Annotated in this window: 115 protein-coding genes and 1 riboswitch (2 of these 116 running past the window's edge); of the genes, 38 read left to right on the forward strand and 77 right to left on the reverse strand. The window is 42.8% G+C overall.

The annotated features are described in order from the left end of the window. From ACP69X_RS14750 to ACP69X_RS14780, 7 genes are all read right to left on the reverse strand, one after another. On the reverse strand, positions 1-200 hold the 5' portion of the coding sequence (locus ACP69X_RS14750) for a cupin domain-containing protein (protein ID WP_041116575.1). The gene continues 181 nt to the left of window position 1, outside the view; the window shows 200 of its 381 coding nt (coding positions 1-200); it begins with the start codon at positions 198-200; its stop codon lies off the left edge, out of view. Positions 201-223: 23 nt separating this feature from the next. After that, positions 224-1,984, reverse strand: a complete 1,761-nt coding sequence (locus ACP69X_RS14755; protein ID WP_426052804.1) for a thiamine pyrophosphate-binding protein — start codon at positions 1,982-1,984, stop codon at positions 224-226. 38 nt (positions 1,985-2,022) lie between these two features. Then, the gene (gene aroD, locus ACP69X_RS14760; RefSeq protein WP_220396377.1) at positions 2,023-2,739 is read right to left on the reverse strand and encodes a type I 3-dehydroquinate dehydratase; all 717 of its coding nucleotides are present in this window, start codon (positions 2,737-2,739) and stop codon (positions 2,023-2,025) included. Positions 2,740-2,805: 66 nt separating this feature from the next. After that, positions 2,806-4,239, reverse strand: coding sequence for an aldehyde dehydrogenase family protein (locus tag ACP69X_RS14765; RefSeq protein ID WP_338527797.1), 1,434 nt, complete (start codon positions 4,237-4,239; stop codon positions 2,806-2,808). Next, positions 4,236-5,093, reverse strand: a complete 858-nt coding sequence (locus ACP69X_RS14770) for a citryl-CoA lyase (RefSeq protein WP_080772299.1) — start codon at positions 5,091-5,093, stop codon at positions 4,236-4,238. Before ACP69X_RS14770 ends, ACP69X_RS14765 begins: the two co-directional genes overlap by 4 nt. A gap of 319 nt (positions 5,094-5,412) precedes the next feature. After that, a complete protein-coding gene (gene nadE / locus ACP69X_RS14775) occupies positions 5,413-6,234 on the reverse strand; it encodes an ammonia-dependent NAD(+) synthetase (RefSeq protein WP_338527798.1) in 822 nt (273 codons plus the stop codon). Positions 6,235-6,431: 197 nt separating this feature from the next. Beyond that, a complete protein-coding gene (locus ACP69X_RS14780) occupies positions 6,432-7,028 on the reverse strand; it encodes a DUF1989 domain-containing protein (protein WP_041088963.1) in 597 nt (198 codons plus the stop codon). A gap of 112 nt (positions 7,029-7,140) precedes the next feature. On the opposite strand from ACP69X_RS14780, the gene ACP69X_RS14785 reads away from it, so the two are divergent. Continuing rightward, positions 7,141-8,457, forward strand: a complete 1,317-nt coding sequence (locus ACP69X_RS14785) for an amino acid permease (protein WP_041088961.1) — start codon at positions 7,141-7,143, stop codon at positions 8,455-8,457. Here ACP69X_RS14785 and ACP69X_RS14790 read toward each other — a convergent pair. The 7 genes from ACP69X_RS14790 to ACP69X_RS14820 form a co-directional block, all read right to left on the reverse strand. Beyond that, the gene (locus ACP69X_RS14790) at positions 8,452-9,210 is read right to left on the reverse strand and encodes a YqcI/YcgG family protein (RefSeq protein WP_426052805.1); all 759 of its coding nucleotides are present in this window, start codon (positions 9,208-9,210) and stop codon (positions 8,452-8,454) included. The two genes, ACP69X_RS14785 and ACP69X_RS14790, sit on opposite strands and share 6 nt — an antisense overlap. Positions 9,211-9,400: 190 nt before the next feature. Continuing rightward, on the reverse strand, positions 9,401-9,784 hold the full coding sequence (locus ACP69X_RS14795; RefSeq protein WP_041088957.1) for a UPF0715 family protein: 384 nt from the start codon (positions 9,782-9,784) through the stop codon (positions 9,401-9,403). A 153-nt stretch (positions 9,785-9,937) separates the two neighbouring features. Further along, entirely contained in the window at positions 9,938-10,567 is a 630-nt protein-coding gene (locus tag ACP69X_RS14800; RefSeq protein WP_024424337.1) for a LysE family translocator, read from the reverse strand. Positions 10,568-10,682: 115 nt separating this feature from the next. Continuing rightward, positions 10,683-11,867: an MFS transporter gene (locus tag ACP69X_RS14805; protein WP_426052806.1), complete on the reverse strand. Its 1,185-nt coding sequence runs from the start codon at positions 11,865-11,867 to the stop codon at positions 10,683-10,685. 54 nt (positions 11,868-11,921) lie between these two features. After that, positions 11,922-12,968, reverse strand: coding sequence for a Gfo/Idh/MocA family protein (locus tag ACP69X_RS14810; protein ID WP_039176319.1), 1,047 nt, complete (start codon positions 12,966-12,968; stop codon positions 11,922-11,924). Next, entirely contained in the window at positions 12,965-13,831 is an 867-nt protein-coding gene (locus ACP69X_RS14815; RefSeq protein WP_041088950.1) for an HAD-IIB family hydrolase, read from the reverse strand. Before ACP69X_RS14815 ends, ACP69X_RS14810 begins: the two co-directional genes overlap by 4 nt. Further along, a complete protein-coding gene (locus ACP69X_RS14820) occupies positions 13,806-15,131 on the reverse strand; it encodes a DegT/DnrJ/EryC1/StrS family aminotransferase (protein WP_411243098.1) in 1,326 nt (441 codons plus the stop codon). The genes ACP69X_RS14815 and ACP69X_RS14820 overlap by 26 nt, the downstream gene beginning before the upstream one ends. Positions 15,132-15,240: 109 nt before the next feature. Between ACP69X_RS14820 and ACP69X_RS14825 the strand changes: the two genes are divergently transcribed. Next, positions 15,241-16,230, forward strand: a complete 990-nt coding sequence (locus ACP69X_RS14825) for a LacI family DNA-binding transcriptional regulator (RefSeq protein WP_041088946.1) — start codon at positions 15,241-15,243, stop codon at positions 16,228-16,230. A gap of 244 nt (positions 16,231-16,474) precedes the next feature. On the opposite strand, the gene ACP69X_RS14830 is transcribed toward ACP69X_RS14825, so the two are convergent. The 3 genes from ACP69X_RS14830 to ACP69X_RS14840 form a co-directional block, all read right to left on the reverse strand. Then, on the reverse strand, positions 16,475-18,097 hold the full coding sequence (locus tag ACP69X_RS14830; RefSeq protein WP_041088944.1) for an L-lactate permease: 1,623 nt from the start codon (positions 18,095-18,097) through the stop codon (positions 16,475-16,477). A 43-nt stretch (positions 18,098-18,140) separates the two neighbouring features. Continuing rightward, positions 18,141-19,088: an L-lactate dehydrogenase gene (locus tag ACP69X_RS14835; protein WP_426052807.1), complete on the reverse strand. Its 948-nt coding sequence runs from the start codon at positions 19,086-19,088 to the stop codon at positions 18,141-18,143. Between the two features lie 215 nt (positions 19,089-19,303). Then, positions 19,304-20,734 carry a YfcC family protein gene (locus tag ACP69X_RS14840; protein WP_073978618.1) on the reverse strand — a complete coding sequence of 477 codons (1,431 nt, stop codon included), beginning with the start codon at positions 20,732-20,734 and terminating at the stop codon, positions 19,304-19,306. A 153-nt stretch (positions 20,735-20,887) separates the two neighbouring features. Between ACP69X_RS14840 and ACP69X_RS14845 the strand changes: the two genes are divergently transcribed. Continuing rightward, entirely contained in the window at positions 20,888-22,015 is a 1,128-nt protein-coding gene (locus tag ACP69X_RS14845) for a M20 peptidase aminoacylase family protein (protein WP_411243097.1), read from the forward strand. Positions 22,016-22,063: 48 nt separating this feature from the next. On the opposite strand, the gene ACP69X_RS14850 is transcribed toward ACP69X_RS14845, so the two are convergent. From ACP69X_RS14850 to ACP69X_RS14920, 15 genes are all read right to left on the reverse strand, one after another. Beyond that, positions 22,064-22,786 carry an SDR family NAD(P)-dependent oxidoreductase gene (locus ACP69X_RS14850; RefSeq protein ID WP_411243096.1) on the reverse strand — a complete coding sequence of 241 codons (723 nt, stop codon included), beginning with the start codon at positions 22,784-22,786 and terminating at the stop codon, positions 22,064-22,066. A gap of 110 nt (positions 22,787-22,896) precedes the next feature. Next, positions 22,897-23,652 (reverse strand): alpha/beta fold hydrolase, encoded by a 756-nt coding sequence (locus ACP69X_RS14855; protein WP_269103855.1) that lies wholly within the window; start codon positions 23,650-23,652, stop codon positions 22,897-22,899. Positions 23,653-23,758: 106 nt separating this feature from the next. Next, positions 23,759-24,640 carry a glycine betaine ABC transporter substrate-binding protein gene (locus tag ACP69X_RS14860; protein WP_423359272.1) on the reverse strand — a complete coding sequence of 294 codons (882 nt, stop codon included), beginning with the start codon at positions 24,638-24,640 and terminating at the stop codon, positions 23,759-23,761. Next, the gene (gene opuAB, locus ACP69X_RS14865; protein WP_039182966.1) at positions 24,640-25,485 is read right to left on the reverse strand and encodes a glycine/proline betaine ABC transporter permease subunit OpuAB; all 846 of its coding nucleotides are present in this window, start codon (positions 25,483-25,485) and stop codon (positions 24,640-24,642) included. Before opuAB ends, ACP69X_RS14860 begins: the two co-directional genes overlap by 1 nt. 10 nt (positions 25,486-25,495) lie before the next feature. Beyond that, positions 25,496-26,761, reverse strand: coding sequence for a glycine/proline betaine ABC transporter ATP-binding protein OpuAA (gene opuAA, locus ACP69X_RS14870; protein ID WP_426052808.1), 1,266 nt, complete (start codon positions 26,759-26,761; stop codon positions 25,496-25,498). 400 nt (positions 26,762-27,161) lie between these two features. Then, entirely contained in the window at positions 27,162-28,256 is a 1,095-nt protein-coding gene (locus ACP69X_RS14875) for a toxic anion resistance protein (RefSeq protein ID WP_034283225.1), read from the reverse strand. 14 nt (positions 28,257-28,270) lie between these two features. Further along, positions 28,271-29,887 (reverse strand): YceG family protein, encoded by a 1,617-nt coding sequence (locus tag ACP69X_RS14880; RefSeq protein ID WP_073978624.1) that lies wholly within the window; start codon positions 29,885-29,887, stop codon positions 28,271-28,273. 70 nt (positions 29,888-29,957) lie between these two features. Next, positions 29,958-30,773, reverse strand: a complete 816-nt coding sequence (locus ACP69X_RS14885) for an HAD family hydrolase (RefSeq protein ID WP_426052809.1) — start codon at positions 30,771-30,773, stop codon at positions 29,958-29,960. Continuing rightward, on the reverse strand, positions 30,770-31,879 hold the full coding sequence (locus tag ACP69X_RS14890) for a cysteine protease StiP family protein (protein ID WP_423359278.1): 1,110 nt from the start codon (positions 31,877-31,879) through the stop codon (positions 30,770-30,772). The genes ACP69X_RS14885 and ACP69X_RS14890 overlap by 4 nt, the downstream gene beginning before the upstream one ends. Then, positions 31,872-33,203 (reverse strand): phosphoribosyltransferase family protein, encoded by a 1,332-nt coding sequence (locus tag ACP69X_RS14895; RefSeq protein ID WP_426052829.1) that lies wholly within the window; start codon positions 33,201-33,203, stop codon positions 31,872-31,874. Before ACP69X_RS14895 ends, ACP69X_RS14890 begins: the two co-directional genes overlap by 8 nt. Next, on the reverse strand, positions 33,193-34,380 hold the full coding sequence (locus ACP69X_RS14900) for an HpcH/HpaI aldolase/citrate lyase family protein (protein WP_075612324.1): 1,188 nt from the start codon (positions 34,378-34,380) through the stop codon (positions 33,193-33,195). Before ACP69X_RS14900 ends, ACP69X_RS14895 begins: the two co-directional genes overlap by 11 nt. 99 nt (positions 34,381-34,479) lie before the next feature. Continuing rightward, positions 34,480-35,259 carry a TerC family protein gene (locus ACP69X_RS14905; RefSeq protein WP_426052810.1) on the reverse strand — a complete coding sequence of 260 codons (780 nt, stop codon included), beginning with the start codon at positions 35,257-35,259 and terminating at the stop codon, positions 34,480-34,482. A gap of 135 nt (positions 35,260-35,394) precedes the next feature. Continuing rightward, positions 35,395-35,973 carry a TerD family protein gene (locus ACP69X_RS14910; protein WP_034664245.1) on the reverse strand — a complete coding sequence of 193 codons (579 nt, stop codon included), beginning with the start codon at positions 35,971-35,973 and terminating at the stop codon, positions 35,395-35,397. A gap of 39 nt (positions 35,974-36,012) precedes the next feature. Continuing rightward, positions 36,013-36,594: a TerD family protein gene (locus ACP69X_RS14915; RefSeq protein ID WP_039176267.1), complete on the reverse strand. Its 582-nt coding sequence runs from the start codon at positions 36,592-36,594 to the stop codon at positions 36,013-36,015. A 20-nt stretch (positions 36,595-36,614) separates the two neighbouring features. After that, the gene (locus ACP69X_RS14920) at positions 36,615-37,217 is read right to left on the reverse strand and encodes a TerD family protein (protein WP_411243092.1); all 603 of its coding nucleotides are present in this window, start codon (positions 37,215-37,217) and stop codon (positions 36,615-36,617) included. A 413-nt stretch (positions 37,218-37,630) separates the two neighbouring features. Here ACP69X_RS14920 and ACP69X_RS14925 point away from each other — a divergent pair, with 413 nt between their 5' ends. Beyond that, positions 37,631-38,623, forward strand: coding sequence for an LLM class flavin-dependent oxidoreductase (locus tag ACP69X_RS14925; RefSeq protein ID WP_305960767.1), 993 nt, complete (start codon positions 37,631-37,633; stop codon positions 38,621-38,623). A gap of 211 nt (positions 38,624-38,834) precedes the next feature. Further along, complete coding sequence (locus ACP69X_RS14930) at positions 38,835-39,875, forward strand: acyltransferase family protein (protein WP_073978636.1); 1,041 nt, start codon at positions 38,835-38,837, stop codon at positions 39,873-39,875. 20 nt (positions 39,876-39,895) lie between these two features. Here ACP69X_RS14930 and ACP69X_RS14935 read toward each other — a convergent pair whose 3' ends face one another. Then, entirely contained in the window at positions 39,896-40,675 is a 780-nt protein-coding gene (locus ACP69X_RS14935) for a glucose 1-dehydrogenase (protein ID WP_039176252.1), read from the reverse strand. 119 nt (positions 40,676-40,794) lie between these two features. Further along, positions 40,795-41,223, reverse strand: a complete 429-nt coding sequence (locus tag ACP69X_RS14940) for a cell wall hydrolase (protein ID WP_039176249.1) — start codon at positions 41,221-41,223, stop codon at positions 40,795-40,797. A 527-nt stretch (positions 41,224-41,750) separates the two neighbouring features. Here ACP69X_RS14940 and ACP69X_RS14945 point away from each other — a divergent pair. Next, a complete protein-coding gene (locus ACP69X_RS14945) occupies positions 41,751-42,812 on the forward strand; it encodes a DUF4352 domain-containing protein (RefSeq protein ID WP_039176247.1) in 1,062 nt (353 codons plus the stop codon). 97 nt (positions 42,813-42,909) lie between these two features. Next, positions 42,910-43,245, forward strand: coding sequence for a hypothetical protein (locus ACP69X_RS14950; protein WP_411243089.1), 336 nt, complete (start codon positions 42,910-42,912; stop codon positions 43,243-43,245). A gap of 45 nt (positions 43,246-43,290) precedes the next feature. Here the strand turns inward: ACP69X_RS14950 and ACP69X_RS14955 are convergent, their stop codons facing one another. The 3 genes from ACP69X_RS14955 to ACP69X_RS14965 form a co-directional block, all read right to left on the reverse strand. Continuing rightward, complete coding sequence (locus ACP69X_RS14955) at positions 43,291-43,626, reverse strand: hypothetical protein (RefSeq protein ID WP_269103865.1); 336 nt, start codon at positions 43,624-43,626, stop codon at positions 43,291-43,293. 147 nt (positions 43,627-43,773) lie between these two features. Next, positions 43,774-44,949, reverse strand: a complete 1,176-nt coding sequence (locus ACP69X_RS14960) for an ABC transporter permease (protein ID WP_041088911.1) — start codon at positions 44,947-44,949, stop codon at positions 43,774-43,776. After that, the gene (locus ACP69X_RS14965) at positions 44,949-45,689 is read right to left on the reverse strand and encodes an ATP-binding cassette domain-containing protein (protein WP_039176238.1); all 741 of its coding nucleotides are present in this window, start codon (positions 45,687-45,689) and stop codon (positions 44,949-44,951) included. The genes ACP69X_RS14960 and ACP69X_RS14965 overlap by 1 nt, the downstream gene beginning before the upstream one ends. Before the next feature lie 166 nt (positions 45,690-45,855). On the opposite strand from ACP69X_RS14965, the gene ACP69X_RS14970 reads away from it, so the two are divergent. After that, a complete protein-coding gene (locus tag ACP69X_RS14970; protein ID WP_039176235.1) occupies positions 45,856-46,557 on the forward strand; it encodes a LytR/AlgR family response regulator transcription factor in 702 nt (233 codons plus the stop codon). Positions 46,558-46,568: 11 nt separating this feature from the next. After that, a complete protein-coding gene (locus ACP69X_RS14975) occupies positions 46,569-47,534 on the forward strand; it encodes a sensor histidine kinase (RefSeq protein WP_073978650.1) in 966 nt (321 codons plus the stop codon). Positions 47,535-47,567: 33 nt separating this feature from the next. Here ACP69X_RS14975 and ACP69X_RS14980 read toward each other — a convergent pair whose 3' ends face one another. Next, positions 47,568-48,497, reverse strand: a complete 930-nt coding sequence (locus ACP69X_RS14980; protein ID WP_073978691.1) for an aldo/keto reductase — start codon at positions 48,495-48,497, stop codon at positions 47,568-47,570. Positions 48,498-48,656: 159 nt separating this feature from the next. Between ACP69X_RS14980 and ACP69X_RS14985 the strand changes: the two genes are divergently transcribed. From ACP69X_RS14985 to ACP69X_RS15005, 5 genes are all read left to right on the forward strand, one after another. After that, the gene (locus tag ACP69X_RS14985; RefSeq protein ID WP_241768941.1) at positions 48,657-49,118 is read left to right on the forward strand and encodes a DUF1453 domain-containing protein; all 462 of its coding nucleotides are present in this window, start codon (positions 48,657-48,659) and stop codon (positions 49,116-49,118) included. A 22-nt stretch (positions 49,119-49,140) separates the two neighbouring features. After that, entirely contained in the window at positions 49,141-50,133 is a 993-nt protein-coding gene (locus ACP69X_RS14990) for a sensor histidine kinase (RefSeq protein WP_426052811.1), read from the forward strand. Further along, positions 50,130-50,348, forward strand: coding sequence for a hypothetical protein (locus tag ACP69X_RS14995; protein WP_426052812.1), 219 nt, complete (start codon positions 50,130-50,132; stop codon positions 50,346-50,348). The genes ACP69X_RS14990 and ACP69X_RS14995 overlap by 4 nt, the downstream gene beginning before the upstream one ends. Next, the gene (locus tag ACP69X_RS15000; protein WP_041088901.1) at positions 50,345-51,001 is read left to right on the forward strand and encodes a response regulator; all 657 of its coding nucleotides are present in this window, start codon (positions 50,345-50,347) and stop codon (positions 50,999-51,001) included. The genes ACP69X_RS14995 and ACP69X_RS15000 overlap by 4 nt, the downstream gene beginning before the upstream one ends. 313 nt (positions 51,002-51,314) lie before the next feature. After that, the gene (locus ACP69X_RS15005) at positions 51,315-52,355 is read left to right on the forward strand and encodes a DUF4352 domain-containing protein (protein ID WP_338527809.1); all 1,041 of its coding nucleotides are present in this window, start codon (positions 51,315-51,317) and stop codon (positions 52,353-52,355) included. Positions 52,356-52,400: 45 nt separating this feature from the next. Here the strand turns inward: ACP69X_RS15005 and ACP69X_RS15010 are convergent, their stop codons facing one another. The 3 genes from ACP69X_RS15010 to ACP69X_RS15020 all read right to left on the reverse strand — a co-directional run bounded on the left by ACP69X_RS15010 (position 52,401) and on the right by ACP69X_RS15020 (position 55,908). After that, entirely contained in the window at positions 52,401-53,486 is a 1,086-nt protein-coding gene (locus ACP69X_RS15010; protein ID WP_041088896.1) for an SEC-C metal-binding domain-containing protein, read from the reverse strand. 192 nt (positions 53,487-53,678) lie between these two features. Then, the gene (locus ACP69X_RS15015; protein WP_041088894.1) at positions 53,679-54,617 is read right to left on the reverse strand and encodes a response regulator; all 939 of its coding nucleotides are present in this window, start codon (positions 54,615-54,617) and stop codon (positions 53,679-53,681) included. Between the two features lie 4 nt (positions 54,618-54,621). Further along, positions 54,622-55,908, reverse strand: a complete 1,287-nt coding sequence (locus ACP69X_RS15020) for an ATP-binding protein (protein WP_041088892.1) — start codon at positions 55,906-55,908, stop codon at positions 54,622-54,624. Positions 55,909-56,403: 495 nt separating this feature from the next. Between ACP69X_RS15020 and ACP69X_RS15025 the strand changes: the two genes are divergently transcribed. Together ACP69X_RS15025 and ACP69X_RS15030 are read left to right on the forward strand one after the other, a co-directional pair. After that, positions 56,404-57,384 (forward strand): glutaminase, encoded by a 981-nt coding sequence (locus ACP69X_RS15025; protein ID WP_024427212.1) that lies wholly within the window; start codon positions 56,404-56,406, stop codon positions 57,382-57,384. Between the two features lie 31 nt (positions 57,385-57,415). Continuing rightward, positions 57,416-58,831, forward strand: a complete 1,416-nt coding sequence (locus ACP69X_RS15030) for an alanine/glycine:cation symporter family protein (RefSeq protein ID WP_041088887.1) — start codon at positions 57,416-57,418, stop codon at positions 58,829-58,831. A 38-nt stretch (positions 58,832-58,869) separates the two neighbouring features. Here ACP69X_RS15030 and ACP69X_RS15035 read toward each other — a convergent pair whose 3' ends face one another. The 4 genes from ACP69X_RS15035 to ACP69X_RS15050 form a co-directional block, all read right to left on the reverse strand. Further along, on the reverse strand, positions 58,870-59,730 hold the full coding sequence (locus tag ACP69X_RS15035) for an alpha/beta fold hydrolase (RefSeq protein WP_041088885.1): 861 nt from the start codon (positions 59,728-59,730) through the stop codon (positions 58,870-58,872). Between the two features lie 268 nt (positions 59,731-59,998). Next, the gene (locus tag ACP69X_RS15040; RefSeq protein ID WP_025092526.1) at positions 59,999-60,364 is read right to left on the reverse strand and encodes a VOC family protein; all 366 of its coding nucleotides are present in this window, start codon (positions 60,362-60,364) and stop codon (positions 59,999-60,001) included. Positions 60,365-60,464: 100 nt separating this feature from the next. After that, complete coding sequence (locus ACP69X_RS15045; RefSeq protein ID WP_041088883.1) at positions 60,465-61,847, reverse strand: amino acid permease; 1,383 nt, start codon at positions 61,845-61,847, stop codon at positions 60,465-60,467. Positions 61,848-61,913: 66 nt separating this feature from the next. Then, positions 61,914-63,422 (reverse strand): class I adenylate-forming enzyme family protein, encoded by a 1,509-nt coding sequence (locus tag ACP69X_RS15050; RefSeq protein WP_041088881.1) that lies wholly within the window; start codon positions 63,420-63,422, stop codon positions 61,914-61,916. A gap of 261 nt (positions 63,423-63,683) precedes the next feature. Here ACP69X_RS15050 and ACP69X_RS15055 point away from each other — a divergent pair, with 261 nt between their 5' ends. Next, on the forward strand, positions 63,684-64,121 hold the full coding sequence (locus tag ACP69X_RS15055) for a MarR family winged helix-turn-helix transcriptional regulator (RefSeq protein ID WP_041088879.1): 438 nt from the start codon (positions 63,684-63,686) through the stop codon (positions 64,119-64,121). Between the two features lie 21 nt (positions 64,122-64,142). Here the strand turns inward: ACP69X_RS15055 and ACP69X_RS15060 are convergent, their stop codons facing one another. The 4 genes from ACP69X_RS15060 to ACP69X_RS15075 form a co-directional block, all read right to left on the reverse strand. Next, positions 64,143-65,276, reverse strand: a complete 1,134-nt coding sequence (locus ACP69X_RS15060; RefSeq protein ID WP_073978653.1) for a zinc-dependent alcohol dehydrogenase — start codon at positions 65,274-65,276, stop codon at positions 64,143-64,145. Positions 65,277-65,430: 154 nt separating this feature from the next. Continuing rightward, positions 65,431-66,453 carry a quercetin 2,3-dioxygenase gene (locus tag ACP69X_RS15065; RefSeq protein WP_041088875.1) on the reverse strand — a complete coding sequence of 341 codons (1,023 nt, stop codon included), beginning with the start codon at positions 66,451-66,453 and terminating at the stop codon, positions 65,431-65,433. Positions 66,454-66,533: 80 nt separating this feature from the next. After that, positions 66,534-67,106, reverse strand: a complete 573-nt coding sequence (locus ACP69X_RS15070) for a TetR/AcrR family transcriptional regulator (RefSeq protein WP_231120158.1) — start codon at positions 67,104-67,106, stop codon at positions 66,534-66,536. Between the two features lie 37 nt (positions 67,107-67,143). Then, the gene (locus ACP69X_RS15075; RefSeq protein WP_426052813.1) at positions 67,144-68,625 is read right to left on the reverse strand and encodes an amidase; all 1,482 of its coding nucleotides are present in this window, start codon (positions 68,623-68,625) and stop codon (positions 67,144-67,146) included. Positions 68,626-68,812: 187 nt separating this feature from the next. Here ACP69X_RS15075 and ACP69X_RS15080 point away from each other — a divergent pair, with 187 nt between their 5' ends. Continuing rightward, on the forward strand, positions 68,813-70,426 hold the full coding sequence (locus ACP69X_RS15080) for a S8 family peptidase (RefSeq protein ID WP_041088873.1): 1,614 nt from the start codon (positions 68,813-68,815) through the stop codon (positions 70,424-70,426). Between the two features lie 39 nt (positions 70,427-70,465). On the opposite strand, the gene ACP69X_RS15085 is transcribed toward ACP69X_RS15080, so the two are convergent. After that, entirely contained in the window at positions 70,466-71,002 is a 537-nt protein-coding gene (locus ACP69X_RS15085) for a DUF402 domain-containing protein (protein ID WP_041088871.1), read from the reverse strand. A 114-nt stretch (positions 71,003-71,116) separates the two neighbouring features. Between ACP69X_RS15085 and ACP69X_RS15090 the strand changes: the two genes are divergently transcribed. Continuing rightward, a complete protein-coding gene (locus ACP69X_RS15090; RefSeq protein ID WP_041088869.1) occupies positions 71,117-71,320 on the forward strand; it encodes a hypothetical protein in 204 nt (67 codons plus the stop codon). Positions 71,321-71,377: 57 nt separating this feature from the next. On the opposite strand, the gene ACP69X_RS15095 is transcribed toward ACP69X_RS15090, so the two are convergent. Further along, positions 71,378-71,914, reverse strand: a complete 537-nt coding sequence (locus tag ACP69X_RS15095; RefSeq protein ID WP_426052814.1) for a GNAT family N-acetyltransferase — start codon at positions 71,912-71,914, stop codon at positions 71,378-71,380. A gap of 213 nt (positions 71,915-72,127) precedes the next feature. Between ACP69X_RS15095 and ACP69X_RS15100 the strand changes: the two genes are divergently transcribed. After that, positions 72,128-73,345: a multidrug effflux MFS transporter gene (locus tag ACP69X_RS15100; protein WP_305960777.1), complete on the forward strand. Its 1,218-nt coding sequence runs from the start codon at positions 72,128-72,130 to the stop codon at positions 73,343-73,345. A 71-nt stretch (positions 73,346-73,416) separates the two neighbouring features. On the opposite strand, the gene ACP69X_RS15105 is transcribed toward ACP69X_RS15100, so the two are convergent. The 4 genes from ACP69X_RS15105 to ACP69X_RS15120 form a co-directional block, all read right to left on the reverse strand. Beyond that, entirely contained in the window at positions 73,417-73,587 is a 171-nt protein-coding gene (locus ACP69X_RS15105; protein ID WP_426052815.1) for a hypothetical protein, read from the reverse strand. After that, the gene (locus tag ACP69X_RS15110) at positions 73,584-74,171 is read right to left on the reverse strand and encodes a DUF1700 domain-containing protein (protein WP_041088863.1); all 588 of its coding nucleotides are present in this window, start codon (positions 74,169-74,171) and stop codon (positions 73,584-73,586) included. Before ACP69X_RS15110 ends, ACP69X_RS15105 begins: the two co-directional genes overlap by 4 nt. Beyond that, complete coding sequence (locus ACP69X_RS15115; protein ID WP_024424392.1) at positions 74,164-74,481, reverse strand: PadR family transcriptional regulator; 318 nt, start codon at positions 74,479-74,481, stop codon at positions 74,164-74,166. The genes ACP69X_RS15110 and ACP69X_RS15115 overlap by 8 nt, the downstream gene beginning before the upstream one ends. Positions 74,482-74,597: 116 nt before the next feature. After that, positions 74,598-75,428, reverse strand: coding sequence for a YitT family protein (locus ACP69X_RS15120; RefSeq protein ID WP_024424393.1), 831 nt, complete (start codon positions 75,426-75,428; stop codon positions 74,598-74,600). Positions 75,429-75,763: 335 nt separating this feature from the next. Between ACP69X_RS15120 and mmuM the strand changes: the two genes are divergently transcribed. The 3 genes from mmuM (at position 75,764) to ACP69X_RS15135 (ending at position 78,888) form a co-directional block, all read left to right on the forward strand. Next, positions 75,764-76,702 (forward strand): homocysteine S-methyltransferase, encoded by a 939-nt coding sequence (gene mmuM, locus ACP69X_RS15125; RefSeq protein WP_041089299.1) that lies wholly within the window; start codon positions 75,764-75,766, stop codon positions 76,700-76,702. A 38-nt stretch (positions 76,703-76,740) separates the two neighbouring features. Next, positions 76,741-78,144 (forward strand): S-methylmethionine permease, encoded by a 1,404-nt coding sequence (gene mmuP / locus ACP69X_RS15130; protein WP_047203047.1) that lies wholly within the window; start codon positions 76,741-76,743, stop codon positions 78,142-78,144. 123 nt (positions 78,145-78,267) lie between these two features. After that, on the forward strand, positions 78,268-78,888 hold the full coding sequence (locus ACP69X_RS15135) for a hypothetical protein (RefSeq protein ID WP_041088857.1): 621 nt from the start codon (positions 78,268-78,270) through the stop codon (positions 78,886-78,888). A gap of 307 nt (positions 78,889-79,195) precedes the next feature. Here the strand turns inward: ACP69X_RS15135 and ACP69X_RS15140 are convergent, their stop codons facing one another. After that, positions 79,196-79,678 carry an Ig-like domain-containing protein gene (locus ACP69X_RS15140; protein ID WP_058837247.1) on the reverse strand — a complete coding sequence of 161 codons (483 nt, stop codon included), beginning with the start codon at positions 79,676-79,678 and terminating at the stop codon, positions 79,196-79,198. A gap of 107 nt (positions 79,679-79,785) precedes the next feature. After that, on the reverse strand, positions 79,786-82,452 hold the full coding sequence (locus tag ACP69X_RS15145) for a S8 family serine peptidase (RefSeq protein ID WP_426052816.1): 2,667 nt from the start codon (positions 82,450-82,452) through the stop codon (positions 79,786-79,788). A 179-nt stretch (positions 82,453-82,631) separates the two neighbouring features. Between ACP69X_RS15145 and ACP69X_RS15150 the strand changes: the two genes are divergently transcribed. From ACP69X_RS15150 to ACP69X_RS15175, 6 genes are read left to right on the forward strand one after another with little or no spacing between them, the layout of a single operon-like run. Then, positions 82,632-83,153 carry a PTS sugar transporter subunit IIA gene (locus ACP69X_RS15150; RefSeq protein WP_258954516.1) on the forward strand — a complete coding sequence of 174 codons (522 nt, stop codon included), beginning with the start codon at positions 82,632-82,634 and terminating at the stop codon, positions 83,151-83,153. Beyond that, entirely contained in the window at positions 83,150-83,479 is a 330-nt protein-coding gene (locus ACP69X_RS15155) for a PTS fructose transporter subunit IIB (protein ID WP_007498438.1), read from the forward strand. The genes ACP69X_RS15150 and ACP69X_RS15155 overlap by 4 nt, the downstream gene beginning before the upstream one ends. Positions 83,480-83,514: 35 nt before the next feature. After that, positions 83,515-84,633: a PTS fructose transporter subunit IIC gene (locus ACP69X_RS15160; protein ID WP_024424401.1), complete on the forward strand. Its 1,119-nt coding sequence runs from the start codon at positions 83,515-83,517 to the stop codon at positions 84,631-84,633. A 28-nt stretch (positions 84,634-84,661) separates the two neighbouring features. Then, positions 84,662-87,325 (forward strand): mannosylglycerate hydrolase, encoded by a 2,664-nt coding sequence (mngB, locus tag ACP69X_RS15165; protein WP_305960781.1) that lies wholly within the window; start codon positions 84,662-84,664, stop codon positions 87,323-87,325. Positions 87,326-87,381: 56 nt separating this feature from the next. Continuing rightward, positions 87,382-88,266, forward strand: coding sequence for an ROK family protein (locus tag ACP69X_RS15170; RefSeq protein ID WP_041088847.1), 885 nt, complete (start codon positions 87,382-87,384; stop codon positions 88,264-88,266). Next, positions 88,263-90,182, forward strand: coding sequence for a BglG family transcription antiterminator (locus ACP69X_RS15175; protein ID WP_426052817.1), 1,920 nt, complete (start codon positions 88,263-88,265; stop codon positions 90,180-90,182). The genes ACP69X_RS15170 and ACP69X_RS15175 overlap by 4 nt, the downstream gene beginning before the upstream one ends. Before the next feature lie 62 nt (positions 90,183-90,244). On the opposite strand, the gene arr is transcribed toward ACP69X_RS15175, so the two are convergent. From arr to licT, 5 genes are all read right to left on the reverse strand, one after another. Next, on the reverse strand, positions 90,245-90,661 hold the full coding sequence (gene arr, locus ACP69X_RS15180; protein ID WP_426052818.1) for an NAD(+)--rifampin ADP-ribosyltransferase: 417 nt from the start codon (positions 90,659-90,661) through the stop codon (positions 90,245-90,247). 111 nt (positions 90,662-90,772) lie between these two features. Then, a complete protein-coding gene (locus ACP69X_RS15185) occupies positions 90,773-90,985 on the reverse strand; it encodes a hypothetical protein (RefSeq protein WP_426052819.1) in 213 nt (70 codons plus the stop codon). Positions 90,986-91,138: 153 nt separating this feature from the next. Next, the gene (locus tag ACP69X_RS15190) at positions 91,139-92,560 is read right to left on the reverse strand and encodes a glycoside hydrolase family 1 protein (RefSeq protein ID WP_426052820.1); all 1,422 of its coding nucleotides are present in this window, start codon (positions 92,558-92,560) and stop codon (positions 91,139-91,141) included. A 19-nt stretch (positions 92,561-92,579) separates the two neighbouring features. Next, entirely contained in the window at positions 92,580-94,439 is a 1,860-nt protein-coding gene (locus ACP69X_RS15195; RefSeq protein WP_426052821.1) for a beta-glucoside-specific PTS transporter subunit IIABC, read from the reverse strand. Between the two features lie 235 nt (positions 94,440-94,674). Further along, entirely contained in the window at positions 94,675-95,511 is an 837-nt protein-coding gene (licT, locus tag ACP69X_RS15200) for a BglG family transcription antiterminator LicT (protein WP_041088833.1), read from the reverse strand. 186 nt (positions 95,512-95,697) lie between these two features. Between licT and ACP69X_RS15205 the strand changes: the two genes are divergently transcribed. Further along, positions 95,698-95,898 carry a hypothetical protein gene (locus tag ACP69X_RS15205; protein WP_039176151.1) on the forward strand — a complete coding sequence of 67 codons (201 nt, stop codon included), beginning with the start codon at positions 95,698-95,700 and terminating at the stop codon, positions 95,896-95,898. Positions 95,899-95,933: 35 nt separating this feature from the next. Here ACP69X_RS15205 and ACP69X_RS15210 read toward each other — a convergent pair whose 3' ends face one another. From ACP69X_RS15210 to ACP69X_RS15240, 7 genes are all read right to left on the reverse strand, one after another. Further along, positions 95,934-97,553 (reverse strand): APC family permease, encoded by a 1,620-nt coding sequence (locus ACP69X_RS15210; protein WP_041088830.1) that lies wholly within the window; start codon positions 97,551-97,553, stop codon positions 95,934-95,936. Positions 97,554-97,878: 325 nt separating this feature from the next. Further along, positions 97,879-98,847 carry a rhodanese-related sulfurtransferase gene (locus tag ACP69X_RS15215; protein WP_041088828.1) on the reverse strand — a complete coding sequence of 323 codons (969 nt, stop codon included), beginning with the start codon at positions 98,845-98,847 and terminating at the stop codon, positions 97,879-97,881. A gap of 265 nt (positions 98,848-99,112) precedes the next feature. Continuing rightward, entirely contained in the window at positions 99,113-99,940 is an 828-nt protein-coding gene (locus ACP69X_RS15220; RefSeq protein WP_073978667.1) for an aldo/keto reductase, read from the reverse strand. An 81-nt stretch (positions 99,941-100,021) separates the two neighbouring features. Then, on the reverse strand, positions 100,022-100,438 hold the full coding sequence (locus ACP69X_RS15225) for a hypothetical protein (protein ID WP_073978668.1): 417 nt from the start codon (positions 100,436-100,438) through the stop codon (positions 100,022-100,024). A gap of 32 nt (positions 100,439-100,470) precedes the next feature. Next, the gene (locus ACP69X_RS15230; protein ID WP_041088822.1) at positions 100,471-100,929 is read right to left on the reverse strand and encodes a DUF523 domain-containing protein; all 459 of its coding nucleotides are present in this window, start codon (positions 100,927-100,929) and stop codon (positions 100,471-100,473) included. Beyond that, positions 100,926-101,216 (reverse strand): hypothetical protein, encoded by a 291-nt coding sequence (locus ACP69X_RS15235; RefSeq protein ID WP_231120160.1) that lies wholly within the window; start codon positions 101,214-101,216, stop codon positions 100,926-100,928. The genes ACP69X_RS15230 and ACP69X_RS15235 overlap by 4 nt, the downstream gene beginning before the upstream one ends. 52 nt (positions 101,217-101,268) lie before the next feature. Then, positions 101,269-101,727 (reverse strand): MarR family transcriptional regulator, encoded by a 459-nt coding sequence (locus ACP69X_RS15240; RefSeq protein WP_041088819.1) that lies wholly within the window; start codon positions 101,725-101,727, stop codon positions 101,269-101,271. Positions 101,728-101,929: 202 nt separating this feature from the next. Here ACP69X_RS15240 and ACP69X_RS15245 point away from each other — a divergent pair, with 202 nt between their 5' ends. Beyond that, complete coding sequence (locus ACP69X_RS15245; protein ID WP_411264545.1) at positions 101,930-102,697, forward strand: GNAT family N-acetyltransferase; 768 nt, start codon at positions 101,930-101,932, stop codon at positions 102,695-102,697. A 106-nt stretch (positions 102,698-102,803) separates the two neighbouring features. Here the strand turns inward: ACP69X_RS15245 and ACP69X_RS15250 are convergent, their stop codons facing one another. Beyond that, positions 102,804-103,976 (reverse strand): MFS transporter, encoded by a 1,173-nt coding sequence (locus ACP69X_RS15250; RefSeq protein ID WP_041088815.1) that lies wholly within the window; start codon positions 103,974-103,976, stop codon positions 102,804-102,806. A 77-nt stretch (positions 103,977-104,053) separates the two neighbouring features. Further along, positions 104,054-104,153: riboswitch (purine riboswitch) on the reverse strand. A gap of 388 nt (positions 104,154-104,541) precedes the next feature. Here ACP69X_RS15250 and proS point away from each other — a divergent pair. Beyond that, positions 104,542-105,975: a proline--tRNA ligase gene (gene proS, locus ACP69X_RS15255; RefSeq protein ID WP_426052822.1), complete on the forward strand. Its 1,434-nt coding sequence runs from the start codon at positions 104,542-104,544 to the stop codon at positions 105,973-105,975. A 144-nt stretch (positions 105,976-106,119) separates the two neighbouring features. Next, positions 106,120-106,296: a hypothetical protein gene (locus tag ACP69X_RS15260; protein ID WP_164512187.1), complete on the forward strand. Its 177-nt coding sequence runs from the start codon at positions 106,120-106,122 to the stop codon at positions 106,294-106,296. A gap of 35 nt (positions 106,297-106,331) precedes the next feature. On the opposite strand, the gene ACP69X_RS15265 is transcribed toward ACP69X_RS15260, so the two are convergent. The 7 genes from ACP69X_RS15265 to ACP69X_RS15295 all read right to left on the reverse strand — a co-directional run bounded on the left by ACP69X_RS15265 (position 106,332) and on the right by ACP69X_RS15295 (position 110,415). Then, positions 106,332-107,108, reverse strand: a complete 777-nt coding sequence (locus ACP69X_RS15265) for a sulfite exporter TauE/SafE family protein (protein ID WP_075612288.1) — start codon at positions 107,106-107,108, stop codon at positions 106,332-106,334. 58 nt (positions 107,109-107,166) lie between these two features. Next, positions 107,167-107,397 carry a sulfurtransferase TusA family protein gene (locus tag ACP69X_RS15270; RefSeq protein ID WP_073978672.1) on the reverse strand — a complete coding sequence of 77 codons (231 nt, stop codon included), beginning with the start codon at positions 107,395-107,397 and terminating at the stop codon, positions 107,167-107,169. 33 nt (positions 107,398-107,430) lie between these two features. Beyond that, positions 107,431-108,558: an MBL fold metallo-hydrolase gene (locus ACP69X_RS15275; protein ID WP_426052823.1), complete on the reverse strand. Its 1,128-nt coding sequence runs from the start codon at positions 108,556-108,558 to the stop codon at positions 107,431-107,433. A gap of 14 nt (positions 108,559-108,572) precedes the next feature. Beyond that, complete coding sequence (locus ACP69X_RS15280; RefSeq protein ID WP_073978674.1) at positions 108,573-109,133, reverse strand: sulfurtransferase TusA family protein; 561 nt, start codon at positions 109,131-109,133, stop codon at positions 108,573-108,575. A gap of 46 nt (positions 109,134-109,179) precedes the next feature. Continuing rightward, positions 109,180-109,533, reverse strand: a complete 354-nt coding sequence (locus ACP69X_RS15285) for a rhodanese-like domain-containing protein (protein WP_269103884.1) — start codon at positions 109,531-109,533, stop codon at positions 109,180-109,182. 14 nt (positions 109,534-109,547) lie between these two features. Beyond that, positions 109,548-110,030, reverse strand: a complete 483-nt coding sequence (locus tag ACP69X_RS15290) for a DsrE/DsrF/DrsH-like family protein (RefSeq protein WP_041088802.1) — start codon at positions 110,028-110,030, stop codon at positions 109,548-109,550. 124 nt (positions 110,031-110,154) lie between these two features. Then, a complete protein-coding gene (locus ACP69X_RS15295; protein WP_003217059.1) occupies positions 110,155-110,415 on the reverse strand; it encodes a metal-sensitive transcriptional regulator in 261 nt (86 codons plus the stop codon). A gap of 181 nt (positions 110,416-110,596) precedes the next feature. Between ACP69X_RS15295 and ACP69X_RS15300 the strand changes: the two genes are divergently transcribed. The 5 genes from ACP69X_RS15300 to glpT all read left to right on the forward strand — a co-directional run. Continuing rightward, a complete protein-coding gene (locus ACP69X_RS15300) occupies positions 110,597-111,103 on the forward strand; it encodes a hypothetical protein (protein WP_411264548.1) in 507 nt (168 codons plus the stop codon). Positions 111,104-111,143: 40 nt separating this feature from the next. Beyond that, positions 111,144-111,752 carry a transglutaminase-like domain-containing protein gene (locus tag ACP69X_RS15305; protein WP_411264549.1) on the forward strand — a complete coding sequence of 203 codons (609 nt, stop codon included), beginning with the start codon at positions 111,144-111,146 and terminating at the stop codon, positions 111,750-111,752. Positions 111,753-111,804: 52 nt separating this feature from the next. Further along, positions 111,805-113,868 carry a thioredoxin domain-containing protein gene (locus tag ACP69X_RS15310; protein ID WP_426052824.1) on the forward strand — a complete coding sequence of 688 codons (2,064 nt, stop codon included), beginning with the start codon at positions 111,805-111,807 and terminating at the stop codon, positions 113,866-113,868. A gap of 152 nt (positions 113,869-114,020) precedes the next feature. Next, complete coding sequence (locus tag ACP69X_RS15315) at positions 114,021-114,791, forward strand: SurA N-terminal domain-containing protein (RefSeq protein ID WP_073978678.1); 771 nt, start codon at positions 114,021-114,023, stop codon at positions 114,789-114,791. A gap of 224 nt (positions 114,792-115,015) precedes the next feature. Then, on the forward strand, positions 115,016-115,343 hold the start of the coding sequence (gene glpT / locus ACP69X_RS15320; RefSeq protein ID WP_041088787.1) for a glycerol-3-phosphate transporter. It continues 1,007 nt past the right edge of the window; 328 of the gene's 1,335 nt are visible here — the first part of the coding sequence; it begins with the start codon at positions 115,016-115,018; its stop codon lies beyond the right edge, outside the window.

Genomic DNA, 115,343 nt, shown 5'->3' on the forward strand with positions numbered 1-115,343 from the left:
TCCTCTGAACCCGGGTGATTGTGCACTGAACTTGCTTCCCCTGGTTCAAAAATGGTGAGACCCGCCATCATATGCTCTGATCCAACGGTATCTGGTGTAATCGTTTGAAATACCTTTCGAATCATTTGCTCCTCTGGACGATCTAAGCCTAACCATAATGGGTTCCCATCTTGAAACGGATTCAATACTTTAATTTTCATTGTTGATTCCTCCCTAGTAATGTTTAGTTCACACTGACATGTGAGCGTTTTGTATTTGGTGAATAAATGTCATTAATATTCCAATGTCCATCCGTAGGAACAGGATCATTTTTCATCGCTACATCAATGACGCAAGGCTCCTGAGAGGCAATGGCTTCAGCCAAAGCTTCTTTGAATTCAGACGCAGAAGTGATTTTAATCCCCTTCATTCCATAACCTCTCGCAATGGCAGCAAAATCCGGAGAATAGCTTTCTCCACCTTTTCTAAAAACAGTGCCGTACGTTGTTTCATAGTGCGCCATTTGCAAGCCGGCTATTGTGCCAAACGCACTGTTATTCATCACAATCCACACAACAGGAATGTTTTCTTCAACGGCTGTTGCGAGAACGGATGGATTTTGACCGAATCCGCCGTCTCCAACGAGTGACACAACGACACGGTCAGGCTGGGCAATCTTTGCCCCAAGTGCGGCAGGGGCTCCAAATCCCATTGTTGCAAAACCACCTGGCGTTAAAATGGTCCCAGGAGTGAATACAGGAAATTGCTGTCCTACCCCATTTTTATTCCAGCCAACATCTGTTGTAATGAAAGCATCTGACGGCAATACTTCCCGCACTTCCTGCAAAATACGCTGCGGTTTCATTGGGAAAGACTCGTCTTGAATATTCGTCAAATTGCTCTTTTGAAATTCCTCACGATATGCCGCAATGTCCTTTTTCAGTTCAGGGCGATCGATACCTTCTGGCAGCCTTTCTTTCGCCACGCGATTGAGTACGGTCAGTGCCTGCTTGAGATCGGCTACCGCTCCAATTTCAACAGGGTAGTTCCGGCCAATTTCATTTGGATCAATGTCAATATGAATGAGCTTGGTTGATTGGAAATTGAACGTATACTCCGATTCCCAAGAGCTCGCATCAGCTTCAGCAAAACGGGTCCCTAAAGCCAATATATAGTCCGCCTCTTTACACTGATCATTAATAAATTTTGTCCCCCAAAACCCCGTCATTCCAAGGGTCATTGGGTGATCATCCGGCATGGCTCCTTTCCCCATCAAAGAATGAGCAACAGGGATACTTAGATGGTCAGAAAATGCCTTTAATTCTTCAGCTGCATCAGCTAGTAAAATGCCTCCTCCTACATATAAGAGCAGCCTTTCTGCCTGCAGCAATCGGTCTAATATCCGATTGGCCGTTTGATCATCAATAGAAGGTTTTTCAATGGTGTGTGTATGATGGTTCATTTGTTCAAACAGGGAGACATCTAGTTCTTTTGAGAAAACGTCCATCGGAACAGAAATAAGCACCGGGCCAGGACGGCCGCTTTCAGCTAACTGAAATGCTTTTGATAAAATCTCTGGAAATAATTCTGGAATATCAACTCGCCATGCTCTTTTCACAAACGGCCGGTAAATTTCGTATTGAGAGGCATCGGAATGAAGATTGATCTCTTGATGTGGGTGCTTTCCGTAGTAATGACTTGGGACATCTCCTGCAATGACAACCATTGGAATGGAATCAAGTGCTGCATTCGCCACCCCTGTTGCCGCATTGGTGAGTCCAGGACCTAGGTGACTGAGAACAACAGCCGTCTGTTTCTTTGCTCGCGCATAACCATCTGCTGCATGTGCCGCTATCTGTTCATGCCTGACATTTACAAATTGAATTGAGCTTTTTTCAAGCGCTGATAAAAAAGCAATATTCGTATGACCACAGAGACCGAAAATATGCTCGACTCCCCGATTTTCTAAATACTGAATAACCTGTGTAGAAATATTCTTCTTCATGTTTCTCTCCTCTCACGGTGCAGCTATGAATCTGCTACTCACTTATTCTTTGAAAACACAATAGATAGAACATTGCTTAAATCCTGTATCGCCACTTGCCCGGGAGCTGAGCTTTCTTTCCCTACAGCAAAGGTCATGACAGATCCAAAAAGCCCGCCAATCATTCTTGTAAAAGCCCCGTATTCCCCCATTGCCATCGAAATCACGGGAATTGAAAGCTGCTTTTTCGCATGACTGGTCGCTGAGAGCAGTGTTAATGCATCGTCATAGGAATGCGGCATCACTGCGATCTTTGCGATGTCGGCACCGACTGATTCTGCATTGACGAGTAGCTGCACGAGACGATCTATCTCAGGGGTGCGATGGAAATCGTGATACGACACAATCAAGGTGACGCCATTTCTTTTAGCCGCCTGACTGACTTGCTGTATATGTGCCACATCCTGCATCAATTCATAATCAACGGCATCCACAAGCTGCGTGGAACAAAGCTCGGCAAGCAAAGAAACCTTCTCAGTTTCGGAGAGTGATATACTTTCGCCGCCCTCCTTTTCAGAGCGAATGGTGAATAAAAATGGGATGCCCTTTGCCTTTTCTACCATTCTCTTAAGAGTTTCAATGACTTGTTCCTTGTCATGAAGGTGTTGAAAAAAATCAGCCCGCCACTCGATCACATCAGGCTTCTTCTCAGTTAACACCTCGATCTCATGTAACAATTCTTCCTTTGTTTGTCCGATGAGCGGCGTACAAATCATTGGCTGACTGCCTGTCTGCACACTTTTTACCTTTTTCTGAAATGCCTTCACATCCCTACGCCCCTTTCATAGGCCATTTGGAAGCACAACCATTTTGGTTTCGGTCATCTCCTCGATGGCGAAACGCGGACCTTCTCTTCCAAGACCACTTCGCTTAATCCCACCATAAGGCCAATGATCCAGTCTAAAATTCGATGTCCCATTGATGACAACACCGCCAGTTTCAAGCTCTTTTGCTGCGTGTAATGCCACATCCAGCTGATTCGTAAAGATCCCTGCCTGCAACCCATATCGACTATCATTTGCTTCTTTGATTGCCTCCTCCAGCTCCTCATAAGGAAGAATGCTGACAACTGGGCCGAACACTTCCTCACAGACGACCTTGGCCTGTTTCGGCGGGTTTAACAAAATAGCCGGTGTGATGCTCGCTCCATTTCTTTTTCCCCCATATAAAAGCTCAGCACCCATGCTCTCTGCCTCTTGTATCCATGCCTCAACGCGCTTTGCCGCCTGGACATCAACCATACAGCCGATATCACTCTCACTGGACAGCGGATCTCCAACAACAAGCTGTTCTACTTTTTGTCTTAATACCTCAGTAAACGACGGCATAATTTCCTGGTGGACATAAATTCTTTGAACAGAAATACAGCTTTGACCGGAATTACTAAAGCCTGTTTTGGCACAAAGTGATGCGGCTTGTTCAACATCTGCATCGTGATGAACAATCGTCGCGCCATTCCCTCCGAGTTCGAGCAGTACCTTTTTTAACCCCGCAGAGGTTGTAATATGTTCGCCTCCGGCAGCCCCGCCGGTAAAAGAGATGAGATTCGTTCTTTCATCAGTGACTAACTGTTTCCCAGCCTCCACCCCACCAATCACAAGCTGCAAACTAGCCTCAGGAAACCCTGCTTCGAGAAGAAGTTTGACAAACGCTGTGGCAACAGCTGATGTTTGCGGTGCAGGCTTCAAAATAATGACATTCCCTCCCGCAAAGGCTGGACCGACTTTGTGACAAATTAAGTTGAGCGGTGCATTAAAAGGGGTAATTGCCAGTACAACTCCGACTGGTACTTTAAATGTCATGGCCATTGCTCCCTGTCCACGCGATGATACATTGCCAGGAATGGTCTCACCTATTAATCGATTCGCTTCTTCCGCCGACTGCGCCAGCGTCTCGATTGAACGCGAGACTTCATCTCTTGTATTTTTAAGCGGTTTGCCTAATTCTAGCGAAATCAGTTTTGCAAAATGGTCTTTTTGATCTTCAAGTAAGGTGGCTGCTTTTGTTAGAAGCTTTGAGCGTTCGATTGCCGATATTCCCGCTATTTGTTTTTTAGCATGCTGCGCACTAGAAAGTGCCTGTTCTATGTCTTTTGATGAGGCGAGATAGGATGTACCGATCCTCTCTCCTGAGTAAGGATTGATGATGTCTGTTTGGACACGATCGGTATCCAGCCACTCGCCGCTTATATATGACAACGCTTTCAAACTACTCAAATTTTCTCTCCCTCCTTCAAGTGCCTCGTTCCATGTCCTGCATAACGAACCAATCTTTCTTCATTCGGACAAGGTCCCTTCACGAGGGCTCCCTTTGTCAGCTCCTCATATGCATGCGCCACGATGCCCATTCCTCTGGATAAGGAAAAAATGCCTTTTGCTGCTTCTGCTGGAATGTTTAATTCACATTGGATTGCAGCAGACACACCATCTATATTCATCGTGATTTTCTTCCCTTTCAATTGTTCAAGCTCATGTCTAATCGCTTCGGCTAACCGTAAATATGTCCCACTGATAAGACCTTGCTGGACATGTGTATGACTCAGCTCATAGAGACGTCTCACCCTCGGATCATCATCATGAAGCTGATGGCCGATTCCCGGGATTTTTTCCTTGCGACTTAACCATGTTTGGCACACTTGCTTTGCCGCAGACTGTATATCCTTTTGATCATCATAGATCGCTTTGGCTTCGTATAACATACGCATGGCCTTCTCTCCGGCTCCGCCATGAATGTCACCTAATAGATTCACCCCTGTTGCAACAGAGGAATTAAACGAAATGCCGCAAGTCACGGCCATTCTGGCTGCTGCAATAGATGGCGCCCTTGGTCCATGGTCCGCACCTGCGACAAGAACACTTTCAAAAAGAGCTGCTTTTGAATCATCCAATAATTCACCAACAAGCAGTAAATAGAGCATTTGTGGATACGACAATTCACCAATCAGTTCTTCAATCGGATATCCTCGAAGTTCAATTGAATTTTTTTGAATATGACTAATCTCAGTCTCCCACCAAGCGCCTCCCTCTTTGTAAATTTCCAGTGCACTTCGATTTTTCATTGTGTCCATCATTCCTTTAGCTTCTTATTTGGAGGTGGATCACCTCTATATTCCATTCAGTGGAATCTAATTTCACTTTTCGGAATGTGGTTTCATTGTAAGCGCATTCTTTTCATTCGTCAATTATTTTTTCTGAAAATACTGTCAATAAAAGTGAAATTAAGTGAATCGAACTAATTATGTTTACTTTTTTTGAACAAAAAAATCGATATTTAGTTAAATGGACTTAAGTAGATCGTTCTACTAATTTAATGAATTTTTGGTTATTTTGTCAAACCCACTTGAAATTCGACATACAAAAACCTCTCCATCTTCTGGAGAGGTTTCTTTTTTATTTCCACCAGTCATCAAACATGGAAGCGGGTACTTGGCGTTTATGCTCTGATTGAACATAGCGCTTTTCAATCGCTTCTGCTGCTTGATCTGACACTGGTTTACCTTCTAAGTAATCATCAATTTCATTGTACGTAATGCCGAGTTCTGTTTCATCCGTTTGCTGAGGTTTGTCGTCCAGCAGATCGGCTGTTGGTTTCTTTAAGTACAGGCGTTCCGGTGCTTCTAGCGCTTCTAAAAGTGCCCGGCCTTGGCGTTTTGTCAAACCTGTGAGCGGAAGAACATCTGCACCGCCATCACCATACTTCGTGAAGAAGCCGGTTACAGCTTCAGCTGCATGATCTGTACCGATGACAAGCAATCCTTCCTCACCGCCGACAGCATATTGCGCGATCATTCTCATGCGCGCTTTGACATTCCCTTTATTAAAGTCAGACAATGGGCCGCCAGTTTCCTTTTGATATTGATTACTGAATGCTGATACGGCAGGTGCAATATCATATTTCCACGACTTGTCTGGCTGAATAAATGATAGGGCGAGTTGTGCATCATCTTCATCCTGCTGCACTCCGTGCGGAAGGCGTACCGCAATAAAGACTGCATCCTTTTTTCCTTCTTGACGAAGTTCACTTACAGCAAGCTGTGCAAGACGTCCGGCTAGCGTTGAATCCTGCCCGCCGCTAATGCCGAGTACGAATCCTTTTGCCCCGGTTTTTTTCAAGTATTCCTTTAGAAATCCAACCCGTTTTTCGATCTCCTGCTTTGGGTCAATTGAGGGCTGCACATGCAACTCTTGGCTGATCTTTTTCTGCAAACTCATACACTTTTCCTCCTAAGCATCCTCTACATGAAGAGAACAGGTTTTACTCACAATTCATTGATTTAACAACGTTTTTTGAATCTTCATTATACCATGTTTTCATCAAGAACATTTTGTTAGACGTTCCCCTATTTCTTAGATGATCAAACATTCACAAGTGAAAAAGACCACGTCTTTATGGACTGGCCCTTTTCTTGTTAATCGATTTCTACCCGTATAGATGTACAGCTTGATCCATTACACTTCCCAATATCAGCAGGGCATGCGGACACGGCCACAATGAGATCCATTTCAGCCCGCAGGCGAATATAGTCACCAGGTAGAGATTTTGGTAGCTCCACAGACAGCTTTCCTTTTTCATCAATGACTGTATTCATAAAAGCATTAAAAGGATGGTACATATCCTCCTTTGGAATTCCAAAGGGCTCAAAGGCAGTCCGCAAATTATCGTAGCAAGTATGCATGACCTCCAAGTGCGTCCGGCCGTATAAAAGCTGATACATCTCTTGCCGGCAGGCGGGCATGTATAAATCATGGCATTCTACTGTATCCTCAATGATCGTAAACATCGGTTTATATAAATTAGAATAGAGCTTATCACCTTTTTTCACTTTGGACGAGAACAAACTATCCATCGTCGCACCTTGGTCGAATTTTTCATAAAAATCTTTTTCATGATAGGCCATCACATCTGCTACTTGCTGGCCTTCGACATCAACCACTCGCATACATTGGCCTTTTCCTAAACGAAAACCGAGTCTACCCTTTGGTAAAATGACGTGTTCTCCGTTCATCACATGCACTCCTTTCCAAGACAGTATGCCCAAAATGTCCACTTGATCATGTATAAAAAAAAGTGGTGGTCACAAGCTAATGTCATTGAAATAGAAAGGTGTTGCACTTGCATTGAAAGAAGAACAATCTTTATCTTGGTGGCAGCTTTCTCTCATCGGAGTCGGCTGTACAATTGGCACTGGTTTCTTCCTTGGTTCCAGCATCGCCATTACAAAATCCGGTTATTCCGCCTGCATTTCCTTTCTGCTTGCTGCGGTCGGAACGTATCTTGTTTTTAAACATTTGGCTGCGATGACAGCCGATAACCCTGATAAAGGATCGTTTTGTTCCTATGCTCGTAAAGCATATGGACGCTGGGCAGGTTTTAGCAATGGCTGGGTGTATTGGTTTGCGGAAATGCTGATTACGGGAAGTCAGTTAACCGCCATTTCTCTATTTACCCGCCACTGGTTTCCTTCTGTTCCGCTTTGGGTGTTTTCTGCAATTTATTCCGCTCTTGCCCTGCTTGTGATTATCATTGGGCTTTCTTCTTTTCAAAAGACAGAAAATGTTCTTGCGGTTCTGAAGACAGCGGCAATTTTTATGTTTATGATTCTTGCGGTGCTTGTGTTATTCGGTATTTTGACAGAACATAAACCGACCCTGCATCTGCCTAACAAGGATCACGAATGGATGCCTCTTGGCCCGCTTGGTCTTTGGAATGGATTGATTTATGCGTTTTATGCATTTGGGGGAATTGAAGTCATGGGGCTGATGGCGGTTCATTTAAAGGACCCGAAGGATGCGGCAAAGGCTGGACGTGTCATGCTAATCATTCTAGCAGTCATCTATATCGTCTCGATCGGACTTGCTCTCTTGCTTGTCCCAGTGACAGCCTTTAATGAGAACAGCAGTCCATTTATTACTTCATTAGAGCCGTTTCATTTATCGATCTTTCTTCATATCTTTAATGGCATTTTCATTATTGCTGGTTTTTCGACATTGGTTGCCTCTCTCTATGCGGTCACAACGCTTCTCGGCACAATGTCAGAGCATCAGGATGCACCTGCTTGCTTTAAACAAAAAGATCCATCGCATGTGAGATGGTCTTCGATTATCTTAACTGCTGCTGGCTTAATTGTCTCGATTTTGCTTGCACTCTTTTTGTCCAAACACATCTATGAGCATCTCACAACAGCAGCCGGTCTTACCCTGCTGTACACATGGATCTTTATTCTGTTCTCAAGTAAAAAGCTATCCAAGCCATCCACTCGCCAAACGTGCGAAATGATTCTTGCGCTGCTCTTAATTGGAGCCGCCGTATCAGGCACATTAACAGAGGCAAGTGGACGACCTGGCTTTTTTATCAGCCTTGGGATCATTGCAGTGATTGCCATCATGGTGCTATTTATGAGGAAAAAGTGGAAGCAGGATCAGACCGCATCATAATTTCATCATGTTTTTTAATGCAGTAAATGGACATTTGGCGGAGGCTGGTTTCTCCGCCTCTTCATCTGGGAGAAAGTATTGCTTCCATTCATGATTGGTCGGATCACCGTACCATTTTAATGATGGATGAACACTGACCCCATCATATGCTTTGAGCCGCTTGCGAACGAGCTGGCTCATTTTTTGTCCAAACTTGGTCGATCCATTCAACTTCTCAAACACCCATCTAGGCTGAAATGCCATCAAGAGATAAGGGAAATGGCGGCTTTTTCTGAGCTTGTGAGCAGGTGTGGAACACAAAATAAAATACGCTTCACCATGGAAGCAATACTCCCACTCATGATGATGAGTATCTAGCGGAATCTCCTCAGGCCATGGTTCTTCATCTTTATGATGCAGCCGTTGAAGCAGCGACCAAAACTGCTGCTCAAACTCTTCAAGCGAACTTTCCCTTAAATCCTGCGGTGTTTCAAAAAAACAGATAAATGAAGCATATTGACCGGTTTCTTTCGCACAGCCTTTATATTCTCTAAGCAGCTGGGCTAATTCATCCACCGCTTCCTCTTCCCTCGGATCACCAACAAATCCATAGCGTAAATGGTCGAGAAAAAATCCCTGTCTTCCGGGTACACAAGGGAATGTATCTGCTTCATCTCCTACCATCTCGCCAAATTGTGTGAAAGCATCCTGCTTCCATTCTTCTAGTGATCGTAGATTTTGATCAAGGCAACTTTTTGCATACAGCTGGGCCATTTCCTTACACCTCGTTTTAGCGTCTTCTCCATAGCCTATGAGGTGCAAATGGCTGTTGTGACTGTCCTTCCACGACTTTCCTAGCGCATGACAAGATGGGTTTCCATTCAAATTGAGCAGCTATTTGTTTCTTTTATTCTATTATGTATGATCAGACTAGTGAAAGTTGATAGAGAGCCTTTCGTCATACCTACGATTGATTCTTCATCAAAAAGACGGAATCCAGCACCCAATAAATAAGGGCTGCGCAGAAGCTAAACAAATAGACTTTATAGCTGATGAACACAACAAGTCCATAATCAATCCATAAAGCCAAAGCCGAACAAACCACCCATGCCGCAATAAAATAAATCAATAAGTCACGGCTTCGAAACCTCTTAGGATGCCGGTGTAAAACAAGCTGAATCGGTACAGCAAAAATGACATAAGCGAGCAAAATGAACAGACTGGTCATCTCCACATAACTGAAGCCCACTTCAGGAGGCATGAATAAAAACGTATAAACGAATGTGGCTGTGATGACTGATAAAATCAACATACACACATAGTTGAATACTGGTAAAAACAGACGCATAACAGAAGCTCCTTTAATCCATTTTCTATTCCACCATTATTCAAGAATGTGTTATGTCTGTCAATCCTTACAAAAAACAGACTGAACGTGTCAGTCTGTTTCATATTATTTACAAAGAATGCGAAGGTTTGGCCGACATGTCAGTCTGTTTTTCTACCCAATCAACGCCATAATTCCTTGATACCCAAAATAGGCGCCGAAACCAAGTAAAGATAAACCTGCAAGAACGGATAAGCCATGTAACACACGTTCACTTAAATAACGCCTAAACGAACTAGCAAGCAGCGCCATACTGAAATCCCAGATCAGCATGCCGATAAAAATAGCCATACTGTACATGAGCATTTGGGAAGCTCCATACTTTTCGATCGTATTGGCTAAGATGCTGCCATAGATGCCAAGCCAAAACAAAATACTGAGCGGATTAGAAAGAGAAATGAAAAACCCGGTCATAAACGATTTGCCAATTGATGTGTTTTCGCTGTCCTTTTTCGGACTCTCCTGCAAATTGATTTTACGCAGACTTTCAATGCCGGTATAGGTCAAAACGAAAAAGCCGAACAGCCACAAAAAAGTTTTTACAAGAGGTGCAGTCAAAAGCTGGGCGACACCAAAATAGATGAGAAGCATATAGACAATATCCGCAGCCATAGCTCCCACACCAAAAATCCACGCATGCCAAAATCCACTTTTAATCCCTCTGTCGATTTGGGCTGCATTGACTGGCCCAACAGGCGCTGATAGTGACAACCCTAAAAAGATATAACCAAAAAACACCGCCACATAGACGTCCTCCTTTTGATGCTGACTTGTACATGTTATTCAAACTTTCTGCGTTTTAGTACAAGTCCTTTGTCATCATTTCAGGGGGACCTTGGGGAGCGGCTTGATCATGTGCTTAGCCTTTCAGTTCCGTCTGCTGCGCGTGTACCGTTTCTTTTTTCTTAGAACGATTCATTTGAATCGCAGCTGTAAACAGAAGTACAGCTAAGAAAGCAAATACAAAGACGGCACTTGCCGCTCCTGCCCATTCCAGACTAAATCCAATCAAAAAGGACAAGCAGGCTCCGCCTAAGCTCGCGGCTGCAATAAAATAACTCGTCGCCTCATCGATGGCATTTTCAATCATTAAGGCAGATGCTGTCAGTGCGATTGGGAACATGCCAGCTGCGCAAAGGCCGATGAAAAAGATGAGAATCAGCTGCGCTGTGATGTGGGTTGTCAGAGCGAATATCACAAGCAGCAAAATCATCAGTGATGCACTTAGCTTTAAAAAACGCATTGGATGCAGCTGATCAGCTTTCCTTGCAATCACGGTTCTGCCAATGACGATCGCTGTCCAGAAAGTAGAGACCGCAAAGAGGCCCCAATTTTCTCCCCCCTTTTCCAGCATGATCGACGGCAAAAAGTTCGCAAAGTTCGTTTCAATCCCTGCGTAGAAAAAGGCAAAACAAATCATAATGACCACGATCATTCGATTATTTCGATCAAGAAGCAAGGACGGTTTCCTCATCCCTCCTGTGGAAGGAGCATCCATCTGTCCATGAGGCAGTTTGTTCATAAAAACAAGCCAGAGCATGAGGAAAAATGTCAGCGCACCCACCTGAAATAAAAACACATACTGCCATGTCTGCTCTGTGACAGTCAGCAAAATCACTAGCGGAAATAACAGTGCACCTAATCCAAAAAAGACCTCCATAATACTGATTCGCTTTGCACTATTAGCCATTGAAATGACATACGCACCGGCTGTTGTCTCAAGACTGCCTGCGCCACTCCCAAGAAAAAAACCTGCCAGCACAAGCGTCGTCCAGCCCGGCACCAACAGCCCCAGCAAAAGTGAGCCAATCATCAGCAAAAGACCCATCGTCAGCACAGCGCCATAGCCTCTTTTTCTCACTAGAATGGGGGATAGCAGAACACCTGTCAAAAAACCAATAAATTGAAAAAAAATTAAAGATGATAATTCCCCAGGACCCTTATCATAACTCGACAGCAAATAAGGCGTTAAGCTGCCAAAGAACACATGAATGGTCCCAATAAAAAAATAAAAGACACAGCCAAAATAAAATACCTTTTTCATCTTTTCACTTCCTCTAAAAAGGAGCGGAGTCATGACATCCTCCGCTCCACCTCTTTAATATGCCTGAGCAGAGACAACTGCCTCTTCCCTCTCAAAGCATGTATTGAGCGCAGCCTGCGCGCGATAACCATCTTCAAAATCAGCGACCTTCATATGAGTTGGGTATGGATCAGTATTCACCCAATGCATCAGCTGATCGCGGAATGTATCGGACCATCCGTAAAATTCATTCGGCGGATCTGTCAGCAAGGTTTGCGGCATTTGATGACGCTCCACACACAATCCATCACTGATTTCATATTCGTTTTTCATGTTCGTATGATATTTGAATACCTTGTCATGACCAACGACTTCTACACTAAATCCACATTCCTCAGGCTGCGTGCTTTTGGATGTCACCAAATGAAAGAACACTTGATTCTCCATCTGCCCGAAAATTTCGGTATGATCATCCACCTGTACCTTTTTCTCTTCTTTTTCCTTTACACGTGTCAGCATCTTGGTGTTAAGTGATTCTTTCTTCATTTCACTGCCAAATAAGTACCACAGCATATCAATCAAATGAATGCCAAGATCTCCTAGCGCACCACTCGTACGCAGACTTTCGCCGCTGTCTCTCCATGAAAATGTCTTTCTTCTGAGGGCACTGTTTTTCTTAAAATGAGTTCTGACGGTCAAAATACGGCCTAATTCACCATTGGCAATCAAGTTCTTCAATATATTCACAAAGGATAAATAACGATAGTTAAAGCCCATACTGGCTTGAACCTGGAACTGTTTGGCTGTCTCCACCATTTCCTTCGCTTCCTTCAGCGACACAGCCATCGGTTTTTCACATAAAATCGGCTGTCCTGCTCTTAGCGACTGAAGGGCATGGTCCTTATGACAAAAATTAGGGGAAGCAATGATCAACCCATCAGATGCATCTGCAAGTGTCTCGATACTTGAATACACACGCCCGCCGTACTGTTTAATGAATCCCTGTGCGACCGACTCATGCAAATCATAGACACCGGATAATTCTGCACCTTTGATCGTTGATAATGCTCTTGCATGTGCTTTTGCAATATTCCCTGCTCCAACAATTCCAATTTTCTTCATGAATGTGCCTCCTCATGTTTATACATCACTGTTTTCAGAGTTTCATAGATTCCTTTTGCATACCCATGATGACAAATTTGGTGATGGTGCCGTTTGGCTTCGCCTGTCGCATTTTGGACAAGGAAACCGTGCGTGACGGATTGAAGCATCCGCAAATCGTTCCCACTATCACCAAACGCAAAGCCTTGATCTTTCGATAGATCATATTGGTTCAGCATAAAGCGGACAATTTCATCCTTCCCTGTTCCTACTGGTAAAAAATCGACATCATAGCAATCCGCAGGATCTCCTGCAAGCGGGTTGCATTTGTTGATGTTGACCGCCACACCCCGCTCTTTAGCCAGTGTTTGGATAAATGATAGATGATGAAGATCCGTCCGTTCATCCTGCTCCTGATAATAGAAATTCTTCTTATACCCTGAACTGCCCAGCTGCGTTTGCGGTCTAAGGGAAATGCCCTTTTCTCGGATAGTTTCCAGGATGTCTTCGATTTTTTCATCTGAAAAGCCCTGTGCATCCAGCCGCTTCATCCACTCTGTATCTGGCTGTCCAAAATGATCATCCGACGTATATACAATCTCAGTCCCTAAGTTCGACGCAATGAAATGCGGGAATTGATAAAACCCGCCTTTTTCCATTTTGCTCGTGACAGAATCGAGGCTGCTTCCCGTCACCCAGCCCAGCAAGAGCTGTCCCGCTTCACTCTTTTCTGCTACAAAGGCTTCCAGCTGCTTGACATTCTCTCTCTGCTCCTCTGTCATTCCGTGAGAATAATACGTTTCATCAAAATCACAGAAGACGATCCACTGCGGATTCTTCGGCTGATTCAGCAATTTTTTATTGAATGGAAGACTTGATAACATGTTGAACCCCCTCGATGACCTTCTCCTGATCTTGCAGCGGCATTCCTGGATAAAGCGGCAAGTGAAGTAATTGCTGCGCTGCTTTTTCCGTGTGTGGAAGTGTTGTTTGTCTATATTTTTGAGCAACAAGATTTGTTTGATGCTGATGCGATAGAATCGGGTAATAGACATCCGTCTCTATGCCCATTTCCAGCAATTTCGCTGCCAGTTCATCTCGTTCTCCCTTCAGTACTCTGATCGGGAATAGATGCCATACATGATCATCCGTCAGCTTCGGAAGCTTCATGTATCCTTCATCCTCAAGCGTTTGCAGCTGGTCAATATATCGCTTGGCTAAGTAAAAACGTTTAAAGTTTTGCAGTCCTAAATACTTCATTCGTTCGAGTCCGATCGCTGCCTGCAAATTATCAATTTTGGAATTAAAGCCGTAGTCACTGCGTTTGACATTTTTCTTTCCAGCTTCAAAGCCGTGATAGCTGATCTCCATGCATTTTTCCGCTAGAGCCTCATCATTTGTAGCGATGGCGCCTGCCTTGCCGCAGACCCCAAGGTTTTTGTATGGATTAAAGCTGAGAACAAGTCCATCTCCATAAGCACCAAGGCCGCTGCTGCCAATCGCTTGACAGCCATCTTCAATGATTTTCAGCCCATGCTGTTTCGCAATCGCCGAAATAGCCTTCATATCCGCTTGCTTTCCATATAAATGAACCGGTAGAATGCATACCGTTTTATCTGTGATATGCTTCTCTATTTCACTCGGTGCGAGGCAGTATGTTTCTGGATCGATATCGGCATATACCGGAACAGCCCCAATGGCAAGCACTGCATTTTCTGTTGCAGCAAAGCTGTTGGCTGGCAAAATCACCTCGTCTCCCGGATGGACGCCTGCCGATATGAGACTGATCATCAAGGCATCTGTTCCACTTGACGTGGCTATGACATATTTTTTCCCTAAGTACTCAGCAATCGCCTTTTCAAAGGTCGGAATATATGGCCCTGAAGTAAAACGGCCAGAGCTCAATACTTCCTTCAACACCAGCATAATATCATCGATTTCATCCTCTGAAATCAGTTTATCAACTGGCAGAAACGGTATCTTTTTTTCCTTATTTTGTTTATAATGGAAGAGAATTTTTTCCAAACCTGTGCGCTCTATATCTTGCTCAAGGAACGTCACCAGCTTTTCATTTGCTAGATGCTTTTCAACTGAATCGCCCTTAACTTGAACACCTTGATTGATCATATCCAGCAAAGGAAGATAATCCTTGCTTTTACCTGATATCTTCGTCAATATTTGCATTCCATTCCCTCCAATTAATCAATTCCTTTTGTTAATATTTAACTTGTTTCACATTGTAAATGATGTTATCGATTTCAGAACAATAACTTTGTGTAAAGGATTTGTTAATATGTGTACAATTTATGAAATTGCCAAACGCTGCGGGGTTTCAACCACCACCGTTTCCAGAGTGCTAAACCATCACCCATATGTGGCAGAAGAAAAGCGGCAGCTCATCTTACAGGTGATGAAAGAAATGGAATATACACCGAGTTCAGCAGCCCGCACACTAAGGTCACATCAGACAAAAACCATTGCTGTGTCTGTTCCAGCTGTGGACCATCCTTTTTTTGCACAATTGATTAAAGGCATTTCAAAGGAAGCACTGGATCAAGGATATAAAGCCATCGTGCTCCAGACGTTTTATCAAGGAGCATTAGAGCTTGAAGGGCTTCAATTATTAAAAAGAAAAGAAGTAGATGGGGTCATATTGGGGGCGTTAGAAAATCAGTGGGAAAAGATCGAGCCATTTTTATCGAACGGACCCATTGTGATGGCAAATGAATATCACCAAACAGCAAACATCCCGATTATTGGATACGATGAACGGGAAGCCGCCTATAAAGCGGTGGACTACTTGATTCGGTCGGGTAGAAAATCGATTGGGTTTTGCTTTGATACAGAAAGCAGTGAAGCGCAGAAACAAAGAAAACAGGGCTATCTTGATGCACTCTCTGCTCATGGTTTGCCGCTGCAAGATGATTGGCTGTTTGGAGAGGCTTTTACCATTGAAGACGGCTTTCGCTTAATGGAGGTCATCCATCACATGACAGATGCGCCTGATGCCATTTTCACCGGCAATGATCAAGTTGCAGCAGGGCTCATTAAACAGGCCATTTCATATGGCTATCAAATCCCCGATGATCTAGCGGTCATCGGCTATGACAACCAAGACATATGCGAAGTGACAGCTCCAACGATCACCACGATTGACATACCGATCGTAGAGCTTGGCCAGCAGTCTGTACAGCAAATGATCGCACTTCTGCAAGATCAAAAACCATTACAGCGCGAACATATCCAGCTGCCTACCCGGCTCGTGACAAGAGAATCTACATAAAGAAAAAGACTGAGAGAAATCTCAGTCTTTCAGATTGTTGACAAAGGGCTAAAATGATTTTGATTTTAGCCCTTTGTCTTCTTTTCAGCGTGATAGAAAACCTTTGTAGCCCTAGGAAGGACGGCTACCTTTGCGGAGAGAATTTGACATTCGTGAGCACCGAAGCGCAGACCTGACACCGAATGCGAGGGTTTGTCTACACGCTGAGACTGAGAGAGATCTCAGTCTTTTTTAATCTATCAACCTATACAAATTGAGCAAGAATGAATGTCCATATACATACAATGCCGAGCAGGATGAAGCTGTACTTCACGGTCTTTTTGAAGAGCTCAGATTCTTTCCCTGTTTCTCCAACAGCTGCTGTAGCGATAGCGATAGATTGTGGAGAAATTAATTTCGCCATCACACCACCGGTCGTATTCGCCCCAATTAACAAACCTGCCTGTGAGCCGATTTGAGAAGCAGTGACCGCTTGAAGGTTACCGAATAAGGCGTTGTTACTCACGACAGACCCCGTAATAAACACGCCGATCCAGCCAAGCACCGGGCTGACAAGCGGGAACAAATCGCCTGTTTTGGCAAGAGCAAGTCCAATCGCAGAACTTAGTCCAGCAAAGTTCGCCAGGTTGGCAAAGCCCATGACAAAACAAATGGTAAGAACAGGGACCCAAAGCTCTTTCACCGCTGCTTTTAAGCAGGCAGCACCTTCTGTTAATGTAATATGTCTGCTAAACAGCCCTGTCAGCATCACCGCAATCAGAATGGCAGTACCCGTTGCACTGATGACATCAATTTTAAAGATCGCATCAATAGGTGTTTCCGTTTGTGCAATTGGTGGTAATTTCACAATTTGCTGATGTAAAAATGGCATTTTCACTAAAATGGTCGTCCAGTTAAGCGGTCCTCCTACAGCAAACAATGCTTTAAATGCTGGCAGACTCCATACTGTAATAACAGCAGTTAAAATATAGAACGGAGACCATGCTTTCAGTACTTCAACGCCGCGATACGTTTGTTTCTGTTCAATATCTGGCGCTCCTTCTTCACGATAAATGTGTTTTGGCTGCCATTTCCGAAGAAATAAAGCCAAAATTCCCATACTTGCTAAGGCAGAAATAATATTGGCAAGCTCAGGACCCATCGTCACCATGGTGACAGCTTGCAAAATGGTATAGGTTCCACTCACAACAAGCAAGGCTGGCAAAGTTTCTTTGATTCCTTTGAATCCATCTACAATCAGAATGAGCAGGAACGGAATACAGAATGAAATAAACGGGATCGTATATACAAGGGTTTGAGATAACGCAAGCGGTGTCATATTGCCCATTTGTGCCCCTGTAATCACTGGAATTCCCACAGCACCAAATGCACCAGATGCAGCATTGGCAATTAAGCAGAGCATCGCAGCTTTCAGCGGTTTAAACCCAAGTTCTGTTAATAGAGCGGCACTGATCGCAATCGGTACACCAAACCCAGCAGCTCCTTCTAAAAATGCGTTAAAGCTAAAACCAATTAATAAGAGCTGAAGACGTTGATCTTGAGAGATTCCTGCAATACTAGAACGAATGACATCGAACTTACCAGATTTCACTGCAATTTTATAGAGCCATACCGCCATGATCACGATATATCCAATCGGCCACAGCCCATTAGATATACCGAGCAGCACAGCAGATAATGCCTTTTCAACTGGCATATGGAAGAAGAAAACAGCTGTTACAAAACTGACGATTAAGGTAAAACAAGCGGCTAAAACACCTTTTAACTTAAAAACGGTTAATGCAAGTAGGAAAAATAAGATTGGGAGCATTGCCACCAATGCACTGACGAATTCATTACCAAACGGATTATATATTTGCTGCCACATAGTGATTCATCCTTTTCTGCTCAGATAGGTTGCTTTTGATTGATTAAAAATGAGGAGCCAAAATACCTTTTAACACATTCACACTGTGTGCAAATTTTTCTTTCTCCGTGTCGTTTAGTGCAAGCTCCATCACTTCTGTTGCGCCATTTCGATTCACAAGGGCTGGTACACCAATGTAGACATCTTCTGCTCCGTACTCACCATCCAAGTAAGTGCTGACAGTTAAAATGCTGTTTTCATTGTGCAGGATCGCTCTTGTAATGCGGGCTAAACTCATTGCTACGCCGTAGTAAGTAGCGCCTTTTTTCTCAATAATTTGGTAAGCGGCATGACGGACATTTTCCATGATTTCATCTAAGTCTTCTTGTTTGTATTGATCATTTCTCTTCATTAATTCTGTAATTGGTACACTTCCGATATTCGCATGACTCCAAACAGCAAGCTCTGTATCTCCATGCTCGCCAATGATGTACGCATGCACATTGTGTGCCGCTGCGTCAAAGTATTCACTGAGCATGTATCTAAATCTTGCCGTATCAAGCGTCGTACCACTGCCAATCACTCGTTCTTTTGGAAGTCCACTGAATTTCCAAGTCGCATATGTCAAAATATCAACTGGGTTCGTAGCAACTAAGAAAATACCATCAAATCCGCTTTTCATCACATTGTCTACAATGCCCTTAAATATATTTAAATTTTTCTCAACAAGGGCAAGTCTTGTTTCACCTGGCTTTTGGTTTGCGCCAGCACAGATACATACAATGTCTGCATCCTTACAATCCTCATAATCTCCATACCAAGTATTCACAGGATGCGGGGCAAATGCTTTCCCGTGGTTTAAATCCATGACGTCACCCATTGCTTTGTCTTGATTCAAATCGATAACAACCAATTCATCTGTGATCGCTTGATTTATTAATGTAAAGGCATAACTGCTGCCGACGAAACCTGCTCCAATAAGGGCTACTTTGTTTACTTTTTCGTTTGTCATTTATCTCATCCTCCTGAGTAAAACTAGGTTGTTTTTGATATGTGAAGTATTTCACATTCTTATTGTGCAACATTTCACAAACTTTTGCAAGGGGGTTGCTCAAAAAAAATATGTAGCGAATTTGTGAACACATTTATTGTGCTTTCAAAGCGCTGGCTCCATACATATTTCCACAAAAAAAGCTGCCAAACGCTCTTCGGCAGCTTCATACATGTTTAATAAGGGCCCCAGTTGATCATGACCCCAATACAAATAAATACAAGACCAATGACAAACCAAATGAGGGCAAGCGGGACCATAAAACGCAGCCACTTTACATAAGGAATACCACTTGCAGCAAGCACAGCCATCAACACACCAGAAGTCGGATTGATACAGTTGACCACCCCTTCACCAAGCATTACCGCTTCTACAGCTACCTGTCTTGTGATGCCCATTAAATCAGCGAGCGGCGCAAGAATCGGGATAAAGACAACGGCTTCTCCTGATCCTGATGAAATCAAAAAGTGAAGAAGCGCACTCGCAATATACATCCCGATCGCACCAGCAATTGGACTAAAGCCTGTCAGCATACTCGCCAAGCCGTTGACCACTGTATCAAGCAGCTTCCCATTTTCTAAAATGACCGAAATACAGCGTGCCATCCCAACAATAAGTGCACCGTATACAAGGCTTTGACAGCCGACAATAAACGTTTTCGCAATATCATTGGCCGCTAATCCCCCGAGCAATCCAGCTACAATTGCCATAAAAATGAACACACCCGCCATTTCCTTATCGGTCCAGCCAAGCTGAAGTGCGCCATATAAGAACCCTCCAAGAGACAATCCGCACACCGCTAAAATCAGCTTATGTCTGCCAGTGAATGCAGGCTTGTCCACAGATTCCGCATCGGCTCCGCCAAGCCCCTTAGCAGGAAACCATTGATCGCCAAGAATGCTTCCCTTTTCTTTATTCTTCAGACGTCTTGTATATAAATAGATGTACACGATACTAGAAATAAGAAAACAAAGATAAATGATGACACGCAGGCCAATGCCAGAAAAGATCGGCAGCTCTGCAATCGTTTGTGATAAACCTAATGGAGATGGAGATAAAATCGTTGCATTAAACCCTGCATAACAGCCGATGTATATGACAGCCGCTCCTGCTACAGCATCCCATTTCAAGGATCGTGCCACAATGATGCCGATTGGAATAAACCCAATAACAGAGTTCACGACAATTCCGGTCGTTCCAAGGACTGAAAATAATCCCCCAACAATACAAATAAACAATAATTGCTTCGTTTGAAACCGGCTGATGACATGGTGAATCATCCCGTTAATAGCACCTGTCTTCTCCAAAATGGCAATGGTTCCGCCCGTAAATAGAATCAGAAAAATAATAGAAGAGGACCCTACCATTCCTTCTTGTATCGCAGTGAAAAAGCCAACTGGACTCACTGGTGATTGATCAATGCGGTGATAACTGCCAGGAACGGCTGTTGTGATCTCCCCAGATGTCTTTCGGTCAAACTCACCCGCTGGTACGAAATACGTTGCTATGGTACAAATCAGTGCAATCATAAATAAGAGAACATACGCATCCGGCATTTGAAGTTTTCGTTTCTGTTTCTCTGGTGCTGATACTGTCGCTGTTTTCATGTGTCAAAACCCCTTTGTCCCGATCGGAATTTCACTTAATTTTCAGAATAATCAAATGATGTGTTATATTATAAACACTGTTGATATTTAAGATCAATATTATTTCACTAAAATAATGTTTTGGCAGATTATCTGTCAGCAAGGAGGCTCTTCATGACAACTTTGACAAACGAAATGAAACAAACCGTGACAGACATCTTTGAACACTTGCATGCCCACCCAGAAATAAGCTGGGAAGAAACAGAAACGACCGCTTATATTGAAGATATATTGAAAAAATTAGGCTGCAAAACTCAAACATTTGACGACTGTACAGGGGTGATCGGTGAAATTGGAGAAGGCGCACCAGTGGTCGCTGTGAGAGCCGATATTGATGCACTTTGGCAGGAAGTAGATGGAGAGTTTCAAGCCAATCATTCATGTGGCCACGATGCACACATGACAATGGCTCTTGGCACCTTTATGGCATTAAAGGAAAAAGAACGCCCAAACGGCACGATCCGTTTCATCTTTCAGCCTGCCGAGGAAAGAGGCGGCGGTGCGCTGAAAATGATTGAAAAAGGTGTGCTGGCAGATGTCGATTACTTATATGGCGTACATGTGCGCCCAATTCAAGAAACATTAAACGGACGCTGCGCTCCTGCTATTTTGCACGGATCAAGTAATCATTATGTCGGCACAATTACTGGAGAGGAAGCGCACGGGGCACGTCCACACCTTGGCGTCAACGTAATAGAAGTGGCTTCAACCCTCGTGCAGAGACTCGCGCATATCCATGTCGATCCACGAGTCGCCCATTCTGTGAAAATGACCAATTTACATGCTGGCGGGGGCAGCTCAAACATCATTCCTGGCAAAGCTTCTTTTACATTAGATGTACGGGCGCAAACAAACGAAGTAATGGATGAGCTAGAAAAAGAAATTGAAAGAGCGGTTCATTCTGTAGCGGATGCCTTTGGTGCTTCCATTACACTTTCAACAGACCATCGTCTGCCTGCCGCAACCTTAAATGAAGAAGCTGTCCAGATCATGTCTCATGCGATTGAACAGGTTTTAGGACAAGAGCAGCTTGATCCCCCAATCGTCACAACAGGTGGAGAGGACTTTCACTTTTATGCAGCAAAGCTTCCGCATATCAAATCTACGATGCTCGGTTTAGGCTGTGATTTAAAGCCCGGTCTTCATCATCCGTACATGACCTTCGACCGCTCTGCAATCTTTACCGGCATTGAGATTTTGACCGAAGCTGTCTATCAAACACTCCAGCAGCATTCATCATAAAATGAAAAAGCCACCCGCCTTCTCTTCAGGGCGGGTGGTCGCTTTATATTACGCATTCAAATCTGTCATGGCTGGAACGTTGATTTCTTTCACACATGATACCCTTGATAAGTGAATCACACATCTAGCAAGCTCCACAATATCCTGGACAGGGATTCTCGTTTCGTCATATAGAGTAATGGCCTTTTCGGCTCCCTCCTCATACGGAACCTCCGCCGCCAGCTCTCCTGGATTGATACAGGTGACAGATATTTTATCTTTTCTCACATGCTCTCTCAGCGCATTCACAATTCCGCGCAGGCCAAATTTAGATGCAACAAACGAGACTTGCGGCAGGTTTGTATGATCGAGTCCAGCCGTTGAGCCAATCACGATGATTTTCCCATTCTCCGATTTCCTTACGTGCGGAAGCACTGCCTGGATGTACGTAATGGTTGAGGTGACATTCACATTAATTAGGTGCGCAATATCCTCTGGCTGATCGTGATCAAAGGAATAATCGTCTTCAAAGCCTCGTTTTTCCCATAAGCCGACGTTATAGATGAGTACATCAATCGTCTTGTTCTCCAGTGCTTCGAGCATATAAGGGATATGCGTTTGGCTTGATAAGTCGATTTTTAGCCAAACTCTATGTACACCGTCATCTATGTTCAAACTACTTGGTTCACTTCGCGACACAATCCAAACTGTATCTCCACTTGAAGGAAGACCCTTTACAAAAGCATCTCCTAATCCTTGACTTGCACCGAATATGATATAGTTTTTACTCATAGCTCCTCCTTCTATGGCACACAAACTGAAAGCGTTTTATACCTATATCATACAGATTCTAAGAGATCACCGCCTCTTTTATGCTCGTCTTCTCTTATTAATGGGCACGGCTACTGGATTTCCGTTAATTCCACTGGTAATGCACGTGCCTCTATAAAGCTTTTGATCATTTCTGTGAAAAGTTCTTTTTTCTCAAAAGTAAATGTATGTCCAATACCGGGAACGATGACGCCTGTTGCCTTCGGATGTGAATTTGTTATTTTTTTTGCTGACCGTGTCATAATGCCTTTTTCTTTTTCTCCCACTGTGACAAGAATGCGTGCCTTTGCTTGCTGAAACGTGTCTGGGAGCTTGTAATGGAGGTTTTCTTGAAACATCGTAAGAAGGGTTTTCTTCTGCAATTGTTTCGATTCCGCCGCATAATGATGCAGTACATGTTGCGAGAGCCCCATCTTTTCAGCTTGGAGGTGGATAAACCAATCTTTCTTTAATAATGGATACGTCAGTGGCAAGAGGGGTCTCACCATGAAATGGAGCCATGGCAAAGGCATCACAAGGGCGCTATTGATGACAGCGATGTCTACGATATCTGGCTCTCTTGATAACACATCAACGGCAATCTGTGCACCTAAAGAAAATCCAATCAGAATCACTTGACGGCCATTCGCGTTTTCCTTGATCCATGAGATGACTTCTTGGGCGCCTTCATTCATTGAAAATATCTGTTCTTTTGCTCTTGTCCCATGTCCAATGAGATCAGGGGCAAAGCATTCATACGTGTCCTTAAATATTTCAACCTGCTCCTGCCACATCCAGCTGCTTACTCCTCCACCATGCAGAAAAATCATGATTGACCTATCCATCATCGACGACAACTCCATCCTTCTATATAAGAAAAAAGCAGCCGCTTTTTGAGCAGACTGCTTTTTCCACATGCTCCCTTCTATTATAAGGGAACCAATACATCATTGACTATTTTTTCAAATCCTCAATGGAGTTTACGTTCTTCATATATTTCGGAACAACTAGCCCCATTCGAAGGCCTTTCATACTTGTACCAAGGTCATCATATTTTCCTTTAAACTTCGCTGCATACGTTTTATGCGTATTTGGCAGCCAAGCGGATAATGATGCATCCGCACTTCCGGTTGCAATTGCTGTCCACATTGGACCTGCTTCAACCTGAGTCAAAGTCACATTAAACCCGAATTCACGCAATACTTCTGCCGCAACATTGGTACTTGCAATCTCACTATCCCATGCAACGTAGGCAAGATTGACTTTTCCACCATTCGACTTTTTCACGCCTTTTGTCCATTTCGCTACTTGGTCTTTATGTTTTTTCACATATTTTATGGCAGCATCCTTTGGTTTCACACCATCTTGAATATCAATCATGACTTCGCCCATGTCATCTTGAGACCATTTAAACTGACTAAGCATTTTGGCTGCTTCCGGCTGATCCTTTGCAAAGCCTTTACGTGAAATCGTATGAATTTCTTCCGCTTCACCGTAAGATTTTTTTGGATCATCTAAATATTTTAAATCATAACGGGAAAACATCCAGTGTGGATTCCAGCCAGTGATGATGATTGGCTTTTTACGGTCGTAAGATTTTTTGAGTGTTGCCGTCATAGCTGCACTTGATGCAGACACAACCGTCCAATCCTCTAAGCCGTAATCCTTTTTCGCTTGATCTGTCAGTGCCATAATCCCTGAACCTGGATCGATTCCGATAATGGTTTTATTCACCTGCTGTGCTGCACTCGCATTTGAATCTGTCTGCGCACCGCAAGCGGCTAGTAAAAAGACAAGCAGGGCGGTCATCCCAATGTAGAGAGACTTTTTCCACATTAAGCATTCCCCCTGGTTTTTTTCGTTTTAATGTTTTGTGTAATACGGTCAAGTGTAATCGCCACAATAACAATGGCAATACCTGCTTCAAAACCAATACCTGTTTTCAGCTGGGTTACCGCACTATATACTTCTGAACCAAGTCCTGGTGCACCTACCATTGCTGCAATAACGACCATTGATAGAGCCAGCATGATACTTTGGTTAATACCAGCTAAGATGGTTTTTGTTGCAAGTGGAAGCTGAACTTTGAATAAACGCTGGAATGTCGTTGAACCAAATGCTTCTGTTGCTTCAATTAAATCAGCTGGTACTTGTTTAATACCGAGAATGGTCATACGGATCGTTGGCGGCATGGAGAAGATAACCGATGCCACAACCCCAGGAACAACCCCAATATTAAAGAAGAAGATCGCTGGTAATAGATAAACGAATGCAGGCATTGTCTGCATTAAATCTAAAATAGGTGTCACAATTTTACGCACAGTTTCCTTCTGTGATGCCCAAATACCGATCGGAACCCCGATCACAATAGAAATGACCACAGCGGTCAAAACGAGCGCAAGTGTTTGAAGCATTGGATGCCAGTAGCCTAAATAGTCGATCAGTAAAAATCCAATAAGTGTGAAAAGAGCAACTCCTCTTGTACTGATCCACCAAGCAATGCCGGCAAAAATAAGAGTTAAAATAATGGATGGAATGACGCCAAGTGCAGCCACAATCCCATTTACTGTTCCTGCTAATCCATTTGTGATGCCATCAAAGAAACCACCAAACGTTAATGTTAACCAGTCAACAAATTGATCGATATATTCCGCAAACGGAATTCTAGGTAAATCACTCATACTAAACATCTTATTCTACCTCCTGTGCAGAAGGCTCTTGTGCTTTAATTTCCTCTAGCTTGTTAGAAGACATGTTGATATACTCATCATTTCCTGATAATGCACCAATCAATGCACCTCGGACCACAATGCCCTTCATTCTGTTTTTCTCATCGACAACGGCAATCGGAATGTTCGCATCAGACACCGCATCAAAGATCTCTGTCAAATACGTAGATTCCAACACTGTCGTAAATTCTTTATCGAGAACCGTTTCAAGCGACGCTCCCGTTTCTGCTGCTTTCTTCGCTGCTTGGGCAGAAATGACACCTAATAAATGCTTTTTCTTATCTACCGCATAGATAGACGAAATCCCTAGGTTTTTCATGAGCGTAAGCGCAACACGTGCCCCTTTGTCAATCTGAACTGTTTCTGCACGTTTCATAATATGACCAGCGGTTAATACTTTAGAAAGGTCAACATCTTCAACGAAGCGTTCAACATATTCATTCGATGGGTTCATTAGAATTTCTTCTGGTGTTCCGATTTGAACGATATTTCCGTCCTTCATGAGCACAATGCGGTCGCCAATACGAAGCGCCTCATCTAAATCATGGGTAATGAAAATGATCGTTTTTCCTACAGATGTATGAAGCTCAAGCAATTCATCCTGCATATCTTTACGAATTAATGGGTCTAGTGCGCTGAATGCTTCATCCATTAATAAAATGTCAGGGTCATTTGCTAACGCACGTGCCAATCCAACACGCTGCTGCATCCCACCACTTAATTGATTTGGGTATTGATCTTCAAAGCCTTCAAGTCCAACAAGCTTTAAAGATTCAAGCGCTTTTGGTCTGCGCTCTTCTTTATCTACACCTTGCAATTCAAGACCATACTCTGTGTTCTCAAGAATTGTACGGTGCGGGAACAATGCGAAGTTTTGGAAAACCATGCTGATCTTTTTCCGTCTGACTTCACGCAATTGATCCTTTGACATATTTGTTATCATATCCCCATCAATATAAATTTCACCGGAGGTTGGTTCGATTAACCTGTTTAGCATCCGCACAAGTGTGGACTTTCCGCTCCCTGATAGCCCCATGATGACAAATATCTCGCCGTCATAAACATCAAAATTTGCTCGATTGACACCAACTGTTGCGCCGGTCTCTTTTAGGATCTCTCTTTTTGTTTTCCCGTTTTCAAGCATTTGAGATGCTTTTTTAGCATTTTTACCGAAAATTTTAGATACATTATTTATCTTGATTTTGATATTTCTCTCTTCAGAATTCATATTTTCCCTCCAAATTAGCATCTTTATAACCGTAACATAAGCGTTATGATGCGAACAATCTTTAGAATTCGCTTATTTCCCCACAATATGTATGAATTCCATATAGAGGTCTGGTCATTAGAGTTTATACGCCGTATTACTCGTAAATCCTATAGAATGCTTCATAAACTACATATTTTACGGGGTATTTCCTCTCACCAGACAATATTTTACTGTAAATTCCTAATTGTGCTAAAAAATAAGTCGAATCCTCGTCATAGCGGTTTTTTTGAATCATGGGCGAACCATTCCCCTGAACATGATTTACCCGAAAATGGTCACATAAAAACCTTTTTTCTCAAATTTTATTTAAATTCACAAAAAAACTGCCTGCAACTTTAGTTACAGACAGCTTGTTTTTTTAGGACTCTAGGGCAGCCCGCTTAATATTATCTTGAAGCTCAAGCATACGTTTTGTTCCATCTTCACGTAATCGCTTGTTCTCTTCTTCGATCTGTTTCGTCTCTTTCATCCCTTGTACAATTGTATTAAAGGAAGATTCGATCGTTTCAATGTCGATGCTTGGACGGCCGGATAATTTGGCAATCTCCACACTTTGACTTGAAATGTTTTCAGCATTTCGTTTCAGCATTTCATTTGTTCTTCTATCCAGCTCACTCATGGAATCAGCGACAAGCTTTTGTCTCTTCGCTGTCACAGCTTGAATGATCCCATTTTTGAAGATTGGAATTGTGATAATGAAGGCAGAGTTGATTTTACCGATTAATTTTGTATTCCCACGCTGAAGTAAACGGATTTGCGGTGCCGTTTGAAGCGCGACCATTCTTGCCATATCAAGGTCATATACACGCTCTTCAAGCGCTTGAATCCCATTACGAAGCGTATCAAGCTCCATTTGTGCCAGCTGGTTTCCACTAGCTGCTTTTTCTTCATATGAAGGAACCAATTGCTTTAATTCTTCAATTTTCATTTGACCGGCTACGACATACTTTTCAAGCTCCATGTAGTATTGAATGTTATGCTCATACATTTCTTCAAGCGTCACAGTCGATTTGGTCATTTCATCTTTATATTTACTAATTTCTACATTAATTTTTTCAATCTCAGCACCGAGCGTTTGATATTTACTAAAAATCTTTTCAATCATGCTGCCGCCGCGTTTAAAGATTTTTGACAACAAACCACCCTTCGGTTCGTCAAAATCATTTTTATCAAAGCGATCCATAATCTTACCAAGCTGCGTCAGCATTGTTCCTGAGTCAGTCACGCTTGTTGAACGCATCATTGAAAGGATACGATCAGAAAACTTAGAGATTTCAACGGCTGGCTGTTTTCCGTATTCAAGAAGCTCAAGCTGATTTTTCGCATCGATCTGTCTCGCAATATTTTGCACTTCTGGTTCGTTTCGAAGCTGAACGCGAATATCGTCTGCCTTCTCAATCGTGATTTCCTCTTTATCAATTGAAATGATGTCATTTCCGTTTGTATTTGTCATAAGCTTTGATCTCCTTATCGGTTTTTAATGGATTGAAATAACTTTCTAACGATGGACGGCTCTTTAAACTCCTGGTTCATGACCATCTCATCAAGCCAATGGGTATCAAATAATTGGTCATCGATATACCGTTCGATACACTGATATCCCGCCGGATGATATACGAAGAGATCCACACCCATTTCATTTAGGAAAATCAGGGCGGCCGCATCAGAACGAGTCAGCTCACCATTATATTCCGTATGGTATAAAATCACTTTCGGTACGGTTTGTGCATAATCAAAGGTTTGAATCAGTTCAATGAGATCCTGGCTCAAATGCAGAACCTGCTTGAATAAATAAATGCGGACATCTAATTCGGTTTCATTGCCTTCTTTTAATAGCTTCGGATGCTGACAGATTCGAGATATCGCCTCTGCTATCGCACGCTGCGCGCCCTCATATAGATGAGAAAACTGCCACACATTGCTTTTCATTAATAATTCAGGATCAATCTCTCCAGTAGTAGACAGTGCATGCTGATAATGAAATTGATAATTCGAAGTCACTTCTTTTGTAAAAGGAAAATGGCGAATGGTCTTCGTCTCTTTCCCCTCCATTAACGTGTGAATGCGATCCCAGTATTCACGCTTGTCTCGTGTGACACCCATCATTTTCGCAAAAAGATTCGGAATCTGTATCGTGTCCCGGTCTGCTTTGAAATTCGGGCGGATAAAGGATCGTTCCTTTGCAATTAAAAACAGCTCATCATACGTTGTCTTCAGCGTAATAGAATGAGGAGTATGATCTCTGAATTGCCACGGCTTATACAGCATTGAATCTTCCGTGTGAAGCACCTCTTCAAGCTCTCTTGTCGAGCGGTACGCCACCGTTGATTTCCTCTCAGGCTTTTCAGTAGGGAACGGCTCAAGCTTTGAAGTCCCCGGGTACTGATCAATAAAAGTCAGCTTTTCTTCTGGATCTAATTCGCGGAACGAATCCTCGCCTTCTGGATGAAATAGCACAACATCACAGCCAATCAGCATGACATAGTAAAGAAAATAAAGCTGACTTTTATTCGCCTCTCCATACCAAATGACAGCCGGCATTTTTTCTTCTATATTGACTTCCTTCAGCCATGGACCTAGATGGTTATTTGAAAACTTCACGACATCCAGCAAGACCCGGCGGAAATCGGGATGCTGAAATCCACCCTCATGCAGCTGCTTGAAATGCTCAAACACCTTGATCAATGAAAGACGGATATGCCGGTTCATCACAGGGTTTGGATGGCGGACAATCAGCTGTTCACCATCTAAAAAAGCCACAAAGCGATTCACGGACAATCCCTTTTCTTCTTGGTTAATCAAATGAATACGCTGCAACGCTTGAAAATGCTCTGGCTCAATATGACGATTGAGCGTTTCACTTAAAATATGCATGCCTTCTGTTTCATATAATTCATGTAAATAAATAAAATAATCGGTTGCATCATGCGGAGTTCCAAGGACCCGGGCGGCGAGACGCGGTAAGGACAACGTATGCTCGTCCTTTACATAACCGTCTCTTTCAGGGAGCGGCTTTTTCAGCACGTTTTTCCAGGCTTCCTGCTCCGCCCGTGTATGGGTGACATTGATTTCTTTATAACTCACGCCGCTCCTTCCTTTCTCCTATATTTTCTAGAAAGCTACTACTATCATATCATTCAGCCTTCTACTTCTGCTATCGAATCGAAGGCTTTTTTGCCTTCGCCATCTGCTCGATGACAGAAGCGGTGATTTCATCCGCTGCGGCCATGCCAGATGCTGCTGTCGGCTCAAGTTCTGGGTCAAAGTCGAGAACTTCTCCATGCCTTGGGGCAAAGCCCTTATCTGATTGACGAATGAGCCCCGCATCTAACAGGGAATCACCCGCACCATAGACGTATTCAAGCTTCAGCCTGTCCTTTAGAAAAGCAACAGCATCCCACTTATTAAGCGGCTGTGGAATAAAATAAAGCTTCCGTCCCTGAAGAGAAACCTGCCAGCCTCTCTCCTCACCCCACAGCTTCAACTCAGCAAGCGGTATGTGAGATAAATACTCATCTTTCATAATCAAATAAAGAAATCTTCCCTCTGCTGTTCGGGTACGCTTCACCCAAGCCGCAACCGGAAGTTCGTAGATCGCCCTCAGCATCTCTCTGACCGGCATACACTCCCTAAGTCTCTCATCAACAATGGCCTGCCAATCCTCAAGCGGCTTGCCATGGTGAAGAATACAGCCCCCGTTTGTTGTGACAGCATACTCCGGTTGAAGCTCTTGTTGAAAGAAGGTGATCCGTTCATACTGTGCAGTTGTTCTTGTCGTCACTGGAATGAACCAGCCTGATTGATGAATCGTCTGCAAGGATTTTTTCGTTTCAACAGACATATAGGAAAGCGGCCGTTCGTCCAGCACCTCAACTAGATCATACTCTCCTTCATACGCATACTGGTCAAGCACTCGATGTGAGAAGATCAGCGTCCGGTCTAAATCACTAGCAAATGCATATGTCTTCATGACGTTTGCTCCAGCGGACGAATTAACCCACAGCACGTGTAGGACATATTGGCATATTCAATGACAGGAACACCTCTGTCCTCTGCCAAAAGCAAAATATGCTTCAGCTTCTCCTGAGATCCAGGCTGAATCAAGATTTTCCACGGGATTCTTCTAAGCAGCACGCGGGTCGTCTCACCAACACCCGGCTTAATCAAATGGGTATTTTTAATTTGAAACTCCTGACCGATTGCTTCAATGGATGCCATTCCGCGCCAATCTGCCAGCGTTCCCTGCGTAAGTATGGTTTCTGCTTTCTCTTGTACATTTGGTCCGAGGCTGGAAAATGCATCTTCAATCGTATCCACATACAGATTGGACACATCCTCATCAAGCAGCTCTTTATAATACTTTGCCCCATGGAAATCATCGGCATTGATCCAGCGGTTGTTTAGTACCGTACGACTGACAAGCCCTGATACCGTCGAATTCAGGCAGGCACTTGGAATGAGAAAGTCCTCTCTCGTTCCATATACATGTGTACAATAGCCAGGGTCAGCCAGCACAGCCAGCTCACTCGAAAGACGCACACCATATTTTTTTTCAAAATCAATCACAGCTTTTTCGAGCTCTTTCGAAATGGCACCTTTTCCAGTCCATCCATCGATAAAAGCAATTTCAAAGCCTGGATGTTCTTTCAGCATATAATGCAGTGCATTCTCGTCTATTCCGCGATCACGAATAATAGAGATACTGTAATGAGGCAGATCGACACCATATGTCTTTCGAATATATCGTTTGATTAGCACCCCGATCGGTGTTCCTGCACGCGCCAAGCTGCAAAGCACGGTTTTGAAGCCTCGCTTCTTCACAATCTGTTCTGCTACAACAGCTACTGCTTCGGCTACCTTTTCCTTACTTTCTTCAAGAGATTGATAGAATAAAGTCATATAAGATGCCGTTGGTTTATATTCAATTGGCAGCATTTCTGAATAATGCGCACCACTCTGAATTGAACGCTCCCGCTCTTCTGTACTTTTCTCCATCTCAATAGAGGATAAATCTTTGAGTAAGAAGGTTACATCCTGCTCTGGATAGCTTCCCATCTTTGTATACACGTTAGCCATTCACCTTCACCTCGTCTGATAAAGTCACAATATGCACATGCTTCACATGCCGCTCGGCAAATAAATGAATAAGCGGAAGCAATGCCTCCTGAGAGACCTTTTTCTCAAAAAAGAGAAATACATCATCATATTCACCCTTTGGAATGTTGTACACGTAGTGCTGAATTCGGGCATCCTCTGGATTCATAAAGGTAAACCCATTTTGGACAGCGTATCCATCCTTTTCGACTGGGTGAATAGGGCTTCTCGTTGTTGAATGAAAGCGAATGCCTTCACCCATATGTGCAGACAGTCTCATCGGTACATACATCAGCTCACCTGTCCCTAAGCAAAGTGTTTGCTTCCCTTTGCGTTCCTGCCGCAGCTTCAAACCCGCTTCAGCAGCTGCTTGGTCAAGTGCTTCCGTATCTGCTGCGTTTAAACCAAAACGGCCCGTTTCATGTATATATGGCGAATGCCCAGCCGAATTTGCTGCATGAGAAAGTGAATACGGCACTTGCTTAAAGAAAGATTGAAGAGAATGAAAAGAGAGACTTGGCCGCTTCTCTTGCTCCGCAATCTCATACGAATAAGCTGGTTCATCAAGCGTTTTGCCTCTAAAGACCATCTGCCCTTTTAATAAAGACAATGATGTGATGTGAATTCCGAGCTCCTCTTCAAGCTGGCACATGGCTTTCTCATGCTCCTCCGTCCGCCAGTCCAAAATGGAAAGAATGGTATAAGAATGCCGCGGGTACTTTGCATGAAGGTCACGAATGATGTTGATATTTGTACGGCCTGTCGTGACTTCATCATCTACTAACACGATGGGGCGGTCTGTGCGAAGTAATGCTTCATCTGCATAACAAAGCTGGTCTGTTGCATGCGAATGTTCTTCTTCAAATACCAATGACGGGTCAAGACCCAGCAGCTGTTCACGTGTCGTATGAATGTAAGATGCGCCTTCTAGCACATCATACACACCATGTCCAAGGGCTGTTGCCGTTTCCGCAAAGCCGATGACGACAGGCTCATTGCCAGCTGCTAGCTTTTCTTTTTTGAGTGTTTCATAGGCTGCCGTTAACACCGCGTGATCATCCGTCTTGAGTGCCTCTACAAGAAAATCTTGGTACGGAGGCGTCTGTCCCGTTTGCTCTTTGGCATATGCCATCGCTAAAAGACCCGAGACAAGGAGCGGTTTCACTGGATGAACAGGAATATGCTTTCCAAGCACCTTACTAACGAATAAAAAGGCTCTTTTTTTGTTCACCCTTGCTGCCATCTCAAAAAGATGCTCTTTCTCCAGCTGGAGCACCCCTTCTTTGAGGTCAAGCTCAACCTCCATATGTTCCAAGATGTTCAGCGTATGCCGCTTCTGATTCTGTGAGTATGTCGATATAGCTTCTATTTTCATGAAACACCCCGTAAATGTCTGACTTAATTAAAATGTGCTCTGCCCACCGGTAATGGGGCTTCGTTTCATTCATCTTATTAGAAAAGGAACTCTTCATTACGCCAACTGTGCCGTCGGCATGTTCCAAAATACTTAATGCATCCAAGTATTCTTCCTTTGTCACAACGTACATGCTTTGCACTGGCTTGAGATGTGTTGGATGGATCACTGTCTTCCCATGTATGCCGTTGGCTACATCGAGTCTTGTCTCCTTGAGTAAGCCTTGTACGTCATCAAATTCAGATAAGGACAGCTCACCGCCCTTAGAAAGCGCACGGATGAATGGTTTTTGTTCCTTTCGTGCAGGGCCAAAATGCTCCCATACTGCACCTGAAACAACAAAGGAACGGCCAAAATAATTGATCATATCTGTGATCAAATCAGCAATCAATCTGATTTCATAGATGGTGGTGTCACGATCACGGCGAATGCCATATAAGCCGCAAAGATCCGTTGCCCCAATACGAATATTCAAAATATATTCTTCATCATTCAGCATGATCTGCTTTAACTCAGACAGCACCGTATATCTTGTTTCTTTTTCTAATAAATCAGGTGTTTCCAAAATGGGCATACCGTACAGCTTTGTCTTCGTTTGTGCTGAAACCTGTTTCAAGCTGTCCAAATAATCCTTCGCATTATGAATAGAACACTTTGGAAATACAAAACCCGTCAATAAATGAAGAGATGAACCAAGCAAATCTGCCATTTCGAGCAGCTGCTTCGGCGAACGAACCCGAATAAATAAAAGCGGCAATTGTTCAGCCGTTTCAGGCGTATGCGTCAATTTGTCCGACAGTTTGGCGAGTTGTACCACTAGATTCTGCTCAGCCATTTCCACTTCTTGATCACCGATGGCATCCTCTAAACAAAATACAACAGAGCAAAGCGCTTCATATTTCTGCGACAGCAGCATGTCTGCTATATCCTGTCTTGTTGCAGGCATATACAAAGTAGCACCTAATGCATGCGCAAGTACGTGCCTTGGCGTCATCAAATGCATCGTCCCCGGCCGTTTGAAAAAAATATCGTGCTGCCTCGCCTCTGATAAAAACTGAAAATACCGCATGCTGTGCCACCTCCTGTTGTTGAGAGAAAATCGAACAAATGACTTGATGATTCAAAAAAGGATGGAGCCGCTAATCAACTCCATTCCTTTTTGATCGTCCTATTCTTCTTTTGAAGCCGCAGCTTCGTTTGTTACACCTTGATGTTTCTTCTTATTGATTTTATGAATAATAAACGTTCCGATAAATGCTAGGATAATAATCGCAAAGAATACAAGATGCGGGATTTCAATGTGAGCAGCACTCAAGCCCATTTTGATCGCAATGATCCCGATAAGAATAAACGCTGTATTCTCGAGCTCTGGGATACGGTCAATGAGAACAAGGAATAACTGTGCCACTGTACGCATCATGAGAATTCCAAGCATTCCGCCTAATAGAAGAATCCATACTTCCTCAGATACAGCGAATGCTGCAAGAATACTATCAACCGAGAAGGCAAGGTCCATAATTTCTACAGAGATAACGGTTGCCCAGAATATACCAAATACCCGAATCAACCAGCCTTCTTTTTTCAATTCCTTCGCTTCATCATCGCCATCACCTAACCAGAAGTGCTTAATGACAAGCCATGCTAAGTAAGCAGCTCCAAGAACCTTAATCCACCAGAATTTAATAAGCAGCATCCCTACGCCAATGAATAGAAAACGGAAGAAATAAGCGCCAATTAATCCGTAGGTTAATGCCTTTTTACGCTGCTTTTCCGGTAAATGTTTCACCATCACAGCTAATACAAGTGCGTTATCTGCTGATAACAATCCTTCAAGCACGACAAGCGTCCCAATAAGCCCCCAAGAGACAGGGTCTGTTAACACCTCTGCCCACATATGCCAATCAAAAAACGAGGCATATGTATCCAACATATGTTTCAAAATGTCCAACTGGTTTTCCTCCTATAAGTGTAGAAGCATCAGCAGGCTTTCGCCTGCTGCTATTCTTGATCGCTGTTTCTTTCTCACTTTGGAAAAGACCCTCATTTGAGTTTTTGACAGCACCAATTGATTTGTTTCTCTTATTTACACTTCTAACCCATAATTTTGACAAAGAGCTGCAAGTCCGCCAGAGAATCCGCTTCCGATCGCGTTAAACTTCCAATCACTTCCGTGTCGGTACAATTCACATACCACAACAGCTGTTTCAATTGAGAAGTCTTCGCCTAAATCGAAGCGAATCAATTCTTCCCCGCCCTCTTCATTTACAACACGAACAAATGCATTAGAGACTTGTCCAAAATTTTGGCTGCGCGTCTCTGCATCATGGATCGTAACTGTAATTCCGATACGATCAATGTTAGCAGGAATTTTCGAGAAATCAACGAGAATTTGCTCGTCATCTCCATCTCCTTCACCCGTCCGGTTATCACCTGTATGAGTGACACTGCCGCTCGGATGCTGAAGGTTATTATAGAACACAAAATCTGTATCTTGCTGACAACGATTGTTTGCATCCACCAAGAAAGCCGAAGCGTCCAAATCAAATTCGGCTCCGCCAGAATATTTATTCGTATCCCAGCCAAGACCGATCATCACTTTCGTCAGCCCTGGGTTGGTTTTTGTTAAATCGACACGTTGTCCTTTTGAAAGCTGAATCGCCATATTCGTATCTCTCCTGTCTTTGAAAATAGGAAACTATCGTTATCCGATATCTAAGCCGAAGTCCGTTGCAATGCGTGCAAGACCGCCTTGATAGCCTGATCCTACAGCTGAGAATTTCCATTCCCCACCATGACGGTATAATTCACCTACAATAATGGCTGTCTCAATTGAGAAATCCTCTGCCAAATCGTAGCGAATGAGTTCTTCATTCGAAGCCGCATTTAAAATACGTACATATGCGTTAGATACTTGTCCGAAATTTTGACTGCGCGCTTCTGCATCATGAATTGTAATGACAAATGAAATCTTCTCAATACTTGCTGGTACAGCTGCAAGGTCAACATTGACCTGCTCGTCATCTCCGTCCCCTTCGCCAGTGCGGTTATCGCCTGTATGTACGACACTGCCGCCTCCGCCAGTTGTTTGGTTGTAAAAGACAAAGTCAGATGGAGAGCTTGCTTTACCTGCTGCATCTAAAAGGAATACACTTGCGTCTAAATCAAAGTCATGTCCGCCGTCATACTTATTGACGTCCCAGCCAAGACCAACGACTACTTTTGTTAAACCCGGATTCGTTTTTGTTAAATCAATTTTTTGACCTTTCGCTAAAGAAATTCCCACTAGGAACCTCTCCCTTCTGTTTAAATGTAGTTTCTCGTAATATCGGCAAGCTTCGCATCATTTGTACCATTTCCAAGAGCCGCAAACTTCCACTCATTCTCGTGACGGTAAAGTTCTCCGACGATTAACGATGTTTTTCCTACATAGTCTTCTTTTAAATTATATTTCACTAATTCTTGATTGTTTGAACGATCAACGATGCGAATGTAAGCATTTTGAATCATACCAAAGTGTTGGTTTCTTCTAAGGGCATCATAAATGTTCACGACAAACACCAATTTATTCACATTACCCGGCACCTTGCTCAAGTTGACGAGGACTTGTTCATCATCTCCGTCTCCTTCACCAGTCAGGTTGTCACCTGTATGCTCAACACTGCCGCATTTGCTTTTTAGGTTGCCAAAATAAATCAAATCTTTATTTTCCGTAAACTTATCATTTTTCAGCATGAGCACTGAAGCATCACAATCAACATCAGCGCCGCCTCCGCCGCCAAACAGCTTTCCTAAAAACCCGCCGCCTTGTGAGACAGGGTCCCAGCCAAGTCCAACAAGAATATTCGTTAGCCCTGCTTTCCCTTTTGTTAAATCAATACGTTGACCTTTTTCTAATGTAATCGCCAAATCAATCACTCCTCCAGCATAATAAAAATCTATTTATTAAGCGATGGACCCTATTAAAATCATCATACATGAAAATTCGACAAAATTCATGAAATGACATTGGAGCCTCTTACTCTTTTTTCTATTTACTAGTATATACGATCTATGTTCAAGATAGGTTTCAAACACTTTATATTTTTTTAAAGAAAGATGCACATTGAAAATAGTTCATGTCGTAAATGAAGTGTTTCATGTGAAACATTGTCGAAAGTTCCCGGTGAGCAGCTCTTACTGATAAGGAGCGTAAGATGTGGTTTCATATGTTGATATAGAAAAGATAAAAGCATGTGTTCAAAGGATAAACCCTTTCGTTTCCTTCCATCCATTGATTTCTTTATACTTATATTCAGCATGTTGTTGAAAGGATGTTGATGATGCCATCACTTCATATATTAGATCAAGTCGCCATTCCTAAAGGTCAGTCTGCGCAGGAGACATTGATTCATACAACGCAGCTGGCTCAGCTGGCTGAAACGCTTGGGTATGAGCGCTATTGGTTCGCTGAACACCACAGCACAAGGGGGCTCGCTAGTACAGCGCCTGAAATATTAATGGCTCATATTGCGGCTCATACATCGACCTTGCGTACCGGATCTGGCGGCATTTTACTTCCTCAGTACAGTCCTTTTAAAGTAGCAGAAGTCACGCGGCAGCTTGAAGCCCTTTATCCTGGACGGATTGAGATTGGTGTCGGCAAATCTCCAGGCGGGATTGAAAGGACGAGACTCGCTTTGACGGACGGTGCAAAAAAAGACCTATCACAGTTTGACCGCCAGCTGAAGGACCTTCTTTTTTACTTATCAGACAGCCTGCCTTCTGGTCATCCGCATGCAGGTGTGAAAGCTGCTCCGCTTGTTGATGCTCATCCGCCGGTTTGGCTGCTTGGACTGGGGGAAAATAGTGCCATACAGGCGGCGGAGCTTGGAATCAACTATATTTTTGGTCACTTTATTCATCCTGCACGCGGCAAACAAGCATTTGAGACGTATCGATCACACTTTTCTCCATCTGTCTTTTCTAGGCAGCCACAATCTATGTTTGCCGTCTTTGTCATCTGCGGTGAAACAGATGAAGAAGCAGACCGGATCGCCAGCAGTACAGATTTATGGCTGCTGCGTGTTGAAAAAGGACTGGACAGCCGCGTTCCTTCTATAGAAGAAGCAAGTGCCTATCACTACACCACGCAGGAAAAGAAAAAAGTGCTGCAAAACCGCCAGCGGATGATTGTCGGCTCGAAGAAAACGGTGAAAGAGCAATTACAGACCTTGATGGACCGCTATCAAACAGATGACATCATGATTCTGAACAATTCCTTTGATCCGATTGAAAAACAACGCTCCTACAAGCGAATAGCAGAATTATTTTGAAGCCAGCTTTTCAGGCTTCTTTTTTTACATTGTCATAAAAAATGGGAAATGTAACATCAAGATGTCAAAATCCTTCCGTCTGTCATCTGATCGCAAATGTGTCTTCTAATCGTTAGCGAACTGTAAACGCATAAGAGGTGTACCTTTTATATAGTAGAGGTACATATTCAATGAACGGTTTACAACGCTGATAAAGAAGGAGATGAAGGACATGAAAAAGAGACTCGATTGGGTAGATGCAGCTAAAGGAATCGGCATTCTGCTCGTGGTTATGGCGCATGTGCCCATTCCAGATTCGCTCAAGCAATTCATTTACTCTTTTCATATGCCGCTTTTCTTTTTACTATCAGGCATGATGTTTCGATCATCCTCATCCCCTGCTCTGTCATTTATTCAGAAAAAAGCCAAAAGCTTACTCCTGCCCTATCTCTATTTCTCCATCATTACGTATGTATTTTGGTTCTCCGTTACTCGTTTTTTCGCATTCAAGGGACAAACGGATATCGACCCTTTCGTTCCGTTTACAGGTATTTTCATATCCAATGCAGATGAAGCAAGACTTACACATAACCCAGCGATTTGGTTTTTAACGACACTCTTTTTAGTGGAAATTTTATTTTTCTTTATGCATCGTCTTTCAAAAGGGAGACCTGCTGCCTTAATCTTGCTGACTATTCTTTGCGGAGGTGCTGGATATGCTTCTACCTTGCTTTTAAATCAAAGTCTTCCTTGGAATGCCAATGTCGCCTTGACGGCTGTTGTTTTTTATTCGATTGGATTTTTAGCAAAGCAGTGGTTTGTGGAATTAAAAACAGATCCAACCCTGCTTTTATGTACAGGTCTGCTTGTGCTGACGGCTTACATGCAGAGCTTTAATTCACGGATCGATATGCGCGTCAACGACTACGGTGATCTCTTTATTTTTTATGCATGTGCTCTGCTCGGTTCAGCTGCCGTGATTTATTTAAGCTTTAAATTGAAAACATCCCCTATTTTGACGTATCTAGGACGAAATTCTATTGTCATTCTTGTTTTGCAGTTTGCCGGTATTGATATCATGAAAGCATTTGTTTTTTATGGACTTGGTATCAATATTGCTGATACAGCGCAGCTCTCTTGGACACTTTTTTATACAATCGGCACATTGCTGCTCATGGTGCCATGTATCTCCTTCCTGAGCAAGTACCCGATGCTGCTTGGCAAACGAGCCAAAGCTACACAACGCTACGAACAAAAAACATCCGCCGGCTGAACAGGCGGATGTTTTTCGGATTAATCATTGATTTGAGAAGGATAAAGTGTCATTCCACCATCCACAAATAAGGTGGTGCCTGTGATATATGCCGCTTCCTTAGAAACGAGGAATGCAGCAGCGGACCCAATCTCCTTCGGTTCACCAAAGGTTCTCATCGGAATTTTCTCAAGCTGCTTTTGTTTTTTCTGTTCATCCTGCAAATCATCATTTGATTCGGTTGCCATGGTACCCGGCGCAATCGCATTGATTCGAATACCTGATTCTGCATAATCAAGAGCCAGCGTCTTTGTCATCATATTCATTCCGCCCTTTGAAGTGGAATAATGAACGTTGAATGGGCGCGGAATCTCCTGGTGGACACTGGAAATATTTAAAATAGACCCTTTGATGTCATGCTCCATCATATAGGCGAGCGCAGCCTTTGCGCCTAAAAATGCACCTGTTATGTTCACATCGATGACGTTTTGCCATTGCTCCAGCGTCATCTCATGCGGCAGCGCTTCTTCGCCGTTGAAGCCTGAATTATTGACGAATACATCTACTGTACCGAAATGCTCCAGTGCTGTATCCATGATGGCTTGGATGCCTTCCTCTTTGGAGACATCTGCGTGTACTTTCACCGCCCCACCTCCGTGCTTCTGAATGGCTTGTACGGTCTCTTCAGCTCCATCTTCATCGCCTTTATAGTTCACAACCACATTCATTTCCTCTTGTCCAAACCGCAATGCGATCGCTTGTCCAATTCCTTTTGAAGAGCCTGTGACAATGGCTGTTTTCCCTTTTAAATCTTGATACATCTTCCTTTCCTCCATTCACGTGCTTCATCTTGTTGATACACAATGGTTACCCATTTTGGAAAAAACAAAAACACAACCCTCTGCATTCGTACTCTAAGAGGATTGTGCGTTTCATCAAGCTAAAAGGTGTTATAGACATTTTCACACGTTTCGGCGGTTGGCTGATAAAAGCAATGCGACTTATATCTTGCCACAAACGGCTGATTGTACCATGTCGCCGGACAATTGCCAGGCGGTTTAAAATACCAAAGGCTGAATTTTGCCGGCCAAAAACGTTCTCCGTTAATATTTCTCCGCGCAAGTGTTTTTTCAGTTTCTCGTGCTCGTTGATAAAAGTACCCATGCGTGACCGCTTCGAATGCATGCTCCTGATAAATCATTTGTGGAATCGTACGCAGCCCTTTAAAGTCCGAGCAGTTGGCACGCAGCCGATTGATGCCCACATTTCCTACAAGCAGCATCCCTTGCTTCCCTTCACCTTCTGCCTCCGCTCTCAGCAGTCTGGCCATTAAATCAATATCAGAGCTTGTCGCTCTTACCACTGCCATACATCCACCTCCAGTTCATTTCTCTTTTATTTTATGTGGTGTTTCTGTGTAGATGACTGCCATTTTGACATGAAAAAGCACGTTCAGTGTCGACAGCCTGTCTAAATTTGCTGGACATGTGTCTTGCTGTCAACAACACACAAACCAAGTGACCATCCACATAGCAGGAAAAAATATTCATTACTATATACTCATTTACAAGTCATAAAAATCCTTCTAATTGCGACATCATCTTCAAAAACAGTCATTTGAACCTATTCAATAATCCGACTCAAAACCTTAAAATATAAAATGTTGAGTTTCTACAGGAGATATCAAATAATAAATTACAAGTTTCTCCTCTCAACTTAGTGTCATTTTTACTACTTGAAGCCAATCAACCTCGGAAACGCACTGAGGTATTGACAGTACTTTCGCTTCATTCTACAGTAAAAAACATACAGTATTTTTCTTTTTGTGCAAAAAGAACGATATGAACTACAGCTTTTCAATGAAATTCACCATAAACCCGAGGAGGAAAACACGACATGTTTAAAAAGAAATTATCCCTGTTTCTTCTAATCTTGTGTGTAACTGTTGTCGCTGCCGCTTGTAGTGGTGGTAAAGACAAAACAGCTGCGAAAGAAAACGATACCAAAAAATCTCTTGATGCAGCAGAAGTAAAGGTAGAAAGTGCTGAGTACACATTACCACCTCAATACGATACATCTGTACAGGATGATCAGTATGTACTAAAAGTGAATGTATCTGTAAAAAATATCAGCAAAGAGCCTCTCAATGTTGATAAAAGCAACTTCACACTTTACCAAGATGACGCACAGGTATCTACGATCTCTCCAGATGACTACAACGAAGTATTATCTTCAAGCTCTTTAAATGCAGACAAAGTAACAAAAGGCGGTCTATTCTTTGTTGTTGACAAAGACAAAGACTATCAGCTTGTTTACACAGAGCCAGGCAGTGGATCGAAAAAAGATGACAAAACATTAGAATTCGATATTAAAGGAAAAGACTTAATGAAAAAAGCAGATACACTACAAGCATCTGCAAAAGCTCTTTCTTCTTATATTGATGTGATGATTTTTGGTAAGAAAAACGACGATTTCGAAAAACTAACAGGTGATAACAAATCAACTGTTGTGAACGAGTTTGATAAATCATTCAAACAAGGTTACATCACTTCATCAGGTATTTCTTCTAGCTCAGCGAAGGACGAAAACCTTGATAAGCTTTTAAAAGCAGTAAAAGAAACATTAGCTGAAAAATCAAAAGTATCAACAAAAACAAAAGCGATCAGTGGTGATAAAGCTGTCGTCACTGTGACGCTTACACCGATTGATGCAAGCCCGCTTGTCGATCGTTTGAAAGAGAAAGCGACTGAGTTCTACAGCAAAAACCGTTCAGCATCTTATGATGATGCACAGAAATATCTACTTTCTATCTATCCAGATGAATTTAAAAAATTAGGACCATCATCTTCTGAAGAAACAGTAGAAGTGAACATGAAGAAAAATGATATCGACCAATGGAAACTTGATTTGAACGACTACAAAACAAGCTCATTAGTTGAGAAATTCATCAAGAACTAAAGAAAAACCCCCGGAATCGGGGGTTTTTTAATATGATGAGCACAAGCGTATTGGTTGCGGCGTATATCAACATTTCTTATTTTAAGGGTGGGCGTCAATGCTAAAGTCTAATCAAAACATCACCTACACGGGTGATGAAATGTTAGAGGTATTAAAAGAAATGAATTTGATTCTTTTGTCTTTGCATAACATGGGTTCTTATTATGGTGAAAAATTTCATCAGTATGGTGAGGAAGCATATAGAGGAGAATATGAAACAGAAACCACACGATTTATAGATGAGTGGGAGGTCACTCAAAGACTCGCTAAAGTCCGAAAGATACTATCTTCGAAATTTGATAGTACTTTAGGAATTGACGATATGGATGACATTGCAAGAGTATTGGAAGACATCAAGTACTGGACAAAACCCAATGACAAGCCAAATCCATAGACATTTGATTCACTAGCAAACGAGTTCACAAGCAGGGGAATCTCTTTACACGGAATTCCCCTTTTTAGCTTCATATTCTTTAATTATCTCAATTGGATCAACCGCATTTTCCTCTTGTACGTATTCTTCGACATAAGGAGTTGTTAATTTCTCAAACCTTTGCTCCTCGTCTACTAAAGCAACATAGACATCATATCCTTCATAATCAGACGGAAATAATGTTGAAGTAGAACAACCGGTTTCTAAAGCCCTGTCTATTGCATTTCTTAGTTCTAATAAGCCTTTCCTATTTCCCAAAATAAAAGCTTCAAAATGGTGTGTTTGCTGAGCATATATATTACATAGTCCTAACACATCATCGTCATCTGTTTGATAAGACATATCTCCACCCCCTCCTCTTTACTAAAAATAGGATGCTTATGTCATTTCCTCTTCCATTATGCCATAACAATTCTATCCCGAGCCTTTTTTATATGAATCTCCGAATATAGAAAAACTTGTAGAAAAAATCTACAAGTTTTCCTCTCTTTATTTCGCAAGCATCCATTTTTCTTTCATAAACAAGCTTCTCACGATAATAAACAAGATGACAACTGCGAGAGCTGAGGAGCCGAGTGTCAGAGTGACAGCCACCGGATCGATGATACCAAACATCAGTTGCTTACAAAGCGCATGAATATTAAGGAATGGGACCGCAAAGTAATACGTATCTAGCTGCGTAGCACCTGCTCTCATGGTAAAGAACATTGGGATCACACCTAGTGTAATGATCATGGACATGTACGACTGTGCTTCTTTGACTGAGCCCGAAATGACGCTGAGCAGCAATTCAATCATGGATACCATGAAGGAGAAGATGATAAGCGCCGCAAACATGACGCCGATAATGCTCCACATTTGATCACCAAAGTTTAGAGCCTGCTTCAGCTTTTCTGTAAAGAGCAAAGTAGATAGAAGCAACATGCCTATCGCCACAATCCCACTTAAAATACCAAACATAGAGACAGCGAGCCATTTTCCGATGAGAATCTGGAGTCTGCTGGCAGGTGTCAGGAACAACGCTTCAATGGATTTCCGGTCTTTTTCACCTGCTACAATATCAAGCGCAGCCGGCAAGGCTCCTGAGATGACGGAGGTCACCAAAATCATCGGAAGGAGAATCGACAACAGCATAGCGGTCACTCCGTTTTCCCCTTCATCCCCTTCTTCTACATCAACGGACTGCACCTCAAACGGATGAATAACGGACGTATCGATTTGATCCGCTGCTAAACGCTTTTCGACCACTTGGTTTTGATATTGCTCCAGCAATGATTGCAGCATTTGAACAGTGATGACCGAATCATCATCTGTCGTATATCCATGGATTTTAATAGCGAATGGCTTTTGTTGTTTGAGCATATCGCCTGCCTCTTTCGGCATTTCAAGGTAAGCATTTGCCTCTCCATCTTTGACCGCTTGCTGCGGATCATCAAATGTTTCAAGGTTTAGGTTTTTGACCTCTTTGATCATTTGGTTCATTTCAGCTGGAAGCTGTTCATTGATGGCGACTGTATAGGCTTCATCCCCTGGATCTGCAATCATGCTTTCATAAAAGAACACCAGTCCAAGCATGGTCAAAAGAGGAATCAGCACGGTTAAGAGCAACGTTTTTCGATCTCTCAGCGCATCTGTCATTTCTTTCAAAAAGACGGTTTTCCACATTATGAAATCCCCCTAGCGAGCTTCGACATAAAGATATAGTTCAAGTCATCACTTTGTTCCTGAGTATATAATTCTGAAAGTGTCCCTTTGTACACAAGCTCTCCTTGATGAATCATCATGACACTGTCACAAAGCTGGCTGACTTCTTCCATGATGTGGCTTGAAAAGAGGATCGTTTTATTTTGCTGCTTGAGCTGATGGATAAAATCTCTGAAAATATTACTCGACGTGATATCTAAGCCTGTTGTCGGCTCATCAAATAAGATAATGTCAGGATCATGAATTAACGTTCTGGCAATCGCCACCTTTTGTTTCATCCCTCTTGAGAATCCTTTCACCTTGCGATCCATATATTGTCTCATTCCAAAACGCTTTGCCAAATCCTCTATTCTTGCTTTGATTTCATGCTGATCTAAGCCATACAATTTGCCAAAGTATTCAAGGTTTTCTCGTGCCGTCAAACGATCGTAAAGCCCCGTCTCACCGCCAAACAAGACACCAATTCGCTTTTTCACTTCCGTTGATTCTTTCACCGTATCAAAGCCTGCGACAGTGACTGACCCGTGCGTAGGCTCTAATAATGTGGCTACGGCGCGCAATAATGTCGTTTTTCCTGCACCATTTTCTCCTAGGATGCCAACGACTTCCCCTTCCTTCACGGAGAACGTCATGTGTTTCATCGCTTTCACGACTTTTTTCTTATCTTTAAACCAGCAGCTGCAATCGCTGAGAGTAATCATTTGGTTCGCCCCTTTCAACTTTACTTTCTAAGTCTATGATAGAAAAAATAATGCCTGCCTGATATAAAAATGTCGCGAAACGTCCTTTTTCTGTCTTGAAATGATCTATTTCAAAAAAACAAATGGTAAAATAGACAAATAATAAGAAGAGTCATAGGTGATTTTTATGATAAAAGTAGGTCTCGTCGATGATTACCGAGTAGATTTAGAAAAGCTGCACGCCATTGTGGGCAGAATGGAGGCTGTGGACATTGTCTTTGTCACGCAGTCAGCAGAGGATGCATATGAGAAGGTCAAACAAGGAGACATTGATCTGTTGTTCGCTGACATTGAAATGCCCGGAATGTCCGGCTATGAATTAGCGGACCTCATTCACTCTCACGCACTGAATGTCGATGTGGTCTTTGTGACAGGAAACAGTGGTTATGCAGTCCATGCGTTTGATTTGAATGTACATGATTATATTATGAAGCCCTACCAAGCTGATCGAATTGCCAAATGCTTAGAGCGCTATATGTCCACCAAGCAGGAGAAAAGCATTCATGGCCGGCTTCTCATTAAGCAGCAGTCGGATATTCATGTGCTGCAGAAAAAGGATGTCATTTTTGTTGAGCGAACGGGCCGGTCAACAACTATCGTGACAACGACAGGAGAAATCCAGACATATCAAACTTTAAACGAGTTAAAGGGTGATTTGGCTGAAAAGGATTTTATCCGCTCCCATCGATCGTTTATTATCAATATTCATTACATTAAGAATTTCTCGGCGTATGCTAAAAATTCGTTTATCGTGTCTTTTGAAGGGACAGATAAAAAAGCCATGATGACCAAGCAGCAATTAGAATTCTTTAAGAAATACTATTTTTAAGGAGAACGAACGTGAACGCTTTCTATCTTGGATTTCGCATTTATGCCCTCATATGGCTAGGTCTTGCGTTTCATGCAGCTGCTGAAGCCTTTCTGCCGCTATCATCAATTGTGTTGTGGATTCTTACCTTTTGCACGATGTGTGTTTATACATTCTTCATGTACAAAAGATTTTTGCCTCATACGAGTGGTTATGTGATATTAAGTGCTTTTATACTCATCACCTGTGCAGGCTTTTTGCTCTTTCTAACGCAAGAGAATGGGCTGAGCTGTCTTTTGGCGCTCATCATGATGGTGACAGTCGATATCCTCTCATTGAAGGTGATGCAGACAGAGAAACAGTTAAATGGACGGCTTCAAGAGCTTATAAACGCAGAATCTAGAACCAACGAATTACTTCTTGAGCTGCGCAGTAAACATCATGAAACAGCCAGACATTTAAATGCCTTTTCGGCGTCGAACGACGAGCATGAGATCAAAGATTTGATTCAGCAATACGTCAAACATTTCCCATGGATGAAAGGGGAAAATGCCTATTTAGCCTCTACCCTTCACCCCTTTTTGGAGCGGGCTGAGAAAGAGAACATTGCACTTTCACTAGACCTTCAAGCTCCCTTTTCATCGCTTCCCTTTTCAAAGGCGGATCAGGTTAGTTTTACTGGCAACCTGCTTGATAATGCCCTAGATGCAGCGATTGAAGCGAAGCAAGCCGGAAAAGAGGGCAGCATTTCGGTCACGACCTCTATTCGGAGCGGGCTATTTTTAATCCATTGTGAGAACAGCACAAAAGGTATGGAAAAACACGTGTTAGATCATTTGTTCAAAACTTTTGGCCGCTCGACAAAAGGCGGCGATCATCAAGGCATGGGGACGTATATCATTCATCAGCTTGTTGAAAAGGCAGACGGTACACTGGATTTTACTTACCGTTCTCCAAATTTACGGCTCGTCATCAAAATCCCTCTCACAATGTCATAAAAAAAAGGTGCATAGCTGCACCTTTTTTTAGTGTTAAGAGAATATCTTGTCGATTTGATTGATTTCCTCTTCTGTTAATTGAACATCGTTTGTTTTTAGGTTTTGCAGCACTTGGTCTGCTCTTTTTGCCCCTGGAATAATAGCATCAATGCCATCCTGCGCTAAGAGCCAAGCGAGTGCGACGTGTGCTGTTTCTGCATTCTTTGATTGAGCAATGTCCTTCAGCTTGTCTACTTTTTCGAGATTTGAAAGGAATGCATCGCCTTGGAAAAGCGGATCCTTTGCTCGAATATCATCAAATGTCGCATCCTTTGTAAATTTCCCGGTCAACAAGCCTGATGCCAATGGGAAATAAGGAATAAAGGAGATACCATGCTCGACGCAGTATGGAAGAAGATCCTGCTCCGCCTGACGTTTCAGCAGAGAATACTCCGACTGAAGCACGTCTAAGTAGCCATCTCGGTTAAAAGCTTGAAGCTGTTCAAAATCAAGGTTGGATGCACCGATCGCCTTGATTTTCCCTTCGTCCTTCAATTCCTTTAATGTGCCTGCTACTTCCTCGAGTGGCGTGCGCCCATCCGGGAAATGCATATAGTACAAGTCAATATAATCTGTTTGCAGTCGTTTCAGGCTATTTTCGACCTGCTCTCTTAAGAAATCACGGCTGTTATCAAGTTCAATTTGCCCGTTTACTTCCTTATGAGCTCCTTTTGTCGCAAGGACAAGCTTTTCTCTGCCGCCTCTTTTGGCAATGATCTCACCGATTAATTCCTCTGAACGGCCCAGCCCATAAATAAAAGCAGAATCTAGGAAATTGACACCTTGATCAAGAGCCGTCTCCACAAGCTCCCGTCCAGCATCCTCACTAAGATTCGGGAATAAATTATGTCCACCTACTGCATTCGTACCAAGCCCTATTGGATTTACCTGCAAATCAGTTCGTCCAAGCGTTACCTTTTTCAAAAGCTCATCTCCCTTATCTACGTAATCATCCTTATTTTCCCATGAATCAATTCCAACATTCAAGTATCCCGCTTTCTGAAAATCAACCTACGGGTGGACGCCGCGAAAATAGAAGATGCGTATGATGAAGATAGACTAAAACGAAAAGGAGATCTTGTCATGACCATTCAATTTGTCATCATTATGATTATTCTGCTTTTAAGAACAGGCAAGGAAAAAGAAATCCGCCCCATCAGGCTTCTCATAGGGCCGCTCATTTTATTAGGCACTCTCTCTTATTCCTTTACCCAGCATATTGAAATCACGGTGATGAGCCTGCTTGTGATGACCGGCTTTGCATTCGCAGGTTTTGCAATCGGGCTTTGGAGAGGTAAACTATACAAAGTAACATATGATCAACAGTCGGGACGTATCACCGCCGCCAGCTCACTCTATGGAACACTTTTTTTCATCGGAATCATTCTTATCCGGATGACAGTAGGTTCAGTTGTACAGGATGGCGGTCATTCCCTGATCATTTTCGCAAATGGCCTGACATTCCTTCCAATTGGCAGTATGATCGGATTACGTTTTATTCTTTTAAAAAGATATATGAACATCAAGGCATCTGCTGCTATTTAACTGACAGACAGGAGTTTTTGATATGAACCTTCAGCAGCCACTCAAGCTTTTAGGTCAAATAAGGCGAAAATTCGTATTAGGCCTTGTATTGACCTATATGTATATTCAAATGTATGAGCCCCTTTCAATAGGCGGATTGGTGTTTCGCACCTTCGTCTATTTGGTGTTTCTCCTTTGTCTTTTTCCAAAAAGCAAGCTGTCACCTAAAAAGCAATTTTCTATGCTCCTCTTGATGTGGATTCTGACACATCTCTTGTGGTTGGTGACAGGTCAGATTCAAGACAGTATCGGCCTGACCTTTTTTATGATTGGCTTTATCGCTTTTCGTTTTTCAGAGGCGCATCACCCCTATCTATTTGCTATCATCTTTTTCACTAGTGGGATCAGCTATTATGTAAACGATTTTTCTTGGAACATGGTGATCACTCTCCCACTATTCCAGCTGCTTGTGTATACACTTGTTTTGATTTCTAGAATGCGGCGGCGTGAACAGGAATTAAAGGAAGAACACTTCGGGGAACTGCAATTGGTTCACAAGGAATTATCAGAAGCCCATGAACAATTGAAAAAGGCACATATGGAACTTGAAGAAGCGACCGTTCAGTCACTCCAATTTGCAGTACTGGAGGAGCGAAGCAGAATTGCACGTGACCTGCATGACAGCATCGGTCACCAATTAACCTCGATGATTGTCCAGCTGCAGTCTTTGCCCTACCGTTTAAAACAGGAAGAACCAGAGCAGATGGCGCAGACGTTTCAGGAGCTGATCAATATTTCTAAAAATTGTCTCACCGAAGTTCGTTCTGTGGTTCATCATATGGCGTCAGATGATGCAGGTCTCGGACTTGCAGGGCTTCGTAGTCTTATCAAGCAAGGAGAGATATCGGGAGAGATAGATATTCACTTTCATACAGAGCAGCTTACGTATAAAAAATGGCCGCTCTCCGTATCTGAACTGCTTTACCGCATTTTACAAGAAGCCATTACCAATGCCATGCCAAGGCGACCGCGATGACCATTACACTATATAACCACCAGCATGAGCTGATGATGAACATTGAAGACGATGGATATTTGACCAGCGAAAAAGATATTTCATTTGGATTTGGGCTGTCAGGCATGAAGGCACGGTGTGACGCTGCAGGCGGTTCCCTCAAGACGTCCATACGCGAGCCGCACGGCTTTTGTATCCATCTTCAAATTCCTATCAAGGAGGACTCTGAGACATGACACCCCCTATAAAGATTGGCATTATTGATGATCAGCCGCTGATCCGCCAAGGATTTCGTTATATTGCAAGCGCTCAAGAGGATATTGACGTCATATGGGAGGCGTCAGACGGTCAGGAGGCGGTTGAGCTTTGCTTGATCAACAAACCAGACGTACTGCTCATGGATGTACAAATGCCTGGAATGGATGGCATCACGGCAACAGAGCACATTTTAAAAAAGCATCAAGATGTAAAAGTTGTGATTCTCACGACCTTTGATACGGAAGAATACGTCTTTGACGGGATTCGTGCAGGGGCAGTCGGTTATTTGCTGAAGGATACAATGCCTGAGGAATTAATTGAGGCCATCCGCACCGCCTTTGCTGGTGAATCTGTCTTTCGAACAGCAGCCTCTGAGCACATGATGGCACGAGCTCTTCAGCAGGCAAATGATACACATCACACTCATCTGCTTCACGAATCATTTACAGAACGTGAACGCGATGTTTTACAGCAAATGGCCTATGGTTTAAAGAATGAAGACATCGCTGATCAATTATTTATCAGCAAAAGTACAGTAAAAACGCATGTGCACCGTATATTACAAAAGCTCAATGCACAAGACCGCACACAGGCTGTCGTCTTCGCCATCCGACACCGCCTCGTCAAATGAAAACTACCTTCATTTCAAGATTTTTATACAAAAAACATTTAAAACCTAAAATAAATCTATAAATCAATACTTATTAACCAGTATATTATGCTTATTTAATTCCTTATTTTATAGGTAATTGTGTTAAAAATTATTAAAAATAGGGACTAAAACCTATTCCTCATCATGAATGAATTTCGATAGAATGAATAGTGCAAATCGTCATTAGGATATTTTCCCCTTTAACACCCGATTATACCATTCTATCTGTTTCTTTTTTCATAGTCAGATAGCGGGAATGAAATGACGAAAGAAAAGCAAAGGAGCATCAACTGTGAATCTTAAAAAAATAAGTGCCTTCCTCATGATTTCATTCGTGATGATCATCTCTGCAGCCTGCCAGAGCTCAGCCAAATCAACAGACGCTGACCAAAAGTCAACGAAAACAGCAGAGGTAAAAGTCAATAGCTACGAATATACGTTACCAGAAGACTCAACAACTACCCTGAGAGACAATGAATTGGTCCTAAAAGTCAACCTGACGATCACAAACAAAGGTGACAAAGCCCTTTCATTATATAACTCTGACTTCTCCCTTTATCAGGACGATGCCAAAGTATCTGATTTAAAATTCTACGGCAGTAAAGACCGTCTTGACCTTGGTTCATTGAACAAAGGCAAGTCACTTTCAGGAGCTCTTTATTTCCTAGTAGACAAAGGGAAAAAATATCAGTTCGTGTATCAGGACAGCATCAAGAAAAACAGTGATTCCATCCAAATCGATCTAGATGGAAACAAAATACTCGATACAGCAAAAAAGCTGGATAACCCAGCAAAAGCGTTATCCGCTTATACTGATATTATTGTTTTTGACAAAAAGAACGATCAATTCGCAGATTTAACGGGTGACAATCAATCGGATGTCGTCAATAAATACCATGAAATGTTTGTTAAAGACTTCAAAAGAAGTGCAGGAATATACGGTAATGAAGTGAGTGACCGTGATATTCTGTCGATGTACAAACGCATTCAAAACACTATGAAGGATAAAGCCAAAGTAGAAACAAGTGTGAAAACCATCTCTGATGACGAAGCAAAGGTTGTCGCTCAAGTAACAGGCATTGATGCTTCTAACTTAAAAGACAAGCTAGACAAGAAAAGAGACGAGTTTTACAACGGGAAAATCCGTTCTAAAGAAGAATTGTATAAAAAAAGCTTAAACATGTACGCATCTGAATTCGAAAAGCTCCCTCCCGTCTCCAGCCCAGCTGAATATGAAGTGAAAATGAAACGTAATGGAGATGGTCAATGGAAAATCGACCTCAACGATTATAATACAGAGCAGTACATGAGTGGTTTTATTAAAACGAGATAATCTAAAAAAGACGCTGGCCTCTGAAGGTGCCGCGTCTTTTTTAGATTATACTGTCGCCTCTTGCTCTTCTTTCACCGCTTTTTCGATATCTTTAAAACGGCTCGATACAGTCGACGCACTAATGCCATACTTCTTCGCTACTTGTGCTTGAGAAAGCGGAGCATCGCTTGCAAGTGAATGAATATAGTATTCGATTCCCGCTGCAAATGACGCTGCTTTACGGATCACAGGTGATTTCTGATCACAGTAGGCTTTCCAAACCGTTAAAGCACCATCTGTCAGGCTTTGGTCACCGTGCTCCTTCATTCCGTCTTCAATCAGCTTAGCTGTTTCCAGCTGGACGTCACTTGCCCAGTCCATACGATCTGCTGATAGGCCTGCATCGCCTTCTGTTTGAGCAGGTGTTTCTGATTCTTCTACTTCTTGCTTCGCAAACATACACTTCAGCACATCAGGGAATGATTCTCTCATAAATGTGCTGCGCGCTTCTCCATTTGCTTCATATGCGTCAACAAGCTGGCGGACCTGAAGAAGAAGAGTATCTGTGAACTCTTTCGCAAACATCGTATACTGAATGAAAAACTCTGCTTTTTCTTCAAATTGAACAGGAAAACCAAGCACGAGACTTCCCTTTTCAGGCAGTACCGTTTGATCCGGTTTTACATCTACTTCAACCTTCTCAGCTGTTACCATATTTTCAAAGTAAAGAGACTCGTCCGTTTTTTCATTTAATAAAAGCAAAGATGGCTCCATATCTGTCCAAGATTGAACCACTTGTCTTGTTTTCGGACGGGTAATATCTTCTGCTTTCTTTGTCAGGAATTCTTGGAAAATGGTTTCTTTCTGATCAGTTAATGGACGGAAGAAGATGCCCCATACACTCAAATGGAAAACTGAGATTTGTTGCGTTTCTTTATCCATATCTGCAAGGAAAGAAAACTCATTAATGAATTGATTGATCGCTCTCTGATGTTTAGAAAAAGCATAATTCATTAAATCCTTTTGAACTTGTACAGCTTCCTTAAACACAAGCTCAGACGTTTGTTCTCCACCTGATTTTTGACCACAGCAATGTTTATATTTTTTTCCGCTTCCGCATGGGCAGAGCGCATTTCGTTTAATTTTTCCCAAAATAAAACCTCCGACATTCTAGTCTAACCTCACTATTTTAACAAACGATTGCACAGGAGGGTTTTATTTTCAAGAAAAAAGAAAAATCAGAATGATCAGTTAAATTATAAAACCACCTGAAGATCAAGACAGATCATAGGAAAGGCAGACCGTTCTCTGTTTATTTTCTCCAATCATACCAACAGATTTTCCTCAGCTCATTTCTTCGAATAGCTGCTTTGCTTCAAAATAAAAGATTTGAACGAATTTCTTTGTATTGACTCTGCCCGTCGATCCTGCGGGAGAAGATGTCTTCTGCATTTCTTTCATTCTTTGGCTGACATCGGTAAAATCGAAAAACTTCGACGCGTAGTGCTCAAACTTAGGATTTGAGAAATCTGTTAATCCTAGTGAGGCAAAATGATTCAAGGAATGATGAATAGCTCGTCTAATCCGCTGCTCCGCCGCTTTCACTTCCCGCATCACTTCAACATCGGTTGCACCATGATCCAGCTTTCTTTCTGCTGTTTTGATAAACAGCTGCTTTAGCGGCGGGAAATTGACCTCATGAGAATTGGCTGACTGAGTTTCATGTAAGTAGATGAGTATCTCCAGTAAATCCTTAGAGCCGTTCTCGCCGACAATTCCCAGCTCAGATAAGAGGAATTCCCCAGCCTCTTTCATCGTTCTTCTCTTCGCTCCAGCGCCAGCACCTTGAGAAATCACAGGCTCTAATGGCAGCACGTGGCGAAGAGAGGCTTGTATATCGTAAATCGATTTTTCCAGCTTGATACGCTCCATGACTTTTCGAATCACACTGACGATTTCAATGCGATTGACAGGCTTATGGATATAATATTCAATCCCTAGTTCATAGGCTTCTGCCATCATCTCTTTTGCCTCTACTTGGGAAATCATAATGACCTTGCCTTTGAATTCAGGGTGAATATGGCGAATGGTTTGAATGCCGTCTCTAGCAGGCATCAAAAGATCAATCAAAAGGATGTCTACTTTCTTGAGGTTCAGTGAATGGGCCTCTAATCCAACTCCGTCACCCGCTTCATCTACGACCTCTCCCAAATCCTCATCCTCTATGATTTGACCTAAAATCGAGCGTATTGCACGATCATCATCTGCAATGAAGAATCGCATACACTCACCCTCTCTGTATTAAATTTTGTATAGGAAGGACAAGCAGAAATGCTGTACCTTTTGTTTCTTTTGGTTCGATTTGAATATGGCCGCCAAGCTCTTGAACCAGCTCTCTCACATAGGATAAGCCAATCCCAGTAGATGGAGTTCCAAATGCATCAAATTTGGAGGTATAGCCTGGATCAAACACAATTTCTCTCATTTTTTTAGGAATCCCCGGTCCATCATCTTCAATCCGAATCTCTATTTTATCATGACTTCCTTTCAATTCGAGTGAGATCATCCCGGTATCCTTTATAGCTTCGACTGCATTGGCCATTAAATTATTAATCAGCGATAAGAAAATAAACACATGATAATCATGCAGATGAATGCCCCTTATATCAGATGTAAAGGTGATGTTTTTCCCAAGAGATAAAGCATACTTCTCTTGAATACGGATTACAATTTGAACGAGCTCTTCCGCCTTCATGTAATCTTGCATATTTTCCTTCGAAATCAGCTTTGAAAGCCCAGCATAAATACGCTGATTGTCCTTTTTCACTTCATGAATTTCTCCTGCGAGCTTTAACAGCTCCTGACTCACTTTTTTCCCTGCTTCGTGTTCATGCAGCAGACGATAAAGCCGGTATGATTCCTGCGTAATATGCTCTGTATGTTTTAACGTTTTCTTTAAGTGCACCGTTTCTTCATATAAATTCGAAATGACCATCATCATATGCTCGTTTTGTTTCATGATCTGCTTCTCTCTTGATTGTGCCTCATACAGCTTCATCATATTAAAAAAACTGATCACCACAAAGCTGTGAGCAAATGCAATGAGGAACATATCGCTCAGCTTTGATAAAGTCATCGTTGTATCAAACACTAAAAATTGTACAAACAGCTCGACAAAATCAGCAACTAATTCGATCATCAGACCGATAATCCCAATGAAAATAGAGCGCTGTTTAAAGCGACCCGTACGGACGGCAAAAAACAGGAAAGCATACGTGAAATAGAAAAAGAAGCTTGGGAATTGCTGATAAAATGATGAAGCCAGATCAGCATTCTGCTGAATTAAATCTAACCCTACCCGAAAAAGCACAATAGCTGCACCTGTTAAAAATCCAGGCAATAGCGGTCTAGATTTTCTTAAGAGTAATAAACAAAAGAAAAACGCAGGTGCGCCAAAGCTGATGCGAAACGTCTCATTCACAGGATAAAACTTCAGCTCTCCTGCAAGCGGCACAATAACCATCATAAAAATTAAAATGAAAGCGTCCCTTTTGACAAGCTGATTTAAACTCAAATGACTGACATCCCTTCCCCTGTTTGCATAGCCACAGTATACAAGGAGACTCTTTTCTCCACAATGTACAAAAAATAAATTTCACTGCTCCTTTTATCTCCAAAATCCTTTTTTATGACTATTCTCCGGGGCAGTAAGGTGACCTTTCAGCTATTCAGTGTTTTGATCATTGACGACAATAATCGACAAACTGATTTTTATTTGTAAGTTTTTCTGTAGATTTACGTCAGATTGTGTAGTTTCCAAGATAAATTGAATGAACAATTTTAGTGAAACTATATGTAAGCGTTTTCTGAATTTTCACTAAAAACCCTTTTTGTTTTTCCGCCGACAATGCCTTCATTTGTACATATATTTAGGTGTAAAGGAGTGGTGCAAGCAGCGCATGACAAGTTCTTTGAAGATGTGTAACATGTTTTCGTGCCTATTTGATCGCATTTTTTGTCATCCGCCAATTCAATAGGGTACTTTTTGATTTTTGATTGGAGGAATCGTATGAAAACAGCAATTTCTAAAAATACACAACACGCATGCCAGTCTTCTGTTGATCAATGGGCAGAAGAAATACGTCCGTATTACACAAACGGGCAGAATGCTGGCTACATTCCAGCACTTGGAAAAGTGAATTCCTCTCAACTTGGTATCAGCGTGATAGGCCCAGATGGATCATCTGTCCGATATGGTGATTGGGACGTCCCCTTTACCCTGCAAAGTATCTCAAAAGTCATCAGCTTTATAGCTGCCTGTTTAGGAAGAGGCGTACCTTACGTCTTGGATCGGGTAGATGTAGAGCCAACTGGTGATGCATTTAATTCCATCTACCGTCTTGAGATGCATAAACCAGGGAAGCCCTTTAATCCAATGATTAATGCTGGAGCTATTACCGTATCCTCCATCCTTCCCGGAAAGACTTCTACAGAAAAGCTAGCATATATTTTCGATTTAATCGAAAACTTAATAGGTAAGCGTCCTTCTGTTAATGAAGAGGTTTATCAATCAGAATGGGCAACTGCGCATCGCAACCGGGCACTTGCTTATTATTTAAAAGAAACCAATTATTTAGAATCGGATGTCGAGGACACCTTAGAAGTGTATTTAAAGCAATGTTCCATCGAGGTCACAACAGAGGACATCGCCTTGATTGGACTGATTATATCAAGTGATGGCTACCATCCCTTTAAACAAGTCCAAGTCATCCCAAAGGATATCGCCAGACTAACAAAGGCATTGATGCTGACATGCGGCATGTATAATGCGTCTGGGAATTTTGCTGCTTTCGTAGGCGTTCCAGCCAAAAGTGGTGTGTCTGGAGGAATTATGGCTTGCGTTCCGCCAAGCGCAAGAAGAGAGTTCCCGTTTCAGACAGGCTGTGGTATTGGCATTTACGGTCCTGCCATTGACGATTGCGGAAATAGTATTACCGGTGTCATGATGCTGAAAAAGCTCGCTAAAGAGTGGGATCTCAGTATTTTTTAAAGAAATAGGATGAATTAGAAGAGGTGATGTTATGAATGGTTTATTAACAACAACAAATGGTTTTCTATGGTCATATATTATTGTTGCACTATTAATTCTTGTCGGCCTTTATTTCACATTCAGGTCTCGTTTCCTTCAAGTGCGTATGCTTAAGGAAATGGTGATCGTTCTGAAGGAAGGAACAAACAAACAAAAATCTGGCGTATCACCATTCCAAGCCTTTGCTATTAGTATGGCGGCTCGGGTTGGAACTGGGAACATTACTGGGATTGCGATCGCAATTGCAATGGGTGGTCCCGGCGCTATTTTTTGGATGTGGCTCCTAGCCATTATCGGTTCCGCGTCAAGCTTTGTTGAAAGTACGCTTGCCCAAGTGTATAAAGTAAAAGATGCATCAGGCTTTCGCGGTGGTCCCGCTTACTATATTGAAAAAGGCTTAAAGAAACGCTGGATGGGGATTTTGTTTGCTGTATTAATCACCATTTCTTTCGGTATTGTCTTTAATGCTGTACAGTCGAACACTATTACCATTGCTTTTGAAAATTCATTTGGCACAAATCGTTTGATCGTAGGCGTCATTATGGCTATTGGATTTAGTATCATCATTTTCGGCGGGGTCAAAACGATTGCCAAGATGGCAGAATACATTGTGGTCTTCTTAGCTGTCGCTTATATTGGTATTGCTCTTTTTGTTATGATTACAAACATTACTGAACTGCCTGGTGTTGTCCAGACTATTATTTCACATGCATTCGGTATTGAGCAGTTTGCAGGTGGTACCATGGGTGCCGTCATTATGGAAGGGATCAAACGGGGTCTATTCTCAAACGAAGCTGGGATGGGTAGCGCACCAAACGCTGCTGCAGCTGCCGTGACGAGCCACCCTGTAAAGCAAGGACTGATCCAAGCATTTGGTGTCTTAATTGATACACTGATTATTTGTACAAGTACTGCCTTTATCGTCCTTTTCTCAAGTGCATATAAAACGACAAAATTAACAGGTATTGAGCTCACTCAAGCATCTTTGAGTGAACACATCGGTCCTTGGGCTTCTGGTGTTCTTGCCATTATGGTTTTCTTATTTGCGTTTAGTACGCTAATCGGGAATTATTACTATGGTGAAACGAACATTGAATTCCTCAAATCAAGCAAAGCATGGTTGATTGGATACCGTATTGCGGTAATTGCAATGGTTTTATTCGGTGCTGTAGCAAGTGTTCCTTTTGTTTGGAATCTTGCCGATCTGTTTATGGGCTTAATGGTCATCGTCAACCTCATTGCCATTACCATGCTGTCTAAAGTCGCCTTTGCAGCATTAAAGGATTATACACGACAGAAAAAAGAGGGGAAAGATCCAGTCTTTTATAAAAATGCCGTTCCAAACAATGAGAACATTGAATGCTGGGATGATGAACCTGCTTCGTTGAAAAAGAATCATATCGGATAAATCACAAGCTCTGGTCCCTCTGACCAGAGCTTTTTTCTTTAGATCAAAAATTCGAGTATGAGTTTGTTCACCACTTCTGGCTTTTCATGATTGATCCAATGAGAGGCATCATCGACAAAGATCAGCTGGCCATTTGGACAGATCTTGATCGTTTCCTTCGCCAGCTTTCTGCTTAAAAACTTGTCTTCCATCCCCCAGATCATGCGAACAGGAACGAGAATTCGTTTGGAAATTGGCTTTTCAAAGCCGCCTTTTTTGATGGCTCGGTACCAATTCAGCATTGAGGTTAAGGCGCCTGGCTGCGTCCAAGCAAGCTTGTAGCTTGAGACATCTTCCTTCGTGAACAATTGCGGTCTTGTCGTCAGCCCAATGGCTTCATCCAGCTTTTGAAAGTGATTTTCTTGAAGTGCTGCCTCTGGAACATTCGGAAGCTGAAAAAAAGCGATATAGGAGCTTTTCTTCCACTGCGGCGGATAAAAAGGTAGAACCTTCATCATCACCCGCGGGTGCGGCATATTGACAATGATTAATTTCTCGACATATTGAGAACGGGTTGAAGCCAAATGCCACGCAACAGCTCCACCCCAGTCATGTCCGCCGACAATCGCCTTTTGGTTCGGGCTCAGCGTCTTGATCAAACCCACAATATCATCTCTCAGTTTATCTAATACGTATGATTCGACTCCTTCTGGCTTGTCACTTAGATGGTAGCCTCTTTGGTCAGGAACGACAACACGATAGCCTGCCTCAGCCAAGGGGATGATTTGATTTTTCCAGCCATACCAAAACTCAGGAAACCCGTGGAGCAGCACAAGCAGCGGGCCATTTTCCGGTCCAGCCATTGCTGTATGAAGTGTTACACCATTTGTTTGGATTGATTGAAACTCAATTTGTTCCATTCCTTTGCCACCCTTCTCCTTGTCCTTTTATTCTTCCAACATAGCATATTTTCCATTTTTCAGAAAATAAAAACACTCACCAAAAAACCTTCACACTGGTGAAGGCTTTTGTTCTTTTTTCAGCGTGATAGAAAACCTTTGCAGCCCTAGGAAGGGCGAGTACCGGGGCAGAGCGAATTGGGCATTCGTGAGTACCGGCACGCAGACCTGACACAGAATGCGAGGGTTTGCCTACACGCTGACACTTCACACTCGTGAAGGTCTTCGTCTATTTCATATAATTCAGAACCCAGATCAACCCGTTTTTCCGGTCCTGTACTTGTCCGTGAAGTGCGCCAAAGAAGGTATCCTGTAATTCGACCAGTACATCTCCATCAGCTTCCAGCGCTTCATAGACTGCCTTTAGTTCTTCTTCATTGTCAAACTGCATGATCAATCTGAGATTCTCTGGCTTTGGCGTGCGTCCAAACGTATCTGAAAAATGAAGCAATGATTCCCCAAGATGCAATTCAGCATGCAGGACACGGTCTTGATGTTCATTTAAGATCTGAATATCCCCACCAAAAATCCCTTGATAATATTGAAGAGATTCTTTCACATCTTCTACAACAATATAAGGACTAACACTAATCAAATCCCTCATCCTCCTCTTGTTCCGTCCATTATCTCTTTTATAGCTTATCCCAAATCGTATGAAAAAAGGCACAAATCGTCAACGGATTTGCACCTTTTTATCATGAAGATTTCGCTAATTCACTATGTTTGTTTGAATACGCTGCGTACATAACGACACCGATTAACAGCCAAACTCCAAAATAAAGCCATGTCCGGCCTGGTAAATTGAGCATAAGGAACAAGCAGCAGCCCATTGATATAATTGGCAAAACCGGCACAAAAGGAACCTTGAAGCCCCTCTCAAGCTGCTGATGTGTCTTTCTCAAAATAAGCACAGATAAACTGACCATGGCAAACGTTAATAATGCACCAATATTCGCTAAGTTGGACAGATCCTTCAAATCAATAAAGCCTGAAATAACAGCTGTCATTCCGCCAATCATCCATATGCTAGCAACAGGCGTATCGCTTTTGTTTGTTTTTGAAAACACTTTAGGCAAAAGTCCGTCTCGGCCCATCGCATAGGCAATTCGAGTTGCCGCATAATTATTGGCGAAAATCACAGCCATCAATCCAATGACCGCACCAACAGAAATAATACCAGCCACGCTATTTTGATGTACACTTTGCAGGACATAGGACATAGCTTCTGTAACATTCAGCTTTGTATAATGCACCATGCCTGTCATGACCAAACAAACAACAATGTAAATGATCGTACAAATAAGTAATGAACCTATGATCCCAATTGGCAGGTTCCGCTGCGGATTTTTCACCTCTTCTGCTGAAGCAGAAATCGCATCAAATCCTAAAAAGGCAAAAAACACAGCAGCTGCACCGGCAATGACGCCTTCCGCGCCAAACGGCATAAACGGCTGCCAATTGGCTGGCTGTACATAAAAGCCGCCTACTACAATGAAAAGAACAATAATACCAAGTTTCACAAACACCATGATATTATTAAATTTTTTACTTTCCTTCGTTCCTCTAGATAAGATCCACGCAATCAGTAAAGCAATGATAATTGCCGGCAGATTCATATATCCGCCTTGCTCCGGCCCCGCTAAGAATTGATGTGGAATCGAAATTCCAAACCCCTCAAGCAGGCTGTTGAAATAACTCGACCAGCCGCTGGCGACAGCTGAAGCAGTCAGCATATAAACAGATAATAAGGTCCAGCCCATCAAATGACCTACAAGCTCGCCCATGGTTGTATATGAATAAATGTATGCACTGCCGAATACAGGAAGCGCTGACGCCATTTCTGCATAGCAAAGTGCTGCCAAACTGCACACAATGGCTGCAATCGCAAAGGAGAAAATGACAGCGGGTCCTGCATCCTTAGCCGCTGTAATTCCAGTTAATACCATAACCCCTGTACCAATCACTGCCCCTATACCAAGAAGCGTGAGATCAAGCCCGCCCAGCGTTTTCTTTACCTTTTGCTGTCTGCTCTGTTCCAACAAATCGTGAATGTGTTTCTTACGAAGAATATGTCGCAAACCCTTTCCCTCCAAAACGTTAGAAAAACAAAAAATCATTCAAATTTCATTATAGCAGAATAGGTACTAAGCATTCACAACCAATTCACGTAAATCTTTCTTCATGATTTTACCAAGCTTGTTTTTTGGCAGTTCACTGATGAAATGAATGGATGGTACTTTGTAATCTGCCAAACGATCCTGACAATAGTTCACCACATCTTCTTCACAGAAATCAGCGGATTCGTCTTTTACGATATATGCACTTGGCACTTCACCATATAATTCGTCCGGCACCCCGATGACAGCTGATTCAATCACACCCGGAATTTGTTCAATGACTTCTTCTACTTGATCAGGGTAGATATTATCTCCGCCGTATAAAATCACATCTTTGTATCTGCCTGTGATAAATAGAAAACCGTCTTCGTCTAGATAGCCTGCATCTCCCATATGGAACCAGCCATCTTTGAGTACCTTCGCAGTAGCGTCAGGCTGATGATAATAGCCTAAGAAATAGAACGGGCTTCTCATGACGACTTCGCCAATTTCTCCAGCTGGCAGTGTTTCCTCTGTCTCAGGATGAACGATTTTCACTTCTACATCTGGATCCACTTTACCAGCAGAGCCCATTTTATCCTCGCCCATCGCAGGATGCCACGCACTGACAACCCATGCTTCCGTGCTTCCGTAGCCATGCATCATCTGAATGCCTGCTTCTTTGTAGTCCTTAATCAAACGGACCGGCACCTTCGTACCGCCAGAAATCGCAATTTCAAAGGATGAAAGATCATACGCACCGCACTTCATTTCTTCCAGCATGTACGTATAAGCTGAAGGGAAAGCCATCATGAATGTAATTCTTTCTTTTTCAATTGTTTCTAAAATGCGCTTCGGTGTTGCATCATGTAAGAAGACAAGCGTATACCCTTCAATCGCAGCGGCGATCAGGTGATTAATTGAACTCATATGATACAGAGGGTGACTCGCCAAGTACCGCTTTCCTTTCAAGTCAAATCCTCGATTCCCACGTCTTGTTAAAAATTGATAGATTCGTCCATGTCCGACCATACAGCCTTTTGGATTACCCGTTGTCCCAGAGGTAAATAAGATCATCGCTAGATCCTCTTCTGATACCTCTTCTGCAAGATCACTGCCATCATTTGAAGCCAATATATCTTCAAACAGCTGCGTTGTTTTCGCATTTACACCAGATTCTACCATGAGACAGTTATCTAAAGACACATCCACCGCAGCAATAATGTCACGGAATTCTCGATCAAAGAATAAAGCCTTTGGCTCTGCTTTTTTCAAAATCCCTTCCAGCTCAAAAGAAGTAAGCTGCCAGCTAAGCGGAACTGCGACTGCACCTGCTTTAATGGCTGCCAGCATAATCGTTGAAAAGTGATGATGGTTTTGACAAATAAAGCAAACGCGGTCACCTTTTCGAATTCCTTTTTGATGTAAGTAATGAGCAAGCTGGTCGATGCGTTTTGCATATTCTTCAAATGTATAAGACACCCCTCCGCCAGTTACCGCCTCAATTTGTGAAGAGCGTTCCATTCTGTCGTTTAGTAATGCCTGTAAAGTATTCAATATCTTCATCTCCAAACGTTTGATTTCCAATAGCCAATTTCCAGCGAATTGGGTTGGCAGATTTTATCTCATTCACATTCTAAAATAAAAACAGCTGAAAGTAAAATCATTTCATTTTGGAATTGTTCTTTATATTAATTGATAATATAGGTAATTTTATAGCCGTCTTCCATTTTGGTTTAAATCATGTTGATTATTATGATAAGATAGACCTAGTAATTGATCGGAAATGCGAATGCAATAGGAAAAGAGGTATGGAGAATGCAACATTTCAAGCTAGAGGCAAGTTTGTTAGACCATGCACTGACAAAGTATTTAAAGGCGACGAAACAAATAGATGAAGAAAATATTCCGAAAAACGTCACGAATGTTAAAGGATTTATTTTACGTATCATCTACCGCCATCAATCATGTACTGTAAAAAATATTCTTCAGGAAGTTTCATTATCTCCCTCTGCAACAACAACCGCTCTCAATCACTTAGAAGACGAAGGGCTGATTATCCGCTCTCGAAATAATAATGACCGCCGTACTGTGTGGATTGAACTCTCTGAATCGGGTGAACAAATTGCTAAACAAATGATCGACAATCGCCAGCTGCTTGTGAATCAATTGTTCAACCACCTTTCAGAGGAAGATAAAAAAACATTTTTTGAATTAATCGAAAAAATGATGGACGAGCACACATTAAAGGCTTAGGGATACCCCTAAGCCTTTTGTTTATGGCTTTAAGACGACCTTTATACAATCATCCTGTTTGTCATTGAAGATGTGGTACGCATGCGCAGCTTCATCTAATGGCAATTTGTGTGTGATAATGGCTCTTGGATCGATTTCACCGCTTGTCACTTTTTGATAGAGCTTTGACATGTATCCTCGAGCAGGGGCTTGGCCCATTTTCAAGGTGACGTTTCTTGCGAAAAAAGCACCTAATGGGAACATATTGTACAGGCCGCCGTACACACCCGTCATCTGCACTGTTCCGCACTTGCGAACGGCTTTTGTGGCAATTTGAATGGGTCCGATCGTTCCGCCTTGGAGCTTGAGCTTTTGTTCAATTTTTTCAAGCGGCGACTTCTTCCCGTCCATTCCGACACAATCAATCACAACATCGGCCCCGCCCTTGGTGAGCTCCTTTAACGTTTCTCCCATGTCGGGATCTTCTGTAAAGTCAAAAACCTCCACGCCGCTCATCCGTTTTGCATGCCGCAGGCGGTAATCGATATAATCGACGGCAATCACACGCTCCGCTCCTTTTTGCCAAGCAAATTGCTGTGCCATTAAACCAACAGGTCCGCAGCCTAGCACGATGACCGTATCGCCTTTTTTCACACCTGCGTGCTCTACGCTCCAATAGGCGGTTGGCAGGACATCTGATAAGAACAGCAATTGTTCATCCTCCAGCTCACAATCCTCTGGAATCTTAAACGGGGTGTAATTTCCAAAAGGTACGCGTAAATATTCTGCCTGTCCTCCGGGGTAATTCCCATATTTCTCACTATAGCCAAAAAGTCCACCCGAGTCGTAGTGCGGGTTTGAGTTGTCACATTGGCTTTCTAAGTGATGATCGCAATATTGGCATTTACCACATGCAACTGTAAATGGAATGACGACACGGTCTCCCTTTTTTACGGCTGTGACATCCGGGCCAACTTCCTCCACAATCCCCATTGGTTCATGCCCAATCACATAGCCGATTGGAAGCGGGAAATTCCCCTGATACAAATGTAAATCTGATCCACAAATTGCTGTTGATGTAATCCGTATGATGACATCTTCCCGATCTTGAATCGACGGTGCATCTACTCTCTTCACTGCAATGCTATTTTTCCCCTGATAAGTAACAGCTCTCACATGCATTTCCTCCTTTAGCTCAAGTCATCTTTACATAGCTTCACCTTGAATGAATGGTTCATTCATCAAATGAGAAATTTATGTGGAGGCAAAAAACAAAAAAGCCTGTCGATTGTTTCGACAGACTCCTGATGTTGTGTAACGCGTTACACACTTATTCCTTTTCGACAAAAAACAAATCATATTGAGTTGAAGTCTCCCGATTGAACATGAAATTCCCTTCTTGAATAAAATAGGGACATATACTTTGGCTTGGAGATTCTTCAAACTGCTCATACACCTGCTCAATTTCTCCTGGAAGCAGCAAAACCAACATTTTATTTGAATGAGACACAAATTCATAAGAGTGAATCGTATCCGGCGGGATATAGGCAAAGTCACCCGGCATCAAGCAAATATCCTCTCCATTCAAATGAAGGTTCATCTTCCCTTCAACACAGTAGATTGCTTCTGTATGAACTTGATGATAATGCGGCGGGAAATATTTCTCCTTCGCTCCTTCAACCACAAAATGACTGAATCCACCTCCTGTTGTTTCTACTGTTGCAATCAGCTCATGAATCTGACCATCAATGATGTATTGCTTCCCTTCACCAGCCTCTAATACATAAGGCTGTACCTCATGAGGAAGCTGACTATGAAATAAAACGGAGGGCCTCGTTGTATTAGACAGTTCTCTGATTCCATGCATCAGGATGATATCGCTTTCTTTTTCAGCCTGCTGAAAACTGGCTACATCGAAAGCATGATGAGTCATAGACCATTCATTCTGAAAAAGCCTCTTCCCAATTTGCTGATAGACATCTGTCATTTTTCCGCCCAGCGTATATGAAATAAATCTTGTTTTATGACTATGCATTCTGTAGCCATGAATCGTTTTGGGCGGGATATGAATATAATCAAAGGCTGTGACCATGTATTTTTTACCATCCAGCATCACTTCAAGCTTTCCTTCCAGCACAAAAATGGTTTCAAAAAAGTGCTCATGACAGTGCAGCGGGAAATAGGCTCCTTTCCCACCTGTGATTAAGGCAAGCTCAAACAGTTGATTCGTTTGATTTGCTTCTGCCAGTATATGAACAAGCTGATTCTCCAGCCCATACAGTTTTCCTGAACCAGACATGGTATAAAAAGAGGTACCTTCGGATTGCTTGATCGATTGCGGTTGCTCCGACATCCCATCACTCCTCATGACGAATTGACTATCTATATTATATAGACCAATTGATATAATAGATAGACAATATGCGAGAGATTTTACTCTTCTCGCATAAATAAGTGTCTAAGGTAACTTTTTACGTGTTCTAAAGGGGTCGTTTGTTTGAGTGCAGTGGTCATCGATAGACCCCCGATCACCATTGAGTGCAGGAGAGAAGCCAGCTCATCCGCTTTGTTTTCTTCATACCCGCTGTTCATTAGTTTTTCTTTTACAAGCTCCTGCCAGCGGATCATTTCTTGTTTGCATGCAGCATGGAGCCGCGTGTTTTCCGGCTTTGACTCTGCTGCCAGCAAGACAATTGGTATCCCTCTTTCACTTTCTTTCTCCATAAATCCTCGAATGATGTTTGTCATAAAACGATCGATGGCAATATACGGATCATCCGAATAAGCAAAGCCTTCTTCAATTTGATTGATGACCTTTTGACTAATGTATTCAACAGATGCAATGGCCAGCTCTTCTTTTCCATTTGGAAAGTAATAATAAAGAGAGCCTTTAGGTGTGCCACTCTCTCTGATGATTTGATTCAATCCTGTCGCATGGTATCCCTGTTTACGTAAAAGAAGTGCTGCCGTTTGAATGATTTTATCCTTCGTACTCACGTGTGACACTCTTTTCCCTCCATAGACCAAAGTCGCTTATCATGCGTTATCGATTTAATTGACTAGTTCCTTTCCAAATCGAGGATGTCTCCATTTCTGCTGCAAGCCTGAGCAGCCAGTCCTCTTTCCCTTTAGGTGCTGTCACCTGTACCCCTAAAGGCATGCCCGCGCTAGTGAGATGAACAGGAACACTCATTGATGGCTGACCTGTTAAGTTGGCAAGCTGTGTAAATGGGGTGTACGTCAAGCTCTTGAGGAACATATCATAAATAAGATCCTGCTGTGCTTGCATTGAAAGAGATGACACACGTAAAAGTGCGGCTGTTTCCTGATCTGAATGCATAAGCTCACCAACCTTTGGAGCTGAATAGGCAGTAGCTGGTGTCACATAGAGATCGTAGGTTTGATGAAATGACGCCATTTGTGCAGCAGCCCGATCCCACGCATCAAGACTTTCTGTATAAGCAGCAGCGGTCACATTCTTGCCAGCCTCCGCCAGTACCCATGCCACGATGTCCGTTTCCTCCGGCTTTACTGGACGCCCTAACGAACGAGCCAAGGAAGTGAATAACGCAGACATTTCTCCGCTGTTCATCACGTAATATTGCTGCATGAGATGAACCCCATCAATTTCCGGCTTGGCTTCTTCTACTTGATGACCTTGCTCACTCAGCCATTTCACTGTTTGCTGAACAGCCTGCTTCGCTTCCTCACTGACCTTCGTGCCAACTGGAGATTCTACACTGTAGGCAATTCGCATAGAAGATGTACGTTTCGCCAGATCCTCTTGGTAGCTGCCATCGTATAGCGGAGTTTGGAAAGCAGCTTCGGGCTGAATGACTTGAAGAAGATCAAGAAGGGCTGCACTGTCCCGCACTGTTTTAGTGAGTGTAAAGTCGATGGAAGCCCCTTGCCACTGCCTTCCTGCGCCTGGGCCTACCGGCGTTCTTCCCCGCGTGGGCTTAAGGCCGAACAAACCGGTAAAAGAGGCTGGAATCCGAATGGAACCACCGCCATCACTTGCTCCGCCAGCAGGTACAATGCCGCTTGCAACAGCTGCTGCTGTCCCGCCGCTTGAGCCGCCTGGAGAATAGTCCGTATTCCAAGGATTTCTCGTTGGCCCATGTAACGCAGGTTCCGTCACATTTCTTAAACCGAATTCCGGTGTATTTGTATGCCCAATCATGAGAAAACCAGCCTGCTTCAATCGATCAACAAAGTGCGAATCCGAGTTGGCTTTTACATCCTTTAACAGCAAAGCGCCTGCTGTCAGTGGTTCATTTTTGATCCCTTGCGATATATTTTTCAACACAAACGGAACGCCCGCAAATGGCTGATAATCATGTAACTCCTTGATGTCTTTTAAAACTTGATCTTGCCTCATCTGTATCACAGCGTTTAGTTCTGGATTGACCTCATTCAATCTATCAAATGCAGTCTGCATAAGCTCCTCGGGCGTTACCTGCTTATTCCGCACAAGTGCTGCTAAGCCAGTCGCATCATACGTCATATACTCTTTTACGTTCATCAGCATGTCCTTCTTTCTCTTATCTTGATGTCTCTATTGTCTACTAGAATTCTATGAATTTCAATTTCAGGTTACTTGTAAACATAACTTTCTCAACAAGACGACAATTCTACTATCCCATCCCTCTGCTTTCTCCGATATAATAGAGAAAAAAAGACCGAGGTCATCGGATGAGAGGAGCCACGCATTGAAAAGGAAATTACTTATCGTCATTGCGTTTCTTCTTGCGTTGACAACTGCTTTGCCCTTCCATACGCAGGCAGCTGCACCGCCAAAAGAAACAGATGTCATCATCGTCTATAAAAATCAAAAAGGAAAACAAACAGCTATTGAGGAAAGTGAGAAAGTGAACGCACAGTACATACATCTTCCCGCTGTCGCTGTGACAACAGATGAACAAGCGGTCACCTCACTCAAAAAAGACCCAAACATCGCTTACGTCTCAAAAAACGTAAAGGTTAAACTCGCAGCTTCTACTGTGAAGAAAACAGCCGCTGCTACTAATCAGGATGCATTGGTACAAAAATCTTACAACCTGCAAAAACTAAATATAAAGCAAGCAATAAAAGAAGGCGTCACTGGTAAAAATGTAAAAGTAGCCGTTTTAGATACTGGCATTTTCTCACACGAGGATTTAAAGGTAGCCGGCGGTAAATCATTCGTGAACTACACATCCTCTTATAAAGATGATGAAGGACATGGCACACATGTCGCAGGCACGATTGGTGCGCTTAATAACGATTATGGAACAGTTGGCGTCGCTTCTGGTGTGAAGCTGTATGCTGTGAAAGTGTTAGATAAAAAGGGAGAAGGCGATCTATATAGTCTGCTTCGAGGCATCGATTGGGCGATTACCAACAAGATGGACATTATTAATTTAAGTTTAGGCTTTGAAGACAATATCCCCATCTTGCGTTCAGCAGTGGATGAAGCCTATAAAAAAGGACTGCTTGTGGTCGCTGCAAGCGGAAATGATGGGAAAAAGAATTATATTAGCTACCCTGCCGCTTACAATAGCGTCATTGCCGTTTCTGCAACGACTGACAAAGATAAACTCGCGTCTATCTCGAATACAGGGAAAGGGATTGAATTTTCTGCCCCTGGCCAGAACGTCATCAGCACTTATTTAAAAAATGAATATTGGTATGCAACGGGTACATCACAAGCTGCACCGCATGTCACAGGAATGCTGGCACTGTTAAAGCAGCTTCATCCGAAGAAAACAAATGCACAGCTTCGCACTTTATTGCGCAGCTATACAGTGGATCTTGGCGCAAAAGGAAAGGATCCACAATTCGGCTATGGCCGCGTGCAATATGTGCCGCAATCCTCCTTTTTAAAGGCTGCGGCCAGTGCTGTTAAAAAAGCCGAAACATCTAAAAAGCAGGAAGATGTCAATCAAGCCAAAACAAGAATTGGCCGGCTCACTGCAAGCAAACAAAAAACAGCACTCACAGAACGGGTGAAGAAAGTCCAAGCATCCATTGATATCCGCTCGGCACGTGCAAAGGTCAAAACAGCAGAAAAAAACAAAACACAGAGCGCTATTAAAAGTGCTCAAACGGCCATCAAAAAACTAAACAAAGGCAAAGAAAAAACAAGCCTGCAAAACCGGCTCGACAAAGTCAAAAAACAAGTCGCTTATCAAAAGAAAGTGACAGACGCTAAACAAAAGGTCAAAAAAGCGGAAGCGAAACGAACAAAGAAAACAAAAGCAGCGGCCCAAAGCGCTGTCAAACAGCTAAAAGCCTCCAAAACAAAAACCAATTTACAAAAACGATTAAACCGTATTAAGGTTTAACAGAAAAAAACGATTCCTTTCAGCGAGGAATCGTTTTTTCTATTTCAACATCGGCTCAAACAAACTGTGATGATATTTTCCTTCGGCATCTGCCCTCACTTGATCGAGAATGCTTTCTAACGAAGCCATCACGCCCTTTAATGCCCGATGCACCGAACCGTGTTCAAAATCCGCTAAATTCTCCGGCAATTCATCTTCATCCAGCACAAAGACAACACCATTCGGGAGAACAAGAAGATCAATAATGAGATCTTCAAACATGACCAGCTGGCCGTTGAACTGAGTATCTCCCACCATATTAAGATAAGACCCTAGTTCCTTTCCTTGATCATCTCTCCAGAAATATATGTTGTAAGGCCGATCCTTCCAATAATAGGCGGTCGTATAGCTTCCTTTAGGAATGGTTAGAGCACCATCACCTGCCCTCATCGTAAACGGGTCTTCAATCTTGTGAAACAGCACAGCCTGCTGCTTCTGTGCGTCTAACAGCTGACAGGTATGTTCCACAACTTTTTGATCGTATTTGATTTTTCTCTCGATGACTTCATCCCAACGATCCGCATGCAGCGAAAACAATATGTCACAACTCCCTCTAAACACTCGTTTCTTTCTAGTATACACTGATTTTTTTTGAAGAAATAAAGGGATTGCGCTTTTACTTCTGGAAGATGAATAATGAGGTGAAAAGAAATGAACGGAATCACGATTCTTGAAAACTTTACACAGCTTGGACAAATCATCCTCGTGATTTGCGGCTTTGCCCTTTATTGGCAGCTAGTGAAAACGAAGAGAGAACGAAAACTGTCTCCTTATGAGCGCATGTTAAAATTCTTTGTCATGTTCGGTTTCATCTCGTGGGGGGTATCATATTGGGCGCTGGCACTATGGGCGTAAATTGAAAAAGGAAGAGCTGCCCATGGATGTAAGCTCTTCCTTTTGCTGCACGTTATATTATGAACCTGCCGGCTGTTCTTTCTTGATCACATATTGATAGCTCTTGACATGCGTCCCACTCGAGCTCACAAAATCTTTATCAAGCGCACGCTCAAAGCCCATTCTTTCATATAGGCGAATAGCGGCCTGCATTTTATCAGATGTATGCAGATACAGGACATTTTCGCCCCATGATTGCGTTAGTTCAATACTTTTACGCAGCAAGGACTCTGCAATTCCTTTTCCCCTCACATCGGGATCTACTCCTAAAAACCGGACGATGGCTGATGTAATGCCCATTTCTGGATTGTCATATGCTTGCTCTGATGAACGGAACATTTGAAGCGTCCCCACAATCTTGCCATCAAGCTCAGCCACCAGCATCAGCTCCATGTTCGGATTATCTACAGCTGCTGCAAGCGCGGCAGAATAATCTTGCCAGCCTTCCTCTGTAAATTGAGGCGCATACTGTGCATAGGATTTGATCAGCACGTTCCTGATGGCCTCATGATCTTCTTTGACTGCTTGACGAATGATTAGCTCTTGCTGCTTCATGTCAGCACCTCCTGCTCTCTATTAGTGGATATACGTATCATGCAATCACTGCATGTGATCACCTTACTCTTTTCTCTACTCATTCAATGTAAAGAGTCTCATTCGAAAGATCAATCATTTTGCACGGAAACATCTTTGAAAATTTTTCATTGAAAAGGAACGCTTGATTCATTATGCTGTGTTGAGGAAGTATACGAGGAGTGCTGTCATCATATGAGTTCTTTATCTTATCCCCAAGAATCGAAAAAAAATCGATTTCTCCTTGCCGCATTGCTCGGATCTTTAACAGCCCTTGCTCCGCTGGCAATGGATATGTATTTACCTGCATTGCCTCATATTGCTCGTGATTTTGAGGCAAGTACCGCTCTGTCCCAATTAAGTCTCATGGCTTGTCTCATTGGACTGGCGCTTGGCCAGCTGATTGCAGGCCCGATCAGCGATACGATCGGCAGAAGAAAACCGCTGATGATTGGCTTGATTATCTTTATAGCTGCTTCACTTCTTTGTACAGTAGTCACATCGATTTGGACGTTCATTCTTCTTAGATTGATTCAAGGACTTGCTGGTTCAGCAGGGATTGTCATTGCACGAGCTATCGTGCGAGATCATTATGAAGGGTCAGAAATGACGAAATTCTTCGCACTGCTGATGTTAGTCAACGGGGTGGCTCCGGCAGCAGCACCTATTGCGGGCGGACAGATTTTACGCTTCACGACATGGCAGGGGGTATTTGTCCTACTCGGAATTCTCGGGGCATTGATGCTGCTGAGATCCATCTTTTCACTGCAAGAAAGCTTACCTGCGGAGCGTAGACAGACCGGGGGCTTTCAACAGATTGCAGGCGCGATGAAAATTTTAGCCAGTGATCGTCTCTTTGTTGGATATGCCCTCTCACAAGGTCTTGTATTCGCAGCGATGTTTGCTTATATTTCCGGTTCACCGTTTGTGCTCCAGGATATTTTTAACCTTTCTCCACAAGGCTTTAGTGCGGCCTTTGCGGTGAATAGTCTTGGGATCATCACAGCTGGACAAGTATTTGCCCGAGTCGCTGCGAAAATCGGTGAAGAGAAAGTCCTTCGCATTGGATTGCTGACAGCTGCGTTAGGGGGAGTGACTTTATTTTTCATGATCTCGATTGATGCAGGATTGTACGGTATTCTCATTCCGCTGTTTTTTGTGGTATCAAGCGTTGGAATTGTCGGGACCTCTGCACCGTCTCTTGCAATGCAGCATCACGGGGCACATGCAGGAAGTGCAGCTGCACTGATCGGTGTGGCGCAAATGCTGCTAGGCGCTTGCATGACACCTCTTGTCGGACTAGCCGGAAGCCAAACGGCCTTTCCAATGGGTCTGATCATTATGCTTTGTGATCTAGGCGCACTTTGCTGTTATTTCTTCTTTGTGGCCCGAGCGAAAAAAAGACCCGCATAAGCGGGTTTCAGACTGTTGACAAAGGGCTAAAATGATCTTGATTTTAGCTCTTTGTCTTTTTTCATTTTTTATTATGGCTTGCTCCAATTGATGGTGCGGAACACGTTGCTCTGGTCATTATTGTGATATGCATCTAGATCAAAGCCTGATATGCCAAAACCAATTGTCATGACAATTCCTCCGGCAACGGTGAAGATGATCCCCCATTTGATGCATTGCTTTTTTAAATCATTCACGTTCATACTCTCACGACCTTCTTTTTAAACATTCCCATGAATGCCTTAGTTGTTTGAATAGTCATTTGCACAAATAGCTTTGTCAAATACGCCGTGGCTATGCCGCTTAATAATCCGACACCTAATAGAAAAATACCAACGCCAATCTGCGTCACCACCACATGCAAACCGTCCTGAAAGATAAATGGAGAACCAATGATGCTCCAAAAACCGCCGAGCAGACCAGTGAGCGTCACTGTTCCTGTCACGAGTGGAATGCACCAAATCACCATATACACAGAAAGAATCAGCAGGAAGACTGTTGCTAGAATACTGCCCCATAACGGAAAGCCTAAAATGAGAATGGAGAGTCTTGTGGCTTTTTCTCCAAACGTCGGCACCTGAACGGTTTTTATTCCTTGTTCCTTCATAATCCCTTCAGCGATCATAGCAGGCTGCCCGACTTGTTGAACCGCTTCCTGTTCACTGTAGCCATCTTCCTGATAATCCTCAATCATTTCATCGTAGTATTCGATAAACCGATCACTATCTTTGTCGCCTAGAAGATGCAGATGCTTCTTTAGGCTGCTTAAAAATTCTTTTTTATTCATTTCCCTGTCCTCCAGAAATAAAGTCGTAAATCGCCATCACCTGATCCCATTCCTCTAAAAACTGCGCCATATGCTCCCGCCCGCTTTCTGTCATGCGGTAGTATTTTCTTAATCGACTGTTATGTTCCTGGGAATAGGTCTCCACATAATTGTTTTGCTCTAAACGCTTTAAAATCGGATACAATGTCGATTCTGATATCTCAATACAATGGGACATATCTTTAATGATTTGATAACCATAGGAATCGCCTTTCTTTAATACCGCCAGTACACAAAATTCCAGTAATCCTTTTTTTAATTGTGCATTCATGTTTACAACTCCTAACTCTTTATACTATACATTACATAGTATTGTGTGACAAGAGGTATAGAGAATAAAAAAAGACCCTTTTTCGGGTCTTTTAGCTCTTTGTCTTCTTTTCATTTTTATATATTTACAAATCCTTCTCCGAACACATCACGCACGTCATGGACAACCACAAATGCGTCTCGATCAATTTTCTTAATAATTTTCTTGAGGCGCATGAGCTCTTGCTTTTGAATGACTGCGTAAAGAATTTCCTTCGATTCCTTTGAATAATGTCCGCGTCCGTTTAAAATTGTTACGCCTCGGTCCAGAGTGTGATTGATTTCTTCCGCAATATCATCTTTGCATGAAGAAATAATCGTCACTGCCTTTTTCGTGTTAAGCCCTTCTATCACGAAGTCCATCACCTTTGTCGCCACGTACAGCATTACAATGGTAAACATTAATTTTTCCGCACCAATAATAAAGTAGGAAGCAAATACAACGATCAGATCAAAGAACAAGATGGCATAGCTCACGTTCCAGTCTAAATACTTGTTGGCAATTCTTCCGAGAATGGCAGAGCCCGCCGTTGTTCCGCCTGCTCTTAGCACTAGACCAATCCCAATACCGATGATAATTCCTGCAAAAATCGCTCCAATGATCAATTCATGAACATTCACGACCCATGTTGTGGTCAAGTGTAAAAATAGAGAGTTACTTGCGACGGCAACCACCGTATAAATCGTGGTCTTCTTGTCCAAGTATTTATATCCCACAAGTAATAAGATCGCATTCAACACAAGGTTCGTCAGCCACGGTGCAATCTCAAACAAATAATAAAAAATGATGGACAGCCCCGTTACGCCGCCTTCACCAAATTCAAGCGGAATGACAAACATGTTCACTGCTGCGGCAAATAAAAAAGAACCAACTAAAATCATCGCTATATCTTTTACACATTTTTTCAATTCTTCTTTCCTCCTTTTTTAAGCATATAAAAAACCCTCTTTCTGCACGAAAGAAGACAGTCGTTTGACAAAATAAAAATCAAAAGACGGCGCCTTTTGATGAAGCTTTCTGAAATCAATCTTTCCATAATATATATCTCTTTTTAGAGGCTGTCAATGACTTGGTTTTCTATTATTTTGACTGCATTTTTATGCATCAAAACCCGCATGTTTTCAGGGTTTTTTCGCTCTAAGATGCTTTTTCCTCTCCTTGACAAAAACACTTTAGTCATTTAAACTACTGCCTCATATCATATCCATTATTTCCGATCTAAAAAGGAGGCTGTTTGATTCCGATGAATCCTATTCAAAGCCGTTTACAGGCTCACGCACCTTTGATTTTAGACGGTGCATTAGCAACAGAGCTTGAACGAAAGGGCTGTAACTTAAATGACAGTTTATGGTCAGCCAAAATACTTATTGAACAGCCACAATTGATTCAGCAAGTACACTTGGACTACTTCCAAGCAGGTGCTGACTGTGCCACAACCGCCAGCTATCAAACAACGATTGAAGGCTTTGCTGAAAAAGGCTATACAAAAAAAGAAGCGCTTGAACTCATGAAACGCTCTGTCACTTTAGCGAAAGAGGCACGTGATCTTTTTTGGCAGGATGAAGCGCGTCGTGAAGGGCGGACAAAACCATTTGTCGCTGGATCTGTGGGGCCATTCGGCGCTTATTTGTCTGATGGTTCAGAATATAAGGGAAATTACGGACTCTCTGAGCAGGATCTCATTGATTTTCACAGACCAAGAATTCAGGCGTTAGTAGAAGCGGGGGCAGATATTCTTGCATGTGAAACAATTCCTTGTCTGATTGAAGCAACAGCCATCGCAAAGCTGCTGCGGGATGAATTCAGCGGGGTATCTGCTTGGATCACATTCAGCGCAAAAGATGGCCTGCACATTAGTGAAGGTGATTTCATACGAGTATGTGTACAGGCGCTTGAGCCTTATGAACAAATCGCTGCTGTCGGCGTGAACTGTACGCCGCCGCAATTTATCTCTTCTCTCATTCAAGAGATGAAAAAGGGAACAAGCAAACCGATTGTGGTGTATCCAAACTCAGGTGAAGTATATGATCCTGAAGAAAAGGTATGGAGCGGAGATACGTCACATCTTACTTTTGGCGAATGTGCGTATCAATGGTACAAAGACGGCGCACATATCATCGGTGGCTGCTGCCGCACGACTCCAGAAGATATCAATGACATCTTAAAACGAACCACATCATGAATCATCACACATACTTCTAAACAAAAGGGCGGGAAGACATGGAACAAGCAAAAGATCAGTCACAACAATATCAACGAAAAATGACGAGCCGGCACCTGTTCATGCTTTCTCTAGGCGGCGTCATTGGGACAGGGCTCTTTTTAAGCTCTGGGTATACCATCAATCAGGCCGGACCTGCGGGAACCATTCTTGCCTATCTTGTGGGGGCATTAATTGTCTACCTCGTGATGCTTTGTTTAGGTGAGCTGTCTGTCGCAATGCCGGTCACAGGGGCTTTTCATACGTACGCAACAAAATACATTGGACCTGGTACAGGCTATACGGTCGCTTGGCTATATTGGCTGACGTGGACAGTGGCACTCGGTTCGGAATTTACAGCGGCAGGATTATTAATGCAGCGCTGGTTTCCAGACACTTCGGTTTGGATGTGGAGTGGTGTTTTTGCTCTTCTCATCTTTTTACTGAATGCATTTACAGTCAAATTTTTTGCAGAATCAGAGTTTTGGTTTTCCAGTATTAAAGTGATGGCTATTATTCTCTTTATTATTCTTGGCGGAGCTGCAATGTTTGGTTTGATTCCATTAAAGGGCGGTGAGGCCGCTCCGTTCTTTTCTAATTTCACTGGCGAAGGCGGACTTTTCCCAAACGGCTTTTTACCGATTTTAATGACGATGCTTGCTGTCAATTTTGCTTTTTCAGGGACGGAGTTGATTGGGATTGCTGCGGGTGAAAGCGTCAATCCTGACGAGACCATCCCAAGAGCCATTCGCACAACTGTCCTGCGTCTCGTCCTGTTTTTCGTTGGAACGATCGTTGTTTTGGCTGGCTTGATTCCAGTAGAAGAAGCCGGGGTGATCAAAAGCCCATTTGTCGTGGTATTTGATCGTATCGGGATTCCTTATGCCGCAGATTTCATGAATTTTGTCATCCTGACCGCGATCTTATCTGCCGCAAACTCAGGATTATACGCGTCATCTCGTATGCTTTGGTCACTTTCTGAAGAACGGACACTTCCTAAAAAACTGGCGAAGCTGACGTCAAAAGGAATTCCTTTGAATGCACTCATTTTAAGTATGATCGGTGGTATTCTTTCATTGCTATCGAGTGTGATCGCACCAGAAACGGTATATCTTGTCCTTGTGTCAATCTCTGGACTGGCCGTTGTGGTTGTATGGATGGGGATTGCTGCCTCACAGTTGATGTTTCGGAAAAGATTTTTACAGGAAGGCGGACAGCTTCAAGATTTATCCTTTCGAACCCCGCTCTATCCAGTGGTTCCGATTGCTGCCTTCCTCCTATGTCTTGCATCTGTCATCGGCATTGCCTTTGACCCAAATCAGCGGATTGCCCTCATCTGCGGCATTCCTTTCATTGCGCTCTGCTATGCTGCCTATTATGCGACAGCTTGGATTCAGAAAAAACGAGAAAAACCTGGTGTATAAACATCAGGTTTTTTTCTAATAAAAGCAGCTGACAAAAAAGGATATCACTAGTAAAAGAAGCACACTTTGGTATATGATAGGAATCTATGATTTTCAGGATGAACCAAGGGAGTTGTCGTGAATATGGAAATGACCATTACAAGAGCATTAAGTGAACTGAAAATGTTAGATAAAAGGATCAACCGAACCGTTGATGACGCCGTACTTGGTGGATTGATGATCGGGAAACATATACAGCACGGATTTCAAAATCAAGAAGAAGTTGAAAAAAAGGCGAAGGCTGATGATCAATCGATTCAAGCTTTAATCAAACGCCGGAATGCCATCAAATCAGCCATCGTTGTATCAAATGCAACCACAATGATTGATGTGGCAGGTGTCCGCATGACGGTGGCAGAGGCGATTGAACGTAAGACGTCGATAGACTACGATATTCGTTATTTACGGAAAATGAAACAAGTGTACAAAGAGCTGGTCGACAAAGCAGAACAAACCAATGAAGATGTGAAAAAGAGACTTGATCAGCATTTAGAAACCTTGTTTGGGAAAGATGGAAAGACACAAGCGGCTGCCAACCAAGAGATCGTGAAGTCTTTTCTAGCTGAAAATGAGGCAGTGATCATCGATCCGCTTCGCCTTCGAGTAAAAATTGAACAGCTTTCGAAAGAAATTGAAGATTTCCAAATGGAAGTTGATTTTTCCTTGTCTGAAAGCAATACACTGACGAAAATACAGATCGATTAATTGATTTTGTTAGTGAGCCGAAAATCGATAGAACTAAACACCTCCGAGGGAAAGGTCATTCCCTCCTCATCTGATGATCATCTTAGGATGATCCTTGATAAAAGCTCAAAGCTGAACGTTCAAGGATCAAAGTTCAAGTATGAAAGTTCTTATCCATCAAAGCTGAAGATTAAAAGTTAAACGCTCGATCGAATCTGGGAATAACGGCTGATGAGTGTTTGTTTATCGACTCTTTCGGTTGCCGCCCAGCAGGTTTGCTAACAAAAAGAAAAGGATGTCACTTGATGACATCCTTTTTTCTATGAGATTAGTAACGTGATGTATACGCCAAATGGTACACACTTGTGACATTTGAAGATAGTTTGATGTCGTTTGACGTGAACGTCACTGGAACGATATCGTAGTAATGTGTTGACCAGCCTGCATTATTGTATGATTGGTAGCCTGCACCTGCAGGAACTTGAAACGTGAGTGAAAACTGTCCATTCTCGTCTGTTGTGCCTGTCGCTGTTTGAGCATATGATTTGATTGCTGCTTCAAAATAAAGCTGGATCGGCTGATTAGGCATGAGGTTTCCGCTTGCATCTTTTAGTGTCCCTTTAAACGTAGCTGGATAATAAGAACCCACGCGATATTTACTGCCATAGCCGTAATTCACTATTCCACTATCGGCTGCTGTGACACTTGTTACTTGTACGGATGCTGGTACTGCACCTGTTTCTTCAGCATGTGCAAAGCTCGGGAATACGAGAAGCAATGATAGAAAGAAAGCAAACATGATTTTTTTCATCGATAAATCCTCCTTTTATTTCCTACTATATTACTATCGACAAGAATTGGTATTTTTCCAGTATAAAACAAAAGAACTCCCCTTTTTTAGAAAGGGAAGTTCTTCTTTTATTTTTTCACAACCACTTTTACTGCTTTGCTTTCTCTTTTTCTCACATCTGAAGCAGTCACATACAAAACCGTTTTGGCTTTTTGTGGTTTTATTTGGGCAGTAAATGCGCCCTTGCTATTGGTTTTGACTGTTTTGATGACTTTCTTTGATTTGTTTTTCACTTTAATGGTCAAGCCTGCACCCGCAGTCCCTTTGACCGCTTTACTTTTGACTGTTACTTTGCTCACTTTCGGCTTAGCTGGTGCTTTGCCCTTTTTCACGACAGTTTTGAGCGTCGTAGCAGCCTTTCCTTTTGAAATCTTAATGCGAAGGACCTTGTTTTTGTTCTGATACTTGATCTTCACACTAAAGGTTCCCTTTTTACCTGCTGTGCCTTTTCCAAGCAGGGTTTTGCCTCTATAAACAGAGATAGCAGCGCCAGCTTTTGCTTTACCAGTCACCTTTTGATGCTGATCCTCCACTTTGCTCACAGATGCATTCAATTCGACAGCACTTAATGCAGCAAATGCATTCAGTCTGCCGTGTCCTGTCATCCAATCGACACCTGGAATTTTCGGATCAACAATTGGTTCCTCGTTTTCATCATAGAAAACGTCGTCTTTTCCATCAATAGATTTAAATGAGATATCATCTGCTGTACTTTGCAAAAGATTTCTCACTTGATTTGGCTTCAAGGATGGATTTTTAGAAAGCAGTAATCCTGCTGCTGCTGCCACATATGGTGTCGCCATTGATGTCCCGCTAAGGTATGAGACGTTCCCATCAGGCATTAAGCTCGGAATATCAGAACCTGGTGCTGACATGCTCAGTCCTTTGCCATAGCTTGAGAACTCAGCGGCAATATCCATACGGTTGCTTGCGCCAACCGCCATTGCGTATTTTGACGTCGCAGGGTAGCCCATTTCTGGTACGCCATCATTTCCACTTGCCACGACGACTAGCACATTTCTTTGTGCAGCATAATTCATTGCATATTCAATCACTCTGCTGTAGTAGCCGCCAAGGCTCATGTTGATCACCTTTGCACCTTTGTCCACTGCATGCTTGATGCCAAGTGCAATATGCTCTGTATCTCCAAATCCATAGGCATCCAGCACCTTCACCGGAATGATACCCGTATGTTGGTTGAGGCCTGCCATTGAGTAATGATTATCGGATTTTGCGGCAATGATGCCTGCCACATGCGTACCGTGTCCATTGTCATCAATCGCATCTTTGTTTCGCCCAATGAGATTCGCACCTAAGTCTGTACGAACAGTCCCGCTTAAATCTGTCAAACGGCTGTCTACACCTGTATCCACAACAGCAATTAATGTTTGCTTCATTTTGCTTGTGCCAATCAGTGTATTCATTTGTTCAAATTTGACGTCAGCGCCTTTTTTTCCGCTGTTTTGCGCACTGTTTTTCAGCGGCCACTGATAATCATACTGCGCGTCGTTGCTTAGCGCACGATAGGTTTGAACAGGCTCTGCAAATTCAACATTCGGCATGCTGGAAAGCTTTCTTGCCGTGCTCTTGATGGCCGCTTTGCCTGCTTTTAGTGTCTTTCCAGCTGATTCTTGCCCTGCTGGTACATCATAGACATACATGCCTTTGAATAAAGGACTGACTGACTGTGATGTCACACGGTTTTCTTGGATACCGTAGCTTTTCATCTTCTTTTTCGCAGATTGAAGTGTTTGGCCATCCTTTAATTTAAAAATGATCTTATTCGTTTTAACCTTCTCTTCTTTTACAAGCTTTTGTTTCTCTAATACATAACCAACTGATTTTCCTTCAAGCTGATCAATACCAATTTTTTGACTGAAAGCTTCTAATTCCTTTTTTAAATAAGCCGGACTTGCTTCTTTGAGCATATCAAAAAGGGAACCGATCGCCTGCTGTTCTTTTTCTGTTACGATATGACCGCTAAATGCACCATTTTTCTCTACGTCACTTAGCAGTGTTTTTAATGTGAGCAGATGATTGTATACCTTTTGCTGCTCTTTTTGATGTTTGATGAGCTTCGATTTGAGAAACGGTTTTGTTTTTTGGAGCAGACGCGAAAGCTTTTGACCTTCTGCCGTTTCATTAAATCGTTTATCTTCGATTGTACGAATCGATTGTAGAATTTCACGCCCGTACTTTTTCTCAATAATGATGATTTCAGGCTCATCTTCTTCAGGGAAAACAGGTTCAGAAGGAGGAAGGTTAGCTCCTTTATACCCGATTGTATATGCCGCATCCTCTTCCTCATCACGGCTGTCTTCCTCTGACCCTAAATAAAGCACTTTGACATAATAGGGACCTGACCATGCGTGCGGGAAGTTGATCTCTGTCTCTCCGCTTGCTGTGTCCACGCGATATCTTGAATAGGTGTCATCCTTCATCGCTCTGTCCTTACTTGGATAGACCGATACGGACAGCACTTGTTTACTTTTCACAGAAATTTGCATATGTGTATGTTTTGCCACCTCTTGTGCAGATGGCGTGATTTGATACCATGACTCTTCCTTTTCATTCTGTAATGTACCTGAGATGACTTCACCATTTTTTAACCCAATGGCTTCATTGACACTTGTTCCATGACTGGCAGCTGCTGCCTCGTATCCAGGTAATGCTGCCATACATAGAATGATGGCCATGAGTACGACCACACAGGATTTGACCTGCTTTTTGAACATGAAAAGACCCCCTTATCTTTTATGATACCTTGGAAGAATATCACAGAAATACATTTAGTAGAATCTGTTTTTTATATAATTAAACTCGTTTTAAGCTAGGATTTGAGATATTCAGTCAGCAAGACGGATAGCTTCATAAACTTTTTGCCATTTCAAACGGAAAATGATGCTATTTAACCATGCTGAAAAGTACATTACAATCAACTTGTAAGCGCTTAACAAACAAGAGAGAAGGGATCAGCTTGTTCCAAAAAGATCATGTTTTCACACAAGTAAACGGACGATCAAAGAATGAGATTTTACAATACATTTCCGAGAAAGCTGAAGACCTTCAGATTACAAATGATCAGGCGGGGCTATTAGCAGATTTGTTGACACGCGAAGACGAAGTCTCAACAGGACTTCAGCAAGGCTTCGCCATTCCACATACAAAAAGCTCCAATGTACAAACGGCTTCACTTCTTTTTTTAGAACTTGAACAACCCATTGAATGGGGAAGCTTCGACGATTTGCCCACAAGCTATCTATTTACACTGCTCGTTCCACTAGAAGAAGCAAATGTCACACATCTGAAATTACTGTCAGGTATTGCGACAAGCCTAATGGAACCTGCTTTTATCGAAAAGATTCAACCAGGTCAAACAGCTGATTACTATTACGAAGTCATTGAACAACAATTGAAAGAGGGGATTACACAATGAAAATTGTCGGTGTCACTTCATGTCCAGCAGGGTTAGCTCATACACCAATGGCAGCAAAAGCGTTAGAAAATGCGGGTAAACAGCTCGGACACGAGATCAAAATCGAACAGCAAGGAATTATGGGACAGGTGAACGGCATTACAGCAGAGGAAGCAAAGCAGGCAGACCTCTGCATCATTGCCTCAAATCAGCATATCAACGATGCAGAACGCTTCTCAGGCATTCCCACTGTACGTGTCGAAATCGGACGTGCCTTAAAAAATGCTGAACAAATTATCACCAAAGCCGTAGCACTTGTAGAAAAGAAAAAGTCTGAATCTCAATAAACATGAGCAATGCCATATAGAAAGGAGCAAAGAAAATGAAAGCAAAATTAAAAGTCATTGAAGGCCATCTCATGACCGGTATTTCTTATATTCTTCCTGTAATCATCGGTGCTTCACTTATCGTTGGTTTAGCAAAATTGGTCGGGTTAGGGTTTGGTGTTTCAGATTTAAACACCTATAAGGATGCTGGCGGCATATTGCACGGTGCCTATTTAATGGAGCAGGTTGGCTGGACAGGCATTGGCTTAATGAACGTCCTGCTCGCTGGATTTATCGCCTATTCCATTGCAGATAAATCAGGTCTTGCGGCTGGTTTTATCGGCGGTGCCCTTGCCAGCTCAACAAATGCCGGATTTATAGGTGCCGTCATTGCAGGCTTCTTCGCAGGATATGTTGCTCTTTTTGTGAAAAGAAAAATTCAAATTCAAGGCTCTGCAGCTGGACTCGTCCCTCTGCTCATCCTGCCGCTGATTACCGTTGGCTTAACCGGACTTCTTATGTCAGTTCTTCTAGGCGGACCATTAGGCGCTTTGAACACGGCATTAATTGAATGGATCAAAGGCATGGTCGCTGATGGAACAAGTACACTTGCGCTCGCTCTCATTTTAGGTGCGATGATTGGCTTCGATCTTGGCGGACCGGTGAATAAATCCGCATGGATGGCTGGTAACGCGCTCTTCCTATCAGGCGTCTACCTCCCTGCCATTCTTGTCAATATTGCGATTGTCATTCCACCGCTTGGATACGGGCTTGCGACATTGATTCGAAAACGCAACTTCTCTCCAACCTTTAGAGAAGCCGGGCGAGGCGGCCTTGTTATGGGCATTATCGGTATTACGGAAGGGGCGATCCCTTTTACCCTCGTCAATCCTTTGAAATTGATTCCGCTCAATGTTGTCGCATGTGCTGTTGGAAGCGGGGTCGCTGCATTATTAGGAGTTCATGACATCATGCCGCCAATTGGCGGGCTATACGGCTTCTTCTCAGTCGGAAACTGGTGGGCTTATTTAATCGGAGCCCTTACTGGCGCACTCGTCATCGGTATTGGCGCCAACCTGCTTGTGAATTTCTCTGAGAAAAAAGAGCCAAAAACGCCGGAACATGATCAGAAGCAGAAAGAAGAAGACGATTTTGACCTTGTGCTAGAAGGATAATTTGAACGAAGAAAGGTGTCGTTGATCAATGACTGTCAATGTACATGTGATTCCACATACTCACTGGGACCGGGAATGGTATTTCACCACCTCCCGCTCCCGTATCTACTTAATGAAAAGCGTAATGGACATTTTAGATACCCTTGAAACAGATGAAAGGTTCCATTACTTCATGCTCGATGCCCAGGCTTCCTTATTAGATGATTATTTGAAATGGCGTCCAGAGGATGAGAATCGAATCAAGAAGCTCGTCACAGCGAAACGTCTCATCATCGGCCCATGGTATACCCAAACCGACCAGCTCGTCATTTCAGGTGAATCGATTGTGCGGAACCTGCAATATGGGATTGAACGCTGTCAGCAGTTCGGCCACGTGATGAAAGTCGGCTATGTCCCTGATTCCTTCGGTCAATCCGCACAAATGCCTCAAATTTATCGCGGCTTCGGTATTGTCGATACAGCATTTTGGCGCGGCGTTTCTGACCATATGACCAATCATACTGAATTCAATTGGCGCGGCGCTGACGGCAGTGAAGTCTTTGCTGTGAACCTGCCATTTGGCTACTACTACGGCGGGAATATTCCTGAGAAGGATGAGGACTTACAAGCCTTTTTATCTGAAAAAATCGGTGCATTGCAAGCAAAGGCCACCACAAAGAATGTCTATTTCCCGAACGGATTTGACCAAGCACCAATTCGCAAAAACCTGCCTGACTTATTAGAAAAAGCCAATGAACTTGACGAGCATCACTATGAAATCAGCAGTTTAGAAGATTATATTGCAGCCGTGAAAAAAGAGCGGACATCTTTTGAGACATTACAAGGAGAGCTCATTCATGCGAAGCATATGCGGATTCACAAATCTATTTTTTCAACACGAGCGGATTTAAAAATCTTAAACAATCAAATTGAAAACTATCTCGTGAATGTGATGGAGCCCATCCTAACGATTAGCTATTCGCTTGGACACGACTATCCGCATGATACGGTTCGCGATATTTGGTACCTTATGTTTGAAAATGCAGCGCATGACAGCATTGGCGGCTGTAATAGTGACACGACAAACCAAGATGTCTTCTTCCGCTACAAGCAGGCAAAGGAAATCGCCGAGAATCTGGTGGACTTGCACATGCGTCTCATCGCTATTCGACTGCAAACAGAGCAGGAAATCACGTTCACTTTATTCAATACACTGCCTTCAACGCGCTCTGAAGTCATTGAAGTCGAAACGTTTATCACGGAGCGTCCATTTACGCTAAAGGATGCAAATGGACGAACGCTTCAGTACACAGTGAAAAGCAAAACCGATGTCACAGATTATGTGCTGGCACAGCAAATTTCTCTTAACCCAAGTAAAGAAGTGTACATGCCAAAGCAAGTATGGAAAGCCGTGCTGCTGATTGAAGCCATCGACTTACCGTCAGTAGGCTATACACAAGTGAGCATGGTCTTCGATGAATCAAGCGAATCTCTATGGGAAGAAACTAAAGGACGCGTGATCGAAAATACGTATTACCGCATTGCGGCAAATGACAACGGATCACTGGACATCACAGACAAACAAACAGGCAAGACCTTCTCTGAGCAAATGATCTTTGAAGACAACGGAGACGATGGGGATTCTTACAACTATTCACCACCGCGTGAGGATCTGTATGTCTCATCAAAAGATCTTTCATCAGCGGACATCTCAGTGTCTAAAAGCGGCCTGCAAGAGGAGCTGACCATCAAGCTTCAGCTCACTGTCCCTTATGACCTAGAGGCGCGCTCTCAGCAATCGGCTGCGACTTCACTGCCGATCACAGCGAAGGTGGCATTAAACAAAGACGATGCTGTCATCCGTTTTCATGTAGATGTCGATAACCATGCATTGGATCATCGCCTTCGTGTTCTTTTTGATACAGGCATCGCATCAAACGTATCACTAAGCGATCAACAATTTGGTACAATCGAACGCCCAACAGAGCTCACGCAAGAGCTTGAATGGTGGAACAATGAACATTGGGAAGAAAAACCGATCACCATTGAACCGATGCAATCCTTTGTCGCACTTCGTGATGAAGCATATGGTGCCGCTCTGTTGACCGCCTGCGTGAGAGAATACCAAATCACAGGAGAAGGTTACACAACGATTGCGTATACGCTCTTCCGCTGTTTCGGAAAAATGGGGAAAGAAAATCTCCTTTATCGTCCAGGACGCGCATCTGGGGAAAAAATTGTGGAGACACCTGACGCTCAGCTGCAAGGTGCACTGTCATTCTCATTTGGTATGCACTATAGCAAGGATGCAGTCAGCGAGGGACACTTAGCGCAGCTTGCCAAACGGTATACCACCCCTGTTCAATGCTACGAGCGGGCAGATTTTTTAAACGGTCGTTTAATTTTCTCTTTCCGAGATGAAAAAGAAGACTTACAATCTACTTATAGCCTGCTTGACATCGAGACAGATGGAGCCATTCTAAGCGCTCTGAAAAAAGAGGAGCATGGAACAGGCATTGTCATTCGTCTCTTCAATCCATATTTAACGCGTCAAACAGCCGCTTCAATCAATAGTTCATCTCTACAACACGGAGAAACAGCGAATTTAGGAGAAACACCTGAAGGACAGATACTCAAAGCACAACATGGATCATTACACATTGAACCGCTTACACCTTGTCAGGTACAAACCTACATTGTAAAGAAAAAATGAACATGTAGGGGCGGGATCCATTGGATTCCGCCCCTCTTTAATGGAGGGCATTGATCATGCGAATTGGAGGCATTGAAGCAGGCGGAACGAAATTTGTCTGCGGCTACGGAACAACAGACGGAACAATTGAACACATGACTTCCTTTGCAACAGGGAATCCAGATGAAACATGCCGGCAAGTGATCGATTACTTTACAAAGAATCGTGTTGATGCAATTGGAATTGGGGCATTCGGTCCTGTCGATGTGAAAGAACAAAGCCCAAGCTATGGGACGATTTTAGACACACCAAAAACGGCCTGGCGCCAATTCCCTTTCCTCTCTACCTTAAAACAAGCCCTCGGGATCCCGATGAAGCTTGATACCGATGTGAACTGTGCAGCACTCGGAGAAGCCCGTTTTTCAACTGAAGCAGAAAAACCTGCCTCCTTGGTCTATATTACTGTTGGGACTGGAATAGGCGGCGGGGCCTATATTGAACATCGCCTTATTCACGGATTGCTGCATCCAGAAATGGGTCATATCACCGTTCAGCGGCATCCTCATGACACCTACGGAGGCTGCTGCCCTATACATCATGATTGTTTAGAGGGACTGGCATCTGGACCTGCCATTGAAGGACGCTATCATACACTGGCACCCATGCTGCCAGAGGATCATCCTGCCTGGTCACTTCATGCTTACTATCTCGGGCAGATGACTGCTAACCTGCTGCTCACCCTTTCACCAGAACGCATCATTTTAGGTGGAGGCGTGATGAAGCAGCCAGCTATGCTGCCACTTATTCTTGATGAAACAGACAAGCGGCTTCACGGCTATTTGCAGCTGCCAAAGCCTTTAGATGAAATTATCACAAAACCATCCTTTGATGGATTATCTGGTTTAATGGGCGCCATCGCTCTTGGAACGGATGCCTTACAGGCGCAAGGAGCCGCGCAATGATGATGACGGCAGATCCTCGAACCTATCAGCTGATTCAGCGGCTATTTGAAACGAAGGGGTTCGTGAAGCTGGAGGAGCTCACTGCCTCTTTTCGCTTATCTGACCGCTCTATCCGCAATTTAATCAAGGAAGCAAATGAGTATTTAAAGGAAGCTGGAGCCATGATTAAAACGATTCGCGGAAAGGGATATACTCTTTTAACGAGTGACCAAGACGCTTTCTTACTTTGGCTTCATCAACAAAAACTTCCTGCCCGCTCTCTTGTCCCCGTCATGCCAGAAGAGCGTGTACGATTTATGATGAGAAAGCTGCTGCTTCAATCAGATTACTTAAAAATTGACCAGCTGGCTGAAGAACTGTTTATCAGCCGCATGACGGTCAGCAGTGATTTGAAAAAAGGACGAGAGATGTTAGCCCGTTACGGCATGACCCTTGTATCAAAGCCTGGATTTGGCTTAAAGATTGAAGGAGACGAGCTGCAAAAAAGAACATGCTATGCAGACTTACTTCTTGAAGAAGAGCCTGCTCTCTCTCATATCACCGAGCGGGAGCAGCTCCATTTTCCTGATATTTCTCTTGAAACTATTCGATCTATTGTGTTGACGAACCTGCATCAAGAGTCATTGCTCATTAAAGACATTGCCTTAAAAAATTTAGTCATTCACTTAGCCATTGCGATTCAGCAAACACGAAAAAACCAGCGGGTATCCGCTAGTACTGTCCGCACACAAAGATCACCAGTTTTAATGAGAATTGCACAAAAAATCATACAGCAGGTGAGTGACACTTTTTATGTGACCCTATCAGAGGATGAAACAGATTACTTAGTCATGCATCTATTGGCGAATCAAACGTGGAAAGAAGCCGCCCTGCATCAGACAACATTGGAAGTCCAACAGGCGGTTACAGTCTTTCTACAGCATATTGAAAAAACCAGCGGTCATCGTTTTGCTGATGACAGCATACTGCAGCAGGACTTGATGCTTCATATGAAGCCGCTATTAAATCGAATTCAATATGGCGTATCCTTACAAAATCCGCTTTTGCATGAGATCAAAGCGTCCTATCCTTACCCTTTTGATTTGGCTGTCAGCGGACTAAATGCCTTACAGCTGGTGCGTACACCAAATGAAGACGAGGCCGCATATGTTGCCTTGCATATCGCTGCTTCATTTGAAAGAAGTCAGCTCGACACCTCGCAAAAAAAGAAAGCCATTATCGTGTGCGGGTCTGGACTAGGGACGGCAAGGCTCCTTGAAATTAAATTGAAGTCAGCCTTTCAGCACGAGCTTGACATCGTTGAGCTCTATTCCTATCAGGATTATCTTATGAGCTCCTCTTTGCCGTGTGACGTCATCATCACAACTGTTCCACTCACATCAAAGGGGAAACCAGTCATTCAGGTCAGTGCCTTTTTTGAACAGCATGATTTACAGCGTGTGAATGAAGTCATTCATTTATTAAATGGACACGGGGCACCCTCAAAAGAGCTGATGGCGTTTTTTCAAGAGCGATTGACTTTAATGAATACTGACCTAAGCAGCAAGGATGAGGTATTAGATATATTATGCAGCCGTTTGGAGGCGCATCAGCTAGTATCGTCTTCTTTTCGGTCCTCGGTGCTTGAGCGTGAGCAAATGTCGTCTACCTATCTTGGCAGCGGTATTGCAATGCCGCACCCGCTCATCACAAATGAAGGCACTTCCTCTGTAGCCATCGCACACTTAAAACAGCCGATTGACTGGCAGGGAGACCAAGTATCAATTGTCTTTTTACTAGCGATTCATAAGGATGACGCTGCCTGCATGAACCAATTCTTTGAACAGGCCGTCGATTTACTAGACAATCCAGACCGCATTCGCGCCCTCAAGCAATCCAAAACATTTGATGAGCTGATGGATGCGTTGTTCCAATAAGATCAAATAAAAGGCCGCCCAGTTCATGAGGCGGCCTTTGTTTTATTTAAATATACGTAACATCAATCGTAGATGACATTTTTTCCTTCTTCACTTAATTTTTTTAAGGAGCTCAGCATATGATTGATTTCTTCATCGGAATGTCTTTCCCATGAACCTAATTCTGCGACTATTTTCAACGGAGATTTCGATCGATAAGAACGTGTTGGGTTGCCGGGAAATCTTTTGTCCGTCACATTGGGATCATTTTCAAACTCGCCTAACGGTTCTACAATATAAATTCTTTCTTTCGTAGCAGACCTGGCTAACTCAGCACCCCATTTGGCTGCGTTTAGTGTTCCGGTGAAATAAATATGGTTCGATTTTTTATCCTGATAATTGGATAAATGCAGCGGTTCAAGCAGATCCCCAATCTTCAATTCCGCTTTTGTCCCATGAAAAAATGGCCCTGGATCTAACATCTTTTGCTTGTCATTCATACAGCCACACCCCTTATCGTTTTTGACTTGCGTATAACAGTATACGGCTAGATATAGGGGGAAAACAGTCTATAAATTTCATTAAATTCGGGGTATAATGATAGTAGAGAGTTAGATGTGAACGGACATAAATACTGTAAATAAAAATGGGAATTTCGCATTCACACCAACAATGACGAAAACAAGAATACCTTCCACAGCTGACAGCGTCACAATCAATCCATGGTTCATTGGATATTCCTTCGCAATTAATTTCTGTCCTATATAATTCAAACCATAAAAAATGAAAAACAATAGGAAGAACATATAAAGAATTGTCATCATATTAACAGCCCCTTTCTTATAATGGATATTTAACCAATTTTTACAATATATCATCAGACTATCATGTTAGAACAACTCGAACAATATGATCTTGCCAATAAAGTGAACGAAAAAAAGCCAGCCACCCGCATAAGGTGATTGGCTTTTTTATCGTTACTTCCCGATGTTGTCTCCATTTTGCTGAATCAAGGTTTCATACCAATAAGAGCTCTTTTTGCGAATTCTTTTGAGGTCTTTTAGGTCAAATTCGTCGCGATTGACGTAGATGAACCCGTAGCGCTTGGAGCAACCTTGGTGTGTGCTGATTAAGTCGATGGCTGACCACGGGCAGTATCCGAATACCTCGACGCCATCTGTGATCGCCCATTTGATTTGTTCGATATGCTTTTCTAAATAATCAATTCGATAATCATCTTGGATTGAACCATCTTCTTCTAACTTGTCGAAAGCACCCAATCCGTTTTCCGTGATAATAAGCGGCAGCTGATAGCGGTCATAAATCTCGCGCATCGTTGAACGGAAGCCGACAGGGTCAATCTCCCAGCCAAACGCATTTTTGCTTAAGAATGGGTTGTTGCCGCCTTTGTAGACACCATCTTCACCGGATTTCAAATGCTGATCTCCGCCGCGTGCAAATTCGTCATTGCCATCTCCTTTACTCGCTTCAACCGTTTGAGAGGTATAGTAGTTAAAGGCAATGAAGTCTGGCTTCGCGCTTTTCAAAATATTCATATCTCCCTCTTCGATGACAGGAAGAATGTCTTTTTCTTTCATGTACGCCCAAGCAAGGTTATTATAACGGCCGAACACCGCCATATCTAGATAAAGCCAGTTGCGGATCGCATTGTAATTCGCCGCAGCAAGCACATCTTCAGGCTTTGGAGAAGCGGGATAAATGAGCGCAATGTTTGGCGCTGGTCCAATTTTCGCTTCAGGCAGCATTTGATGACAAAGCGTCATGGCTTTTGCCTGTGCAACGAGCATATGATGATTCTGCTGATACAGTTCTTTTTTCGGATTTTCTAAATTCGGATCAAGTGTACCGAGGGCTGATCCATGTAAGATCATCATGTTTTGTTCATTAATGGTCAGCCAATATTTCACCTTCTGACCATACTCCTTGAATAGCACCTCTGCATAGCGTTCAAACGCATCCACTGTCCCGCGGTTAGACCACCCGCCCTTTACTTGAAGCGCATGAGGCAGATCAAAATGATACATTGTCACGATTGGTTCAATGTCATAGCGGCGCAATTCATCGATGAGTGAATGATAGAATTCAATGCCCTTTTGATTGATCTCCCCATCTCCATTTGGAATGATCCGTGTCCACGCAATGGAAAAGCGATAAGCCTTCAAACCCATTTCTGCAAACATCTTCACATCCTCTTTATAACGATGATAGTGATCGCTTGCGACTTTAAAATCCGTTGTCCCTTCAGGATAACTTGCTCTCATGTCAATGACAGAAGGCCCCTTGCCATCCTCGTTCCATGCACCCTCTACCTGATAGGCGGAAGTAGATCCGCCCCAGAAAAAGTCTTTTGGAAATGATGCTAGTGTTGAATATCTCATGATTCCTTCCTCCTCTTGATTAAACTAGATGTAAAAATGATTGTCCTGGTATGATTTGTTTCTCTTCTGTTTCAATGATATCGCTAAACTCACCTGAATTGGTAATAATAACGGGTGTTGTGACTGACAAGCCTGAGGCTTGGATGGCTTCGATATCAAACTCTGCAAGCAGTTCACCTTCTGTGATGGTTTGCCCCTGAACAACCTTCGGGGTAAAATGCTGACCGCCTAATTGTACGGTATCCAGTCCAATGTGAATAAGTACTTCTGCTCCGCTTTCAGAGGTTAGACCATACGCATGTCCAGTTGGGAACACCGTTGTCACAACTCCTGATACTGGTGCAAACAGCTTTCCTTCTGATGGAATGATGGCTGCGCCCTTTCCTAGTGCACCAGATGAGAATGCTTTATCCTGCACTTCCTCCAGCTTGATGACCTCGCCTTTTAAAGGACTTTTCACATGAGCTGCTTTGACCCCATGTTCGTTTTCAATTGGCGTTGCAGGAGCGGCTGCCGGCGTTTCATCTTCATCTACTGGATCTTTAAATCCAATCAAATAGGTTAGGATGATAGAAAGGACGAACGAGACCGAGATTCCGATGATGAACCCTGTAAAGCCTTGACCGTAGAAAATCGGAAGTGTCAGTAAACTTGGAAGACCTGACGCAATCGCAATACTTTGTGAATAACCGATGATCGCACCTCCGACTCCGGCAGAGATAACAGCTGCAATAAATGGTTTTTTCAAACGAAGCGTGACCCCGTATACAGCTGGCTCCGTGATCCCAAACACAGCAGAAACTGCTGTTGATCCAGCCAATGATTTCAGCTTTTTATTCTTTGTTTTCAGCATAACACCAATGGAAGCACCGGCTTGTGAGAAGACAGCTGGCGCAGTTGCCGGCTTGATATGATCTTTCCCATGGACTGCGATATTATTTAAAATCACTGGCACAAGTCCCCAATGGATACCGAAGATGACAAGAATCTGCCAAGCCATCGCAATTAAAGCACCTGCAAGTGTAGGACTAAAGGAGAATACTTTCAGCAAAACAGCTGCAATGCCATTCCCTGCATACACACCAAATGGTCCAAATACGATGAGTGTCAGCGGAACAACCGTCACAAGTAAAATGAGTGGTGTAATAAAGTTTTTGACACTTTCATGAATGACTTTGTTAAAGAAACGTTCGATATATCCCATGACAAACACTGCCAAAATGATTGGGATGACCGTAGATGTATAAGACATTAAGACGACTGGAATTCCGAAGAAGGTTACATCTCCGCCGCCTTTTGACAATTCTTGAATAGTTGGGTAAATCAGTGCACCTGCAATCGTCACAGCGACAAACGGATTCGCTTTAAACTTCCTAGCAGAAGTGAATGCGAGCAATAATGGCAGGAAGTAGAACAAGCTGTCAGACGCAGCAAATAAAATTTGGTACGACGTATCTTCAGGAGATAACCATTTCGCATTGATACAGATGCCTAATAGACCTTTTAAAATACCTGCACCCGCCATGACACCGAGAAGTGGTGTGAAAATCCCCGATACAATGTCAACGAATTTTCCGAAAAGGCTTGTGCTCTCTTCACCTGATTTTGCAGATGAAGCAGAGGAATCCTCTAATAGATTCGTAAACTCTCCAATTTCACGATAAACCTCTGGTACGGTATTGCCAATGACCACTTGAAATTGGCCGCCGCTTTCCATGACTGTGACGACACCATTTAACTTTTCAATGGCCGCTTTATCTGCTTTTGATCTATCATTTAAAGTGAAGCGAAGTCTTGTGGCGCAATGCACCAATGAATGAACGTTTTTCTCTGTGCCAATATGTTTGATAATGTCTTCTGCTAATTGACGATGACTCATACAAAAACCCCCTTTTTTTGAAAAAAATACGTTTTTGGGCAAAATAAAAACCTAAACGGGCACCAAAAATAGTCGCAGCTTGCTGTTGCGCTTTTTTAGTGAACGTTTAGGTTTTGCCTGCCGAACAGTCACAATCCTCTAAGACGATCATTGTGAAACCGTATTCTTTTATGTTTATGAGCAAATAGTACCACTCACCTTTTCTCATGTCAACGCTTTCTTTTAAAATCTATCATTATTTTTCTCGTTTGATCAGTCGATTCAAATGAATTGATAGATACAGCATCTCCTCTGATGTGAGATCTCGGTGATAGGTTTGATAGACATATTCTGCAATTTTCTTTGCGCAATCGTATGCTTTCGGATATTTCACTTTAATCAGCTGATATAAGTCCTGATCTTCGCTGACAAGCAGTGTTTCGTTAATCAGCCGCTGGACGAAAAAGCGTAAATGCGTGAGAAAACGATAAAAGTTGAGTGAGTCCTCATCAAATTCCATGTTGAGATGATATTTCACAATGGTGAGAATGGCATTGACTTCCTTTGTGATATTAACGGTCGTATTCATATCCTCATTGAGCTCTGCGTTAATGATATGCATGGCAATAAAGCCTGCTTCATCCTCAGGCAGTTCAATATGAAGACGCTCTTCAATCATTTCAAGACAGTCCTTTGCCACGAGAAATTCATCTTTGTATAAGCGTTTAATCTCCCAAATAAGCGAATTCTCAATCAGATGATTTTTCTTTAGCCGTTCAATGGCGTAATGAATATGGTCTGCCAGCGATACATGCAGACTTTCGTTTAATCTTCGGTTCAGCTTTGTATGTGCATATTGGATCATTTCCTCGGTCACCTTGACCACATCATACGGAACCTCTTGAAGCAGCATTTTCATCCGCTCGTGAACGGAATGATCCTCTAGGCGGAAGACTTTATCAATTAACGCTTCATCCACCGGGTCCCCGGGACGTCGCTGGAAAGCGATGCCTCTTCCCATGACGACGATTTCTTTTCCTTGTTCGTCTATGACACTAATGACATTATTGTTTAGAACCTTTTGAATCTGCATTTCCAAACACCTCCGTCTATCACCAACAACTTTACTCAAAATATGCTCTCATCTTAACACAACTGTCAAATCACTTGGTGTTTTTATCTGACTTTTGCAATATAATTCATAAATTATTCTACCTCATCATTACTGGTCTGATCGTGCATCAGCCTGCATACATTACTCCAGAGGAGGTGACCTTCTATGAAGGCTTTTTTCTGGTCTGCATCATTTTTATTCTTGCTTATGTTCACCCTCATCATTCTAGGCATCGTGTTCTGGCTGAGTGGACAAGGCTTAGGTCAACTTTGGAGATATGTGCTCATTTCACTTGTCACAGCTGCCGTTTTGCGCGGCGTCACCACTTGGCTGAAGCAGCATGTGATGCATCATTCATCCAAATAAAAACGGCTGCCCGCAATGTTCAGGCAGCCGTTTCTTTATTCTTTGGTTGCCGCAGCTTCTTTCTGAGAAGCACGCAGCTCATCATTAATTTTTTTCGCATCCTCTAAAAACTCTGTTTCATATCCACTTTTGAGTGCCCACATATAAAATAGCAGAGCAACCACTGTAATCAGTGCCATGTCCCACCCATAATGAATGACGTTATAGCCCCCGAATTTGTCACTGCCAAGGCAGGAAATCGTCATCATCACAAGCAGGTACACAACCATCCAAGCTCCCGCTTTAAAGTTGCGGCCGAAGCCTTTCCACTTCGCTTTTGCTTGATAGTAAAAATAGATAGGGAGACCGATGAGAATAATGAACAGCACCTGACCTGTTAACGGCCATCTTGCCCAATACAGCGTCAATGAGGCAAAGACAAAACCGAGAGGAGCAATGATGCTGAGTCCTTTTATTCGAAGCGGTCGATATAAATCTGTCCCTGTCTTTCTCAGCGTCATGACGGTCACTGGTCCAGTCAGATACGAAATGAGTGTTGCGACAGAGATAATTTCAGCAAGCACACCCCAGCCTCTAAATAAAAACAGAAAAATAAACGATACGGCTAAGTTAAAAAACATTGCTGGACGAGGCACGCCGTAAATAGGGTGCAGACGGCCAAGCACACTTGGCATGTATTTGTTTTTTTCCATTCCATAAATCATACGAGACGTCGTTGCGGTATACGTAATTCCTGTACCAGAAGGTGAAACAAATGCATCCGCATATAAAATCAGAACAAGCCAGTTAATCCCAAGCGCAATGGCAAGGTCCGCAAATGGCGAGTTGAAATTCAAATGACCCCATCCGTTCACAATCATAGAAGGATCAACAGCACCGATAAAGGCAACTTGTAAAAGGACATAAATCACAGTTGCAATAAAAATTGATCCGACAATAGCAATTGGAATCGACCGGCCTGGATTTTTTGCCTCACCAGCCATATTAATCGGGCTTTGGAAGCCATTAAAGGCAAACACAATCCCTGATGTTGCAACAGCCGTCAGCACACTCGCCCAGCCGTTAGGAGCAATACTTGTTCCAGAAGTAAAATTCTCACTATGAAAACCTACGAATAAGAGCGCACCAATTGTTAATCCTGGAATGACAATTTTAAACACGGTAATGAATGTATTCGCTTTTGAAAATAACCCAACTGTCCAATAATTCAGCAGAAAGTAAATCACAAGAAGCACACTGGCAACCATGAGCCCTTCTGTCGTTAACACCCCTTTTGTAACCAAATGGGTTGTCCACTTTGCCCACTCCCAAGGCCACGAGCTCATGTACTGGACAGAAGCAACCGCCTCAACAGGAATGACAGAAACAATGGCGATCCAGTTCGCCCAAGCTGCAATAAACCCAATAAAAGATCCGTGTGAATATTGCGTATATTTCACCATTCCGCCTGCCTCTGGAAACATCGATCCGAGTTCACTATAAGACAAAGCGATAAATAAAATCACAACCATCCCAATCAGCCAGGATAAAATAGCAGCAGGGCCGGCGATTTGAGCCGCACGCCAAGCACCGAAGAGCCATCCTGAACCAATGATTGAGCCAAGACCTACCATCATTAAAGCGAAAGTTCCCATCCTACGATGCAAATGATTCATGTTCATAACACCTTTCGATTAAAATACGGAGCATGTGTCAAGCAAGCAGCTCACCTTTCATTTCACTGGAAAATATTTCTTATAATAAACCTTTACCCTTGTTCATTTTTTCGCCTGCTATATTATCTCTCAATTCTTCATTTTCTGAAATAGTCGAACATGCTTATTTCAAAAGAAAGCGCTTTTTCAACTGTTCAATCTATTAGACTGAATAACTACCTTTACCCTTATTTTGAAAAAAACAAAACAAAAAAGATAGAGGAAATGACTTCCTCTCCCTTTTAAACCCTGCCATGTATAGAAAAAAGGATAAAGGGGGTTCCCTCTATCCTTGTGAAATCGTTTGTTCTTTTTCAATGACAGCTAGTCTTTCTTGAACTTCTTCTTCAGATAAATTGTGCTGTTTCACATACAGGTTCCGTTCGCTTGTGCGGCATTCATGACTGCAACTGCGCATATACTTATGCTCACTCTCTTCAGTGGCAATCATCTTGCGGTTACATGCAGGGTTCGCACAGTTCACATAACGCTCACAAGGCTCACCAGTGAAGAAATCTTTTCCGACAACCACATGCTCTGTTTGATTCACTGGTACTGTTAAGCGATTATCAAACACATAGCATTGACCGTCCCATAGCTTCCCTTGTACTTCTGGGTCTTTTCCGTAAGTGACAATTCCACCGTCAAGCTGAGAGACATCTTCAAAGCCTTCACGCTTTAACCAGCCTGAGAATTTCTCACAGCGTACGCCGCCCGTGCAATAAGTCAGGATTTTTTTCCCTTCAAGAATCTCTTTATTGTCACGAATCCACTCAGGTAATTCACGGAATGTCTCAATATCAGGACGGACTGCCCCTCTGAAGTGACCCACATCAAACTCGTAATCATTACGTGCATCAATCACAACAGTATCAGGTGATTGCATTTGCTCGTAAAATTCGACCGGGCTAAGATGTTTCCCCGTTAATTCTAACGGATTCACGTCATCCTCAAGGCTAAGGTTCACTAATTCCTTCCGATGGCGGACGTGCATTTTCTTAAATGCATGACCATCTGCTTCGTCAATTTTGATCGGCATAGACGCAAAGCGCGGATCTTCTTTTAACGCTTGCATGTACTTGTCCGTTTGCTCAATGGTTCCAGAAACCGTGCCGTTCAAGCCTTCTGCTGATACGAGGATACGGCCTAACAAACCAAGCTCCTTACAGAATGCTAAATGCTCTGCTGTAAACGTCTCTGGATCCTCAATGGGGACATATTGATAGTAAAGTAAAACGCGATATTGTTTTTCCATCTATATAAACACCTCTTAAATTTAATCAAAACATACCATTCTTTATCATACAGGAAATACATACCTAAAGGCAATGTCGGCGGCTCAATTCCATAAAACGGAAGGGCCTTTCTTCTCATATATTCGATTTGTTTGATTGGAGACTATGCTAAAGAAAAGATTATCGACGCCATTCAAATCATTGAGACATTTCAACCTCAAAAAACTGTCTACACATGAAGGCAAATAAAAAAGCACAGGCATCGTACCTGTGCTTTTCTTTCGATTAAAAATTAAAGTTATCTGGATCTGGACCTGTGCGCTCATCTTCATTGAGCTGATCAATGACACCCATCTCATGTGTGGACAGCTCGAAATCGAAGACTTGTGTGTTTTCGATGATTCGACTCTTCGTCACAGATTTTGGAATGGTGATAATGCCATGCTGCAAGTCCCAGCGAAGAATCACTTGCGCTACTGACTTATCATGTTTTTTCGCGATATCCTGAAGAACAGGATGGTTTAGAAGCTTCCCGCTTCCTAATGGTGACCACGCCTCTACATGAATTCCTTTCGATTTGCAGTAGTCTCGTAAAGGCTCCTGCGTCAGCTTCGGATGCAGCTCGATTTGATTCACCATTGGCACAACTTCAGCCTCTTCCAATAAATCCTCTAAATGATGCTGATGGAAATTACACACTCCGATCGCTCGAACGCGTCCATCCTTATATAGTTTTTCTAGCGCTTTCCATGTTTCTTTATATTTGCCTTCAACAGGCCAATGAATTAAATAAAGGTCTAATACATCTAGCCCCAGCTTGTTCATACTTGTTTCAAAGGCTTCGAGTGTTGATTCATAGCCTTGATCATTATTCCAGACCTTTGTCGTAATGAATAGATCATCGCGAGAGAGGCCTGATTGCTGAATGGCTTTGCCTACCCCTTCTTCATTTTGATAGGCTGCTGCTGTATCAATGCTGCGGTAGCCCGCTTCAAGAGCGTCTTTGACTGCATTTACAGCCTCATCTCCATCTTTTACCTGCCATACACCAAAGCCTAGCTTCGGCATTTTTACTCCATTTGCTAATGTGACTGTATCTGTTAATCCACTCATCAAACAAACCTCCGCTTCCTTTTTACTTACCAAGCACTATACCCGAATTTTCTATTGATCATGCATGACATTCTGACTGAGTTATTTGATATATTTTCCCATATCAACTTGATTGGCGTCAACGATTTGATATTCGCTGATCCGATTTTTTGTTTTAGAACCATCATATGTTTCTAAATAAGCTTGATCGTAAAAGATGAATCCGTATATCACTTTGCCATCCTCTAACACCCTGATCCAATAAGACTCTTTTGTGTCTTTTTTAGAGTCATTTACCTTCTTTAATTTCATACCCGAAAATTCCTTGAGTAACTTTTGAATATCCGCTTTCTTTTCCACCATAACACGCTCATTATCATGCTCAATTTGAATCGAAGTCACCTTGTTATGATCAATTGAGGCCACATCATCAAAAGAGTATGTTTTTGCATTGATTATAAAATAAAGACCAATTCCTAATAAAATAATGACGACTAAACCAATTATCCACTTTTTCAACCTAACTCCTCCTTCTATTCACACCACACCTATTAAAACAGCGAAATCCAATCATCCTCCTCAGAGAATACCTGAATTCCGTGCTGTTTAAGCAAGGCGGATGTCACACCATCACCAGCTTTTGTCCTGCCGTTAAAATCTCCGCGATAAATCATCCGGCTGCCGCAGGAAGGGCTGTACTCTTTTAACACTACCGCTGTCGCTTTCAGAGACTGAACCTGTTCCAGCGTGGCCGTCGCACCTTTTACATACATCTCCGTGACATCAGTTCCATGCACATCAATCACGGAGGCGAGGCCCTGTAATACATCATATCCGTCTCCGCCAATGATTTCCGCGGGAGGTCTTGGCGTGGAGAAGCCGCCAAGCAGCTCAGGGCAAACTGTGACTGCCTTTCCCTCTTGAACAAGCTCCTCAATACGCTGATCTAATCGATGGCTGCCATTATAACGAACCTTCATCCCAGCAAGACAAGCACTGACGACAATCATGTATGTTCCTCACTTTTTTTGCTGACTTTAAAATAAATACATACAGGCAAGAAACATATCGTATTCACCAAAAAGGGCAGAGCACAATACAAAGCAGCAGCCCAAATTGATCCTTCAACTCCTGTGATGCCAAAAAAGTAAACAAATAATAGCAAGCTGACAAACAATCCCACGAATGGCATGATGAATGCGTATTTTTTATAATTTTCTATCATTTCTTTCTCCAGTGAAGCTCCCTCCCTTTCATCACGGCTAAGAACAACGTTAATATATGTTAATTTTACCATAAAAAAACCGAAACCATCATCTTCTTTTGTGCGATGGTTTCGGTTTTTTTATCTATATCTTTTCTTTCCAAGCCTTTAAGAAGCGCTCAATGATTTGTAATTCATCCTCATGAAATTGGTGGAGAAATTCTAAATAGGACGTGACTGCTTTATCATGTAGTTCATCATGCAGCGCAGCCAATTGCTGGCCTTCCTCTGTCAAAGAATAATAGACAGATTTCTTATCCCCTTGCCGGTGGCAATAGTCCACCATGCCTTTTTCAATTAGTTTTTTCACGGCCTTTGTAATAGCTGGCTTTGATAGTTTCAGTTGTTGAGATAGAAATGTATTATTTGATTCGTTTGGATTGGCTTGAATCATTGATAAAATGTGAAGCTGTGTGAGTGTCCATTCTTGTTTGAGTGTATCAGTCGTGGTAATCAGTGGATCTGTTGGATCATTCCGTCTCTTTTCCCTATGCATAATCAGATCTTGAATCGCTTTTAATACAATCTGTTCTTTTGTTTCCATCTGAACCTCCACTCTTAACTGGTTAATAAAATGGTACTAATAATTAAGAAAGGAGTCAAAAGAAATGTCGACGTGAGTAAAATAATAGGTCAACAGACCTGAAAATTGCATATGTACTTTTTTACTAGATTCCACTCATCCTGTCACATGCTATAATCATGGGGATGTCATCCAATTTATCATAATGAAAAAGGTGAGCTAAATGAAACGCGAACAACAAATGGCCGTTCGCCAATTAGAAGAAAAGATACACCTGTTTTCTTCTGCTGTGAACGGAACCTTTCTCGCAACTGACGATTTCGTTCTATCCAATACTCATATTTCGACTGACACGTTCAATTTGCTCTTACCGACATCAGCTCAAATCCAAGATCCGAAAAAAGTGAAAGCAGCCATTGAACACATGCGGTCACAGAAACTCATCTTCAGCACATGGATCGATCATCATTTACTCCATCCTGATTGGGCTGACTTATTGAAGGAATATCAGCTTCAAGAGGTCGAACGCAATACCATCATGATGCTTGAGCATACAGGTGATATTGATCCAGTCACATCCTCATCACTTACAATCAAGGAAGTACTTGATGAGCAGACACTCTTTGATTACAAACATATCTTTATTGAACTATTTAAAGGGTCTGCTGAGGCCGCCGCCTTAGAAGTTTATTTCCAGCGTTTTTCAATTGAAGCATTACACTCAAAAGCCCGCATGTTCGTGGGGTATGAACACCATAAGCCGGTCACAACAGGCTTATTATTCGAGACAAACGACAGCTACGGTATTTATGATGTCATAACAAGGGCAGAACACCGCGGAAAAGGACTTGGCAGTGACATGTTTCATTACCTTCTAACCCAGACAGAGAATAAACAAAAGTGTGTCATCTTACAAGCATCAGCGGACGGCAAAAATATTTACCAACGTGCCGGCTTCCAACCAATCAGCGAAATGGCCGTTTTTGAATAGAATGGTATTTTGAATTTGAAATGAACATAAAAAAGCTGCCTATCTTTAGGCAGCAATAGATTGTTGACAAAGGGCTAAAATGATCTTGATTTTAGCCCTTTGTCTTCTATTCAGCATGATGCTGACGATCCATATAAAGCGGCGGTCTCTTAAGCGAAATCACCGCACAGCTAAAGGCAATCAGTACAAACACAGCACCGAATTTAGCCAGATCAACAGATGAACCGGTCATCGTAAACATGACTCCGCCAACCGCTGATCCAATCGAAATGCCGATTTGCAAGGCCGATGTATTTAAGCTCTGCTGAATATCCGACGTGACCGGATCTGTTTGAATCAAATAGCTCTGCAAAGCAGGCGTCAATGCCCAGCTGAGCGCACCCCAAAGGACAACCATCACCATAAAGAGCGCGAACACACCCGCTGTATAAGGAATGGTAAACATGACAACCGCAAACGCTATTGTCACAAGTAAAATGGCTTTCCCTGAACCCAGTCTGTCACTCAGCCAGCCGCCAAACCCATTCCCGCCTATAGACGCAAGCCCGAAGATCAAATAACAAATACTAATCCAAAACGGGGTCATATGCAGAACTTCCATCAGAAATGGCGTGAAATAAGAATAAAGCATATAATGCCCTGCAAGCATAAACAAACTAATCAGGTGTGCACTAAAAATTTTCGGATGCCCTAAAGAGCGAATCTGCTCTCTAAGAGGCGTCACTTTTTCAACAGGCATTTTTTCCAATAGAAAATAGATCAGCACCATCGATATGGCAGACAGAATACTGATTCCTAAAAACATCACTCTCCAGCCAAAGCTCTCAGTAATAAAAATACCGATCGGTACACCGAGAACAAGTGAAGAACTAATTCCTATAAAAATCAGCCCTAAAGCCTTCGCACGATGCGCTGGTTCCACTAATTTGGCAGTGATCGTCAAAGATAACACCACCACAAGCGCTGTGCTCATTGCGATCAATACCCTTGAAATCATCACAAGGGCAAAGGTCGAACTAAAATAAGTGAAAACATTTCCTAATGTAAACACCAATAACGCGATTAAATAAAGACGCTTTCGTTCGATTTTGGCTGTCGCAGTCAGCAGCACGGGTGCTGAAATGGCATACACAATCGCAAATACCGTAATGAGCTGCCCCGCTGTTGCCAGAGACACATTCAAATCCTCTGCAAGGCTTGGCAGAATGCCCCCGACCACAAGCTCAACTAATCCAACCGCAAAAGTAGAAACGGCTAATAAATATACTCTCCAGTTCATGTCTAACATCCCTTCTGTATATCATCGCTTTCACTTTTGATACAGGGTGCAGACAAACAAAAAAACCCTGATTACAAAAAAGGAAAGCGCGCTTTTGTAATCAGGATTTATCGGATCCTGGTAGAAACCCTCAAACCATATTATTGAGGTTATACAAGTCTATTTTTTTCTTCAAATATATTAGCATAGCCTTTCATAACTCGCAAGCTGTAAAAATAGAAAAATACTGCCATTCCAATCCTTAAGCAAAAGGCGCTGTAAAGGGAATCAGAACAACTTGCTTTCTCCTCCATTTACAGGTAAACTGATGAAAAATCAACGAACAAGGATCAACGTAGATCTGGAATAGTAGCTTGAATCGATCTTTAACAGAGAAGGAACGGTGCTGAGAAGTTCCTACTGACATCTTCAAGTGAACCTGCCGATTTAGTTCTGTTTCATACAGCGGTTCATACCGTTATCATGATTGAGTGTAAAGCTGTGCTTTAAATTAGGGTGGTACCACCAGGAATGGTCCCTAACTTAAAGTACAGCTTTTTTGTTTTTTAAAAAGGAGGAACCTGCAATGTCAAAGAAACAATTTGTTGAGAAAATTACAAGCATGGAAGACGACTTTGCCCAGTGGTATACAGATGTTGTCACAAAGGCGCGGCTCGTCGATTATTCAAGCGTGAGAGGCAGTATGATCATTCAGCCGTACGGCTTTAAAATCTGGGAGAATATTCGCGACGAACTTGACCGCCAGATTAAAGAGACGGGTCATGAGAATGTCTATATGCCGCTCTTTATCCCAGAGAGTCTGCTACAGCAGGAAAAGGATCATATCGAAGACTTTGCTCCTGAAGTGGCGTGGGTCACACATGGCGGTGAATCCGAATTACAAGAAAGGCTCTGCGTCAGACCAACCTCTGAAGTGCTGTTCGCTGAGCATTACAAAAACATTATTCATTCCTACCGCGATTTACCAAAGCTATATAACCAATGGGCCAATGTCGTCCGCTGGGAAAAGACAACACGTCCCTTCCTCAGAACCCTTGAATTCCTATGGCAGGAAGGGCACACGTGCCATGAGACTGAGCAAGAAGCGATTGAAGAAACAGAAAGAATGCTTCACACTTACGCTTCTCTTTGCGAAGATCTCCTTGCCATTCCTGTCATTAAAGGGAGAAAAACAGAGAAGGAAAAATTCGCCGGCGCCCGCTTCACCTATACGGTCGAAAGCTTGATGCATGATGGAAAAGCGCTCCAAACTGCCACTTCTCATTTCTTCGGGAACGGATTTGCAAAGGCGTTTGGTATTGAATTTTTAAACCGTGAAGGAAAACTAGAGCATGTCCAGCAGACTTCATGGGGCTTCACAACAAGAATTATCGGCGCTATGATCATGGTACATGGCGATGACAGAGGCCTTGTCCTCCCGCCAAATATTGCGCCAACCCAAGTGCGTATCGTGCCAATCGCTTCTCATAAAGAAGGTGTGCTGGATCATGCCTACGAATTGAAAGATCGCCTCGCCCGCATCGCACGAGCTGACATTGACGCAAGCGATAAACAGCCAGGCTGGAAATTCAACGAGTGTGAAATGCAGGGTATTCCGCTACGTGTAGAAGTAGGACCAAAGGACATCGAAAAAGGACAGGTGATGCTCGCACGACGAGACACTGGTGAAAAGCAAGCCGTCACGTTAGATGCACTTGAACAAACCATCACAGCAATGCTTGAAGACATCCAGCGGACTATGTACGAAAAGGCGAAGGAACGATTACATGAAAAAACATCGCAAGCCCTCACAATCGAAGACATCGAGCAAATTCTTGCGAAAGAAAACCGATTGATTAAAGCCATGTGGTGTGGTGACGAAGCCTGTGAAAACGACATTAAAGAAAGAACAGGGGCGACTTCACGCTGTATCCCATTCGAACAGGAAACCATTTCTGAGACATGTGTCTGCTGCGGAAAGCCTGCATCTGATATGGTGTTCTGGGCGAAAGCCTATTAAGAATATGAACGATAAAGAAGCATCTCTCATGATGCTTCTTTTTTTGTTAAAAAGACCCAAACACCCATTGACCTCACCTGCATGATCCCCTATAATTCATATTAATATAATCGGTTTTTAAGACTTTAACTGGAGTGGTGATACATGAAACGCTGGCCCTCATTCTTTGCCGAACGCTGCCCTAAATGTAGAACAGCATTAGAAGTCTCAAAGTCCAATGCCCTGCAAGGCAAAGTCGTGAAAACATGTCCCAACCTTCATTATCAAAAAGAGTACCACCCCGCACTAGAAACGTATATCGAGCACGATGACGTCAAATAAAAAAGACCAACACGTTTGCTCTGTTGGTCTTTCCTTCATAAAATATCCAGCCAAATTTTGACCGCTGTCGCTGTAATCATTACAGCAAGTGCCCATTGTAAATAGACGGCATTGATTTTCTGACCGACCTTAGCACCAATCGGGGCACCTGCCAAACTTGCCACCATGAGTACAACAGCAGGAAGAAGCATAACTTGACCCGTCAGGATCTTTCCAGTCGATGCGCCTATGGCAGACAGAAACGTAATCGCAAGTGACGACGCAATCGTCATCCGTACAGGAATTTTTAAAATAGACAGCATCACAGGCACTAAAATAAATGCACCGCCTGCACCTAATACCCCGGAAACACTGCCAATCACAAAGGCAATAACTGATGCCAGCCCTTTATGAAAAGTCACTTCACCCTCTGCCTCTGCAAGCTGCCCTTTTTTCGGAATCAGCATAAGGATAACTGCCACAATAGCGAGCAATCCATAGACGAGATTCATTCCGTTCTCTGGCATAAAATGTGACACATAACTGCCTATTAAGCTGCCCGCCAATATACTGCTCCCCATATATAAAATCAACGAGCGATGTAAATATCCGCTTTTCCGATACGCCAGTACGCCGCCCAGCGTCGAAAAGAGCACTTGAATGGCGCCAATCCCTGATACCTCGTGTGCTGATAATGCCATCACACCCACAAGAGGCGGGATATAAAGCAGCATAGGATAGTTGATCACAGATCCTCCAATTCCGACCATTCCTGATAAGAAGGAACCAATAAGTCCGATAATAAAAAGTGTCATCAAAAACGCTAAATCCACGCTGGTCTCCTCCTTTGCAAAAGGAAAAGGGGATCTTCATCAGATACCCCTATATCCTTCAGGACCCTTTTCTCACCCAGAACTTCAGCACGTGACCTTCTTCTGTCTGCGTGATCAATTCATGTCCGCTTGACTTCGCCCATGCGGCCAAGTCAGCTTTAGCCCCTTTATCTGTTGCATGTATTTCTAAAACTTGACCTTCCGCCAAGTCGTTCATTTTTTTCTTCGTTCGAATAATGGGCATTGGGCATGCAAGCCCTGTTACGTCTAATAGTTGATCAGATGTCATTTGATCGTTCCTCTTTTCTTATTTTATTGAACATTACCGAATCGCACAACGGTTTGGACCAATTTCCATTTCCCGCTGCTCTTCATCGTCTGGAGTCAATTTCCCCATATTGGTATACCGAATGTCTTGATAGGCGTTTGGCTGTGCAGGAAGATTCTTCGTGACCATTTGTCTAAATACATTTTCATCTTCAATGTTCAGTCCATGATTTTCTTCAAATAGAACGCCAAGTTCCTTCCAAACACTTCCGTCTTCATTCACTTCTTCCATGATCATGAAATGCGCAGGTAAAACAATGAATTCTTTCGAAAGCGCCATATATCGGTCATAAAGTGTTTCTCTCAAATCACCTACCCAGTCCTCCGCCAGTCCAGCGAGATCAGGTCTTCCGATGGAATCAACGAACAGAATATCACCTGAAAGAAGAAATTGATTGTCTACGATAAAAGATGTTGAACCGATCGTATGTCCCGGGGAATAAATGGGTTGAATGTCGATGGAAGCTGTTCCAATCGTTATCCGCTGTCCTTCTTCAAGATGTTTGTACTCAAAGGTTACCTCTTCTGCATCTTTTGGCGGCAGCCAGTAAGCAGCTCCTGTCTGATCAGCCAGCTTTTTCCCACCAGAAATATGATCTGCGTGAAGGTGAGTATCCAACACATGCGTCACAGAGACATCTTGCTTTTTCGCAAAATTGATATAGACCTCCGTCATTCTAGCTGCATCCACAACCGCAGCTTCTCCATTTGACATGATCATATAGGATAGACATCCCTTACCCATTCGTACAAATTGATACAACTCTCCGCCGCCGCTTAAATCACCGATCTTCACTGGCTCGACATGCTCACTCCATGCCTTCATACCACCTTGTAAATAACTGACCGTTCTGCCCGTCTCTGCCAGCATCTCCGCCACCATAATAGAGGAGCCCTCTTTGGCACACACAACGAGCACTTCACGGTCTGTTGGTACTTTCTCGATCATATCCTCTACGCCATCGAGAAGCTCAAAGTAAGGCACATTGATATAATCAACGGTTTTTCCTTCAATCTTCCAGTCCTGTACATCTGATTCGTTTCGTACATCTAACAAAAAGAGAGGCTCTTTGTTGATGATTTTTTTAGTTAACTGTTCTGCTGTCATTGCTCTTACAGTCATGATTCATTCAGCTCCTATTTTTCAATCTCTCCTGTCCAGCTGTTCATGCCTGGCACTATATTTACTAATTGTTGAAATCCTTTTTCTTTTAACTTTTGCGCGGCTAATTCACTTCTTCTGCCTGAATGACAGATGAGGTAAATAAGCGTATCCTGACTCAATTCTCCTGCACGGTGTTCGACTTCTCCAAGAGGGATGTGAACAGCTCCTGGAATATGACCCGCCTCGTATTCATCCAGTTCCCGTACATCTAAAATAAACAAAGATTGATCTTCTTTTACCTTCTGTTGGAACGTATTCAAAGACATTTCCGAAATCATTGACTCCCCTTCTTTCTCTTGTACTCCACCCTTACGTATCAAATGATGAAGCACCTGTCCTTCTACTTTTGTTCCTAAAAATTCGTGGCCGGCACTTTTTGACCATGCCGCTAGATCCGCTGCTGATCCTTTATCGGTAGCTTGCACCTCAAGCACGTCTCCTGGTAATAGCTCATTCATTTGTTTTTTTGTTTTCACAATCGGCATCGGACATGCCAATCCTTTTGCATCTAAAATGACAGTTGGTTGCTGCACGTGATGTCCTCCTTCATATAGGGGTGGGGGTATATTTTATACATACTTAATGCCAAGCATTCATGCCACCCTTGATATTCGTAATTTGTGTAAATCCTTGCTTCTTCAATATTTTAGCTGCCTGCATACTTCTCATCCCGCTTTGGCATATCACATAGACCTCTTTGTCTTTCGCAAGCTGATTTGCTCGTTCTTTTAGCTGAGGTAATGGGATGTTGCGAAATCCTTTAATATGGTTTGTTTGAAATTCTACAGGAGACCGAACGTCAATCAGTTGTTGATGCTGTCTACGTAATTGATGTTTCATATCGGCTGCATCAATTTGTTTTACACCCTTTACAGGAAGAAAACGGCTCACCAGCAAACCAATGACGATGATGATCAAAAGTGTTTGAATCATGTGTTAACACCTCACTAGATAAATAAATTCACATTCCCAATTTCAGCCTCTGCTAAATACGCCGCCACACCAGCATATTGAATATCATCTAATAATTCTTTCTCCTGCAGCCCTAAAAGGTCCATCGTCATTGTACATGCCACGAGGTTAATCTCCTGCTCTTTCGCCATATCTATGAGCTGCGGCAAGGTCATCGCATTGTGCTTCTTGATGACGTGCTTAATCATCTTTGGGCCCATTCCAGCAAAATTCATCTTTGAAATGCCCATTCGATCAGCCCCGCGTGGCATCATCTTGCCAAACATTTTTTCTAAAAAACCTTTTTTCATTGGCACCATCTCATCCTTGCGCAAAGCATTCAACCCCCAAAACGTATGAAAAATCGTCACCTCATGATCATAGGCCGCTGCACCATTAGCAATAATGTAAGCCGCCATCGCTTTATCATAGTCTCCACTAAATAGCACAATCGTCGTGCGTTTTTTCTGTTCTTCCATTCTGCTCCTCCTTTTTTAATTACCCTCGGGGGTATATATAAAACAAAAAATATATACACATACCGGTAAGGGTATATTATAACAAGTAAAAAAATCCGTCAACCTCCAAAGGCTGATGAATTTCTTACCGGCTTTTCACCAATAGCTCAACCGCTTCTTTCACAAGACCCTCCGTATCCTTGCCTTGTTCAAGACTTTCGCGGACACATTGCTCAAGATTTGTACTCACAATCACACCCATTGCCCGATCAATGGCATTGCGTGATGCAGACAGCTGCGTCACCACCTCGCGGCAATCCTTTCCCTGCTCCATCATCGCAAGAACCCCTTTAATCTGCCCTTCAATCCGGCGAAGACGGTTCTTCATCTGCTGATTATATTCCAACCACAAGCACTCCTTTCTATTCTTTCTATGAACAGATAGTATACCCTAATAGGTATTTAGTCAAACGACTTGCATTCTCTTTTGCAGAGAACTTATATGAAAATAATTGCACATATCACCATTTATTGATAAAAAGAAGATTAACACGAACGAGAAATCATGTAAAAAAAGGGGCCAGCCCATGACATTACATCACTATATTGGATCATACAAAGAACTGCCGCTTGGTACCTTTGGTCAAAATCCTACCTATAAACCGTTCTCTGAACTCAATATCAGAGCGTTTGATAAAAAACAAAAAAAGCCCAAAACCCATCACAAAGATAAGCCTTTGATAGAAGTATTCGAAACAGAAGAGGACTTCGCTGGCATTCACATTGCTTATGTAGATCCCGTCTATGAAGCGGTAAGAGACAAATTCACGCATCCTTTTGTTTATGAGTTAGACATCATTCATTCTCTTCGTCCGCTTTTTCAATTCATTGAAAAACTGCTGTCAAAAGGAGAAACCATCGAAATCTATTCTTGTGTAGATGGACTCGAAACGAAAGAAAAGGATGATCAATTGGATGTAGAAATTGACCTGACCAAAAAACGGTTTGGGAAACATATCGATTTTAAAGAGATCGATGAACTGATTGATATGTTTGAATTAGAAAACTTACAATATGTGTTGGTGAAGAAGTAGACCTCCTGCGCTAAAAGTATAGAGAAAAGGAGACACTATAATGAACTTGACATGTGAATCTAAAAATTTCGATGATTTTTTATGTGAACTAGCCGAAGTTGATTATTCTCATCCTCTTATTCGAGCAAAATCAAATGAACTTTTCAACCCTTTGCAGACAGAAATAGAAAAAGCAAAAGCAGCTTATGAGTTTGTTCGAGATGAAATTACCCATACATGGGATATCCAATCTAAACGAGTGACTTGTCATGCATCAGAGGTATTAACTTATAAAGAGGGAATTTGCTACGCAAAGTCCAACCTATTAGCTGCTCTATTGCGCTCACAAGGAATACCTACAGGTTTTTGTTACCAGCGGTTAATGTTGTTCGATACGCCAGATAAAGGATATTGTATTCACGCATTAAATGCAGTATTTCTGCATTCACTTAATAAATGGATTCGATTAGATTCACGCGGCAACAAAACAGGAATTGATGCTCAATTCTCACTTGATCATGAAAGATTAGCTTTTCATACCCAACAAGAATTAGATGAAGTCGACTATCCTTTGATATATGTAAAACCCCATCCAAAAGCAATGAGTATTTTAAAAGAACATACAGACGCAATTGAGATGTATAAACACCATTTACCAGAAAAGATATAGGCTTTAATTATTAACTTTAGGATATTCTCTTACTAAAGAAAGCAGGTGACCCATGCCAAACAACCAAACACCCAACCCGCTCATCCATGAAAAATCACCGTATCTCCTTCAGCACGCTCACAACCCAGTTCACTGGTACCCGTGGGGGCAAGAAGCATTCGATAAAGCCAAACGTGAAAATAAACCTGTGCTTGTCAGCATCGGTTATGCCACTTGCCACTGGTGCCACGTCATGGCACACGAAAGCTTTGAAGATCAACAAGTCGCTGACATCTTAAATGAGCATTTCATTTCAATCAAAGTCGATCGTGAAGAGCGTCCAGATATCGACTCTATGTATATGTCTGTTTGTCAGATGATGACGGGGCAAGGCGGCTGGCCGCTCAACGTGTTTGTCACGCCGGATCAAAAGCCTTTTTATGCGGGGACGTACTTTCCAAAGAGAAGTGCATACGGGCGCCCTGGCTTCATCGAGGCACTGACACAATTGCTGGATGCGTACCATAACGACCGGGATCATATTGAATCATTGGCTGAGAAAGCGACAAATAACCTGCGGATTAAAGCAGCAGGGCAGACAGAAAACACGCTGTCTCAAGAAGCAATTCACAAAGCCTATTATCAGCTCATGAGCAGCTTTGATACGCTGTATGGCGGATTCGGTTCCGCACCGAAATTTCCTGCACCTCATATGCTCTCATTTCTGATGCGCTATTACAAATGGACCGGGCAGGAGAACGCATTATATGCAGTCACGAAAACGTTAGGTGGGATGGCGAATGGCGGTATATACGACCATATTGGGTCGGGCTTTTCTCGTTATTCGACGGATGAAAAATGGCTTGTGCCGCATTTTGAAAAAATGCTGTATGATAACGCCTTGCTGATGGAAGCTTACACAGAAGCGTATCAGCTCACTCCAAAACCAGAATATGAAAAGCTTGTCCAACGTCTGATTCAATTTATTAAACAAGATATGATGAATCCAGGCGGCTCCTTTTATTCAGCGATAGATGCAGATTCTGAAGGGAAAGAAGGACAATATTACGTCTGGTCAAAGGATGAAATTATCACTCATTTAGGAGAGGAGCTTGGCGCTTTATTTTGCGAAGTCTATCACATCACAGAAGAGGGGAATTTTGAAGGGGCGAACATTCCCCATACGATTTCCACCTCATTTGAGGACATCAAGGCCTCTTTTTCGATCGACGATAAAAACCTTCAATCCAAGCTGCAAGAAGCCCGGCAAATTCTACAATCTGTCAGACAGCAGCGACCCGCGCCGCTTGTCGATGACAAGGTGCTGACATCTTGGAATGCGCTGATGATCGCAGCTCTCGCCAAAGCAGGAAGTGTCTTTGATTCAGAGGAAGCGATTCTTATGGCGCAGCAGGCGATGTCTTTTCTAGAAACACATCTTGTTCAACATGAGCGGCTTATGGTCCGCTACAGAGAAGGTGACGTGAAGCATCTCGGCTTTATCGAGGATTATGCGCATATGCTAAAAGCGTATATGTCTTTATATGAAGCGACCTTTGAATTAGATTGGCTGGAAAAAGCCACAGCCATTGCGGAGAACATGTTTGAGCTGTTTTGGGACAAGGAAAAAGGGGGCTTTTTCTTCTCAGGTTCAGATACGGAAGCGCTCCTCGTTCGAGAAAAAGAAGTGTACGACGGCGCCATGCCTTCTGGTAACAGCACCGCACTCCACCAGCTTCTTAAACTAAGCAGAATGACTGGACGTCAAGACTGGCTGAAAACATTAGAACAGATGTTCAAAGCCTTTTATGTCGATGTCTCTTCCTACCCAAGCGGACACACAGCGTTTCTGCAAGGGCTTCTAAGTCAATATGCAGCAAAAAGAGAAATCATCATTCTTGGGAAAAACGGAGATCCGGAAAAAGAACGGCTTTTACAGACGCTTCGAAAACGATTTATGCCATTTGATATTATTTTGACCGCCGAAACAGGAAATGACTTAGCCAAGCTCGCACCATTTGCAAAAGATTACAAAACAATCGACGGCAGCACCACCGTGTATATTTGTGAAAACTATAGCTGCCGCCAGCCGATCACCCAAATCGACGAAGTGATGGAACAGTTATTCCACGATTAAGTTTGTCATATGATGACTATGAGAAGACAAAATGAGGACAAACAGATAAAAAACATGTCAATCCGCTAACAAATCGTCTGTACGGTTTTATTTTTCCTCTAAAACGGTTAGAATGCGCACTAGATGTTCTCATACCGAAGGGAGAGAAAATGATGAAAAAGGTGTCATATACACTCATTGCTTGTCTGTTATCTGTTGGGCTTGCAGCCTGCTCATCAAACGATGCAAAACAGGATAAGCAAAGCGATGCAGCCAAAAACAAGGAAACAACACAGGCTGATCAAAAAGAGCAGCAAAAGCAAATGGAAGAAATGCAAAAGAAATTAGACGCACAAAAAATCGATGATCAAAAGGTCGTTGCGACCGTCAACAAAGACAAAATCACAGGCAGTGAATATAATAGCGCCTTATCTACCATCCAAGGCCAGCTTCAGCAGTCCGGGCAAGACCCAACTTCTAAAGAAGGCGAGAAAGCAGTCAAGAAACAAACTATTGATGCGCTCGTAGGACAAGAGCTCATCCTGCAAGATGCGGAGAAGAAGGGCTTCAAAGCCTCTGACAAGCAGGTAGATAAACAGCTAAAGGAAGAAAAGAAACAGTTTAAAGACAACGCTCAATTCGAAGAAGCACTTAAAAAGAGCGGACTTACATTGGATCAGCTGAAAAGTGACATTGCCGACAGCATCAAGTACAGCCAATATGTCGACAAAGAAATCAAATCAGCCTCCGTCTCTGAGAAAGACGTCAAAGCGTACTATGACCAATACGCAGACCAAATGAAAAAACAAAAGCAAAAAGCACCAGAATACAAAGAGGTTAAATCACAAATTAAAAAACAGCTAGAATCTCAAGAAAAGCAGAAAGAAGTACAAAAAGAAATTGAAAAACTAAAGAAATCTGCGAAAATTAATGTGTCTCTGTAACAGCTAAGAAAAAATCCGCCATTGTGCGGATTTTTTTGTTACTTCACGAATCATTTTTCCGAATTTATGACAAAAGCCTCATCATAAACGTCTCTTCCATCCGATATGATGGGAGTACAAAAGAAAGCGCTAACAATTCTTTTGTCTCTGAAAAGGTACAGGATCAAAAGCAGTTCTCGTACTTTTGCTTCAGTCAAACGGACATCTACAAAAGGAGGATCTTTATGTTCAAATGGTTTAAACCTGCTCCGCATATCGACAGGCTTGATGATGCCAAAACAGACGAGACGTATAAGCGGCTGCGGCTACAAGTCTTTCTAGGCATCTTTATCGGGTATGCGGGCTACTATTTGCTGCGCAAAAATTTCGCTTTTGCCATTCCATATCTACAGGAAGAGGGGTTCACGAAAAGTGAATTAGGCTTTGTACTCGCAGCCGTATCCATTGCTTATGGCTTTAGTAAATTCATCATGGGGATGATCTCAGACCGCTGTAACCCCAGATACTTTTTAGCTGCCGGACTCTTTTTATCAGCTCTTATCAATATCCTAT

Source organism: Bacillus sp. DC4300-2b2, from assembly GCF_049895685.1.
GTDB lineage: Bacteria > Bacillota > Bacilli > Bacillales > Bacillaceae > Bacillus > Bacillus safensis.

Excerpts from the sequence above, each read along its gene's own strand:
- ACP69X_RS15260 (WP_164512187.1), top strand. The coding sequence starts at position 106,120 with ATGAAACGCTGGCCCTCATTCTTTGCCGAACGCTGCCCTAAATGTAGA.
- proS (WP_426052822.1), top strand. The coding sequence starts at position 104,542 with ATGTCAAAGAAACAATTTGTTGAGAAAATTACAAGCATGGAAGACGAC.
- opuAA (WP_426052808.1), bottom strand. The coding sequence starts at position 26,761 with ATGAATTCTGAAGAGAGAAATATCAAAATCAAGATAAATAATGTATCT.
- ACP69X_RS15305 (WP_411264549.1), top strand. The coding sequence starts at position 111,144 with ATGAACTTGACATGTGAATCTAAAAATTTCGATGATTTTTTATGTGAA.
- ACP69X_RS14960 (WP_041088911.1), bottom strand. The coding sequence starts at position 44,949 with ATGTGGAAAACCGTCTTTTTGAAAGAAATGACAGATGCGCTGAGAGAT.
- ACP69X_RS15150 (WP_258954516.1), top strand. The coding sequence starts at position 82,632 with ATGCTGAAAAGTACATTACAATCAACTTGTAAGCGCTTAACAAACAAG.
- ACP69X_RS15105 (WP_426052815.1), bottom strand. The coding sequence starts at position 73,587 with ATGAACGTGAATGATTTAAAAAAGCAATGCATCAAATGGGGGATCATC.
- ACP69X_RS14840 (WP_073978618.1), bottom strand. The coding sequence starts at position 20,734 with ATGAAAACAGCGACAGTATCAGCACCAGAGAAACAGAAACGAAAACTT.
- ACP69X_RS15310 (WP_426052824.1), top strand. The coding sequence starts at position 111,805 with ATGCCAAACAACCAAACACCCAACCCGCTCATCCATGAAAAATCACCG.
- ACP69X_RS14895 (WP_426052829.1), bottom strand. The coding sequence starts at position 33,203 with ATGGAGGTTGAGCTTGACCTCAAAGAAGGGGTGCTCCAGCTGGAGAAA.
- ACP69X_RS15055 (WP_041088879.1), top strand. The coding sequence starts at position 63,684 with ATGCAACATTTCAAGCTAGAGGCAAGTTTGTTAGACCATGCACTGACA.
- ACP69X_RS15135 (WP_041088857.1), top strand. The coding sequence starts at position 78,268 with ATGGAAATGACCATTACAAGAGCATTAAGTGAACTGAAAATGTTAGAT.
- ACP69X_RS14850 (WP_411243096.1), bottom strand. The coding sequence starts at position 22,786 with ATGAGTAAAAACTATATCATATTCGGTGCAAGTCAAGGATTAGGAGAT.
- ACP69X_RS15035 (WP_041088885.1), bottom strand. The coding sequence starts at position 59,730 with ATGGAACAAATTGAGTTTCAATCAATCCAAACAAATGGTGTAACACTT.
- ACP69X_RS14990 (WP_426052811.1), top strand. The coding sequence starts at position 49,141 with ATGAACCTTCAGCAGCCACTCAAGCTTTTAGGTCAAATAAGGCGAAAA.
- ACP69X_RS14950 (WP_411243089.1), top strand. The coding sequence starts at position 42,910 with ATGCTAAAGTCTAATCAAAACATCACCTACACGGGTGATGAAATGTTA.
- ACP69X_RS14855 (WP_269103855.1), bottom strand. The coding sequence starts at position 23,652 with ATGATGGATAGGTCAATCATGATTTTTCTGCATGGTGGAGGAGTAAGC.
- ACP69X_RS15175 (WP_426052817.1), top strand. The coding sequence starts at position 88,263 with ATGATGATGACGGCAGATCCTCGAACCTATCAGCTGATTCAGCGGCTA.
- ACP69X_RS15235 (WP_231120160.1), bottom strand. The coding sequence starts at position 101,216 with ATGGTAAAATTAACATATATTAACGTTGTTCTTAGCCGTGATGAAAGG.
- ACP69X_RS15075 (WP_426052813.1), bottom strand. The coding sequence starts at position 68,625 with ATGAACGTAAAAGAGTATATGACGTATGATGCGACTGGCTTAGCAGCA.
- opuAB (WP_039182966.1), bottom strand. The coding sequence starts at position 25,485 with ATGAGTGATTTACCTAGAATTCCGTTTGCGGAATATATCGATCAATTT.
- ACP69X_RS14930 (WP_073978636.1), top strand. The coding sequence starts at position 38,835 with ATGAAAAAGAGACTCGATTGGGTAGATGCAGCTAAAGGAATCGGCATT.
- ACP69X_RS14970 (WP_039176235.1), top strand. The coding sequence starts at position 45,856 with ATGATAAAAGTAGGTCTCGTCGATGATTACCGAGTAGATTTAGAAAAG.
- ACP69X_RS15285 (WP_269103884.1), bottom strand. The coding sequence starts at position 109,533 with ATGATTCAAACACTTTTGATCATCATCGTCATTGGTTTGCTGGTGAGC.
- ACP69X_RS15230 (WP_041088822.1), bottom strand. The coding sequence starts at position 100,929 with ATGATTGTCGTCAGTGCTTGTCTTGCTGGGATGAAGGTTCGTTATAAT.
- aroD (WP_220396377.1), bottom strand. The coding sequence starts at position 2,739 with ATGATTTGTACGCCGCTCATCGGACAAACAAAGGAAGAATTGTTACAT.
- ACP69X_RS15065 (WP_041088875.1), bottom strand. The coding sequence starts at position 66,453 with ATGTCGGAGCAACCGCAATCGATCAAGCAATCCGAAGGTACCTCTTTT.
- ACP69X_RS15315 (WP_073978678.1), top strand. The coding sequence starts at position 114,021 with ATGAAAAAGGTGTCATATACACTCATTGCTTGTCTGTTATCTGTTGGG.
- nadE (WP_338527798.1), bottom strand. The coding sequence starts at position 6,234 with ATGAGTTTGCAGAAAAAGATCAGCCAAGAGTTGCATGTGCAGCCCTCA.
- ACP69X_RS14815 (WP_041088950.1), bottom strand. The coding sequence starts at position 13,831 with ATGTTATCAAGTCTTCCATTCAATAAAAAATTGCTGAATCAGCCGAAG.
- ACP69X_RS14965 (WP_039176238.1), bottom strand. The coding sequence starts at position 45,689 with ATGATTACTCTCAGCGATTGCAGCTGCTGGTTTAAAGATAAGAAAAAA.
- ACP69X_RS15240 (WP_041088819.1), bottom strand. The coding sequence starts at position 101,727 with ATGGAAACAAAAGAACAGATTGTATTAAAAGCGATTCAAGATCTGATT.
- ACP69X_RS14835 (WP_426052807.1), bottom strand. The coding sequence starts at position 19,088 with ATGACAAACGAAAAAGTAAACAAAGTAGCCCTTATTGGAGCAGGTTTC.
- mngB (WP_305960781.1), top strand. The coding sequence starts at position 84,662 with ATGACTGTCAATGTACATGTGATTCCACATACTCACTGGGACCGGGAA.
- ACP69X_RS14825 (WP_041088946.1), top strand. The coding sequence starts at position 15,241 with ATGTGTACAATTTATGAAATTGCCAAACGCTGCGGGGTTTCAACCACC.
- ACP69X_RS14900 (WP_075612324.1), bottom strand. The coding sequence starts at position 34,380 with ATGCGGTATTTTCAGTTTTTATCAGAGGCGAGGCAGCACGATATTTTT.
- ACP69X_RS15145 (WP_426052816.1), bottom strand. The coding sequence starts at position 82,452 with ATGTTCAAAAAGCAGGTCAAATCCTGTGTGGTCGTACTCATGGCCATC.
- ACP69X_RS14780 (WP_041088963.1), bottom strand. The coding sequence starts at position 7,028 with ATGAACGGAGAACACGTCATTTTACCAAAGGGTAGACTCGGTTTTCGT.
- ACP69X_RS14945 (WP_039176247.1), top strand. The coding sequence starts at position 41,751 with ATGTTTAAAAAGAAATTATCCCTGTTTCTTCTAATCTTGTGTGTAACT.
- mmuP (WP_047203047.1), top strand. The coding sequence starts at position 76,741 with ATGGAACAAGCAAAAGATCAGTCACAACAATATCAACGAAAAATGACG.
- ACP69X_RS15155 (WP_007498438.1), top strand. The coding sequence starts at position 83,150 with ATGAAAATTGTCGGTGTCACTTCATGTCCAGCAGGGTTAGCTCATACA.
- ACP69X_RS14770 (WP_080772299.1), bottom strand. The coding sequence starts at position 5,093 with ATGATGGACACAATGAAAAATCGAAGTGCACTGGAAATTTACAAAGAG.
- ACP69X_RS15245 (WP_411264545.1), top strand. The coding sequence starts at position 101,930 with ATGAAACGCGAACAACAAATGGCCGTTCGCCAATTAGAAGAAAAGATA.
- ACP69X_RS15190 (WP_426052820.1), bottom strand. The coding sequence starts at position 92,560 with ATGAGATATTCAACACTAGCATCATTTCCAAAAGACTTTTTCTGGGGC.
- ACP69X_RS15025 (WP_024427212.1), top strand. The coding sequence starts at position 56,404 with ATGAAAACAGCAATTTCTAAAAATACACAACACGCATGCCAGTCTTCT.
- ACP69X_RS15250 (WP_041088815.1), bottom strand. The coding sequence starts at position 103,976 with ATGAACTGGAGAGTATATTTATTAGCCGTTTCTACTTTTGCGGTTGGA.
- ACP69X_RS15095 (WP_426052814.1), bottom strand. The coding sequence starts at position 71,914 with ATGAAGCAGCAAGAGCTAATCATTCGTCAAGCAGTCAAAGAAGATCAT.
- ACP69X_RS15160 (WP_024424401.1), top strand. The coding sequence starts at position 83,515 with ATGAAAGCAAAATTAAAAGTCATTGAAGGCCATCTCATGACCGGTATT.
- ACP69X_RS15205 (WP_039176151.1), top strand. The coding sequence starts at position 95,698 with ATGAAGGCTTTTTTCTGGTCTGCATCATTTTTATTCTTGCTTATGTTC.
- ACP69X_RS14875 (WP_034283225.1), bottom strand. The coding sequence starts at position 28,256 with ATGACAAATACAAACGGAAATGACATCATTTCAATTGATAAAGAGGAA.
- ACP69X_RS15170 (WP_041088847.1), top strand. The coding sequence starts at position 87,382 with ATGCGAATTGGAGGCATTGAAGCAGGCGGAACGAAATTTGTCTGCGGC.
- ACP69X_RS14805 (WP_426052806.1), bottom strand. The coding sequence starts at position 11,867 with ATGAAAAAGGTATTTTATTTTGGCTGTGTCTTTTATTTTTTTATTGGG.
- ACP69X_RS14940 (WP_039176249.1), bottom strand. The coding sequence starts at position 41,223 with ATGGCAGTGGTAAGAGCGACAAGCTCTGATATTGATTTAATGGCCAGA.
- ACP69X_RS15300 (WP_411264548.1), top strand. The coding sequence starts at position 110,597 with ATGACATTACATCACTATATTGGATCATACAAAGAACTGCCGCTTGGT.
- ACP69X_RS15210 (WP_041088830.1), bottom strand. The coding sequence starts at position 97,553 with ATGAATCATTTGCATCGTAGGATGGGAACTTTCGCTTTAATGATGGTA.
- ACP69X_RS14910 (WP_034664245.1), bottom strand. The coding sequence starts at position 35,973 with ATGGCGATTCAGCTTTCAAAAGGACAACGTGTCGATTTAACAAAAACC.
- ACP69X_RS15100 (WP_305960777.1), top strand. The coding sequence starts at position 72,128 with ATGAGTTCTTTATCTTATCCCCAAGAATCGAAAAAAAATCGATTTCTC.
- ACP69X_RS14890 (WP_423359278.1), bottom strand. The coding sequence starts at position 31,879 with ATGGCTAACGTGTATACAAAGATGGGAAGCTATCCAGAGCAGGATGTA.
- ACP69X_RS15220 (WP_073978667.1), bottom strand. The coding sequence starts at position 99,940 with ATGAGTGGATTAACAGATACAGTCACATTAGCAAATGGAGTAAAAATG.
- arr (WP_426052818.1), bottom strand. The coding sequence starts at position 90,661 with ATGAATGACAAGCAAAAGATGTTAGATCCAGGGCCATTTTTTCATGGG.
- ACP69X_RS15110 (WP_041088863.1), bottom strand. The coding sequence starts at position 74,171 with ATGAATAAAAAAGAATTTTTAAGCAGCCTAAAGAAGCATCTGCATCTT.
- ACP69X_RS14860 (WP_423359272.1), bottom strand. The coding sequence starts at position 24,640 with ATGTGGAAAAAGTCTCTCTACATTGGGATGACCGCCCTGCTTGTCTTT.
- ACP69X_RS14955 (WP_269103865.1), bottom strand. The coding sequence starts at position 43,626 with ATGTCTTATCAAACAGATGACGATGATGTGTTAGGACTATGTAATATA.
- ACP69X_RS15030 (WP_041088887.1), top strand. The coding sequence starts at position 57,416 with ATGAATGGTTTATTAACAACAACAAATGGTTTTCTATGGTCATATATT.
- licT (WP_041088833.1), bottom strand. The coding sequence starts at position 95,511 with ATGCAGATTCAAAAGGTTCTAAACAATAATGTCATTAGTGTCATAGAC.
- ACP69X_RS15185 (WP_426052819.1), bottom strand. The coding sequence starts at position 90,985 with ATGATGACAATTCTTTATATGTTCTTCCTATTGTTTTTCATTTTTTAT.
- ACP69X_RS14845 (WP_411243097.1), top strand. The coding sequence starts at position 20,888 with ATGACAACTTTGACAAACGAAATGAAACAAACCGTGACAGACATCTTT.
- ACP69X_RS15090 (WP_041088869.1), top strand. The coding sequence starts at position 71,117 with ATGAACGGAATCACGATTCTTGAAAACTTTACACAGCTTGGACAAATC.
- ACP69X_RS14790 (WP_426052805.1), bottom strand. The coding sequence starts at position 9,210 with ATGGCCCAGCTGTATGCAAAAAGTTGCCTTGATCAAAATCTACGATCA.
- ACP69X_RS15215 (WP_041088828.1), bottom strand. The coding sequence starts at position 98,847 with ATGGAAAAACAATATCGCGTTTTACTTTACTATCAATATGTCCCCATT.
- ACP69X_RS15115 (WP_024424392.1), bottom strand. The coding sequence starts at position 74,481 with ATGAATGCACAATTAAAAAAAGGATTACTGGAATTTTGTGTACTGGCG.
- ACP69X_RS14935 (WP_039176252.1), bottom strand. The coding sequence starts at position 40,675 with ATGTATCAAGATTTAAAAGGGAAAACAGCCATTGTCACAGGCTCTTCA.
- ACP69X_RS14995 (WP_426052812.1), top strand. The coding sequence starts at position 50,130 with ATGACCATTACACTATATAACCACCAGCATGAGCTGATGATGAACATT.
- ACP69X_RS15195 (WP_426052821.1), bottom strand. The coding sequence starts at position 94,439 with ATGAGTCATCGTCAATTAGCAGAAGACATTATCAAACATATTGGCACA.
- ACP69X_RS14985 (WP_241768941.1), top strand. The coding sequence starts at position 48,657 with ATGACCATTCAATTTGTCATCATTATGATTATTCTGCTTTTAAGAACA.
- ACP69X_RS14755 (WP_426052804.1), bottom strand. The coding sequence starts at position 1,984 with ATGAAGAAGAATATTTCTACACAGGTTATTCAGTATTTAGAAAATCGG.
- ACP69X_RS14830 (WP_041088944.1), bottom strand. The coding sequence starts at position 18,097 with ATGTGGCAGCAAATATATAATCCGTTTGGTAATGAATTCGTCAGTGCA.
- ACP69X_RS15140 (WP_058837247.1), bottom strand. The coding sequence starts at position 79,678 with ATGAAAAAAATCATGTTTGCTTTCTTTCTATCATTGCTTCTCGTATTC.
- ACP69X_RS15000 (WP_041088901.1), top strand. The coding sequence starts at position 50,345 with ATGACACCCCCTATAAAGATTGGCATTATTGATGATCAGCCGCTGATC.
- ACP69X_RS14885 (WP_426052809.1), bottom strand. The coding sequence starts at position 30,773 with ATGAAGACATATGCATTTGCTAGTGATTTAGACCGGACGCTGATCTTC.
- ACP69X_RS14810 (WP_039176319.1), bottom strand. The coding sequence starts at position 12,968 with ATGAAGAAAATTGGAATTGTTGGAGCAGGGAATATTGCAAAAGCACAT.
- ACP69X_RS15015 (WP_041088894.1), bottom strand. The coding sequence starts at position 54,617 with ATGCGATTCTTCATTGCAGATGATGATCGTGCAATACGCTCGATTTTA.
- mmuM (WP_041089299.1), top strand. The coding sequence starts at position 75,764 with ATGAATCCTATTCAAAGCCGTTTACAGGCTCACGCACCTTTGATTTTA.
- ACP69X_RS14820 (WP_411243098.1), bottom strand. The coding sequence starts at position 15,131 with ATGCAAATATTGACGAAGATATCAGGTAAAAGCAAGGATTATCTTCCT.
- ACP69X_RS15275 (WP_426052823.1), bottom strand. The coding sequence starts at position 108,558 with ATGACTGTAAGAGCAATGACAGCAGAACAGTTAACTAAAAAAATCATC.
- ACP69X_RS15270 (WP_073978672.1), bottom strand. The coding sequence starts at position 107,397 with ATGACATCTGATCAACTATTAGACGTAACAGGGCTTGCATGCCCAATG.
- ACP69X_RS14795 (WP_041088957.1), bottom strand. The coding sequence starts at position 9,784 with ATGCGTCTGTTTTTACCAGTATTCAACTATGTGTGTATGTTGATTTTA.
- ACP69X_RS14925 (WP_305960767.1), top strand. The coding sequence starts at position 37,631 with ATGCCATCACTTCATATATTAGATCAAGTCGCCATTCCTAAAGGTCAG.
- ACP69X_RS15290 (WP_041088802.1), bottom strand. The coding sequence starts at position 110,030 with ATGGAAGAACAGAAAAAACGCACGACGATTGTGCTATTTAGTGGAGAC.